The sequence below is a fragment of the Neisseria zoodegmatis genome (assembly GCF_900187305.1).
Taxonomy (GTDB): Bacteria; Pseudomonadota; Gammaproteobacteria; order Burkholderiales; family Neisseriaceae; genus Neisseria; species Neisseria zoodegmatis.
This window is the reverse complement of record NZ_LT906434.1, coordinates 1,953,661-2,067,388: the sequence shown is the minus strand read 5'-3', so window position 1 is coordinate 2,067,388 and position 113,728 is coordinate 1,953,661. Positions and strand designations below refer to the sequence as shown.

General features: G+C 51.3%; 105 protein-coding genes, 2 tRNA genes, 3 rRNA genes and 3 pseudogenes (2 of these 113 running past the window's edge). 68 read left to right on the top strand and 45 right to left on the bottom strand.

Annotated elements, in window-relative coordinates:
- Positions 1 to 542: the 3' portion of a glutamine-hydrolyzing GMP synthase gene (guaA, locus tag CKV66_RS09710; protein WP_085364464.1), read on the top strand. The gene continues 1,024 nt to the left of window position 1, outside the view; only the last 542 of its 1,566 coding nucleotides appear in the window; its start codon lies beyond the left edge, outside the window; its stop codon occupies positions 540 to 542.
- Positions 543 to 639: 97 nt separating this feature from the next.
- Here guaA and CKV66_RS09705 read toward each other — a convergent pair whose 3' ends face one another.
- Complete coding sequence (locus CKV66_RS09705) at positions 640 to 1,788, bottom strand: FAD-dependent monooxygenase (RefSeq protein ID WP_085364451.1); 1,149 nt, start codon at positions 1,786 to 1,788, stop codon at positions 640 to 642.
- A gap of 279 nt (positions 1,789 to 2,067) precedes the next feature.
- Here CKV66_RS09705 and surE point away from each other — a divergent pair, with 279 nt between their 5' ends.
- The 7 genes from surE (at position 2,068) to CKV66_RS09670 (ending at position 9,165) form a co-directional block, all read left to right on the top strand.
- Positions 2,068 to 2,820, top strand: coding sequence for a 5'/3'-nucleotidase SurE (gene surE, locus CKV66_RS09700; RefSeq protein ID WP_085364450.1), 753 nt, complete (start codon positions 2,068 to 2,070; stop codon positions 2,818 to 2,820).
- Positions 2,820 to 3,479, top strand: a complete 660-nt coding sequence (locus CKV66_RS09695; protein ID WP_085364449.1) for a protein-L-isoaspartate(D-aspartate) O-methyltransferase — start codon at positions 2,820 to 2,822, stop codon at positions 3,477 to 3,479. The genes surE and CKV66_RS09695 overlap by 1 nt, the downstream gene beginning before the upstream one ends.
- A gap of 78 nt (positions 3,480 to 3,557) precedes the next feature.
- Positions 3,558 to 4,490: a peptidoglycan DD-metalloendopeptidase family protein gene (locus tag CKV66_RS09690; protein ID WP_085364463.1), complete on the top strand. Its 933-nt coding sequence runs from the start codon at positions 3,558 to 3,560 to the stop codon at positions 4,488 to 4,490.
- A gap of 170 nt (positions 4,491 to 4,660) precedes the next feature.
- Complete coding sequence (locus CKV66_RS09685) at positions 4,661 to 6,478, top strand: Na/Pi cotransporter family protein (protein WP_085364448.1); 1,818 nt, start codon at positions 4,661 to 4,663, stop codon at positions 6,476 to 6,478.
- Positions 6,479 to 6,508: 30 nt separating this feature from the next.
- Entirely contained in the window at positions 6,509 to 7,876 is a 1,368-nt protein-coding gene (gene tilS / locus CKV66_RS09680; RefSeq protein WP_085364447.1) for a tRNA lysidine(34) synthetase TilS, read from the top strand.
- Between the two features lie 78 nt (positions 7,877 to 7,954).
- Complete coding sequence (gene rpoE / locus CKV66_RS09675; RefSeq protein WP_085364446.1) at positions 7,955 to 8,554, top strand: RNA polymerase sigma factor RpoE; 600 nt, start codon at positions 7,955 to 7,957, stop codon at positions 8,552 to 8,554.
- Between the two features lie 5 nt (positions 8,555 to 8,559).
- Positions 8,560 to 9,165 carry an RseA family anti-sigma factor gene (locus CKV66_RS09670; RefSeq protein ID WP_085364445.1) on the top strand — a complete coding sequence of 202 codons (606 nt, stop codon included), beginning with the start codon at positions 8,560 to 8,562 and terminating at the stop codon, positions 9,163 to 9,165.
- 71 nt (positions 9,166 to 9,236) lie between these two features.
- Here the strand turns inward: CKV66_RS09670 and hemB are convergent, their stop codons facing one another.
- On the bottom strand, positions 9,237 to 10,241 hold the full coding sequence (gene hemB / locus CKV66_RS09665; protein WP_085364444.1) for a porphobilinogen synthase: 1,005 nt from the start codon (positions 10,239 to 10,241) through the stop codon (positions 9,237 to 9,239).
- A 460-nt stretch (positions 10,242 to 10,701) separates the two neighbouring features.
- On the opposite strand from hemB, the gene CKV66_RS09660 reads away from it, so the two are divergent.
- From CKV66_RS09660 to CKV66_RS12900, 7 genes and pseudogenes are all read left to right on the top strand, one after another.
- Positions 10,702 to 12,242, top strand: a 16S ribosomal RNA gene (locus CKV66_RS09660).
- A gap of 171 nt (positions 12,243 to 12,413) precedes the next feature.
- Positions 12,414 to 12,490 (top strand) — tRNA-Ile (locus tag CKV66_RS09655).
- Positions 12,491 to 12,539: 49 nt separating this feature from the next.
- Positions 12,540 to 12,615 (top strand) — tRNA-Ala (locus CKV66_RS09650).
- Positions 12,616 to 12,943: 328 nt separating this feature from the next.
- Positions 12,944 to 15,830 (top strand): 23S ribosomal RNA (locus tag CKV66_RS09645).
- A gap of 138 nt (positions 15,831 to 15,968) precedes the next feature.
- Positions 15,969 to 16,081: ribosomal RNA gene (gene rrf / locus CKV66_RS09640) — 5S ribosomal RNA — on the top strand.
- The 16S, 23S and 5S rRNA genes sit together here with 2 tRNA genes alongside, the layout of an rRNA operon.
- A gap of 362 nt (positions 16,082 to 16,443) precedes the next feature.
- Positions 16,444 to 16,755 carry a ComEA family DNA-binding protein gene (locus CKV66_RS09635; RefSeq protein WP_095197808.1) on the top strand — a complete coding sequence of 104 codons (312 nt, stop codon included), beginning with the start codon at positions 16,444 to 16,446 and terminating at the stop codon, positions 16,753 to 16,755.
- Positions 16,756 to 16,869: 114 nt separating this feature from the next.
- A pseudogene (locus CKV66_RS12900) lies at positions 16,870 to 16,995 on the top strand (IS5/IS1182 family transposase); the annotation flags it as partial.
- Between the two features lie 218 nt (positions 16,996 to 17,213).
- Here the strand turns inward: CKV66_RS12900 and CKV66_RS09630 are convergent.
- Together CKV66_RS09630 and CKV66_RS09625 are read right to left on the bottom strand one after the other, a co-directional pair.
- Positions 17,214 to 18,842, bottom strand: a complete 1,629-nt coding sequence (locus CKV66_RS09630) for an ABC-F family ATPase (protein ID WP_085363666.1) — start codon at positions 18,840 to 18,842, stop codon at positions 17,214 to 17,216.
- 173 nt (positions 18,843 to 19,015) lie between these two features.
- A complete protein-coding gene (locus CKV66_RS09625; RefSeq protein ID WP_085363665.1) occupies positions 19,016 to 19,579 on the bottom strand; it encodes an adenine phosphoribosyltransferase in 564 nt (187 codons plus the stop codon).
- A gap of 188 nt (positions 19,580 to 19,767) precedes the next feature.
- Between CKV66_RS09625 and gmk the strand changes: the two genes are divergently transcribed.
- Genes gmk through CKV66_RS09610 form a run of 3 tightly spaced genes read left to right on the top strand, consistent with a single transcriptional unit; the run spans position 19,768 to position 22,831 of the window.
- A complete protein-coding gene (gmk, locus tag CKV66_RS09620; protein ID WP_085363664.1) occupies positions 19,768 to 20,385 on the top strand; it encodes a guanylate kinase in 618 nt (205 codons plus the stop codon).
- 60 nt (positions 20,386 to 20,445) lie between these two features.
- A complete protein-coding gene (gene rpoZ / locus CKV66_RS09615; RefSeq protein ID WP_085363663.1) occupies positions 20,446 to 20,652 on the top strand; it encodes a DNA-directed RNA polymerase subunit omega in 207 nt (68 codons plus the stop codon).
- A gap of 25 nt (positions 20,653 to 20,677) precedes the next feature.
- Positions 20,678 to 22,831, top strand: coding sequence for a RelA/SpoT family protein (locus CKV66_RS09610; protein WP_085363662.1), 2,154 nt, complete (start codon positions 20,678 to 20,680; stop codon positions 22,829 to 22,831).
- Between the two features lie 264 nt (positions 22,832 to 23,095).
- On the opposite strand, the gene CKV66_RS09605 is transcribed toward CKV66_RS09610, so the two are convergent.
- The 5 genes from CKV66_RS09605 to pip all read right to left on the bottom strand — a co-directional run bounded on the left by CKV66_RS09605 (position 23,096) and on the right by pip (position 27,349).
- Positions 23,096 to 23,854: an amino acid ABC transporter ATP-binding protein gene (locus CKV66_RS09605; RefSeq protein ID WP_085363661.1), complete on the bottom strand. Its 759-nt coding sequence runs from the start codon at positions 23,852 to 23,854 to the stop codon at positions 23,096 to 23,098.
- Between the two features lie 9 nt (positions 23,855 to 23,863).
- Positions 23,864 to 24,547 (bottom strand): amino acid ABC transporter permease, encoded by a 684-nt coding sequence (locus CKV66_RS09600; protein ID WP_408633863.1) that lies wholly within the window; start codon positions 24,545 to 24,547, stop codon positions 23,864 to 23,866.
- A 22-nt stretch (positions 24,548 to 24,569) separates the two neighbouring features.
- Entirely contained in the window at positions 24,570 to 25,412 is an 843-nt protein-coding gene (locus tag CKV66_RS09595; protein WP_085363659.1) for an amino acid ABC transporter substrate-binding protein, read from the bottom strand.
- 141 nt (positions 25,413 to 25,553) lie between these two features.
- Positions 25,554 to 26,312: a type I 3-dehydroquinate dehydratase gene (gene aroD / locus CKV66_RS09590; protein WP_085363658.1), complete on the bottom strand. Its 759-nt coding sequence runs from the start codon at positions 26,310 to 26,312 to the stop codon at positions 25,554 to 25,556.
- A gap of 101 nt (positions 26,313 to 26,413) precedes the next feature.
- Positions 26,414 to 27,349 (bottom strand): prolyl aminopeptidase, encoded by a 936-nt coding sequence (gene pip / locus CKV66_RS09585; protein WP_085363657.1) that lies wholly within the window; start codon positions 27,347 to 27,349, stop codon positions 26,414 to 26,416.
- A gap of 191 nt (positions 27,350 to 27,540) precedes the next feature.
- On the opposite strand from pip, the gene CKV66_RS09580 reads away from it, so the two are divergent.
- Together CKV66_RS09580 and CKV66_RS09575 are read left to right on the top strand one after the other, a co-directional pair.
- On the top strand, positions 27,541 to 28,089 hold the full coding sequence (locus tag CKV66_RS09580) for a DUF1287 domain-containing protein (protein WP_231990548.1): 549 nt from the start codon (positions 27,541 to 27,543) through the stop codon (positions 28,087 to 28,089).
- Positions 28,090 to 28,437: 348 nt separating this feature from the next.
- Positions 28,438 to 28,932: a DUF4440 domain-containing protein gene (locus CKV66_RS09575; RefSeq protein ID WP_085363655.1), complete on the top strand. Its 495-nt coding sequence runs from the start codon at positions 28,438 to 28,440 to the stop codon at positions 28,930 to 28,932.
- Between the two features lie 91 nt (positions 28,933 to 29,023).
- Here CKV66_RS09575 and yhbY read toward each other — a convergent pair whose 3' ends face one another.
- A complete protein-coding gene (yhbY, locus tag CKV66_RS09570) occupies positions 29,024 to 29,305 on the bottom strand; it encodes a ribosome assembly RNA-binding protein YhbY (RefSeq protein ID WP_085363654.1) in 282 nt (93 codons plus the stop codon).
- A 105-nt stretch (positions 29,306 to 29,410) separates the two neighbouring features.
- Here yhbY and CKV66_RS09565 point away from each other — a divergent pair, with 105 nt between their 5' ends.
- The 7 genes from CKV66_RS09565 to CKV66_RS09530 all read left to right on the top strand — a co-directional run bounded on the left by CKV66_RS09565 (position 29,411) and on the right by CKV66_RS09530 (position 37,333).
- Positions 29,411 to 30,031, top strand: a complete 621-nt coding sequence (locus tag CKV66_RS09565) for an RlmE family RNA methyltransferase (protein ID WP_085363653.1) — start codon at positions 29,411 to 29,413, stop codon at positions 30,029 to 30,031.
- A 63-nt stretch (positions 30,032 to 30,094) separates the two neighbouring features.
- A complete protein-coding gene (gene ftsH / locus CKV66_RS09560) occupies positions 30,095 to 32,095 on the top strand; it encodes an ATP-dependent zinc metalloprotease FtsH (RefSeq protein ID WP_085363673.1) in 2,001 nt (666 codons plus the stop codon).
- A 244-nt stretch (positions 32,096 to 32,339) separates the two neighbouring features.
- Complete coding sequence (locus tag CKV66_RS09550; RefSeq protein WP_085363651.1) at positions 32,340 to 32,849, top strand: hypothetical protein; 510 nt, start codon at positions 32,340 to 32,342, stop codon at positions 32,847 to 32,849.
- Between the two features lie 52 nt (positions 32,850 to 32,901).
- Entirely contained in the window at positions 32,902 to 33,570 is a 669-nt protein-coding gene (locus tag CKV66_RS09545; RefSeq protein WP_085363650.1) for a PspA/IM30 family protein, read from the top strand.
- A 24-nt stretch (positions 33,571 to 33,594) separates the two neighbouring features.
- Entirely contained in the window at positions 33,595 to 34,578 is a 984-nt protein-coding gene (locus CKV66_RS09540; protein WP_085363649.1) for a tetratricopeptide repeat protein, read from the top strand.
- A 244-nt stretch (positions 34,579 to 34,822) separates the two neighbouring features.
- On the top strand, positions 34,823 to 35,491 hold the full coding sequence (locus tag CKV66_RS09535; RefSeq protein ID WP_085363648.1) for a YqiJ family protein: 669 nt from the start codon (positions 34,823 to 34,825) through the stop codon (positions 35,489 to 35,491).
- Between the two features lie 126 nt (positions 35,492 to 35,617).
- Positions 35,618 to 37,333 carry a flotillin family protein gene (locus tag CKV66_RS09530; protein ID WP_085363647.1) on the top strand — a complete coding sequence of 572 codons (1,716 nt, stop codon included), beginning with the start codon at positions 35,618 to 35,620 and terminating at the stop codon, positions 37,331 to 37,333.
- Positions 37,334 to 37,516: 183 nt separating this feature from the next.
- On the opposite strand, the gene CKV66_RS09525 is transcribed toward CKV66_RS09530, so the two are convergent.
- The 3 genes from CKV66_RS09525 to folB all read right to left on the bottom strand — a co-directional run bounded on the left by CKV66_RS09525 (position 37,517) and on the right by folB (position 39,361).
- Positions 37,517 to 38,020 (bottom strand): hypothetical protein, encoded by a 504-nt coding sequence (locus CKV66_RS09525; RefSeq protein ID WP_085363646.1) that lies wholly within the window; start codon positions 38,018 to 38,020, stop codon positions 37,517 to 37,519.
- 279 nt (positions 38,021 to 38,299) lie between these two features.
- Positions 38,300 to 38,926 carry a flavin prenyltransferase UbiX gene (locus CKV66_RS09520; RefSeq protein ID WP_085363645.1) on the bottom strand — a complete coding sequence of 209 codons (627 nt, stop codon included), beginning with the start codon at positions 38,924 to 38,926 and terminating at the stop codon, positions 38,300 to 38,302.
- A gap of 81 nt (positions 38,927 to 39,007) precedes the next feature.
- Positions 39,008 to 39,361 carry a dihydroneopterin aldolase gene (gene folB, locus CKV66_RS09515; RefSeq protein ID WP_085363644.1) on the bottom strand — a complete coding sequence of 118 codons (354 nt, stop codon included), beginning with the start codon at positions 39,359 to 39,361 and terminating at the stop codon, positions 39,008 to 39,010.
- 61 nt (positions 39,362 to 39,422) lie between these two features.
- Between folB and plsY the strand changes: the two genes are divergently transcribed.
- The 4 genes from plsY (at position 39,423) to CKV66_RS12655 (ending at position 42,549) form a co-directional block, all read left to right on the top strand.
- Positions 39,423 to 40,046 (top strand): glycerol-3-phosphate 1-O-acyltransferase PlsY, encoded by a 624-nt coding sequence (gene plsY, locus CKV66_RS09510; RefSeq protein WP_085363643.1) that lies wholly within the window; start codon positions 39,423 to 39,425, stop codon positions 40,044 to 40,046.
- A gap of 50 nt (positions 40,047 to 40,096) precedes the next feature.
- Positions 40,097 to 41,593 carry a patatin-like phospholipase family protein gene (locus CKV66_RS09505; RefSeq protein WP_085363642.1) on the top strand — a complete coding sequence of 499 codons (1,497 nt, stop codon included), beginning with the start codon at positions 40,097 to 40,099 and terminating at the stop codon, positions 41,591 to 41,593.
- Positions 41,594 to 41,825: 232 nt separating this feature from the next.
- Positions 41,826 to 42,302, top strand: coding sequence for a transcription elongation factor GreA (gene greA, locus CKV66_RS09500; RefSeq protein ID WP_085363641.1), 477 nt, complete (start codon positions 41,826 to 41,828; stop codon positions 42,300 to 42,302).
- Between the two features lie 70 nt (positions 42,303 to 42,372).
- The gene (locus tag CKV66_RS12655) at positions 42,373 to 42,549 is read left to right on the top strand and encodes a lipoprotein signal peptidase (RefSeq protein WP_085363640.1); all 177 of its coding nucleotides are present in this window, start codon (positions 42,373 to 42,375) and stop codon (positions 42,547 to 42,549) included.
- Here CKV66_RS12655 and CKV66_RS09490 read toward each other — a convergent pair.
- From CKV66_RS09490 to CKV66_RS09460, 7 genes are all read right to left on the bottom strand, one after another.
- Complete coding sequence (locus tag CKV66_RS09490; RefSeq protein WP_085359867.1) at positions 42,536 to 43,303, bottom strand: endonuclease/exonuclease/phosphatase family protein; 768 nt, start codon at positions 43,301 to 43,303, stop codon at positions 42,536 to 42,538. The two genes, CKV66_RS12655 and CKV66_RS09490, sit on opposite strands and share 14 nt — an antisense overlap.
- A 142-nt stretch (positions 43,304 to 43,445) precedes the next feature.
- Entirely contained in the window at positions 43,446 to 44,738 is a 1,293-nt protein-coding gene (gene aroA, locus CKV66_RS09485) for a 3-phosphoshikimate 1-carboxyvinyltransferase (protein ID WP_085363639.1), read from the bottom strand.
- Between the two features lie 235 nt (positions 44,739 to 44,973).
- Positions 44,974 to 45,939: an SPFH domain-containing protein gene (locus tag CKV66_RS09480; RefSeq protein ID WP_085363638.1), complete on the bottom strand. Its 966-nt coding sequence runs from the start codon at positions 45,937 to 45,939 to the stop codon at positions 44,974 to 44,976.
- 9 nt (positions 45,940 to 45,948) lie between these two features.
- Positions 45,949 to 46,377, bottom strand: coding sequence for an NfeD family protein (locus CKV66_RS09475; RefSeq protein WP_085363637.1), 429 nt, complete (start codon positions 46,375 to 46,377; stop codon positions 45,949 to 45,951).
- 297 nt (positions 46,378 to 46,674) lie between these two features.
- Complete coding sequence (gene rlmB / locus CKV66_RS09470) at positions 46,675 to 47,424, bottom strand: 23S rRNA (guanosine(2251)-2'-O)-methyltransferase RlmB (RefSeq protein WP_085363636.1); 750 nt, start codon at positions 47,422 to 47,424, stop codon at positions 46,675 to 46,677.
- A gap of 111 nt (positions 47,425 to 47,535) precedes the next feature.
- Entirely contained in the window at positions 47,536 to 48,156 is a 621-nt protein-coding gene (locus CKV66_RS09465; protein ID WP_231990481.1) for a uracil-DNA glycosylase family protein, read from the bottom strand.
- Positions 48,156 to 48,770, bottom strand: coding sequence for a riboflavin synthase subunit alpha (locus tag CKV66_RS09460; protein ID WP_085363635.1), 615 nt, complete (start codon positions 48,768 to 48,770; stop codon positions 48,156 to 48,158). Before CKV66_RS09460 ends, CKV66_RS09465 begins: the two co-directional genes overlap by 1 nt.
- A 110-nt stretch (positions 48,771 to 48,880) precedes the next feature.
- Between CKV66_RS09460 and CKV66_RS12810 the strand changes: the two are divergent.
- Positions 48,881 to 49,018: pseudogene (locus CKV66_RS12810) on the top strand (lipoprotein signal peptidase); the annotation flags it as partial.
- Here the strand turns inward: CKV66_RS12810 and CKV66_RS09455 are convergent.
- On the bottom strand, positions 49,015 to 50,229 hold the full coding sequence (locus tag CKV66_RS09455; protein ID WP_085363634.1) for a multifunctional CCA addition/repair protein: 1,215 nt from the start codon (positions 50,227 to 50,229) through the stop codon (positions 49,015 to 49,017). The pseudogene CKV66_RS12810 and the gene CKV66_RS09455 sit on opposite strands and share 4 nt — an antisense overlap.
- A 134-nt stretch (positions 50,230 to 50,363) precedes the next feature.
- The gene (locus tag CKV66_RS09450) at positions 50,364 to 51,329 is read right to left on the bottom strand and encodes a tRNA dihydrouridine synthase (protein ID WP_085363633.1); all 966 of its coding nucleotides are present in this window, start codon (positions 51,327 to 51,329) and stop codon (positions 50,364 to 50,366) included.
- A 160-nt stretch (positions 51,330 to 51,489) separates the two neighbouring features.
- On the opposite strand from CKV66_RS09450, the gene argB reads away from it, so the two are divergent.
- Positions 51,490 to 52,383, top strand: a complete 894-nt coding sequence (argB, locus tag CKV66_RS09445; protein WP_054600311.1) for an acetylglutamate kinase — start codon at positions 51,490 to 51,492, stop codon at positions 52,381 to 52,383.
- 128 nt (positions 52,384 to 52,511) lie between these two features.
- On the top strand, positions 52,512 to 53,456 hold the full coding sequence (ttcA, locus tag CKV66_RS09440; protein WP_085363632.1) for a tRNA 2-thiocytidine(32) synthetase TtcA: 945 nt from the start codon (positions 52,512 to 52,514) through the stop codon (positions 53,454 to 53,456).
- A 108-nt stretch (positions 53,457 to 53,564) separates the two neighbouring features.
- Here the strand turns inward: ttcA and CKV66_RS09435 are convergent, their stop codons facing one another.
- Entirely contained in the window at positions 53,565 to 54,230 is a 666-nt protein-coding gene (locus tag CKV66_RS09435; RefSeq protein WP_085363631.1) for an IS1595 family transposase, read from the bottom strand.
- 315 nt (positions 54,231 to 54,545) lie between these two features.
- On the opposite strand from CKV66_RS09435, the gene CKV66_RS09430 reads away from it, so the two are divergent.
- The 5 genes from CKV66_RS09430 to CKV66_RS09410 all read left to right on the top strand — a co-directional run bounded on the left by CKV66_RS09430 (position 54,546) and on the right by CKV66_RS09410 (position 59,572).
- Positions 54,546 to 55,895: an aldehyde dehydrogenase family protein gene (locus tag CKV66_RS09430; RefSeq protein WP_085363630.1), complete on the top strand. Its 1,350-nt coding sequence runs from the start codon at positions 54,546 to 54,548 to the stop codon at positions 55,893 to 55,895.
- Between the two features lies 1 nt (position 55,896).
- Complete coding sequence (locus CKV66_RS09425) at positions 55,897 to 56,637, top strand: toxin-antitoxin system YwqK family antitoxin (protein ID WP_085363629.1); 741 nt, start codon at positions 55,897 to 55,899, stop codon at positions 56,635 to 56,637.
- Positions 56,638 to 57,176: 539 nt separating this feature from the next.
- Entirely contained in the window at positions 57,177 to 57,449 is a 273-nt protein-coding gene (locus CKV66_RS09420) for a FeoA family protein (RefSeq protein ID WP_085363628.1), read from the top strand.
- A 102-nt stretch (positions 57,450 to 57,551) separates the two neighbouring features.
- Entirely contained in the window at positions 57,552 to 59,426 is a 1,875-nt protein-coding gene (gene feoB, locus CKV66_RS09415; RefSeq protein ID WP_085363627.1) for a ferrous iron transporter B, read from the top strand.
- Positions 59,426 to 59,572, top strand: coding sequence for a FeoB-associated Cys-rich membrane protein (locus CKV66_RS09410; RefSeq protein WP_085363626.1), 147 nt, complete (start codon positions 59,426 to 59,428; stop codon positions 59,570 to 59,572). Before feoB ends, CKV66_RS09410 begins: the two co-directional genes overlap by 1 nt.
- A 97-nt stretch (positions 59,573 to 59,669) precedes the next feature.
- Here CKV66_RS09410 and CKV66_RS09405 read toward each other — a convergent pair whose 3' ends face one another.
- Together CKV66_RS09405 and CKV66_RS09400 are read right to left on the bottom strand one after the other, a co-directional pair.
- Complete coding sequence (locus tag CKV66_RS09405; protein WP_085363625.1) at positions 59,670 to 60,539, bottom strand: pirin family protein; 870 nt, start codon at positions 60,537 to 60,539, stop codon at positions 59,670 to 59,672.
- Between the two features lie 57 nt (positions 60,540 to 60,596).
- The gene (locus CKV66_RS09400; RefSeq protein ID WP_085363624.1) at positions 60,597 to 60,830 is read right to left on the bottom strand and encodes a DUF896 domain-containing protein; all 234 of its coding nucleotides are present in this window, start codon (positions 60,828 to 60,830) and stop codon (positions 60,597 to 60,599) included.
- Positions 60,831 to 61,018: 188 nt separating this feature from the next.
- On the opposite strand from CKV66_RS09400, the gene CKV66_RS09395 reads away from it, so the two are divergent.
- From CKV66_RS09395 to CKV66_RS09385, 3 genes are all read left to right on the top strand, one after another.
- On the top strand, positions 61,019 to 61,384 hold the full coding sequence (locus tag CKV66_RS09395) for a winged helix-turn-helix transcriptional regulator (protein ID WP_085363623.1): 366 nt from the start codon (positions 61,019 to 61,021) through the stop codon (positions 61,382 to 61,384).
- A 121-nt stretch (positions 61,385 to 61,505) separates the two neighbouring features.
- The gene (locus CKV66_RS09390) at positions 61,506 to 62,714 is read left to right on the top strand and encodes an ABC transporter permease (RefSeq protein ID WP_085363622.1); all 1,209 of its coding nucleotides are present in this window, start codon (positions 61,506 to 61,508) and stop codon (positions 62,712 to 62,714) included.
- A 24-nt stretch (positions 62,715 to 62,738) separates the two neighbouring features.
- A complete protein-coding gene (locus CKV66_RS09385; RefSeq protein ID WP_085363621.1) occupies positions 62,739 to 63,875 on the top strand; it encodes an ABC transporter permease in 1,137 nt (378 codons plus the stop codon).
- Positions 63,876 to 64,211: 336 nt separating this feature from the next.
- On the opposite strand, the gene nagZ is transcribed toward CKV66_RS09385, so the two are convergent.
- The 3 genes from nagZ to CKV66_RS09370 form a co-directional block, all read right to left on the bottom strand.
- On the bottom strand, positions 64,212 to 65,297 hold the full coding sequence (gene nagZ, locus CKV66_RS09380; RefSeq protein WP_085363620.1) for a beta-N-acetylhexosaminidase: 1,086 nt from the start codon (positions 65,295 to 65,297) through the stop codon (positions 64,212 to 64,214).
- A 158-nt stretch (positions 65,298 to 65,455) separates the two neighbouring features.
- Positions 65,456 to 65,857 carry a VOC family protein gene (locus tag CKV66_RS09375; protein WP_085363619.1) on the bottom strand — a complete coding sequence of 134 codons (402 nt, stop codon included), beginning with the start codon at positions 65,855 to 65,857 and terminating at the stop codon, positions 65,456 to 65,458.
- A gap of 112 nt (positions 65,858 to 65,969) precedes the next feature.
- Positions 65,970 to 67,460, bottom strand: a complete 1,491-nt coding sequence (locus CKV66_RS09370; protein ID WP_085363618.1) for a DegQ family serine endoprotease — start codon at positions 67,458 to 67,460, stop codon at positions 65,970 to 65,972.
- Positions 67,461 to 67,828: 368 nt separating this feature from the next.
- Between CKV66_RS09370 and CKV66_RS09365 the strand changes: the two genes are divergently transcribed.
- The 4 genes from CKV66_RS09365 (at position 67,829) to pth (ending at position 69,996) form a co-directional block, all read left to right on the top strand.
- The gene (locus CKV66_RS09365) at positions 67,829 to 68,506 is read left to right on the top strand and encodes a sulfite exporter TauE/SafE family protein (protein WP_085363617.1); all 678 of its coding nucleotides are present in this window, start codon (positions 67,829 to 67,831) and stop codon (positions 68,504 to 68,506) included.
- Positions 68,507 to 68,598: 92 nt separating this feature from the next.
- The gene (locus tag CKV66_RS09360) at positions 68,599 to 69,030 is read left to right on the top strand and encodes a type II toxin-antitoxin system RatA family toxin (protein ID WP_054598861.1); all 432 of its coding nucleotides are present in this window, start codon (positions 68,599 to 68,601) and stop codon (positions 69,028 to 69,030) included.
- A complete protein-coding gene (locus CKV66_RS09355) occupies positions 69,023 to 69,307 on the top strand; it encodes an RnfH family protein (RefSeq protein WP_085359702.1) in 285 nt (94 codons plus the stop codon). Before CKV66_RS09360 ends, CKV66_RS09355 begins: the two co-directional genes overlap by 8 nt.
- A gap of 113 nt (positions 69,308 to 69,420) precedes the next feature.
- Positions 69,421 to 69,996 (top strand): aminoacyl-tRNA hydrolase, encoded by a 576-nt coding sequence (gene pth, locus CKV66_RS09350; protein WP_085359700.1) that lies wholly within the window; start codon positions 69,421 to 69,423, stop codon positions 69,994 to 69,996.
- A 383-nt stretch (positions 69,997 to 70,379) separates the two neighbouring features.
- Here the strand turns inward: pth and CKV66_RS09345 are convergent, their stop codons facing one another.
- Positions 70,380 to 71,111 carry a phosphoadenylyl-sulfate reductase gene (locus CKV66_RS09345; RefSeq protein WP_085363616.1) on the bottom strand — a complete coding sequence of 244 codons (732 nt, stop codon included), beginning with the start codon at positions 71,109 to 71,111 and terminating at the stop codon, positions 70,380 to 70,382.
- 39 nt (positions 71,112 to 71,150) lie between these two features.
- Between CKV66_RS09345 and CKV66_RS12650 the strand changes: the two are divergent.
- A pseudogene (locus CKV66_RS12650) lies at positions 71,151 to 71,353 on the top strand (lipoprotein signal peptidase).
- 107 nt (positions 71,354 to 71,460) lie between these two features.
- On the opposite strand, the gene CKV66_RS09335 reads toward CKV66_RS12650, so the two are convergent.
- On the bottom strand, positions 71,461 to 72,111 hold the full coding sequence (locus CKV66_RS09335) for a DedA family protein (protein ID WP_085356560.1): 651 nt from the start codon (positions 72,109 to 72,111) through the stop codon (positions 71,461 to 71,463).
- A gap of 200 nt (positions 72,112 to 72,311) precedes the next feature.
- On the opposite strand from CKV66_RS09335, the gene hda reads away from it, so the two are divergent.
- The 6 genes from hda to nth all read left to right on the top strand — a co-directional run bounded on the left by hda (position 72,312) and on the right by nth (position 76,513).
- Positions 72,312 to 72,980, top strand: a complete 669-nt coding sequence (gene hda / locus CKV66_RS09330) for a DnaA regulatory inactivator Hda (RefSeq protein ID WP_085363671.1) — start codon at positions 72,312 to 72,314, stop codon at positions 72,978 to 72,980.
- Positions 72,977 to 73,645, top strand: a complete 669-nt coding sequence (locus tag CKV66_RS09325; protein ID WP_085363615.1) for a histidinol-phosphatase — start codon at positions 72,977 to 72,979, stop codon at positions 73,643 to 73,645. The genes hda and CKV66_RS09325 overlap by 4 nt, the downstream gene beginning before the upstream one ends.
- Before the next feature lie 11 nt (positions 73,646 to 73,656).
- The gene (cutA, locus tag CKV66_RS09320; RefSeq protein WP_085363614.1) at positions 73,657 to 73,980 is read left to right on the top strand and encodes a divalent-cation tolerance protein CutA; all 324 of its coding nucleotides are present in this window, start codon (positions 73,657 to 73,659) and stop codon (positions 73,978 to 73,980) included.
- A 101-nt stretch (positions 73,981 to 74,081) separates the two neighbouring features.
- The gene (gene pssA / locus CKV66_RS09315; RefSeq protein WP_085363613.1) at positions 74,082 to 74,837 is read left to right on the top strand and encodes a CDP-diacylglycerol--serine O-phosphatidyltransferase; all 756 of its coding nucleotides are present in this window, start codon (positions 74,082 to 74,084) and stop codon (positions 74,835 to 74,837) included.
- Positions 74,838 to 74,955: 118 nt separating this feature from the next.
- Positions 74,956 to 75,762 (top strand): sulfite exporter TauE/SafE family protein, encoded by an 807-nt coding sequence (locus tag CKV66_RS09310; protein ID WP_085363612.1) that lies wholly within the window; start codon positions 74,956 to 74,958, stop codon positions 75,760 to 75,762.
- A gap of 112 nt (positions 75,763 to 75,874) precedes the next feature.
- The gene (nth, locus tag CKV66_RS09305) at positions 75,875 to 76,513 is read left to right on the top strand and encodes an endonuclease III (RefSeq protein WP_085363611.1); all 639 of its coding nucleotides are present in this window, start codon (positions 75,875 to 75,877) and stop codon (positions 76,511 to 76,513) included.
- 97 nt (positions 76,514 to 76,610) lie between these two features.
- Here the strand turns inward: nth and CKV66_RS09300 are convergent, their stop codons facing one another.
- Positions 76,611 to 76,949, bottom strand: a complete 339-nt coding sequence (locus tag CKV66_RS09300) for a hypothetical protein (protein ID WP_085363610.1) — start codon at positions 76,947 to 76,949, stop codon at positions 76,611 to 76,613.
- 293 nt (positions 76,950 to 77,242) lie between these two features.
- Here CKV66_RS09300 and CKV66_RS09295 point away from each other — a divergent pair, with 293 nt between their 5' ends.
- The 3 genes from CKV66_RS09295 (at position 77,243) to CKV66_RS09285 (ending at position 79,766) form a co-directional block, all read left to right on the top strand.
- Positions 77,243 to 78,148, top strand: coding sequence for a lysine exporter LysO family protein (locus CKV66_RS09295; RefSeq protein ID WP_085363609.1), 906 nt, complete (start codon positions 77,243 to 77,245; stop codon positions 78,146 to 78,148).
- A gap of 95 nt (positions 78,149 to 78,243) precedes the next feature.
- On the top strand, positions 78,244 to 79,029 hold the full coding sequence (locus CKV66_RS09290) for a DeoR/GlpR family DNA-binding transcription regulator (RefSeq protein WP_085363608.1): 786 nt from the start codon (positions 78,244 to 78,246) through the stop codon (positions 79,027 to 79,029).
- Positions 79,030 to 79,133: 104 nt separating this feature from the next.
- Entirely contained in the window at positions 79,134 to 79,766 is a 633-nt protein-coding gene (locus CKV66_RS09285) for a hypothetical protein (protein ID WP_085363607.1), read from the top strand.
- 89 nt (positions 79,767 to 79,855) lie between these two features.
- Here the strand turns inward: CKV66_RS09285 and CKV66_RS09280 are convergent, their stop codons facing one another.
- Positions 79,856 to 81,421: a vWA domain-containing protein gene (locus CKV66_RS09280; protein WP_085363606.1), complete on the bottom strand. Its 1,566-nt coding sequence runs from the start codon at positions 81,419 to 81,421 to the stop codon at positions 79,856 to 79,858.
- A gap of 729 nt (positions 81,422 to 82,150) precedes the next feature.
- Between CKV66_RS09280 and pncB the strand changes: the two genes are divergently transcribed.
- Together pncB and fabG (CKV66_RS09270) are read left to right on the top strand one after the other, a co-directional pair.
- A complete protein-coding gene (gene pncB, locus CKV66_RS09275; protein WP_085363605.1) occupies positions 82,151 to 83,374 on the top strand; it encodes a nicotinate phosphoribosyltransferase in 1,224 nt (407 codons plus the stop codon).
- A 298-nt stretch (positions 83,375 to 83,672) separates the two neighbouring features.
- The gene (gene fabG, locus CKV66_RS09270) at positions 83,673 to 84,419 is read left to right on the top strand and encodes a 3-oxoacyl-ACP reductase FabG (protein ID WP_054598874.1); all 747 of its coding nucleotides are present in this window, start codon (positions 83,673 to 83,675) and stop codon (positions 84,417 to 84,419) included.
- Between the two features lie 199 nt (positions 84,420 to 84,618).
- Here fabG (CKV66_RS09270) and CKV66_RS09265 read toward each other — a convergent pair whose 3' ends face one another.
- Positions 84,619 to 85,515: a segregation and condensation protein A gene (locus CKV66_RS09265; RefSeq protein WP_085363604.1), complete on the bottom strand. Its 897-nt coding sequence runs from the start codon at positions 85,513 to 85,515 to the stop codon at positions 84,619 to 84,621.
- Positions 85,512 to 86,282: a tRNA threonylcarbamoyladenosine dehydratase gene (locus CKV66_RS09260; protein WP_085363603.1), complete on the bottom strand. Its 771-nt coding sequence runs from the start codon at positions 86,280 to 86,282 to the stop codon at positions 85,512 to 85,514. The genes CKV66_RS09265 and CKV66_RS09260 overlap by 4 nt, the downstream gene beginning before the upstream one ends.
- 136 nt (positions 86,283 to 86,418) lie before the next feature.
- Between CKV66_RS09260 and CKV66_RS09255 the strand changes: the two genes are divergently transcribed.
- On the top strand, positions 86,419 to 86,886 hold the full coding sequence (locus tag CKV66_RS09255) for a universal stress protein (RefSeq protein ID WP_085363670.1): 468 nt from the start codon (positions 86,419 to 86,421) through the stop codon (positions 86,884 to 86,886).
- A gap of 84 nt (positions 86,887 to 86,970) precedes the next feature.
- Here CKV66_RS09255 and serB read toward each other — a convergent pair whose 3' ends face one another.
- The 4 genes from serB to CKV66_RS09235 form a co-directional block, all read right to left on the bottom strand.
- Positions 86,971 to 87,807, bottom strand: a complete 837-nt coding sequence (gene serB / locus CKV66_RS09250; protein ID WP_085363602.1) for a phosphoserine phosphatase SerB — start codon at positions 87,805 to 87,807, stop codon at positions 86,971 to 86,973.
- Between the two features lie 170 nt (positions 87,808 to 87,977).
- A complete protein-coding gene (gene gap / locus CKV66_RS09245) occupies positions 87,978 to 89,006 on the bottom strand; it encodes a type I glyceraldehyde-3-phosphate dehydrogenase (RefSeq protein WP_085363601.1) in 1,029 nt (342 codons plus the stop codon).
- A gap of 272 nt (positions 89,007 to 89,278) precedes the next feature.
- A complete protein-coding gene (locus CKV66_RS09240; RefSeq protein WP_085363600.1) occupies positions 89,279 to 90,238 on the bottom strand; it encodes a peptidylprolyl isomerase in 960 nt (319 codons plus the stop codon).
- Positions 90,235 to 92,565: an LPS-assembly protein LptD gene (locus tag CKV66_RS09235; protein WP_085363599.1), complete on the bottom strand. Its 2,331-nt coding sequence runs from the start codon at positions 92,563 to 92,565 to the stop codon at positions 90,235 to 90,237. The genes CKV66_RS09240 and CKV66_RS09235 overlap by 4 nt, the downstream gene beginning before the upstream one ends.
- A 70-nt stretch (positions 92,566 to 92,635) precedes the next feature.
- On the opposite strand from CKV66_RS09235, the gene amgK reads away from it, so the two are divergent.
- From amgK to CKV66_RS09190, 9 genes are all read left to right on the top strand, one after another.
- Positions 92,636 to 93,640 carry an N-acetylmuramate/N-acetylglucosamine kinase AmgK gene (amgK, locus tag CKV66_RS09230; protein WP_085363598.1) on the top strand — a complete coding sequence of 335 codons (1,005 nt, stop codon included), beginning with the start codon at positions 92,636 to 92,638 and terminating at the stop codon, positions 93,638 to 93,640.
- Positions 93,641 to 93,905: 265 nt separating this feature from the next.
- Positions 93,906 to 94,190, top strand: a complete 285-nt coding sequence (locus CKV66_RS09225; RefSeq protein ID WP_085363597.1) for a hypothetical protein — start codon at positions 93,906 to 93,908, stop codon at positions 94,188 to 94,190.
- A gap of 152 nt (positions 94,191 to 94,342) precedes the next feature.
- On the top strand, positions 94,343 to 96,031 hold the full coding sequence (dld, locus tag CKV66_RS09220; protein ID WP_085363596.1) for a D-lactate dehydrogenase: 1,689 nt from the start codon (positions 94,343 to 94,345) through the stop codon (positions 96,029 to 96,031).
- Between the two features lie 96 nt (positions 96,032 to 96,127).
- Complete coding sequence (locus CKV66_RS09215; RefSeq protein ID WP_231990480.1) at positions 96,128 to 96,772, top strand: 4'-phosphopantetheinyl transferase family protein; 645 nt, start codon at positions 96,128 to 96,130, stop codon at positions 96,770 to 96,772.
- 127 nt (positions 96,773 to 96,899) lie between these two features.
- Positions 96,900 to 97,661, top strand: a complete 762-nt coding sequence (fabG, locus tag CKV66_RS09210; RefSeq protein WP_085363595.1) for a 3-oxoacyl-ACP reductase FabG — start codon at positions 96,900 to 96,902, stop codon at positions 97,659 to 97,661.
- Positions 97,662 to 98,134: 473 nt separating this feature from the next.
- On the top strand, positions 98,135 to 99,130 hold the full coding sequence (locus tag CKV66_RS09205) for a tripartite tricarboxylate transporter substrate binding protein (protein WP_085363594.1): 996 nt from the start codon (positions 98,135 to 98,137) through the stop codon (positions 99,128 to 99,130).
- A gap of 159 nt (positions 99,131 to 99,289) precedes the next feature.
- Positions 99,290 to 99,727 carry a tripartite tricarboxylate transporter TctB family protein gene (locus CKV66_RS09200; RefSeq protein WP_085363593.1) on the top strand — a complete coding sequence of 146 codons (438 nt, stop codon included), beginning with the start codon at positions 99,290 to 99,292 and terminating at the stop codon, positions 99,725 to 99,727.
- A gap of 19 nt (positions 99,728 to 99,746) precedes the next feature.
- Positions 99,747 to 101,240 (top strand): tripartite tricarboxylate transporter permease, encoded by a 1,494-nt coding sequence (locus tag CKV66_RS09195; protein WP_085363592.1) that lies wholly within the window; start codon positions 99,747 to 99,749, stop codon positions 101,238 to 101,240.
- A gap of 127 nt (positions 101,241 to 101,367) precedes the next feature.
- Positions 101,368 to 102,420, top strand: a complete 1,053-nt coding sequence (locus tag CKV66_RS09190) for an AbrB family transcriptional regulator (protein ID WP_085363591.1) — start codon at positions 101,368 to 101,370, stop codon at positions 102,418 to 102,420.
- A 50-nt stretch (positions 102,421 to 102,470) separates the two neighbouring features.
- On the opposite strand, the gene CKV66_RS09185 is transcribed toward CKV66_RS09190, so the two are convergent.
- The 7 genes from CKV66_RS09185 to CKV66_RS09155 form a co-directional block, all read right to left on the bottom strand.
- Complete coding sequence (locus CKV66_RS09185) at positions 102,471 to 102,671, bottom strand: DUF4150 domain-containing protein (RefSeq protein ID WP_085363590.1); 201 nt, start codon at positions 102,669 to 102,671, stop codon at positions 102,471 to 102,473.
- Between the two features lie 149 nt (positions 102,672 to 102,820).
- Complete coding sequence (locus CKV66_RS09180) at positions 102,821 to 103,261, bottom strand: hypothetical protein (protein ID WP_085363589.1); 441 nt, start codon at positions 103,259 to 103,261, stop codon at positions 102,821 to 102,823.
- A 6-nt stretch (positions 103,262 to 103,267) separates the two neighbouring features.
- Complete coding sequence (locus CKV66_RS12645; RefSeq protein WP_408633898.1) at positions 103,268 to 106,123, bottom strand: RHS repeat-associated core domain-containing protein; 2,856 nt, start codon at positions 106,121 to 106,123, stop codon at positions 103,268 to 103,270.
- Positions 106,124 to 106,968: 845 nt separating this feature from the next.
- Positions 106,969 to 107,400: a DUF4265 domain-containing protein gene (locus CKV66_RS09170; protein ID WP_085363587.1), complete on the bottom strand. Its 432-nt coding sequence runs from the start codon at positions 107,398 to 107,400 to the stop codon at positions 106,969 to 106,971.
- Between the two features lie 15 nt (positions 107,401 to 107,415).
- Positions 107,416 to 111,483, bottom strand: coding sequence for an RHS repeat-associated core domain-containing protein (locus CKV66_RS12640; protein WP_085363586.1), 4,068 nt, complete (start codon positions 111,481 to 111,483; stop codon positions 107,416 to 107,418).
- A gap of 59 nt (positions 111,484 to 111,542) precedes the next feature.
- Positions 111,543 to 112,679, bottom strand: a complete 1,137-nt coding sequence (locus tag CKV66_RS09160) for a DUF2169 family type VI secretion system accessory protein (RefSeq protein ID WP_085363585.1) — start codon at positions 112,677 to 112,679, stop codon at positions 111,543 to 111,545.
- Positions 112,680 to 112,691: 12 nt separating this feature from the next.
- Positions 112,692 to 113,728 carry the 3' portion of a type VI secretion system Vgr family protein gene (locus tag CKV66_RS09155; RefSeq protein ID WP_085363668.1) on the bottom strand. Its footprint extends 1,237 nt past the window's final position, so only the last 1,037 of its 2,274 coding nucleotides appear in the window; its start codon lies off the right edge, out of view — the gene reads right to left on this strand; it ends in the stop codon at positions 112,692 to 112,694.

Genomic DNA, 113,728 nt, shown 5'->3' with positions numbered 1-113,728 from the left:
CCCATGCCATCAAGAGCCACCACAACGTAGGCGGCCTGCCTGAAACCCTCAACCTCAAGCTGCTCGAACCGCTGCGCGACCTGTTTAAAGACGAAGTGCGCGAACTCGGCGTAGCCCTCGGCCTGCCGCGCGAAATGGTGTACCGCCACCCCTTCCCCGGCCCCGGCTTGGGCGTGCGCATTCTCGGCGAAGTGAAAAAAGAATACGCCGACCTCCTGCGCCGTGCCGACGATATTTTCATCCAAGAGCTGCGCAACACCACCGACGAAAACGGCACTTCATGGTACGATCTTACCAGTCAAGCCTTTGCCGTGTTCCTGCCGGTAAAATCCGTCGGCGTGATGGGCGACGGCCGCACTTACGAATATGTGGTTGCGCTGCGCGCCGTCGTAACCAGCGACTTCATGACCGCACATTGGGCCGAACTGCCTTATTCGCTGCTCGGCAAAGTGTCCAACCGCATCATCAACGAAGTACGCGGCATCAACCGCGTGGTGTACGACGTAAGCGGCAAACCGCCTGCCACGATTGAGTGGGAATAAGCCGGTTATTTTTTATTGATATAGCCACAGGCCGTCTGAAAAATCATTTTCAGACGGCCTGATTAATTACTGCCTTAACAAGTCGATGGCTTTTCATTCACAGCCCCATCGCATGTTTGATCAAGCGGTTTTTGACGGCGGGGACGGCGTTGACCAAATTCAGGCCGGTGTTGCGCAGCCGGGGCAGGGCAGGGAGGTGTTTTTCGTTAAAGAGGTGGAAGAGGCCGTCGCAGCCTAGCTGCATGGTGCGGACGGGTTCCAGGCGGTTGCGGGCGTATTGTTTCAATAGTTGGTAGGCGCCGACATCGGGGGCGTGGCGGCTGAGGCGGGCAAATTCAATCACGTCGCCGAAGCCGAGGTTCACGCCCTGCCCGGCGAGGGGATGGATGGTGTGCGCGGCGTCGCCCATGAGTAGGACGCGTTGGGCGACGGTGGATTCGGGGCGGCGCAGGATTAAATCGAAGGCGAAGGCGGGGGAGAGCGGTGAGAGTTGGCCGAGTACGTTTTCGCCTTGCGCGGTTACGGCGGCGGCTAGGTCTTCGGGGCTGAGGCCGGTGAGTTTTTCAGGCTCGTGTGTGCTCCAGACGATGGAGATTTTTTTGTCGGGGAGCGGCAGGTAGGCAAGGACGTCGCCGTTTTTGAACCATTGGAAGGCGGTGCCGTGGTGGTCTTGTTCGGTGTGGAAGTTGGCAACTACGCCGTGTTGGCGGTAGGGGTCTTCTTTAACGGTGATGCCTGCTTGTCGGCGCACCCATGAGTTGGCGCCGTCTGCGCCGATAATCAGTTTGGCTTGGAGCGTTTCGCCGTTTGCGAGGGTGAGTGAGGCCGTCTGAATATCGGTTTCAAGCTTTTCGGCGGCTTCGGTAATCACGGGTATTTCTAAGGTGCGGATTTGCTGCCACAGGCCGGCGAGCAGCCAGCGGTTTTCGGCGATGCAGGTGAGGTGCGGTGCGTCGATGTCGGCGGCTTTGAACTCGATGCGGCCGCCGTTGTCGCCGCGCACGTCCATGCGTGAAACGGGCTGGATACGGTTTTCAGACGGCCAAGCGTTGAGCGATTGGAGTAGTTTTTGGTTGGCGGGGCTGATGGCGTAGATGCGGGCATCCCAGCCGTTTTCGAGTTTGGCGAAGTCGGTTTCCGGCGGACGGATTTCGAGCAGGGCGACGTCACGGCCTTGCTGTTTGAGGGATACTGCGGCGGCGGCGCCGACCAATCCGCCGCCGATAATGATGATTTCGTAATTCATGTAGGCAGTTTCTGTGTCTGTAACGGTTTGGTCGGATTATACCTGTTTCAGACGGCCTTTTATATTTTGAGGCCGTCTGAAAACTTATTGCATAAGGTTTGGTCTATATGCAGCCGGGAAAAGGGGCGGCTGTTTTTTTCAGACGGCCCCGGCTTTGAATAAAACGGAATCCGGCGGCAAGCATATCCAAATAGATTGTGGGATCATGTACGGCGGTACTAAATAGACACTGATGGTTGCAGTCGGTAGAATGAAGGCCGTTTGAAAATAAGGGAAATCATGAATATTTTGATTTGTAACGACGACGGCTACCTCTCGCCCGGTATTGCGATTTTGGCGCGGGTGGCCGCAGAGTTTGCCAATGTGCGCGTGGTGGCGCCGGAGCGCGACCGCAGCGGCGTCAGCAATTCGCTCACACTCGACCGCCCTTTGCGCATCCGTGAGGCCGATAACGGCTTTTATTATGTGAGCGGCACGCCGACAGACTGTATTCATCTGGCTTTACACGCGTTGCCCGAGTTTCAGCCTGATTTGGTGCTTTCCGGTATCAACAACGGCGCCAACATGGGCGACGATACTTTATATTCAGGCACCGTTGCGGCGGCGACCGAGGCTTACCTGCTGGGCATTCCTGCGATTGCTTTTTCTTTAAACGATTTCACCGGCCGCTATTGGGAAACAGCGGAAAAAGCCGCTTGGATTATGTTGGAACATTTGCTGAAAAACCCGCCCAAGCAGCCGATTTTGTGGAATGTGAATATTCCCGCCGTGGCGCCCGAAGATATTCAGGGCTGTAAAATTACCCGTTTGGGCAAACGGCATCATGTGCAAAGCATCGTGCCCGCGCACAATCCGCGCGGCGAAGCGGTTTACTGGATCGGCCCGATAGGCGATATTTCCGACCGTAACGGCGGCACCGATTTTGCCGAGAGCGAGGCAGGTTATATTACGGTAACACCCTTGCAGATCGATTTGACCGATTACCATAAAATGGACGAAGTAGCAGCATTTTGGCAGGGAGTTATGCCGTAATGCAGGGAAACTGGACAGGCTTTGAAAACCGCCGCCGCCGCATGATCGAACGGCTGGCGAGGATGGGCATCGGCGAACGGGTGTTGCAAGCAATGACCCGCGTGCCGCGCCATCTTTTTGTCGAAGAAGCCCTGCAAACGCGGGCCTATGATGAAATGTCGCTGCCCTTGGGCTTGGGGCAAACCATCTCCCAGCCTTATACTGTGGCCAAAATGACGGATCTGCTGCTGGGCGGCGCGTCGCAAAATATGCGGCGGGTGCTGGAAATCGGCACCGGCTGCGGTTATCAGACGGCCGTGCTTTTGGCCTTGGATTTGCCTGAAATTTATTCGGTAGAGCGTTTGCGCCCGCTGCATGAACGCGCCAAACAGCATTTGCGCGCCGCTGGTTTGCTGGCGAAAGCGCGTATGGTGTGCGGCGACGGCTACTTGGGTTTGCCCGAAGTGGCGCCGTTTGACGGTATTTTGGTAACCGCTGCGCCCGCCGAAATCCCGCTCGCACTTTTGCAGCAGCTTGCCATCGGCGGGCGCATGGTGCTGCCTTTAGACGAAGGCGGCGTGCAATATTTGTGGCTGATTGAGAAAACACCGCAAGGATACCGCGAAACCTGCGTACAGGAAGCCAACTTCGTACCGCTGGTCAGCGGTATGGACACTTAAATCGTAAAGACTTGAGAGCAGGGCATAATTTGTTTTATGATATGCCGCGATGAAAAATCCAAACAGAAGGTAGAAAATATGTTGAAAAAAACCGCATTCCGTGCCGGCTCGGCAGCCTTGGTTTTAATGTTGGGCGCATGTTCTTGGCTGCAACAGCCCGCAGCGCCTGTTGTGTCGGGTTCGGCAGGTTCCGCTTCGACAGGAACCGGACAAACTAATCCTTATGGTGCAACACCTTATGATCCGAATGCGGCCGGAACGGGCGCAGCTCCCGCTCCTTATACTCCTCCTGCTGCCACACAAGCCCCGGCTTCCGGCGGCGGTGCCTACATACCTTCCAATGCACCCGTTGACATCAATGCCGCGACGCATACCGTAGTGCGCGGCGACACGGTTTACAATATTTCCAAACGTTACAACATCACGCAAGACAATCTGCGTGCGTGGAACAATTTGGCAGATAACACCATCAGCGTAGGCCAAGTTTTGCGTGTTAAACCCGCGGGTTACACCGCTCCGGCGGCAACCGCGCAAACCAAAACGCAAACTCCTCCGCCCGTGGTTTCTACCAGCACTCCGTCTTCACGCCCGCAAATTTCCGAGCCGGCTAAAACGCCCAGCGTTTCTACCGGCAGCGTCCGCACCGTATCCGGCGTAACTTGGCAGCGTCCGACTACCGGCAACATCATCACCCAATTCGGCGGCAACAGCAAAGGCGTGGATATTGCTGGTACAGCAGGTCAAGCGGTGGTATCAGCGGCAGACGGTAAAGTGGTTTATGCCGGTTCAGGCTTGCGCGGCTACGGTAATTTGGTGATTGTTCAACACAACCAAACTTTCCTGACCGCTTACGGACACAACCAAAATCTTCTGGTTAAAGAAGGCCAAACCGTAAAACGCGGCCAAACCATCGCCCGCATGGGTAACAGCGATGCCGACCGCACCAAGCTTCATTTCGAAGTGCGCCAAAACGGTAAACCTGTGAATCCGACCCAATTTGTGGCGTTCTAATATGAACTGATCAGATTTGGAATCTGAGGCCGTCTGAAATTTTTCAGACGGCCTTTTGCCCATCTGACGAATGGTTCACAGTATGTTTGAAATAGTCACTATAATGGCGGGGCTATACGGTTTCAAAAATATTTTGAATAAAACGGAGAAACAGAGAATAGGGAAACGACATGAATATAAGCAGTATAAAAACCAATAAAAACGTTCAAAACCTTTGGAAGCCTGTGCTGATCGCTTTAGTGGTTTTTGTTTTGGGGTACAGCTTTTGGTACAGCGGCCCGTGGTTGAAGTTGTGTTACGGCTTGGCCTTGTTTCTTTTCGGCATGCAGTGTATCGAAGAAGGCTTGCGCAACGCCGCCGGAGGTACGCTGGAAAAGCTGATGGCGAAAAGTACCTCCACTCCGGCAAAAGGTTTGGGTTTCGGTGTCGGAGCCACTTTTATTCTGCAATCGAGCACGCTGGTGTCTCTGTTGACTATTGCGTTTTTGAGTACGGGGCTGATTACGCTCGCTGGCGGTATTGCCGTTATTTTGGGCACAAACTTGGGCGCGACCAGCGGTATTTGGTTGCTGGCGCTGGCGGGGCAGAGTATCAGTTTGAGTCCGGTGGCCGTGCCCATGCTGGTGTTCGGCATTTTGGCCGGATTTTTGAATGCTAAAACCAAAACCATAGGTCGTGTATTGGTTGGTATTGCGCTGATTTTTTTAGGTATTGATGCCATTAAAGACGGTTTTCACGCTTTGGGCGGACAGGTTGATTTATCGACAATTAAAGCCGGCGGCTTGACCGAAATTGCGGTGTTTAGCGCCATCGGTTTGCTGTTGACGATTGTGTTGCAGTCTTCCCATGCTACGCTGATTTTAACTTTGGCGGCATTGTCGGCAGGTCAGATTAGTGTGGAGCAAGGTTTTGCCATTGCGATCGGTTCGAACGTGGGCAGCAGTGCTTCTACCGCTTTTGTGGGCATGCTTGGCAGCGACCGCAGCGGGCAGCGTCTCGCGTTGGCGCATTTGCTGTTTAACTCGGTAACCGCGGTGTTGTCGTTGTTGCTGTGGTTGCCCTTAACCAAGCTGGTAACGCTGTTGGCGGGTTGGACGGGCATGAGCAGTCTGCTTCAATTGGCGCTGTTTCATACTCTGTTTAACGGCTTGGGTTTGGCGGTGTTTTGGAAGCTGCAAAACCGCTTGGCAGACCAGTTGATGAAATGGTTGCCGGAAAAAACCGAAAGTACGCACTTTTTGCCGGAGGATAACCGCACACCTGTGCGTGCTTTGTATCTGGGTTCTAATATGCTCAGGTCGGGTGATACGGCTTTGCGTGCAGTATTTAAAGAAATAGGCCATCTGAATGCAGTCAGCTTGGAAGTGATTTGCCATGTTTTGTTTGTGCCGGTAAGCAAGCTGTATGAAGAAGGGTGGGACACCGAGCGGGATTTGCCCATTCCGCCGCCTCCTTTGCATTTGGATGCGCAGGCTTATTACGAATCGCAAATCAAGCCGCTTTACAGCGAGCTTTTGGATTTCACCAGCAAAATCGATATCGAAGGTGACGATCAAAACCAAGAGCTGACTACCGCGCATATGGCTGCGTTTCAAATGGTGGAAATCGTTAAAGAGAGCAAGCACCTGCAAAAAAATCTGCAACGCTATCTGCAAGAGCCCGATTCGGCTGCTGCGCGCGACTATATCCGTTTGCGCAAGCATCTGTTTAAGACTTTGGTGTTGTTCCGGCAGATTACCGCGCTGCCCGTGCACAGTGAAAAATGGCAGGAACAGGTGGCGTTATTGTCGAAACACGTTGATTCGCTGGAAACCTTCCGAGGCAGGGCGTTGGTTAAACTGCGCAACAAGCAAATCAGCGGTTGGGAAACTTCTTCTCTGATGAACGATATCAACTACGCCCGCCGTATCGGTTGGGGCGTACAGGAAATCATCAATATGTCCAATTTGGACTTTTCACATAAAGCAACCGTCAAAGCAGCGGCTTAGTGTAGAGGCCGTCTGAAAAATAAAACCGATATGAGTTTGACAAACAATGGTTTTTCATCTGATCAACATGTGGCGCCAAACAGTTTGGCGCTGCATGTTGATTCGTCATGGCCTGAAACGATTGCACCGGGTACGGTAATAGAAGTCGGCTTGAGCGGCGGCGTAGATTCCGTGGTGTTGCTTCATGTGTTGGCAGCCTTACGTGAGAAACGCGGAATCGTGTTGAAAGCCGTGCATGTTCATCACGGATTGAATAGTCGGGCGGATGAGTGGGCTGATTTTTGCCGCAAATACTGTATGGCTTTAAATGTGCCTTTGCGTGTGGAACATGTCGATGTAAAGCACAACAGCCGTTTGGGCATTGAAGCAGAGGCACGCAAAGAGCGCTATCGTGTGTTTTCAGAAGGCCTCAGCCAAGTAGTCGCGTTGGCGCACCATCAAAACGATCAGGTTGAAACCTTTATGTTGGCCGCGTTAAGGGGGGGCAGTCTGAGGGCTTTGTCTGCCATGCCGCGTATGCGTATGTTGAACGCAACCGCACAAATTTGGCGGCCGCTTCTCGATATTCCGCGTATCGAACTGGAAAAATATGCGGCTGAAAACAGGTTGGAGTATATAGAAGACGACAGCAACCAAAATCCGGCATTTTTGAGAAATTGGCTGCGTAACGAAGCTTTGCCGCTATGGCGTGAGAGAGTGCCGCATTTGGATAGTCACGTCATCAGCAGTATTAAATCGCTGCAAGGCGAATTGGCGCTGTTGAATGAAGTGATTGCGGAAGATTATGCGGACATTTGCCGCAGCGGATGGTTTGATATTGAGCGTTGGAAATCATTGAGCCGACTTCGGCGTCACCAGCAGCTGCTTCATCACGCCAAAACCAACGGCTTGGGTATTCCGCGTGCAGAAAGTGTAGAAGATTTCGCGCGAACTTTGGCACAAGCCGCGACTGCCGAATGGTCTCTGCCGCAAGGGAAGATGTATGCCTACCGAGGGCGTTTGTTTGCCCAGAAAAACGGCTGGGAAAATACCTGCCCTTGGGTGAAAAACGGTGGGATTCAGCAGAGCCGTCTGAAAGATATTATTCAAAAAAACAGTTTTACGCTTGATAGGCATTCGTTTGGATTATGTGAAGAAGTGTTGGATAGCTTGTGCATTATTCGTTCTGCAAATGCCGATGATGCTATTGAACTTGCCGTTGGTCGTAAAAATGTTTGGAAAATTTTACAAGAGCGCAAGATACCCCCGTTTGCACGTCGGTATTGGCCGGTTGTTATCGACAGTCAAAACAGGTGTGTGGCTATTGCCAATATTCTGGTAAACGTTCATTATGGCTGCCGCAACGGCTCTATGGTCGTCTTTAGCAAATTTAATCAGTTTATTTTGGAACCAAAGTAAAGGTAAAGTGTCACAGTACTGCAATGCACGCTTTGCCTTTTCTGTATTGGTTGTTCGATTATAGTAAGGGTTTTAAGTATGAATGATCGTAAAATCGATCAGGCACTGGTAGAGCGGGCGCAAAAAGGCGAACACAGAGCGTTTGAGCTGCTGGTGTCTAAATACCAGCGCCGTTTGACCAGATTGCTCTCCCGTTTCATCAAAGATGAGCATGAAGTCAACGACGTTGCACAAGAAGCCTTAATAAAAGCCTATCGGGCATTGCCGAATTTCCGCGGAGAAAGTGCGTTTTATACGTGGCTTTACCGCATCGGCATTAATACTGCTAAAAACTTTTTGGCTACTTCCGGAAAACGGCCGTTTGTAAGTACGGATGTTGCCAATGATGAAGGGGATGTTCTCGATTTAGCCAATCAGCTCGCTGATGATCACACACCGGAAGCAGAGATGATGAATCGGGAAATATTAGAAACTGTAGAAGCAGCAATCACTAAGTTGCCGGACGACTTACGGAAAGCCATTTCTTTACGGGAAATGGATGGTTTGTCTTACGAGGAAATAGCTCAGATAATGGACTGTCCCATCGGTACTGTTCGCTCGCGGATATTCAGAGCACGCGAGGTAATCGCTAAAGATTTGAGGCCGTTGTTGGATACGTCTGAAGACCAAAGGTGGTAAATAAAATGAATCAAAATAAAGACTATGAATTTGTCTCTGCCGCCATGGATGATGACAATTTGTCAGAAGAAATGCTGGATAAACTGTTGTCTGATGATGAAGCACAGCAAAAATGGCGTGAATATCACATTATTCGCGACTGTATGCAACGTGCCCAGTCAAGCATGGGTAGAGACATACAATTCATCAAAGAGGAAAGTTTTGAAGTTGCGGAAAAACCTTCTGCCGCTGCAAAACAACAAGGAACACAATCTCAAACTGCAAACAGCCAACAGCAACGCAAGGCGGCTAATTGTATGTTTGGCGGTTTTGCCGTAGCTGCAAGCGTGTTGGCTGTGGCTGTGGGTGTATGGCAATTTTTCCCGTCGGGAAATCAAGGCGATTCTGAAATGGTTGCCGAGCAAGTTGCACCTAGCGGAAACGATCAAAGCGGTATCGTTTCGGTTGGCGGAAAGGCAAAGCAGGTTAGTACGGATGCTGTGGCCAATGCGGAAGCGCAAGGTACTGTTGTGCCCAATGCTGCCCGAGCCAACCAAGCGGAAGCAGTTGAAAGCAAAGCTGTGAGAGTAGAGAAAGTTCAGCAAGAGAGCATGGCCAGTGAAGTGAAGTAATTCACTGCTAAATCATTGTTGAATTTTAGAGGCCGTCTGAAATATTTTCAGACGGCCTTTGTGTATTGGCTTTATTTGGAGCGTAGTTGTTTGGCGGCTTCAATAGCATAATAAGTCAAAATGCCGTCTGCTCCGGCGCGTTTGAAAGCCAGCAAGCTCTCTAAGATAACTTTATTGCCGTCGAGCCAACCGTTTTGAATGGCAGCCTGGAGCATGGTGTATTCTCCAGATACTTGATAGGCATAAGTAGGTACGCCAAATTCATCTTTAACACGTCGGATAATATCTAAATATGGCAGACCCGGCTTCACCATAACCATATCGGCACCTTCTTGGATGTCCAAAAAGACTTCATGAAGCGCTTCATTGGAATTGGCCGGATCCATTTGGTAGGTACATTTATCTGCTTTTCCTAAGTTCGCAGAGCTACCGACAGCATCGCGGAACGGCCCGTAAAATGCAGAAGCGTACTTTGCAGAATAAGCCATAATACGGGTGTGTATATGGCCGGAGTCCTCCAATGCTTCTCGAATAGCGCCAATGCGCCCATCCATCATATCTGAGGGGGCGACTACTTGCGCACCTGCTTCGGCGTGGCAAAGTGCTTGTTTGATAAGCACTTCAATGGTTTCGTCATTAAGCACATAACCATTTTTATCGATTAAGCCGTCCTGACCGTGAATGGTATAAGGATCAAGCGCAACATCCGTCATGATGCCTAAATCGGGAAATGTCTCGCGAAGTTTTCTGACGGCTGTTGGAACAAGCCCTTCAGGATTGTAAGCTTCCTCGGCAGTTTCTGTTTTGTTTTTGGTTACAACAGGAAATAAAGCCAGCATTGGAATGCCGAGTGAAACAGCTTCTTCGGCTGTATATAAAAGTTTGTCCAAGCTTTGTCTTGTTACGCCCGGCATGGATGTAACAGCTTCTTCTTGATTTTGCCCCTCTAAAATGAAGACGGGGTAGATTAAATCGTCGGTCGTCAGGCTATGTTCTCTCATTAATTTACGGGAAAACTCATCTTTACGCATGCGACGCATTCTTATAGAAGGAGTAAATCTGTTTGGAAAATTCATATATAAAACACCTTACGTTTGGTTGTTTGCTGCATTTTATTTGGAATGTTAATAAATAAAATGCAAAATTATTTTTAGATGCTGGTACATTTATCGAACCATATACTTCATCAGTTAAGTAATCAAGTTTGATATGAAGTGGTTGGATATTTGAATGAAGATGAAAATTGTTTTTTGAAGCGTTTGAATAAAAATTTTTTAAAAAATAATTCCCATAATAAACAGCGATATGTGATTTCCGTTGTAATTTTTTGCGTTGTGGTTATTGACGGGGTGCGGGCGGGTGTGTATAGTTCGGTTTCTTCGCTGCTGACACAGCAGCAACCGTTCTTTAACAACACAGATTACCGATAAGTGTGAGTGTCTTTAGGCCTCACACTGCGACAAAAACAGAGAGACAAGATTATACATTGTCTGTCAGTTACTTTGAAGCAGACCAGAAGTTAAAAAGTTAGAGATTGAACATAAGAGTTTGATCCTGGCTCAGATTGAACGCTGGCGGCATGCTTTACACATGCAAGTCGGACGGCAGCACAGAGAAGCTTGCTTCTTGGGTGGCGAGTGGCGAACGGGTGAGTAATGCATCGGAACGTACCGAGTAGTGGGGGATAACTGTCCGAAAGGATGGCTAATACCGCATACGCTTTGAGAAGGAAAGCAGGGGCTCTTCGGACCTTGCGCTATTCGAGCGGCCGATGTCTGATTAGCTGGTTGGTGGGGTAAAGGCCTACCAAGGCGACGATCAGTAGCGGGTCTGAGAGGATGATCCGCCACACTGGGACTGAGACACGGCCCAGACTCCTACGGGAGGCAGCAGTGGGGAATTTTGGACAATGGGCGCAAGCCTGATCCAGCCATGCCGCGTGTCTGAAGAAGGCCTTCGGGTTGTAAAGGACTTTTGTCAGGGAAGAAAAGGTTGTGGTTAATACCCATGACTGATGACGGTACCTGAAGAATAAGCACCGGCTAACTACGTGCCAGCAGCCGCGGTAATACGTAGGGTGCGAGCGTTAATCGGAATTACTGGGCGTAAAGCGGGCGCAGACGGTTACTTAAGTCAGATGTGAAATCCCCGGGCTCAACCTGGGAACTGCGTTTGAAACTGGGTGACTAGAGTATGTCAGAGGGGGGTAGAATTCCACGTGTAGCAGTGAAATGCGTAGAGATGTGGAGGAATACCGATGGCGAAGGCAGCCCCCTGGGATAATACTGACGTTCATGCCCGAAAGCGTGGGTAGCAAACAGGATTAGATACCCTGGTAGTCCACGCCCTAAACGATGTCAATTAGCTGTTGGGCAACTTGATTGCTTAGTAGCGTAGCTAACGCGTGAAATTGACCGCCTGGGGAGTACGGTCGCAAGATTAAAACTCAAAGGAATTGACGGGGACCCGCACAAGCGGTGGATGATGTGGATTAATTCGATGCAACGCGAAGAACCTTACCTGGTCTTGACATGTACGGAATCCTCCAGAGACGGAGGAGTGCCTTCGGGAGCCGTAACACAGGTGCTGCATGGCTGTCGTCAGCTCGTGTCGTGAGATGTTGGGTTAAGTCCCGCAACGAGCGCAACCCTTGTCATTAGTTGCCATCATTTGGTTGGGCACTCTAATGAGACTGCCGGTGACAAGCCGGAGGAAGGTGGGGATGACGTCAAGTCCTCATGGCCCTTATGACCAGGGCTTCACACGTCATACAATGGTCGGTACAGAGGGTAGCCAAGCCGCGAGGTGGAGCCAATCCCACAAAACCGATCGTAGTCCGGATTGCACTCTGCAACTCGAGTGCATGAAGTCGGAATCGCTAGTAATCGCAGGTCAGCATACTGCGGTGAATACGTTCCCGGGTCTTGTACACACCGCCCGTCACACCATGGGAGTGGGGGATACCAGAAGTAGGTAGGGTAACCGCAAGGAGCCCGCTTACCACGGTATGCTTCATGACTGGGGTGAAGTCGTAACAAGGTAGCCGTAGGGGAACCTGCGGCTGGATCACCTCCTTTCTAGAGAAAAGAGGCTGAGAGGCACTCACACTTATCGGTAAACTGTGATATTAAAGATGCGTTTAAGCTTGAAGATGTGCTGCATGAATTACTTTTAAGCCGAGCATGACCGAAAAGGTTATTCGGATTAAGAAGGATGGTTGTTGGCATATTGGAAAGCAAAGAGACCTTGGGTTTGTAGCTCAGCTGGTTAGAGCACACGCTTGATAAGCGTGGGGTCGGAGGTTCAAGTCCTCCCAGACCCACCAGACATTCTCAAAGCAAGAGTAAGCAGTATCGATACTTGAGTAAGAGTATGGGGGCATAGCTCAGTTGGTAGAGCACCTGCTTTGCAAGCAGGGGGTCATCGGTTCGATCCCGTTTGCCTCCACCAAACATTTAAAGACTTTACAAATTAAAGTTAGCTGCTACAATGCGCAGCTCATTTTAATTTGCGAAGTTTGAGACAAAAGTTTGTTTCATGTAAAACGCATTGATCTTTAACAAATTGGAAAGCCGAAATCAACAAACAAAGACAATGTTGGCTTACTGTAACAGGTAAGCCGCAGTATTTGGGTGATGATTGTATCGACTGAACTGTGAAACACAAAAGGCACAGTTCGGTACACAACAAGCAGTAAGCTTTGTCAGAGTAAAGACTTCAAGTTGGGTAGGTAGTCAACGCCGAAACAACGAAGTCAGAGAGGTTCTTGAAATGATAGAGTCAAGTGAATAAGTGCATCAGGTGGATGCCTTGGCGATGATAGGCGACGAAGGACGTGTAAGCCTGCGAAAAGCATCGGGGAGCTGGCAATAAAGCTATGATCCGGTGATGTCCGAATGGGGAAACCCACCGTATTTTGTACGGTATCCTTATCTGAATACATAGGATAAGCGAAGCGAACCCGGAGAACTGAACCATCTAAGTACCCGGAGGAAAAGAAATCAACCGAGATTCCGTAAGTAGTGGCGAGCGAACGCGGAGGAGCCTGTATATGATAGCTGTTGAGATAGAAGAACAAGCTGGGAAGCTTGGCCATAGTGGGTGATAGCCCCGTATTCGAAATTTCATCAGTGGTACTAGGTATACGACAAGTAGGGCGGGACACGTGGAATCCTGTCTGAATATGGGGGGACCATCCTCCAAGGCTAAATACTCATCATCGACCGATAGTGAACCAGTACCGTGAGGGAAAGGCGAAAAGAACCCCGGGAGGGGAGTGAAATAGAACCTGAAACCTGATGCATACAAACAGTGGAAGCCTATTAATTGGGTGACTGCGTACCTTTTGTATAATGGGTCAACGACTTACATTCAGTAGCGAGCTTAACCGGATAGGGGAGGCGTAGGGAAACCGAGTCTTAATAGGGCGATGAGTTGCTGGGTGTAGACCCGAAACCGAGTGATCTATCCATGGCCAGGATGAAGGTGCCGTAACAGGTACTGGAGGTCCGAACCCACGCATGTTGCAAAATGCGGGGATGAGCTGTGGATAGGGGTGAAAGGCTAAACAAACTCGGAGATAGCTGGTTCTCCCCGAAAACTATTTAGGTAGTGCCTCATGTATCACTTCCGGGGGTAAAGCACTGTTATGGCTAGGGGGTCATTGCGACTTACCAACCCATGGCAAACTAAGAATACCGGAAAGTGCAATCATGGGAGACAGACAGCGGGTGCTAACGTCCGTTGTCGAGAGGGAAACAACCCAGACCGCCAGCTAAGGTCCCAAATGACAGATTAAGTGGTAAACGAAGTGGGAAGGCCCAGACAGCCAGGATGTTGGCTTAGAAGCAGCCATCATTTAAAGAAAGCGTAATAGCTCACTGGTCGAGTCGTCCTGCGCGGAAGATGTAACGGGGCTCAAATCTGTAACCGAAGCTGCGGATGCACCTAGTGCATGGTAGGGGAGCGTTCTGTAGGCCGATGAAGGTGACTTGAGAAGGTTGCTGGAGGTATCAGAAGTGCGAATGTTGACATGAGTAGCGATAAAGCGGGTGAAAAGCCCGCTCGCCGAAAGCCCAAGGTTTCCTACGCAACGTTCATCGGCGTAGGGTGAGTCGGCCCCTAAGGCGAGGCAGAAATGCGTAGTCGATGGGAAACGGGTTAATATTCCCGTACTTGATTCAAATGCGATGTGGGGACGGAGAAGGTTAGGTTAGCAAGCTGTTGGAATAGCTTGTTTAAGCCGGTAGGTGGAAGACTTAGGCAAATCCGGGTCTTTTAAACACCGAGAAGTGATGACGAGTGTCTACGGACATGAAGTAACCGATACCACGCTTCCAGGAAAAGCCACTAAGCTTCAGTTTGAATTGAACCGTACCGCAAACCGACACAGGTGGGCAGGATGAGAATTCTAAGGCGCTTGAGAGAACTCGGGAGAAGGAACTCGGCAAATTGATACCGTAACTTCGGGAGAAGGTATGCCCTTTGATGTGAAAGACTTGCTCTGTAAGCATTGGAGGGTCGCAGAGAATCGGTGGCTGCGACTGTTTATTAAAAACACAGCACTCTGCTAACACGAAAGTGGACGTATAGGGTGTGACGCCTGCCCGGTGCTGGAAGGTTAATTGAAGATGTGCAAGCATCGGATCGAAGCCCCAGTAAACGGCGGCCGTAACTATAACGGTCCTAAGGTAGCGAAATTCCTTGTCGGGTAAGTTCCGACCCGCACGAATGGCGTAACGATGGCCACACTGTCTCCTCCCGAGACTCAGCGAAGTTGAAATGGTTGTGAAGATGCAATCTCCCCGCTGCTAGACGGAAAGACCCCGTGAACCTTTACTGTAGCTTTGCATTGGACTTTGAAGTCACTTGTGTAGGATAGGTGGGAGGCTTAGAAGCAGAGACGCCAGTTTCTGTGGAGCCGTCCTTGAAATACCACCCTGGTGGCTTTGAGGTTCTAACCCAGGTCCGTGATCCGGATCGGGGACCGTGCATGGTAGGCAGTTTGACTGGGGCGGTCTCCTCCCAAAGAGTAACGGAGGAGTTCGAAGGTTACCTAGGTCCGGTCGGAAATCGGACTGATAGTGCAATGGCAAAAGGTAGCTTAACTGCGAGACCGACAAGTCGAGCAGGTGCGAAAGCAGGACATAGTGATCCGGTGGTTCTGTATGGAAGGGCCATCGCTCAACGGATAAAAGGTACTCCGGGGATAACAGGCTGATTCCGCCCAAGAGTTCATATCGACGGCGGAGTTTGGCACCTCGATGTCGGCTCATCACATCCTGGGGCTGTAGTCGGTCCCAAGGGTATGGCTGTTCGCCATTTAAAGTGGTACGTGAGCTGGGTTTAAAACGTCGTGAGACAGTTTGGTCCCTATCTGCAGTGGGCGTTGGAAGTTTGACGGGGGCTGCTCCTAGTACGAGAGGACCGGAGTGGACGAACCTCTGGTGTACCGGTTGTGACGCCAGTCGCATCGCCGGGTAGCTAAGTTCGGAAGAGATAAGCGCTGAAAGCATCTAAGCGCGAAACTCGCCTGAAGATGAGACTTCCCTTGCGGTTTAACCGCACTAAAGAGTCGTTCGAGACCAGGACGTTGATAGGTCGGGTGTGGAAGCGCAGCAATGCGTGGAGCTAACCGATACTAATTGCTCGTGAGGCTTGACTCTATCATTTGAAGGACTTTGGATAGTTTCTTTGAATAAGCTTACATCAGTCTTGTGAGGCTGATACACATCACCGTTGATTAAAGAATAAATAAGTGGAAGCGAGCTTCCATAACGGCTTACCGATTTGTACAGTTTACGTCTGGCGGCCATAGCGAGTTGGTCCCACGCCTTCCCATCCCGAACAGGACCGTGAAACGACTCAGCGCCGATGATAGTGTGGATACCCATGTGAAAGTAGGTCACTGCCAGACACTTATTTCGAACCCCCGATACTTGCGTATCGGGGGTTTTAGTATTTTGATTTGCCAAGACAGTTGAATATGGGTGTTTCAGAAGGTTGGTTTGCCGGTAGGTTTGTGCAGAATGGATACAGAAGAAGGTTGGTTGTAGCGGAGCAAAGAGAGCAGAGCTGTAATGGAAAGACGAGCTTGTTGTTGGGGAGAGACAATGTTCTCTATGTATATAGTAACTATAGTTAAAAGTATTTGAAGGGTGTTGGGAATCTGTTTATGATGGTTCGGACTGCCTGTGCGGGCAGTGTGAGGTATATTGCCTGTTGGTAGAGGCCGCAGGTATGACACGTTACGGAAAACCATCAAGAAGGATTTAGAAGATGAAGAAATATTTAGCGGGTGCGCTGGCTCTGTTGTGGTCGGCGGTATCGCTGGCGGCGGTGAATATCAATACGGCGACGGCGGAGGAATTGAAGGCGCTGCCGGGTATCGGTCCGTCGAAGGCGGCGGCGATTGTGGAGTACCGTCAGCACAACGGTCAGTTTAAGAGTGTTGACGATTTGAAGAATGTGAAGGGTATCGGCGAGGGTATTTTAGCCAAGCTGCGCGATGAGGCGACGGTTGGTGGCGGTAAGAAGCCGGCCAAAGCGGCGGTGCCGGCGCTGAAGGAGAAGGCTAAAGAGAAGCGCTGATAGAGCCTAGGTTTGCTATCGGCTGAATTGGTAGATTGGTGCTGTTTGGTTGGCAGTGGACATAGTATAGAGAGCGGCCGGATGCGGGAGTGTCCGGCCGTTTCGTTTGGGTGGGAGCAGGTGATTGATTGGCAACCGATTGGGCATTACCTGAACCATTAAAGAACCCGCTACCTTCGAGACCACCGCAGCCAGCCAGCCTATCCCCTGCTATCTATCTTCAAAGCCATTTTACTCGGCTAATGACACAGCCTTTCTGCTCCTGAATTCGAACACAGCTTGAGGCTTTTGCAAAAGTTTTCTTTCAAATAAAAAACGCTGAAAGCTTTAGACCATTATAAGCTTCAGCGATTTTTACTGTTTTAGATACGATTAAGAACGAATTGATAGCAATTGAAGTTTAAGTTTTCAGACGGCCTCTTACATAAGTAAGAGGCCGTCTGAAAACTTATAAAAACTTATACCACTCCTTTTTTCTCCAAATAGCTTTCGTAATCACCCAGATAGTGTTCGTAACCGCCTTTTCCGTCCAGTTCGATGATTTGGGTGGCCAACGAAGACACAAACTGACGGTCGTGCGATACGAAAATCAGCGTTCCTTTGTATTTTTCCAAAGCCATGTTTAAGGATTCGATACTTTCCATATCCATGTGGTTGGTCGGTTCGTCCATAATCAACACGTTCGGTTTCAGCAAAATCAGCTTGCCGTAAAGCATGCGGCCTTTCTCTCCGCCGGAAAGCACCTGCACTTGTTTAACTACGTCGTTGCTGCCGAACAGCAAGCGGCCGAGTGTGCCGCGGATAACCTGTTCATCGTCGCCTTCCTGGCCCCATTGGCGCATCCATTCGGTGAGGTTCATGTCAACATCGAAGTCGTTTTCGTGGTCTTGCGGATAGTAGCCGACATTGGCTTTTTCCGCCCATTTGATGGTGCCTGAATCGGGTTGGACACCTTCGCCGTATTCGGGATTGAATGCGCCGGCCAACAATTTCAGCAAAGTGGATTTACCGGCACCGTTGGGGCCGATAATCGCCAAACGTTCTCCGGCGTCCAAAATAAAGCTCAGGTTTTTAAACAATTGGTTTTCAAAGCGTTTGCTCAAGCCCCCCACTTCAACGGCTTGGCGGTGCAGCTTGGCTTTTTCGTCGGTTTCAAAGCGGATATAAGGGTTTTGACGGGTAGACGGTTTAACCTCCACCATTTCGGCTTTGATTTTATCGGCCTGTTTCAGACGGCTGGTCGCTTGACGGGCTTTGGATTTGTTGGCCGAGAAGCGTGCTACGAATTCTTGCAGTTCCTGCAGTTTTTCTTTGGCTTTGGCGTTGTCGCGCATGGCGCGCTCGCGGGATTGTGCGGAAGCCAGCATGTAATCATCGTAGTTGCCAGGATAGATGGTGATGCTGTTGTAATCAACATCGGCCATATGCGTGCAGACTTCATTCAAAAAATGGCGGTCGTGCGAAATGATGATCATGGTCGAATCGTATTCGTTCAACACACCTTCGAGCCAACGGATGGTGTTGATGTCCAAGTTATTGGTCGGCTCGTCGAGCAGCAATACGTCGGGCTTGGAAAATAAGGCTTGTGCCAGCAATACGCGCAGTTTGAAGCCGGGAGCCACTTCGCTCATTTGGGCGTTGTGCAATGATTCTTCGATACCCACGCCGCTCAACAGTTCGGCCGCGCGCGCTTCGGCGGTGTAACCGTCGTATTCGGCAAACTTGGCTTCCAATTCGGCAGCATGCATGTAATCGTCTTCAGTGGCTTCCAAATTGGCGTAAATGGCATCACGCTCGGTCATCGCCGCCCACATTTCGGTGTGCCCCATCATCACCACATGCAACACGCGCATGTCTTCGTAAGCGAATTGGTCTTGGCGCAATTTACCCAAACGCACACCGTTTTCGATGGCTACTTCACCGCTGGTCGGCTCCAAATCGCCACCGAGGATTTTCATGAAGGTGGATTTACCTGAACCGTTGGCACCAATCAGCCCGTAGCGGTTGCCTTCGCCGAATTTGACAGACACGTTTTCAAACAGCGGCTTCGCGCCGAACTGCATGGTTATGCCGTTGGTAGAAATCATTGATGTAAACCTTTTGCAAAATGAAATATTTAAAGCGCGAAATTATAGCATATTTTCGGATGAAACCATTGCCGCTTCATATTGGGCATCAGGAAGATTACCGAATAGCCGACAATAGCTTGAGGCCGTCTGAAAACATATTTTTCAGACGGCATCAAGCAATCGGTAAACAATCAAGGCATAGAACCTTCATTTTGATAGAGTGTGAATAGTGACACGCCACGCTCGCGGATGTTTTTGCCGCCGGGTAAGTCTGTAAACTCCAGAATGGCCGCTGCTTCTACAATGGTGCCGCCGAGCTGACGAATCAAATCAATACCTGCCTGCATGGTTCCGCCGGTGGCGACTAAATCATCCACCAGCAACACGCGGGCGCCGGGGCGGACTGCATCGGTATGGATTTCCACCGTAGCTTCGCCGTATTCGAGGGCATAGCTTTGAGATACGGTTTCAAACGGCAGTTTGCCTTTTTTACGGATAGGCACAAAACCCACATTCAATTGGTAAGCCAATGCGGCTCCGATAATGAAACCGCGTGCATCCAAACCTGCCACTACGTCGATTTTTTGACCCATATAGCGGTAAACCAGCAAATCCACCAATAAGCGGAAATATTCGGGGCTTTGGAGTACAGGTGTAATATCGTGAAATAAAATGCCTTTTTTAGGCCAATCCGGTATTTTGCGGATTTTCGCAGCAAGCGCTTCTACGCCCATCACATCAGGATGAATCAACATAACATTACCCGTAAATATCAAATCTGTATCAATAGTTCAAAACAAAACGAGCTATTTTAACAAAAAGTCGCTTTTGTTTGTTGCTAGGCTTTGATTTTAAAGTGCGAGTGCAATAGACAGGCGGTTTTGCAAAGCCTTTGGGCGGTATGGCATAATAACCACTTAAATTTTTCATTTTCGGAACGACCATGCGCTCATCTTCCAAAGGCAATATTTTTATCATTTCCGCCGCATCCGGCACGGGAAAAACCACTTTGGTTTCGCGTATAATCAATCATCACGACGACATTAAAGTTTCCATTTCCCACACGACCCGCCAACCGCGCGAAGGCGAAGAGCACGGCAAGCACTATTATTTTGTGGATGTGCCTAAATTCGAAACATTAATCAGCGAGAGCGCATTTCTCGAATATGCAAAAGTATTCGACAATTATTACGGCACCAGTGTAGAAGGCGTGAATATCTTGCGCGAGCAAGGCTACGATGTGATTTTGGAAATCGACATTCAGGGCGCCGAACAAGTGCGTAGAGCTTGGCCGGGCGCGTGCAGTATTTTCATCCTTCCACCTTCATTTCAAGTGTTGGCACAGCGTTTGGTCGGTCGGGGAACAGACAGCCCGGAAGTGATTGCACACCGCTTAGGCAAGGCACGCAAAGAAATCGAGCAAGCGTATATGTTTGATTATGTAGTGGTAAATAACGATTTGGTTGAGGCCGAAGCCGATTTGCTGTCGATTATCAGAGCACACCGTTTGAAACAATCCTGCCAACACTTATTTATTGAAAATCTGTTGGAAAATTCTTAAAAAACAGCGACAATACAACATTATTATTTTTAAATCCGTTTCTAAAAGGAACCATTTAGAATGGCACGTATTACCGTAGAAGACTGCATCACTAAAATCCCAAACCACTTCGATTTGACCCTGACTGCCGCCCGTCGTGCGCGCCAGCTTGAAAACGGCAACGCCCCTTTGGTTGACGATATCCGCAACAACAAACCCACCGTTACCGCTTTGCGCGAAATTGCTGCCGGCGAAATCGGTGTGGAACTGCTCAAGCGCAACAAATAAAAGTAAAAAACAAAAGGCCGTCTGAATGCAACAGCCTCTACCTACCGCTCCTTATGATCCGTTAACGGCAGAAGCGCGCGATTTATTGTTTCGCACCGCTTCGTATCTCAACGAGCAAGAGCAGCAGCAGCTTGAAAAAGCCTGTGCTTACGCCTTTCATGCCCATGACGGACAAACCCGCAAAAGTGGCGAACCTTATATTACCCATCCGATTGCCGTGGCGACCCAGCTGGCAATTTGGCACATGGATATACAGGGTTTGTGCGCGGGGGTGATGCACGATGTGTTGGAAGACACCGGTGTATCCAAAGTCGAAATGGCTGCCGAATTTGGCAACACCATTGCCGAAATGGTAGACGGCCTCTCCAAGTTGGAAAAACTTGAATACAACAGCCAAGCCGAGCATCAGGCGGAAAGCTTCCGCAAACTGATTCTCGCCATGACCAAAGATGTGCGCGTGATTGTCGTCAAATTGGCAGACCGCCTGCACAATATGCGTACATTAGGCTCGATGCGCCCTGAAAAACGCCGCCGGATTGCTCAGGAAACACTTGAAATCTACGCACAAATAGCCAACCGCATCGGTTTAAACAACGCCTATCAAGAGCTTCAGGACTTATCATTCCAAAACCTTCATCCGCGCCGTTATGAAACCCTGCAAAAAGCCATGAAAGCAAGCAGGAGAAACCGGCGCGATGTGGTCGGCAAAGTGTTGCGCGCGTTCAGTATGCGCTTGGTCGATGCCAATATCGAAGCCAAAATCAAAGGCCGTGAGAAAAACCTGTACAGCATTCATCAGAAAATGCAGGCGAAAAATCTGCGTTTTGCCGATGTGATGGATATTTACGGATTTCGCGTTATCGTCAACAGTATTCCGGCTTGCTATGCCGCGCTGGGTGCTTTGCACAGCCTCTATCAGCCCAAGCCGGGGCGGTTTAAAGACTATATCGCCATTCCCAAAAGCAACGGCTATCAAAGCCTGCACACCACATTGGTGGGCCCTTACGGTTTGCCGATAGAAGTGCAGATACGCACTCACGAAATGGATGCTGTGGCAGAAGGCGGCGTGGCCGGACATTGGATTTACAAATCAGGCGAAAGCACAGTCGATCAGGCGACCCTCCACACCAATCGCTGGTTGAAAAACATTTTGGATTTGCAGGCAGGCAGTTCCAATGCCATCGAATTTCTTGAGGCTGTTAAAGTCGATTTATTCCCCAACGAGGTTTATATCCTCACGCCGAAAGGCAAAATCCTTACCTTGCCGAAAGGTGCCACGCCTATCGACTTTGCTTATGCCGTGCATACCGATGTAGGCCATCATACTGTTGCCGCACGCGTTAACAATACCATGATGCCGCTGCGTACCAAATTGAAAACCGGCGATTCTGTGGAAGTAATTACTTCCGAACAAGCCAAGCCCAATCCGGCATGGTTGAATTTTGCCGTTTCAAGCCGTGCGCGCAGCGCCATCCGCAATTACATCAAAAACATGAACCGCCAAGATGCGGTTACCTTGGGCGAAAGCCTGCTGCAAAAAGCTTTATCCAGCTTGTTGCCGCAAAACGTATTGCTTTCAGACGGCCTCAAAGAAAAATACCTTTCCGATCTCAACCATAAACAAACCACTTTTGAAGACGTGTTGTACAGCGTGGGTATGGGGCATACTCTGCCGATTACCGTGGCCATGCACATTGCCGATTTGGCCGGTGAACACTTCGGCGGAGAAGTGCGCTTAAGCCCGATTAAAATCAACGGCAGCGAAACAGGAAGGGTACATCTCGCGCAATGTTGCCAACCGTTGCCCGGCGATGCTGTCCGCGCGGTTTTAATCAAAGATCAAGGTTTGGTTATCCACCGCGACACTTGTCCGAATGTGTTGAAAGTTGATCCCGAACAGCAGCTCGATGCCGACTGGGAGAGTATTCCCGATCAGACTTTCCGTACGACGCTGATCGTGGGCGCGCGCGATACCCGCGGTTTGTTGGCCTTGATGGCTCAAGCCATTTCGTCTGCCGGTGCGGATATCGAGTCGGTGGAAACGCCTCAAAAACAGCCGGGGACAGAAGGGTTTATCGAGTTTAAATTCTTCATTAAGGTTAGCGGCATCGACCAACTTAATGAAATCATCCGCGCCTTGCATGCGATTACCGACGTCCGCCGCGTGGTGAGGGTGTAGCAGGGATTTATACTGCTTCATGCGGATTAATTGAATGTGATGAATAATGAAAGCCGTAGTATTGACTCTACGGCTTTTTATTTGTCGGAACAAGCTGTTTTTCAGCTTGATATAAGGTTGAGTTTGAGCACTTTTAAATGAGGCCGTCTGAAATTGTATTTTTCAGACGGTCTCAGTTTGTTTTGTCATGATTGAATATGGAATGCCTGAGTAAGCCGTGAATAAGCAGTTGGTTTCGATACTCAACTGCTTCTCAACGGGCAGTTAATCGTTTTCGTCTCTACGGATTTGATGTAGGAAGCGTTTGGTTCGCTCGTGCTGAGGGTTTTCAAACAAAGTTTCCGGCGCGCCTTGCTCGACAATCACACCGCCGTCCATCACAACCACCAAATCGGCCACTTCCATGGCGAACTTGATTTCATGCGTTACCACAACCATTGTCCAGCCTTCTTTAGCCAGCTCTTTCATGGTGTTCAATACATCTTGCACCAATTCGGGATCAAGTGCGGAGGTTGGTTCGTCGAACAGCATCAAATCCGGTTGGATGGCAAGTGCGCGGGCGATGCCGACGCGCTGCTGTTGGCCGCCTGAAAGCTGGAATGGGTACAAATCCACTTTATCGGCCAAGCCGACTTTGCCTAACAATGCCAGCGCTTTTTGCCGCGCATCGGCCGATGAAACGCCTTGCACGGCGACGGGGCCTTCCATCACGTTTTCCAATGCGGTTTTGTGCGGGAACAGATTGTATTGTTGAAACACCATCCCCGATTTGCGGCGAAGGGCAAGGATGTCTTTTTTGGAAGGGTGGGCGGCAAAATCAATGAGCAGCGGTTTATCGCCGTCAAACTCGATGCTGCCTTGTTGCGGCATTTCCAAGGCGTTCAAGCAGCGCAGGAAGGTTGTTTTTCCCGAACCCGACGGGCCGAGAATCACCACTACGCTGCCTTTGGCTACGTCCAAATCAATGCCGTTCAAAATCGAATTGTTGCCGAAAGCTTTATGGATATTACGGATTTTAATCATGGTTTATGCTCACTTGGCAACGTAGCGGTCAAGCCGTTTTTCCAGCTTGGCCTGTCCGATAAACAGGAAGAAACAGAACACCCAATAAACCAAACCGGCTTCGATATACACGGGTAAAAAGTCGTAGCTGGCATTGGCAATCTGCTGTGCCACGCGGAAAAGCTCGGTAATGGTTACGACGGAAGCCAGCGAAGTTTCTTTAAACAGACTGATAAAGGTGTTGCTCAAAGGCGGTACGGAAACACGGAACGCTTGCGGCATGATGATGCGGCGGAAGGTCTGCATATAAGTCATGCCGATGGAAAAACCCGCTTCCCATTGGCCTTTGGGCACCGATAAAATCGCCGCGCGTATGGTTTCGGAAGCATAAGCACCGATGTTCAGCGAAAAGCCGATCACCGCAGTCGGTAGCGGGTCAAGCGTGATGCCGATGGCGGGCAAGCCGTAAAACACCACCATCAACTGTACCAGCATCGGCGTGCCGCGGATGGCTGAAACATAAAACTTTACCAAGCCCAGCAGCACACGGTGCAATACGCCCGATACGGGGATCACGCGCACCAACGCAACGGCCAGCGCAATCAGAATGCCGAAAATAAAAGAAGCGACGGCGAGCGGAATCGAATATAAGAATCCCGCTTTTACCATCGGCCAAAATGCGTTTATGACCAAAGCCGCACGGGCCTCGGTCATAAACGGCAACGCACTTAAAAGATCACTTAACACTTACATCTACGCCAAAGAATTGTTCGCCTAATTTTTTCAGCGTGCCGTCCGCACGAAGTTCTTCAACCGCGCCGCTGATTTTTGCCAAGGCTTCATCGTTGTTTTTGTTGACAATAAATCCCGCACCTAATTTTTCTTCCGCAGGCGCAGTCCATGCGGTTTTCAAGCCGGAGTTCGGGTTTTTCTTGAGATAGTCGAGCAGGGCGAGGGAATCGTTAAACGTGAAATCGGCACGTTTTTGCTGTACCAACGCCAAAGCCTGAGCCATGCCGTCGACCGGAATGATTTTGGCTTCGGCTTTTTGCGCCATTTCGCCGTAGTTGCTGCTCAGGGTTTGCGCGGCAGACAAGCCTTTCACGTCCGCCAGCGTTTTGATGCGGTTGTCGTCTTTGCGGTCAACCGCCATCGGGCCGGAATAGCTGTATTCGGCGGATTTGTCGAAAGTGGCGCGGCGTTCGGGCGTGGTCAGGCTCACTTGGTTGGCCACGATATCGAAACGTTCCGCTTTCAAACCGGCCAGCATGGCGTCCCATTGGGTTTCTTTGAAATCCACTTTAACGCCCAATTTTTCAGCTACGGCGCGGGTAACTTCCACATCGTAACCGGTCAATTTGCCGCTTTCGTCATGATAAGTGAAGGGAGCATAAGTACCTTCGGTGCCTACGGTGATCGTGCCTTTGTTGTTGATGCGCTCCAGCAGCGAACCTGCAACTTGGGTTTCAGGAGCGGAAGAAGCCGGGGCGGACGCCGTTCCGGCAGAAGAACCGCCGCCGTTGCCGCAAGCGGCCAACACAAAAGCAGCCATGCCGCCGAGTGCGAATTTTTTCAACATAATCACTCCAGTAAAGCGTCGATAAAGAAGCGCGCATTGTACGATAATCAAAAACACAATACAAAGAACGCTTGCTTCTATTCTTTATAATCGAAAAGTATAAGGCCGTCTGAAAATACGTTTTCAGACGGCCTGCCGATATTACTTGCCTGCCAACACATTCAAAATAAAGCGTAAATCGTTCGCACCGATCTGCCCGGGTGCGGAAGCGGTTCCCGCCGAGCCGAAAGTCATTGCCGAGCCGAAGGTTTCGCCCGCCAAGCGGCTTACCACGCCCAGTTTGCCCATCGCCATCGTTACCAGCGGCTGCCGTGCATATTGGTGGAACATGGTTTGCGTGGCATCGAGCAATACCAGCACGTCGGCGGCGGATTGCGGCATCACGGCGATTTTGCAGATGTCCGCGCCCCAATCCTGCATGGTTTTCAGACGGCCTATGATCTCTTCTTTCGGCGGCGTTTTATCGAAATCGTGGTTGCACAGCAAGGCCGCTACGCCGTTGGCTTTGGCCAGCGCTACGGTTTCTTTCACTTTGTCTTCGCCTGCAAACAGCTCGATATCGATGATGTCGGTCAGGCCAAAGCGTATGGCCGTCTGAACCAGAGAAAAATAAACTTCCGGCGGCACGGGGCACTCGCCGCCTTCTTCGGCGCGGCGGAAGGTAAACAGTAGCGGCGTATCCGGCAGGGCGGCGCGCACTTCGCGCAGGCGTTCCACGATATAGCCGCCGTCGGCTGCGCGTTCGAGAAAGTCCGCACGGAATTCCACCACATCAAAAGCCAAGCCCTGCAAGCCTGCCAAAGCGGTTTGCAGGCCGTCTGAATCTTTTGCCACCAGCGGCACGCAGATTTTCGGGCTGCCTGCGCCCAGCACGGTGTTTTTGATTTTCACGGTATTCATCGAGGCGGATTCCTTTAAAAAACGGTCGGCGTATTGTACGGGATTTCAGACGGCCTGAAAGCCTGCGGTTTGAGGCCGTCTGAAAAACACGGCCGCTCTTTTCAGACGGCCAATTTGTCGGCAAACTCGTCCGCCGCCCGCACCAAACCTTTGGCCACTTCGCCTTCAAACGAGGCATGGCCGCCCTGCACAATCCGCAAATCGGCCTCGGGAAACGCCTGCTTCAGCTCCCACGCGCTCTGCATCGGTGTGCAGATATCGTAACGCCCCTGCACGATTACGGTGGGGATATGGCGGATTTTGTCTATATTCGCCAGCAACGCTTTTTCGTTTTCCAGCCAGCAGCCGTTGACGAAATAATGGTTTTCGATGCGTGAAATCGCCAACGCCTGTTCCGCATCTTCTTCTACCGGTTTCGGGTCGAACTGCACCAGCCAGCTTTCCCATTCCGCCCATGCTTTCGCCGCCCGCAAAGCCTGTTCGCGGTCTTGGCCGAACAGCATTTCATGATAAGCCTGCACGATTGCGCCGCGCTTTTCTTCGACCACGGGGGCGAGGTAATGCTGCCACTGTTGGGGATAAATGTGTTCCGCGCCGCCTTGCTCGTTCAGCCAGTCGATTTCACTCTGCCGCCCCAAGAATATGCCGCGCAAAATCAAGCCGCGCACACGGTTCGGATGGGTTTGCGCGTAAGCCAGCGAAAGCGTGCTGCCCCAAGAGCCGCCGAATACCAGCCAACTGTGTATGCCGAGCATTTCGCGCACTTTTTCGATGTCGGCCACCAAATCCCAAGTGGTGTTTTCATCGGTTTCGGCATACGGCAGCGAACGCCCGCAGCCGCGCTGGTCGATAATCACCACGCGGTATTTGTCGGGGTTGAAAAAGCCGCGCGCTTTCGGCGACGCGCCCGCCCCCGGCCCGCCGTGCAGAAAAATCACCGGAATGCCGTGCGGATTGCCGGATTCTTCCCAATAGATTTGATGGATGGCGGATACTTTCAACAGGCCGCTTTTATAAGGCTCTTGAATCGGGTACATAAGATGCTCCTTGTTTGGCTGAATCGTTCGGTGGGTGGGTAACGATTTTCAGACGGCCTGAAACAGTTACCGCGGTAGGGCAATATTTATACAACTTAACTTTGTGATGCCGTCTGAATACATAAAGCTTGATTATGATATGCGGGTTTTGTGAAGATTTGGAGTGTCACATGAAATTTTTCAGCCCCGCTATGTTTGCTGCTTTGGCAGTCGGTTTCCATACATTGCCTGCTTGGGCGCTGTCGCCGCAGAAATTGGTGCAGGATGCACGTTGGCAAATCGGTAGAACAGTATCTTACGATCCCGCCTACACGCGGCTCAACTATCCGATGGGCGATGTGCCGCTGCATAAAGGCGTGTGTACGGATGTGGTAATCCGTGCTTTGCGCAAGCAGGGATGGGATTTGCAGCAGATGATTCATGAGGATATGTCGAAAAACTTTTCCGTATATCCGAAAAAATGGGGGCTGACCGCAACCGACCGCAACATCGACCACCGCCGCGTGCCGAATATCGCCACTTATTTTGACCGCAAAGGCTACCGCGTCCGTGCCGGCGCTTATCAGGCGGGCGATGTGGTAACTTGGGACTTAGGCAAAGGCTTAACGCACATCGGTATTGTGTCTGACAGAAGTATACGCGGCACCCCGCTGATTATCCACAACATCGGCCGCGGCACGAGAGAAGAGGATATTCTTTACCGCTACAAAATTACAGGGCATTACCGCTTGCCCAGATAAGTAGTGTTACGGGATTTTTAGCATGCTTGTAGATGAAGCATGAATCCGGTGTGAGGGATAAGTTAATTTAAAAGCCGAAGAGGCCGTCTGAAAATCATTTTCAGACGGCCTCTTACTGATTTACAGCTGAATTTATTTCATATGATTGTTAATATCTGTTTTGTTTTTATGTTTTTTATAAAAATCAAAACCTTTTATTTAATTTTCGATAGTTATTTAAAAAGATTGTTTATTGTAAATCAAATAAGGGGCAAGCATATTCCAGCAAAGGAGTATTGATGCTATTCTGCTTCCAATTGCTTCCCGACCAACCTCGTTAAAATCGTGAAAAGAAAAGGAGAAACCAATATGAAAATGAGTCTGTTGGCCGTTCTGGCTATGTCTTCAGTATTGGCTGCATGTGCAGGTAGCGGCAAAGGCAAATTGCCTTCAACCGATACGGTAAGCTGCAAAGCCGTGAGCAAGCAGGAAATAGCGGCATTGTTTGACCGGTGGAACAACTCGCTGAAAACAGGTGACCCCAAGCAAGTGGTGGCTAACTATGCGCCCGGTTCAATCCTGTTGCCGACGGTTTCCAACAAACCACGTTTAACGCCGGAAGAGAAAGAAGATTACTTCACTCATTTCTTATCGCACAAACCCGTAGGCTCGATTGACATGAGCCATATCCAGATCGGATGTAACTTGGCGATGGATAATGGTTTGTACACATTTACTTATGCAGACGGTACCAAACATTCAGGCCGTTATACATTCACTTACGGTTGGGACGGCAACGCGTGGCTGATTTCTTCCCACCACTCTTCGCTGATGCCTGAAAAACCGGGCAAAAGCAAACATTAATCGTTTGTAGATAATGTTTAAATCGAAAGGCCGTCTGAAAATTTCAGACGGCCTTTCTAGTTTAGGTAAGTCTTAGGTAAGGCGGTCGAGCTTAGGCTTCCGGTTTCTTACGCCACAAAACCAAAAGCTTGCCGATGTGTTGCACCAGCTGCGCATCTACCGCTTGGCACAAAGCTTCGCATATTTCAATCCGCTCTGCACGGTCGTCACCCAAAACGCGCACTTTGATTAACTCGTGTGCAGTCAGCGCCGCGTCGGTTTCTTTAATCACAGAATCGGTTAGGCCGTGTTGTCCTATCATTACAACAGGATTCAAATGATGGGCGCGCGCTTTAAGCTCTAAAATCTCGCGCGTGGTTAATTTGTCGGTCATTTTCTTGAAATTCTTAAAACAATATAAACGCAGTATTTTACGCGAAACTGCATGGTTAAGGGGAAAATAACGTACAATAGCGCTCTTTATTTGCAGTGATCTGTTATGTCTGTCCGCTCAAAATCTTCCAAAGCATGGCTCAACGAGCATGTAAACGACCATTATGTCCATATGGCGCAAAAAGACGGCTATCGGGCAAGAGCAGCTTATAAGCTTTTGGAAATCAATGAAAAAGACAAATTAATCCGTCCGGGTACGGTGTTGGCCGATTTAGGCAGCGCGCCGGGAAGCTGGTCGCAAGTTGCCGCGGGGCTGGTTGGCGAAAAAGGGCAGGTGTTCGCCCTCGATATCTTGCCGATGGATGCTATTGAGGGCGTCTCTTTTATTCAAGGTGATTTTAGAGAAGACAGCGTGCTGGCCGAGTTTGAAGCCTTGCTGAACAAGCGCCCTTTAGACCTTGTAATTTCAGATATGGCACCCAATATGTCGGGAAATGCAGTAACAGATCAGGCACGCAGCTATTATTTATGTGAACTGGCTTTGGATTTTGCCGCCAACCATTTGAAACCGGGCGGAAATTTTTTAGTGAAAGTATTTCAGGGCGCCGGTTACCAAGAATATATGGCGGCCATGCGCGAAGTATTTGCCTCCGTGCAAACACGCAAACCGCAAGCTTCGCGCAATCGTTCCAGTGAGATTTATTTATTGGGCAAAAATAAACGCTGACAATGCAGATAGCCTGATTTAAAATCCGTTTTTGTCTTTTACCCTTGTATGGAGCCTGTTTCAGTGGGGAATATTTTTAAGAATGTTTTAGTTTGGCTGGTGTTAGGTGTTGCCTTAATGGCCGCTTTCAATGCCCTTAACGACAAACAGGAAAGCAAACAGCAAATCGAATACTCGCAATTTATCGAGCAAGTCAATAAAGGCGAAGTAGCCAATGTCAATATTGAAGGCTCGGGCTTGAGCGGTTATTTGATTAAAGGTGAACGTACCGACAAATCCCGTTTCTTTACCAATGCACCTTTGGATGACAACCTGGTTAAAACGCTGCTGGACAAGCAAGTGCGTGTAAAAGTCATTCCCGAAGAAAAACCGAGTATGCTGACCAGCCTGTTTTTCAGCTTGTTGCCGGTGATGCTGCTGATCGGTGCATGGTTTTATTTCATGCGGATGCAATCCGGCGGCGGTGGCAAAGGCGGGGCTTTTTCATTCGGCAAAAGCCGTGCCAAATTGCTGGATAAAGATACCAATAAAGTCACTTTCGCCGATGTAGCGGGTTGCGACGAAGCCAAAGAAGAAGTTCAAGAGATTGTGGACTATTTGAGAGCACCCAACCGCTATCAAAGTTTGGGTGGTCGTGTGCCGCGCGGTATCTTGTTGGCAGGCAGTCCCGGTACCGGTAAAACCTTGTTGGCCAAAGCCATTGCCGGTGAAGCACAAGTGCCGTTTTTCAGCATTTCAGGTTCCGACTTCGTAGAAATGTTTGTCGGCGTAGGTGCCAGCCGTGTCCGCGATATGTTTGAGCAGGCCAAGAAAAATGCCCCTTGTATCATCTTTATCGATGAAATTGATGCCGTAGGCCGCCAACGTGGAGCAGGTTTGGGCGGCGGTAACGACGAGCGTGAACAAACCTTGAACCAATTGCTGGTTGAAATGGATGGTTTCGAAAGCAATCAAACTGTAATTGTGATTGCGGCTACCAACCGCCCTGATGTGCTTGATCCGGCATTGCAACGCCCGGGACGTTTCGACCGCCAAGTGGTAGTGCCCCTGCCCGATATCCGTGGTCGCGAGCAGATTTTGAAAGTACATGCGAAAAAAGTGCCTTTGGACGAATCGGTAGATTTGGTTTCTTTGGCGCGCGGTACGCCGGGCTTCTCAGGTGCCGATTTGGCCAACTTGGTTAATGAAGCAGCTTTGTTTGCCGGTCGTCGCAATAAAATCAAGGTCGATCAAAGCGACTTTGAAGATGCCAAAGACAAAATCTATATGGGGCCCGAGCGCCGCTCGATGGTGATGCACGAAGATGAAAAACGTGCGACTGCCTATCATGAAGCTGGTCATGCTATTGTGGCTGAAAGTTTGGACTTTACCGATCCGGTTCACAAAGTAACCATCATGCCGCGCGGTCGTGCTTTGGGTTTGACTTGGCAGCTTCCTGAACGTGACCGTATCAGCATGTATAAAGACCAAATGTTGAGCCAAATTTCCATTTTGTACGGTGGTCGGATTGCGGAAGACATTTTTGTAGGCCGCATTTCCACCGGCGCTTCCAACGACTTTGAACGTGCAACCCAAATTGCCCGTGAGATGGTAACGCGTTTCGGTATGAGCGATAAAATGGGTGCGATGGTTTATGCCGAGAACGAAGGCGAAGTATTCTTAGGCCGTTCTATTACCCGTTCGCAGCACATTTCCGAAAAAACCCAGCAGGAAGTAGATGCCGAAGTGCGCCGTATTTTGGATGAGCAATATGCCGTGGCTTATAAAATCTTGGACGAAAACCGCGATAAGATGGAAACCATGTGCAAAGCATTGATGGAATGGGAAACCATCGACCGCGACCAAGTGCTTGAAATCATGGAAGGCAAGCAACCTAGTCCGCCTAAAGATTACAGCCATAATGTGCGCAAAGAAGAAGAGTTGATTGTGGTGGATAATGCTTTGGATGCTCAGGAAGAATCTTCGGTAAAAGAAGTTCCTGCTTCTGCGGAAGTTGAAGCGCAACAAGCTCCTTCGCAAGAACAACCGGAAGCCGATCAGCCGCAAAATGAAAATAAACTTTAATTTTCCCAATAGCAGCCTTCGGGCTGCTATTTTTTATGTGCTTTTTTCTTGCATATCAGAAACAAGCTAAAAGCCGCAATGTTTGGTATTTAAATCAAGTAAATCATGCCGACAAAAGCATGGGGATTTTTCGATTGGATGTAGTTCATAAAAATATTGTTATGGAATTTTATTTAGCGCTTGCCAAAGCGTTTTTATTTTTGTATATTTGTATTCAAATGAATACAAAAATTTTTAATTGAATATGAACGCAAGCAACAGAATTCCTCTTAGTGTCAGAATTTCTCAGGAAGATGCTGATTTTATTGCCGGTTTGAATTTGGAGGGAGCGAATACGCCTTCTGAGAAAATCCGTGAAATATTGAAGCAGGCGCGTTTGATGAATGCGCAACAGCAGGATTACGGTGCGGCATTGAATCAGGCCGAGCAGTTTTTTCAGACGGCCAAGCATGAAGTGCTGCATGCGGAAAAGCAGTTGGGAGTGCATTCGCCTATTTTGGCAAGGGTGTTTGAATTGTTGCCGGATTTGAGCGCCACTCTGGCATCGGATCTGCCGGAAGAAGCAGATTTGGATAGCTTGAAAAAATATGAGCAGGAAATTATGCGGCGTGTAGTGCGCTTGGCAGACAGCATTTTGCAGCTTGCGGTCACGGGCAGGGGCGCAGCTTATGATGATGCGGTTTTGGCTGAGTTGGAAAATACTTTAAAGCTGGCACGGATTGTGTGGCAGCGCTATGAAGATGAGGCCGTCTGAAAACGGCAGTAGCGGTTTTGTGTTTTGTTATCCATACCGGAAAGGAATTGAGATGAGTGAAACGTTAGCACGCAGAGTAGGGCGCTTGGTAAGCGGTGGTTTCCACGCTATTGTTGACGCGGCAGAAAATTTAGCGCCGGAAGCGGTGATGAATGAAAGCATCCGTGAAATTGAACGTGTCGTAGATGAAGTACGTGCAGAGTTGGGTAAAGTATTGGCTCAAAAACATTTGGCGGCGAAGAAAATGGCAGATGAAAGCAACCGCCATGAAGCTTTGAGTGCCAGCCTGCAAGCGGCGGTGGATGCCGGACGTGATGATTTGGCCGAGGCTGGGATTGCCGAACAAATGGATATTGAAGCCCGCTTGCCTGTGTTGGAAAACACCATAGCCGATTGTGCGGCGCAAGAAAAGGAATTGGAAGGTTTTATCGCCGCATTGCAAGCCAAAAAACGTGAAATGCAGCAGCAATTGCAGGAATGGCGTGCGGCACAGCAGAGCATTGCTTCAAGCTCACCAAATGCAGGCGGGAGTGATTTAAACCGAGTTGCCCGTGATGCTGAAAAAAGCAGCAATGCTTTTGACCGCATTATGAACCGCCAAAATGCCGTACACAGCAGTACGGATGCTGCGCAATTGGCAAAGCTGAAAGAACTTGAAGATTTAAGTCGCCAAAACCGCATTGCAGAGCGGCTGGCTGTATTGAAAGCCCGGCAAAAATAAACCGAACAGCTGTAATGTTGGGGAATGCAGCAGAATCCTTATCAAGCGCCGAAGATAAACAAAAAATGGTTGGCGTTGGCTTTGTTTTTGCTTGTGTTGAGTGTGATTGGATTGATTGTTGATCAACAAGATACTGAAAGCACTCAACACGAAGCAATAGCGCATGTTGAACCTTCTTTAAATAAGAAGAGGCCGTCTGAAAAAACGGTGTCGACACGGGAAGTTCAAATTGCCGCTGATTTACCCAAGCCGGAAGCTCTGCCTTCTGTTGAAGTTATGCCGCAAAGGGAGGCGGAACAATGGTATGCGCAGGCTAGAGCTTATATGCATTCGGGCGACTGGAAAGAAGCCGTGTCGTGGCTGGAAAAAGCGGCAGAAGCCGGGCACTGGAAGGCGCAAAATAATCTCGGCGTTGCTTATATGGAAGGTCGCGGTGTCGGTAAAGACGAGCAGCTTGGGTGTATGTGGATTGAGCGTGCCGCCAAAAACAGCTTAGACGATAAGGTGTTGGAGAACCTCAGTATGTGCAGTATTGAGGCGTCTCGCCCGATTGATGCGGAAACGATGGACTTGCTTCAAAAGAAGAAGGAAGAAAGTGCATTAAACGACGAGTTTGCTTTGGCGAAAATGTATTTGCATGGACACAGCGAAGCCAAAGATGCTGCGAAAGGGCTGTATTGGTTGGGCAAGGCAGCGATAAACGGGCATAAACATGCGCTGGTTGCTTTGTCTGATTGCTTTTCCCTGCGCAGGTGCAGCCAACAATATTACGATCCGGCAATCGCTTATGCCCTGTTGGTAAGGGCAAACCAAAGCATCAGCAGCGATTTGTCTTGGTGGGGCCGTCTGAAAATAAAATGGGCAGAACGCCGTATGTGGAGCAATTTGAGCAGCAGCGACCAGAAATATGCCGAAGAATATCTGCAAGAGTGGACTGAATGGGATGATGCGGCAATGGTTAAGCACATGATGGCCGAAACCGCTTTGGCTTCCGCTAACGAAAAGTAACATAAGATTTTTTGTTTACATTATGTTTTATTAGTGTTTTTTGTAGTTTAATGGCATAATTTGCTGTTTTCAAAGGTAGCCGTTGCAGCGTGAGTTGATGGGTAAAAGGTATGTCTGTCATTCAAACGAACCAAAACGAACACGGCTAGATAACCATCAACGAAGCATTTGACACAGCTTTTTCAGACGGCCTCTCGGGTCTCAGTAAAATTTGAGGCCGTCTGAATACCAAGAAGGAAACAAAATGTGGAATCTGATTAACGCACCGCAGACTGAAATTTTCGGTATTGCGATTATGCTGATGCTGTTGCTCGGCGTGGCCGAAATCGTTTCGCTGTTGATGGGTGGCGTAAATGATTGGATAGACAATTTGTTGCCCGATAGTTTGACTGAAACTGCTCACGCCGAAGTGGGTTTGGACGTGGTAGACCCGGGTTTGTTTATCCGTTTTTTAAGCTGGCTGTATGTGGGTAAAGTGCCGCTGCTGATGCTGATGGTGGTGTTTCTCGCCGTATTCGGTACGCTGGGCTATTTGTTTCAGACGGCCTTCAACAGCATTGCCGGGTTTTATCTTAACGGCTGGTTGGCTGCGGCAGGAGTATGGTTTCTCAGCTTGCCGGTCGTGCGTATGGTTGCGGCAGGTTTGTATAAAGTCATGCCCAAAGACGAAACCACAGCTATCGAGCAAAGCAGCTTGGTAGGAAGAGTGGGCGTGGTTGTGCTGGGAGAGGCAAAGCAGGGCAGCCCTGCGCAGGTAAGGGTGAAAGACGGCCACGGCCAGCAGCATTATGTGATGGCAGAACCCGATTCAGACGGCCTGATTTTGAGACAGGGAGAAGCGGTGTTGCTGGTGTCTGTAGAAGGCACGGTATTCAAGGTCATAGCCAACCCGAGCGGAAGTTTGGTCGATTAAAGCAAAACATATGCTCACTTTAAATAAATGCAGTTCGATTTAAGCAGAAGCGGTAGTGCTTAACAAAATTTCGGTAGTTTCATTCAATCATTTTTTATAGATAAAACATCAAAAAGGAAAAACACTATGGGTTTGATTACGATTGCCAGCATCGCCGGTATTATTCTGGTCGCACTGATTATCCTCGGCCTGATTCTTACCCGCCTTTACCGCAGAGCGAGCAAAGAAGTTTCGTTTGTCCGCACCGGTTTCGGCGGCGAAAAAGTAATTATGAACGGCGGTGCGATGGTGTTGCCGGTATTGCATGAAATCATTCCGGTTAACATGAATACCCTGCGTTTGGAAGTCCGCCGTGCCGCCGAGCAGGCTTTGATTACGCGCGACCGTATGCGTGTCGACGTCATGGCCGAGTTTTATGTGCGCGTGAAACCCAGCGCCGAAAGCATCGCCACCGCCGCCCAAACATTGGGTATGAAAACCATGTCGCCCGAGCAGTTGAAAGAATTGGTTGAAGGTAAATTTGTTGACGCCTTGCGTGCCGTTGCAGCGGAAATGGCCATGGAAGAGCTGCATGAAAAGCGCGTGGATTTCGTTCAGAAAGTGCAGCAGGTTGTTTCCGAAGATTTATTTAAAAACGGTTTGGAGTTGGAAACCGTATCGCTGACCGGCTTAGACCAAACGAGTTTCGAGTTTTTCAATCCGCAAAACGCGTTTGACGCCGAAGGTTTGACCCGCTTGACCGAAACCATCGAAGTGCGCCGTAAAAAACGTAACGACATCGAGCAAGATACCGATTTGGCCATCAAAACCAAAAATCTCGAAGCAGAACGCACCCGCCTGAACATCTTGCGTGAAGAAGAATACGCGAAACTTGAGCAAGAACGCGAAATCGCCGTGCGCCGTGCCGAGCAAGAAGCCAGCATCGCCGAACAGGAAGCGCAGAAAAAACGTGAAGCCGAAGAAGCCCAAATTGCCGCTGCCCGCGAAGTCGATTTGAAACGCATCAGCGCCGAGCGCGACATTAAAAACGAAGACATCCGCAAAGCACAGGCTATCGAGCAGGCTGAAGTGGAACGCCGCAAAGCGATTGAGTTGGCAGAGCAAGACCGCGCCATTGCCGTAGCAGAAAAATCCCGTGCCGAATCCGAAGCCAAAGCTGAAGCCGATAAAGCCCGTGCCGCTGCCGTACGCGAAGAAGAAAGCGTGATTACCGTGCGCGAAACCGAGCGCGCCGAGCGTGCCAAAGCCGTTGAATTGATTGCGGCGCAAGAAGCAGCGCAGAAAGATGCCATCGCATTAACGGTTGCTGCAGATGCAGAGAAACAGGCCGCGCAAGACCGAGCGGAAGCCGTGCGTATTGCCGCCGAAGCGGAAGCCGAGAAACAACGTCTGCAAGCCAAAGGTGAGGCGGATGCCAAAATGCTGCTGGCTCAAGCGCAAGAGCAGCAATATAAAGTGGATGCGGAAGGTACGCGTGCTGTGAACGAAGCCGCCAATGTATTGAGTGTGGAACAGGTAGAAATGCAAGTGCGCTTGGCCTTGCTGAAACACCTGCCCGATATCATCCGCGAATCCGTGCGCCCGATGGAAAATATCGACGACATTAAGATTCTGCAAGTGAACGGTTTGGGCGGATTCGGCACCAGCTCTGCCGGAGCGGAAGTTTCAGACGGCCAAAATGCACAAGCAAGCCTTTCTGATCAATTGGTAAACAGTGCGTTACGCTACCGCAGCCAAGCGCCTTTGGTTGATAATCTGATGAAAGAATTGGGTTTGAACGGGGGCGATATCAACGGCCTTACTCAGGTGTTGGATAAAAATATAACGCATAAACCTCAATAAATACGCTAAGCAAAGCATTCAGGCCGTCTGAAAAAGTTTTCAGACGGCCTGATGTATAGGGCGCTCCAAGATAGTTGTGCGCATTTTTATATAGTTTTTGTGCCTGCGCTTTAACCGACTTTCAGCGCAGGCTTGGATTACACACAAACAGATAAGCAAATAATCAAGCAAAAGGTGCCGACTTTAAAAATTCACAAGTTGTTTTTTCAACGCCATGCTGTTGGCAACCATATTGCCGCAGTTTGCAATATCGAGTTCGGTTTCAGCAATCAAGAGATTAACAGGGCGGCCTGCATGCAGGCTCATGCGGATTTCTGCGGGAATGAAAGGTAAGTGGCGGGAAGCGGCGAAAGCGCGTGCACGCTGGTTGGCGAGCTTCAACATGGGCAGCAAGGTGATGTCGAGATGGAAACGTTTTACACCCAATACGATAATACGGGCGGCAAACCAATCGGCCTCTTCGGTGAAAACATCGGGACTGCGGCCGGTGAAATCGTGTCGCATGGCGGCAATCAGCGTGGCTACGGTGCGGATTTGCGGCAAAAGTGCTTCACTGATTTGGATGCCGCCGGTTGGTATGGCTGCCGGGGTGCACAAGTCGGGGCGGTGGATATTGCCGTTCACAATCAAATGTACGCTTTGCAAAACGGCGGTTTCGGTTTCAATCGGTAAAGTGGCGGTTTTCATGATTATCTGCTCCTGTGGTGTCGGGTGCTACAGGCGGCAACACAATAAAAAGGCCGCCTGAAAAATCGGGCGGCTTCTGTTTCGCGTTTGCTTGGTTTATCTGTGTTTCAGACAAGCGCAAAAGAGTACCGCACGTTTGTGTGGTACCAGTAATAATAAGCAAAGGGGCGAATGTTTAATGTGTTCATAGCGGTCAATGTAAATCAGGGCGTTGAAAATTGTCAACGTTTATTTGGTTTTTTTGCTCTTTTGTTTTTTATCTTTTTGAAATAGTTGGATTTAATTTTCTTCTCCCCATTTGTTCATTAAGCGGTGGGGAATGCGCAGCTGGTCGAGAATGCGTGCAACCACGAAATCAATCAGATCGTTTAATGTACTGGGGTGGTGATAAAAACCCGGCGACGGCGGCAGGATAACGACACCGAGCTGCGAAAGTTTGAGCAGGTTTTCCAAGTGCAGGGCAGAAAGCGGTGTTTCCCGTGGAACGATAATCAGTGGCCGGCGTTCTTTGATGCAAACGTCTGCGGCACGTTCGATCAGATGATCGGAGGTTCCATGTGCGATTGCGGCCACCACGCCCATGCTGGCCGGGCAGACGATCATGACATCGGCAGGGTTGGTACCCGACGCGGACGGGGCGAACCATTCGTCTTTGCCGAATACGCGCAGTTGGGCGGGCGATACTTGATACCGTTCACACAAAAACGCTTGGCATTCGGAAGGCGACGCGGGCAGAGTGAGGTTCATTTCTTGGCGGGCAACAATTTGCGCGGCTTGCGAATATAAAAGCCACACGGTTTTGCCGCTTTGCAGCAGGCATTCGAGCAGGCGGATGCCGTAGGGCATGCCCGATGCGCCGGTAAAGGCGAGGGTAACGGTGTTTATCGGATGTTGGGGTGTATTCATGATGTGTGAAGCGGAGAATGTTATTTTCAGACGGCCTGTGTGTTAAAAGGAACAGCAAGAGGTAATCGGTTTAAAAAGGCTTTAGATTTCCCTGCTGCGTTCGATTTCCACGCCGACTTCCCGCACGTCAGGCAGAATGCCCGGTTTAACAATGCGAACGCGCACCCAAACGGCACCGAAATCGGACAATATCAGTCCGGCAACGTGTTCGGCTAAGGCCTCGAGCAGTAAAAATTGTTGGTTTTTCAAGCTGCTGCGCACCGCTTCGCATACGTCGGCATAATGGACGGTATCGTTGATGTTGTCGTCGGCCGCCGATTTTTCAGGGACGCCGATAACCAAGTCAAGTACCAAAGTCTGCTTTTGCTTGCGTTCCCAATCATAAAGCCCGATCAGGGTTTCGGCTTTCATGCCGTGTAAAAAGATTTTATCCATTTTGTGTTACGCCGTTTTCACGTTAAAATCACGGCTCCATTCTAAAACAAAAGTTTTTGCAATGTTCAATTTCTTGATGATTACTTCCGGCTATCTGATAGGTTCGCTGTCGTTTGCCGTGATTGTATCCAAATTTTACGGCATGGATGATCCGCGCACTTACGGCTCGGGTAACCCCGGAGCAACCAATGTTTTGCGCAGCGGTAAAAAGAAAGCCGCAGCGCTGACACTGCTGGGCGACGCGCTCAAAGGTCTGGCAGCCGTGCTGCTGGCGCGTTATCTGCAAGAACCGTTGGCCTTGGATAATGCAACCATTGCGCTGGTAGGCGTGGCGGCATTAGTGGGGCATATGTGGCCGCTGTTTTTCCGCTTTAAGGGCGGCAAGGGTGTGGCTACGGCTTTAGGCGTGCTGCTGGCTTTGTCGTGGCCGACTGCGCTGGTGTGTGCGCTGATTTGGCTGGTGATGGCGTTCGGATTTAAAGTGTCGTCGCTGGCGGCTTTGGTTGCTACCGTACTCAGCCCGATTTTGGCTTTCTTCTTCATGCCCTATGATTCGTGGGTTTGGTCAACCGTGGCGATTGCCTTGCTGGTGCTGTACCGCCATAAGAGCAATATCCAAAACTTGATGAGCGGTAAAGAAGGAAAAATCGGAGAAAAAGTAGAAAAATCCGATTCTGAACAATAACGGAAAGCAGCTTCGGCTGCTTTTTTGATTTGGCTTGAAGGAATGATGTGATGTGGAATTTTTCAGACGGCCTGAAAAAATGTGCGGCCATATCTCTAGCTTGTTTATTGTCTTCTTGTGCTTTGGTGCAATACCGGCCTTTGCAAACCATTGATCAGATTGATGTCAACAAAGGCTACCGCTTGGAGAAAGCCTTGAACCGGCGTGCGGAAGACGATACGTTTGTGGTGCTGATTTTTTCGGGCGGCGGTACGCGTGCGGCGGCTTTGGGCTACGGCGTGCTGGAAGAGCTGAAAAAGCAGCAGGTCAATATCGGCGGCAAGCAGAAAAGCCTGCTGGACAATGTGGATATGGTGTACGGCGTATCGGGCGGCTCGGTATTGGCGGCTTATTTTTCGATGCACGGAGCCGAAACCGTGCCTGCTTTCGAGCGTCGGTTTTTAAAGCAGAATTTTCAACGCCAATTTACCAAACAGCTGTTTTCGCTGGCTAATGTGCCGCGGTTGACTTCACCGGAATACGGCAGGGGCGATTTGTTGCAGGAGCAGTTTGAAAACACGCTGTTTCGCGATGCAACTTTCGGTGATTTGGATAGAAACAGAAAAGGCCCGTTTGTCGTGATTTCTGCGACCGATATGGCGGCTGGCAGCCGCTTGGATTTCACGCAGGAATATTTCGATATGATGTGTTTGGATTTGTCGCAACTGCGGATTGCACGGGCGGTGGCGGCTTCCAGTGCCGTGCCTTTGGTGTTTAGTCCGATTACGCTGAACAACAACGGCGGCAAGTGCGGCTATGCCGTGCCTGAAGAAGTGCGGAAAGCAGCGGCCGAGAGCAGCAAAGGTTTGCAACGCCAAACCCAGCGCGAATTTGTACAAAGCTATCTGCAATACAACGACAGCACCAAACGCCCCTACATTCATCTGCTTGACGGCGGCCTGACCGACAATCTCGGCCTGCGCGGCTTGCTCGATGTAGCCGATGCCCGCTCCAGCAGCATGTTGCAGCGGCAATTGGCCGACGAGCGCATCCGCCGCATTGTGATTATCAATGTGAACGCGCAAAACAAAATCAGCAGCAGCATCGACCAATCGGCGGCTGTCCCCGGTTTGGCGGATGTGGTGAGCGCGATTATCGACATTCCGATAGACAAATATTCGCAAGAATCTCTGCGCCGCTTCCGCGCATTTGCCGACCAATGGAACGAAAGCACCCGCACGGGGCGCAACCGCAACCAAACCGGCATGTATTTTGTGAGCCTCAACCTGCGCGAATTGCCCGAGTCGCAGTTGCGTAAAAACGTGTTGAACATTCCCACAACCTTTTATCTGCCGCCGAACGATATCAATGATTTGAAATCCGCCGCCCGTGCTTTGTTGCAGCAATCGACCGAATACAAACGGCTGTTGGCGGATTTGTCGGTAGAGCCTGTTGTGGGAAAGGAACCGGTGCTCAACAAGCCCGTTTGGTTTGTCGGCGAAGGGCCGCAGTTACCGCAGTCGGAGGTGCCGGCAGGGTATGATCTTGAGTCGCTGCGCGCACCGTAATTTTGATGTTTGAAGATATGCGGAGGCGTTTGTATTCAGTTTGACTGCATTTCCCCTATTGCAACATATTTTCAGGGAAATGGCCGGAAAGCTTTGCCTAAGCAGATGTTTTTGATACAATCCCGTCCCATACAACTTCTTAAAAACAAGCCGCCGGTTTCAGGCGGCTTGTATTTTTATTTGCCTATTATTCTGACGGCGTATCAGCCGTTACCGACTGGAGAAAAGTTTCATGCAGAAAATTCCGTTAACCGCACGCGGTGCAGAATTATTGAAAGAAGAATTACAACAGCTCAAAAGCGTTGCCCGCCCGCAAGTGATCGAAGCGATTGCCGAGGCGCGTTCGCACGGTGATTTGTCGGAGAATGCCGAATACGAAGCGGCCAAAGAGCGTCAAGGTTTTATCGAAGGCCGCATTGCGGAAGTAGAGCATAAATTGTCGATGGCACACATCATCAATCCCGCCGAAATTCATGCAGAAGGCAAGGTGGTATTTGGTGCGACGGTAACGCTGGAAGACTTGGATACCGAAGAGCAGGTGCGTTATCAAATTGTGGGCGAAGACGAAGCGGACATCAAAAACAATAAAATTTTTGTCGGCTCACCCATTGCCCGTGCGCTTATCGGCAAAGTAGAAGGCGATGTGGCCGAAGTTCAGGCTCCGGGCGGTATGCGCGAGTACGATATTGTTGCGGTAGAGTATATTTAATCTAGGTTGTTTGACTGCTTTAAAACGGTATAGGCCGTCTGAAAAATCTTTTTCAGACGGCCTGTTACCTTTGCAAAACCCCCATCTGCGGCGCATTTCTGCGTTGTGCGCTGCTAGCTCGCTTGCCTATCTGTATGATATGTCTGCACTCGCTGCGCTGCTACGCCTTGAACTGCATCCACATCTGAGGGTTTTGCAAAGGTCTCAGCCTGTTTGTTTATGCAGCAAACCGATTAGGGCTGTTTGATGCGCGGCAGCACTTTCACGCTCAAGGGCAGGTGGTCGGAGAGCAGCTGCCATTGTTTTTCTTTGTGGATTTGCGAATCGAGCACTTCGAGGTTGCGGGTGTAGATGCGGTCGAGGCTCAATACGGGCATGCGCGAGGGGAAAGTTTTGGGGCGTTTGCCGTTGGCATCTACAAATACTTCTTCGAGGTTTAAGGCTTTGCCGAGTGCGGCGGCAGACTTGGAACGCCAGTCGTTGAAGTCGCCGGCGATAATCAGCGGGCTGTGCGGGTCAACCTGCTGGGAAACGTATTCGAAAATCGCCTGATACTGTTTCATGCGGTCGGGTTCGCGCAGGTTGAGATGGGCGCACAGGCACACGAGCGGGTGTTCCCAATATTCGGGCTGAATTTCGCAATGCAGCACGCCGCGCTGCTCGAGTTTGTTGACCGTGATATTGAGATTGTGGCGGGTGTCGATGGGCATGTGGCTGAGAATCGCATTGCCGTGGTGCCGTTCGGGGTAAACGGCGTTTTTGCCGTAGCTGCTGTTGAACGACAGGTGCTCGCTGAGAATGTCGTAATGCGGGCGGTGCGGGAAGTCGGGCAGTTTGGAACGGCGGATTTGGTGTTCGCCTTGCACTTCTTGTAAAAATAAAATGTCTGAATTCAGCTTTTGCAAGGCTTCGGCCATGTTGCCTACCTGCACTTTGCGGTTGAGTGCCGACATGCCTTTGTGCATGTTGTAAGAGGTAATGGTAACGGGTACGGGGGTCATAATGTGCTCGGTATTTGTTATTGTGTATTTTTGATTATATATCAATAGGCCGCTTGAAAATTCATATTTTACATAAGCATAGCTTTGTAAAAAGGCCGTCTGGAAACCATTGTTTCAGACGGCCGCATTTATCGGTGTCGGTTTATTTTTGCAACGAAGCAAACACTTTAAAATAGGTGGGAAAGGTTTTGTGGGTGCATTTGGGGTCGTTGATGACCACGGGCACGCCGAGCAGGGAAACGAGAGAGAAGCACATGGCCATGCGGTGGTCGTCGTAGGTGTCGATTTGCGCATCGGGCGTGAGTGCGGCGGGCGGAATGACGTGGATGGCTTCCGGCTCTTCGGTAACGGTCGCGCCGACTTTGCGCAGTTCCGCCGCCATTGCCGCAATGCGGTCGGTTTCTTTCACGCGCCAGCTGCCGATGTTGCGCAGAGTGCACGGTGCACCGGCGGCAAGGGCGACGACGGCTAAGGTCATGGCGGCATCGGGAATGTGGTTTGCATCCAAATCAAAGGCTTGGATAGGGCGGTTGGCAGGGCGGGAGACTTCGATGAAATGGTTGCCCCATGTTACATCGGCACCGATTTTTTCCAACTCGCGCGCAAATGCCACATCGCCCTGAATGCTGTGGGTGCCGATGCCGGTAACGCGCACGGGTTGGCCGGAAAGCAGGCCGGCGGCGAGAAAATAAGACGCACTCGAAGCGTCGCCTTCCACATGCAGATTTTCCGGTGCATGGTAACGCGCGCCGGCAGGCAGCTTGAACACGCGGTAGTTTTGGTTTTCGACGTGAACACCGAATTGCGCCATCAGTTTCAGCGTGATGTCGATATAGGGTTTGGAAATCAGCTCGCCGACCATTTCGATTTCAAACGCTTGGCCGGTCAGTGGCAGCGCCATCAAGAGCGCGGTCAAAAATTGGCTCGATACGTTGCCTTTAATCGGAATCACGCGCACGCCGTTGTCGGTGCGTTCGCGGATACGCAGCGGCGGATAGTGTTCGTTGCCGAGGTATTGCACATCGGCACCGGCTGTGCGCAGGGCATCGACCAAATCGCCGATGGGGCGTTCGTGCATGCGCGGCACGCCGTGCAGGTGGTAGTTGCCGCCCAGCACCGCTAAGGCTGCGGTAAGCGGGCGGAACGCCGTGCCTGCGTTGCCGAGAAACAAATCCGCCTCACGGTTGGGAAAACGCCCGCCCGTGCCGTGCACTTTCAGACGGCCTTCCGAGATAAACTCCAGTTCGACACCGAGTTTTTCCAAGGCTTCGAGCATGCGGTCGGTGTCGTCGGATTTTAATAAAGAATGGATTTCGCACACATTATCCGACAATGCCGCCAAGAGCAGCGTGCGGTTGCTGATGCTTTTCGAGCCGGGCAGGGCGACGGTGGAGGGCTTGAGTGTGGCGGCGGGCAGGCGGACGGATTCGGTCATTGTTTTTCTTTCCGTGAACGATAAAAAAGATGAAGCGGTATTATGCCTGTAATCGTGCGGCTTGGAAAACGGGCGGGAAGGGCTGATGCGGCTTTTTTTGAAGTGTTCGGATTCGGTAAGCGCACCGAAACGCCTGTTTAAAATATTTCAGACGGCCTCCGGTAAAGAGGCCGTCTGAAAATCAAATGCTGGAACGGCGTATCCTGAATCTTGGGTAAACGCCGCTTCACTCGGATTATTTCACCGTTTTATTGCCCTCGACAATTTTCAGTCCGGCAGAAACCAAGCTGCCGATGTCGGCCACGTTGGCGGGCATAATCAGCGTGTTGTTTTCTTTGGCCAGTTTGCTGAAGGCTTCTACATATTGCTCGGCCACTTTCAGGTTCACGGCTTCGTTGCCGCCGGGGCTTTGCAGGGCGTCGGCAATCAGGCGGATGGCGTCGGCATTGGCTTCGGCCACCAAGCGCAAGGCTTCGGCTTCGCCTTGGGCACGGTTGATGCGGGCCACTTTGTCGCCGTTTGAAGCATTAATGGCGGCTTGGGCTTCACCTTCGGACTGTTGGATTTCGGCTTCGCGTTGGCCGCTGGCGAGGTTGATCTGCTCGATTTTGCGGCCTTCCGATTCGGCGATGCGGGCGCGTTTTTCGCGTTCGGCGGTAATTTGCGCCTGCATCGAGCGCAGGATTTCTTGCGGCGGCACCAAGTCTTTGATTTCGTAGCGCAACACTTTCACGCCCCACGATACGGCGGCTTCGTCGAGCGCGGAAACGACGATGCTGTTGATTTCGTCGCGCTCTTCAAAGGTCTTGTCCAATTCCATGCGGCCGATAACCGAACGCAGCGTGGTTTGGGCAAGCTGAGTAATCGCCATGATGTAGTTGCTCGAGCCGTATGAAGCGAGTTTCGGGTCGGTTACTTGGAAATAGATGATGCCGTCGACGGTAAGCTGTGTGTTGTCGCGGGTAATACACACTTGGCTCGGCACGTCGAGCGGGATTTCTTTCAACGTGTGTTTGTAGGCGATGCGGTCGATAAACGGAATCAGAATGTTCAGGCCGGGATTAAGGATTTTATAGAAGCGGCCCAAGCGTTCGACTACATAGGCTTCCTGTTGCGGCACAACGGTAAACGATTTGAAGCCGAATACGACAACGGCAATAAGAATCAGGATGGGAAAGCTGAGAAACAGGCTGAAATCCATGGTTTTTCCTTAGTTTGATGATGAATGCAGATGAATAAGCAGAATATTGCCGTTTTTGCCGGTGATAACGGCGGTTTGTCCGGCAGCGTGATCAGCACCATTGTCGGCCTGAGCTTGCCACACGGTGCCGCGGTAATGCACTTCATACAGATTGCCGTGCAGGTGGCGGTTGATTTGTACGGTTTGCCCGATGTCCAAATCGTTGCGGGCGGATTCGTCGACAGGTGAGCGGCGGTGTTTTTTTATCCAGCCGTGCGCCCACCAGATGCCCACGGAAGAAAGCGCGGCAGCGGTGATGATGCTGATGCTGGTACTGTCGAACAGCCATGCGGCAATGCCTGCGCCGAACAGGGCGGCGCTGACCACCAGCAGGTAAATCGTGCCGACGAACAGTTCTAAAATCAGCACCAATATGGCGGCGATAAACCAAGCGATCATGAGTTGCCCCCTTTGTTGTTTCAATCAAATGAATGATAAAGACTCTCGGCGAAAATTCAATGTTTTCGGCGGGAACGGTAAAAAGGCCGTCTGAAAAGGTTTAAGCAAAAAGTATCGCTAATCTGTTTAACAACAAAACCGTCATACTCGGGCTTGACCCGAGTATCTCGTAAATTTGCTGAAACTCAAGATACTCGGGTCAAGCCCGAGTATGACGGATGTACTGTTTTTAAGTTGATTGACTATATAAACGGTTTACGCAAAGAGTGTTCAGACGGCCTTTTAAACGGAAACGGTTTATTTTTCGGCGTCCAACACCCGTTGGCGGCGGGTTTCGCTCAATACCATGCCTGCCGTTACCGATACGTTCATGCTTTCCACTGTGCCGAACATGGGCACGGAAACGAGCATGTCGCAATGTTCGCGGGTGAGGCGGCGCATGCCTTCGCCTTCGTTGCCCATTACCCATGCGATGCTTTCGGGCAGTTTGGCGTGATACAGATCGGCCTCGCCGCCCATGTCGGTGCCCACCACCCAGATGCCGTATTCTTTCAATTCGCGCAGGGTGCGGGCGAGGTTGGTTACGGTGATGTAGGGCACGGTTTCGGCTGCGCCGCAGGCCACTTTGCTCACGGTGGCGTTCAGCCCCGCGCTTTTGTCTTTCGGCGCAATCACGGCGTGAACGCCCATTGCGTCGGCGGTACGCAGACATGCGCCGAGGTTATGCGGGTCGGTGATGCCGTCGAGCACCAGCAGCAGCGCCGGTTCGCGCAGGTTTTCCAACACGTCTTCGAGGTGGACGTGGTTTTTGGATGCGTCGATAAAGCCGACCACCCCTTGATGGCGCGCGCCTTTGCTGATGGTGTTTAAGCGTTCGGCGGCGGCAAAATGCACGCGCACGTTTTCGGCGGCGGCTTTTTCCAGCACGTCGCGGGTGCGGGCGTCGTGTTTGCCTTCTTGGACATACAGCTCGGTAATGCTTTTCGGGTTTTGCCACAATCGGGCGTTAACGGCGTGAAAGCCGTAGATAAGTCGTTGGTTTGCCATGTTTTGCTTTGTGTGAAAGTTTCAGACGGCATTATACAGGGTTTGGGCGGCACAGGGCTTTCGAGGCCGTCTGAAAAACAGGTGGGTGTAAAGGGTAATAAGGTTGGCGTTTTATGGGTTTGCCAAGCCGATTTCGCGGAAAAACGCACCGTAGGCTGCGGCTTTTTCCGCCAGCGGCAAAGGATAGGCGCGCGATGACGACGGCAGGCGGTACAGGCGCAGCGGCCTGCCGGCAAATTCGGTTTCGGAATACCGGCCGATGGCGGGTTTGGCGGTTTCAGACGGCATCAGCGAGAGCAGGGTGTCGGTAGCCAGCTCGCCCGTGGTCATGATGGTGCGGCAGTGCGGCAGGGTGTCGAGCAGCGCGGCCAAATCGACCGGCTTCACAATCTGCAAAAACTTGTCGGAAGCGTTGCCCTGCAAACGGATAACCTGATGCGCCGTATCGCTGATGGCGATGCCGCGTTCAGTGAGAAAGCTGCGGATAAGCGCTTCTTTAAAGGCTTTGCCGCCGGGTTCGACAAAATAATCTTTGTCGCCGAAAAACACCAAGCCGAAAATCCGCCACATGTCGTTTTGAAAATTGGGGTAGTAAAAATCCATTTTCCAGCGGGCGCGCGGCGGCGGAAACGAACCGAGCATCAGCAGGGTGGCGTTTGCGGGCGCGAACGGGGCGAGCGGGTGGGTTTCAACGGTCGGGTTCATGGCGGCTGCCGCAGTCAGTTTGGGCATCAGCTTTGCTGCGCCGACATAATCCGTGCAACGGTATCGACCACGGCTTGGGTTTGCGGGTCGATTTCTATATTCACAAGGTTGCCCGCTTGGCGCGTGCCGAACAATGTGCGTTGCAGGGTTTCGGGAATCAGATGCACGTTGAATTCGGTGTCGGTTACGCTGCCGATGGTAAGGCTGCAACCGTCCAGCCCCACAAAACCTTTGGTCAGGATATAAGGTTTCAGCTCGGGCGGAAGGGCAAACCATATGGTGCGGTTGTGTTCGCTCTCTTCGATGCGGGTGATCGGGGTAACGGCGATAATGTGGCCGCTCATCACATGGCCGCCGATTTCGTCGCCGAAGCGGGCGGCGCGCTCGAGGTTGACCGGGCTGCCGGTTTCCAATGTGCCGAGGTTGGTTTTGGACAAGGTTTCCGCCATCAGGTCGAAATCGACTTGGCGGCCGTTGATGCGGGTAATGGTGAGGCAGCAGCCGTTATTGGCTACCGATGCGCCGATTTGCAGGTTGTGTGCCATGTCTTCGGGCAGCTCGACCGTGTAGGTGCAAAAGTCGGCGGAAGGCGCATCTTTGGCGACAATGTGCCCCATGCCTTGTACTATGCCTGTAAACATCTTGATTCCTTAAAAAAACTAAAAAAAACTAAAAAAACTAAAAAACGGATGAAAGGCCGGTAAAGCGGCGGTTTATGAGGTGGCGGAACCCTCGCAGTAGGCCGAGACCTTTGCAAAACCCCCATCTGCGGCGCATTTCTGCGTTGTGCGCTGCTCGCTCGTTTGCCTATCTATATGATATGTCTGCACTCGCTGTGCTGCTACGCCTTGAACTGCATCCACATCTGAGGGTTTTGCAAAGGTCTCAGGCCGTATGCAGCGGTTTGATTTTTTCCAGCCGCGCCCTATCAATTGCTTCGGCAATTTTGTGCGGCGCATCGGCGTGGGCGGCGGCGATTTCGGCGGTGTTGACGCTGTTGGCGGCATCGAGCAGAGCCAGCCAGTGTTCGCGTTGCGGGTAGGGTTCGTTTTCACGGTTCAGACGGCCTTGCGTATCGGCCACGCAAACGTTTAAGGCCGTCTGAAAACGTTCGGGCCGTCTGAAAGCATCGGTTTGCTTTAAGGTTTTCAACACGGTTTGCGGTTTCAGGTTTTCGACGCTGTGCAACATGATGTGCCAGCGGCAAACCAGTTCGGCCAATTCGGAACAGGCTTTGGGCACTTTCCAGCGGGCGTTGACGGCGCGCACGGGCGTTACGCCCGCTATATCGTGGCCGTGGTGTTTGGGCAGAATGTCGGCGGGTGTGAGTGCTTTGCCCAAGTCGTGCAGCAGGGCGGCGTAGCGTTCGGGCAGGGTCAAACCCATGTCGGCGGCGCGTTGCAATACCATCAGCGTGTGGATGCCGCTGTCGATTTCGGGATGGTAGTCGGCGCGTTGCGGCACGCCGAAAAGGGCGTCCACTTCGGGCAGCAACACTTTTAAAGCCCCGCATTCGCGCAGGATTTCGATCATTTTGCGCGGCTGTTTTTCCATCAGCCCTTTGGCCAATTCCTGCCACACGCGTTCTTCTACCAAAGCATCGGCTTCACCGTCGCGCACCATCTGTTTCATCAGCTCCATGGTTTCGGGGGCAACGCTGAAACCGTAGCGGGCGGCAAAACGTGCGGTGCGGAGAATGCGCACGGGGTCTTCGGCGAAGGCTTCGGAAACATGGCGCAAAACGCCGTTGCGCAAATCTTCTTGGCCGCCGAAAGGGTCGATAATCAGGCCGTCTGAATCTTGAGCCATGGCGTTGATGGTGAGATCGCGGCGCATTAAGTCTTGCTCGAGGGTAACGTCTTTATCGGCATAAAAAGCAAAGCCGGCATAACCTTTGGCGGTTTTGCGCTCGGTGCGGGCGAGGGCGTATTCTTCGTGGCTGTCGGGGTGCAGAAACACGGGGAAGTCTTTGCCGACGGGCTGGAAGCCTTGCGCCAGCATGGCCGCGGCATCGGCGCCGACAACAACCCAATCGCGGTCGGTAACGGTGATGTTGAGTAAAGTATCGCGGACTGCGCCGCCGACAAGATAAATCTGCATGGTGTGATCAGGCCGTCTGAAAAAGTATCAGGCCGTATCTTAACTGATTCCGAATGATTTTTCAGACGGCAGCTAAGAGCCTGAGTGAGAGGGAGGAATGTGATTTAATGGATAACACTAAAAGCCGTTGATATTTAACGGCGTTGCGCCTGTTCAAACGCAATCAATACGTTTTTCACTTCGTCCGCTTCTTTCAAGGTGCGGATGCGTTCAAACAATTCCTGCGCCTGCGGATACACTTTTTTCATCATGCCCAGCCATTGTTTCAAACGGGCGACGGGGTATTTGTTGTTGGCTTCTTTGGCAAGGCACAGGTCAAAAAACAGGTTTATCCAGCCCGCGATTTCGGCAAAATCCGCTTCGGTAACGCTTTCGCCGCGTTCAAACTGCTTAATCTGCCGCGCCAAATCCGGGCGCATCACCGCGCCGCGCCCGAGCATCACGCTATCGCAGCCGCTTACCTCTTTAATGTCGAGATAATCCTGCAAGGCAAACACATCGCCGTTGGCCGTTACCGGAATCTGCACGGCCTCGCGGATTTTGCGCACCCATTCCCAATGTGCGGGCGGTTCGTAGCCTTCCACTTTGGTGCGCGCATGCACGGTCAGGCCGCAGGCACCACCGTCGGCAATGGCGGCGGCACATTCGAGCGCGAGCGTTTTGTCTTCAAAACCCAAACGCATTTTGCCGGTGAGCGGAATATGGTCGGGCAGGCTTCGGCGCAAAGTGAGGACGATATGGTGAATCAGCTCCGGCTCTTTCAACAGCACCGCGCCGCCTTTGTGTTTGTTTACGGTGGGTGCGGGGCAGCCGAAATTAAGGTCGATTTTATCTGCGCCGAAACGCACGGCTTCGAGCGCGTTTACCGCCATGTTGTCCGCATCGCTGCCTAGAAGCTGCACGGTGCAGGGTACGCCGGCGGGCGTTCGGTTGTTGCCGGCGATTTCCGGCACATGTTTCAGCCAAGTCTGACGCGAATGCACGGTATGGGTAATGCGCACAAATTCGCTCACGCATTCGTCGAACCCGCCGATACGGGTCAGCAGGTCGCGCATCACGTCGTCCACCAGCCCCTGCATCGGGGCAAGAATAAGCTGCATAGTTGAAAAGGCCGTCTGAAAAAAACCGCTTATTTTATCGCAAACCGCAGCAGAGGGCGGTTGTTGTTTTTATTATCTCTATACTTTAACATGTGTGGCCGAGAAATCGGCGGCTTCTAGGCCGTCTGAACATAGACTGTACACACTCAAGGGAGAAATGATGAGCGACACCCAACACATTTCCGCTTCGGAAAAAGCAGCGATTCTTTCCGAAGCCCTGCCTTATATCCGCCGCTTTTCCGGCAAAACCATCGTGATCAAATACGGCGGCAACGCCATGACCGAGCCGCATCTGAAAGAAGGTTTTGCCAAAGATGTGGTGCTGCTGAAATTTTGCGGCATCAACCCCGTGATCGTGCACGGCGGCGGCCCGCAGATTAACGATATGCTCAATAAAGTGGGCAAAGAAGGCACGTTTATTCAGGGTATGCGTGTAACCGACAGCGAAACGATGGACATTGTAGAAATGGTGCTCGGCGGCCATGTGAACAAAGAAATCGTGTCTATGCTCAACCAGCACGGCGGCAAGGCCGTGGGCGTTACCGGCCGCGACAGCCATTTTATCCGCGCCAAAAAACTGTTTATCAACACGCCCGAGCGCAACGGCGTCGATATCGGCCAAGTGGGCGTGGTGGAAAGCATCGACTGCTCGCTGATTAAAGGCATCATCGGTTACGGCCATATCCCCGTTGTCGCCCCTATCGGCGTAGGCCGCAACGGTGAGGCGTTCAATATCAATGCCGATTTGGTGGCAGGCAAATTGGCGGAAGAGTTGAATGCCGAAAAACTGCTGATGATGACCAATATCGCCGGTGTGATGGATAAAGAAGGCAACCTGCTCACCAACCTCACCCCCAAGCGTATCGACGAATTGATTGCCGACGGCACGCTCTACGGCGGTATGCTGCCCAAAATCAGCTCGGCGGTGGAAGCGGCGGTGAACGGTGTAAAAGCCACGCACATCATCGACGGCAGAGTGCCGAATGCGCTGCTGTTGGAAATTTTTACCGATTCGGGCATAGGCTCGATGATTTTGGGCGGCGAAAAAGCATAAAGCGCTTCCGAACAGAGTGAAAACCTGCTTCATCAACAGAGAGGCCGTCTGAAAAAGCCCGCAGCTTTTTTCAGACGGCCTCCTAATATTTAAGGTACAATCCGGCCTTTGTTTTTCACGTTTCAGTCATGTCTAAGAAACCCAAACACGAATTAGAAAACAACAAGTTAAATAAACGCCTGCGCCATGCCGTGGGCGATGCCATCAACGATTTCAACATGATCGAGCAGGGCGACAAAATCATGGTCTGCTTGTCGGGCGGCAAAGACAGCTACGCCTTGCTGGACATTCTGCGCCAGTTGCAGGCCAGCGCGCCGGTCGATTTCGAGCTGATTGCCGTCAATCTCGACCAAAAGCAGCCCGGATTTCCCGAGCACGTTTTGCCCGAATACCTCGAAAGCATCGGCGTGCCTTACAAAATCATCGAAGAAGACACTTATTCCGTGGTCAAGCGCGTGATTGAAGAGGGCAAAACCACCTGTTCGCTGTGCAGCCGTTTGCGCCGCGGCGTGCTGTACCGCGTAGCTAAAGAACTGGGCTGCACCAAAATCGCGCTCGGCCACCATCGCGACGATATTCTGGAAACGCTGTTTTTGAATATGTTTTACGGCGGCAAACTTAAAGCCATGCCGCCCAAGCTGGTAAGCGACAACGGTGAGCATATCGTTATCCGCCCGCTGGCGTATGTGAAAGAAAAAGACTTGGAACGTTATGCCGAGTTGAAACAGTTTCCGATTATTCCGTGCAACCTGTGCGGCTCGCAGCCCAATCTGCAACGTCAGGTGATTAAGGAAATGCTGCAAGATTGGGACAAACGCTTCCCCGGCCGCATCGAATCCATGTTTTCCGCCCTGCAAAACGTTGTGCCTTCGCATTTGGCCGACACTACATTATTCGACTTCGCCGGTTTGCAACGCGGGCAGGTGTTGAAACACGGCGGCGATTTGGCTTTCGACAAAGAAACTGTGCCGCAGCAGTTTTCAGACGGTCGCGAGGGTAACGAAATCACCATTTCGCCCGAAATTCCCGTGAAAAAAGTGATCAATATCTTGGCCAGCAAGCCTAAAAGCTGAATAAAGTTGAATGCGGATTCAGGCGTGTTGAGGCCGTCTGAAAATATGTTTGATGAAAATGCTGCCTGTTGCGGGCAGCATTTTGTTAGGGGCTGAAGTAGATTAGCCCTAAATACCACACCAAAGCCGCAAAGTTTTTAACTGCTGCTTTGGTGTCCCGAAGTTAAAACGAAACTCACATTCTTTCAAGAACAGAGGAAAAGATTTTCGGTCGATTCCGTTGTATTTGCGCAAGACACGTTTCGCCTGATTCCAAAAATTCTCAATGCCGTTGATATGGTTGTGTCGGTCGGCAAACTTTTTGCTGTGATTAATCCTGTGATGGTGAAAACCGCTGACATCCAAGCTGACATCCAACACGTCGTAACTGCTCAGGCAGTCCGTATAAACTACGCTATCAGGTGTAATTTTCCTTGTAATAACAGGAAATAAACTTTCCTTTCGGGCATTATTCACTACAACCGTATAAACCTTACCTCCACGTTTAAGGATACCGAAAACCACCACTTTACCTGCTGCTCCCCTACCGCGCTTTCCTTTACGCTTACCGCCGAAATAGCTCTCATCCAATTCTATAGTGCCCTCAAAAACCTGATCTGCTTCCAAAGCCAAATGATGGCTGATAACAAGACGGATTTTACGGTAGAAGAGAATAGCCGTATTGGGCTGAATACCCAAGATATCGGCAGCAGAACGTGCGGTTACTTCCAATACAAAATATTCAAGCAGTTTTCTTTGCAGACTCTTCTTTAACTTACAGTGGGTTATCTTCATTTTGGCAGCCTATCATGACTGCTAATCTACTTCAGCCTCTTTTGTTATATGAGAGAAAAATAAGCGCGGATAGGGATATCAGCTGGCGTTCCGATAAAGAAATAAGCCCGCCCGCAATCTGTTTTATTCAGGTACAATAAACCTATCAGCAATTACATCGAGAAACTTTAACCGAAAACCGAACAGCCGATTATATGAGCAGAAAGCCGTTTAACGGTGTTTTCAGACGGCATCTGCCATTGATTATAAAATTTCCTACTCACAATAATTTTTATATTCCGGCCAAATCGGCCGCCGCATTTTTCGGAGCTGCCCGTGTTTTTCAGCACACATATTTTAAACGGAGAAACCTTATACGAGCGTGAAGCTCAATCATGGGAAGAGTTCGAATACCACTTGCGGCGTTTGAGAAAGCGCCAACAGGCGTTTGCCGAACTTTCAGTTACCCAACGCTCCGAGTTACTCAGCGCCTTTGCCGACCGCTTGGAAGCCAACCGCGGCCGCTTGGCGGTAATGATTTGCGAAGAAGTCGGCCGTTGCCTGCGCGAGTGCAAAGCCGAGATGAACAAATCGGTTGAGTTGGTGCGCTATTACGCGCGCAAAGCCCCGGAATTGCTGGCACATAAAACTATTGAGACTCAAGCCAGTCTAAGCCAAGTAAGATTCGAGCCTTTGGGCGTGGTGTTTGCCGTGATGCCGTGGAATTACCCGGTGTGGCAGGTGTTGCGTTTTGCCATTCCCGCTTTGTGCGCCGGCAATGCCTGTATGGTGAAACCCGCGCCCAGCGTCGGCAGGGTAACCGAAGCCCTGTTTGAAATCATCGGCAGCAGCCTGCCCATGGAAGTGGCGTGGCTTGATCACGCCGAAGTGCGCCGCGCCGTTGCCTGCACCGATGCGCTGGCCTTCACCGGCTCCGCCGACACAGGGCGCCGTTTGGCAGCCCAAGCCGGGTTGTACCTGAAAAAGAATGTGATGGAATTGGGCGGCAGCAATGCCTTTATCGTGATGTCGGACGCCGATTTGGCACAAGCCGCCAAAGATGCCTGCTATTCGCGCTTTCGTGACGCAGGCCAATCGTGCAATGCGGCCAAGCGCATTATTGTGACGGAATCTGTGGCCGAAGAATTTATCAGCCTGTTTTTGGCAGAATGCGCCAAACTGAAAACCGGCGATCCTATGGATCCCGAAACCACGCTGGCTCCGCTGCACCGCCGCGATTTGCGCGAACGCATCCATTCGCAGGTGATTGATGCTTTGGTAAACGGCGCCACCGTGCTTCAAGGCGGGCAGATTCCCGAATGTACCGAGCAAGGCTGGTTTTATCCCGCTACGGTGTTGGATCATGTGAACCACAATTGCCGCGTGTACCACGAAGAAGTATTCGGCCCGGTAGCAGTAATTATGCGGGCTTTGGGCGAAGAACACGCCATTGCATTGGCCAACGATAACCCATATGGTTTAGGGGCGAGCATTTATTCGCAAAACCATGAAAAAGCGTGGGAATATGCCTCCAAACTGCAAACCGGTGCGGTGTATATCAACCGCCACACCAGCAGCGATCTGCATCTGCCTTTCGGCGGCGTGAAAGATTCGGGCTACGGCAGGGAGCTGTCTGAGTTTGGGATTTATGAATTTGTAAACGTGAAATCTTATTGGCAAAAATAATATGAAATCAATATGGTATACAGGGCTTCAAGCTGTATTGCTGGCGGGTTTTCCGCTGGCGGCGGCTGCGCAGATGCAAGAACTGTATTTCAATCAGCAAGGGCAGATCACCGCGAATATGTCGGCGGTGGCTTATGTGCGCCAGTACGAAGTGAAAGACGGCGTCGCCCAAGCTCAGGATTTCTATTATCCCTCGATGAAGAAATATTCCGATCCCTATCAGGTGGCGGCGGGGCAAATCAAGAATTTCGTTCCTACGCCGAATAGCGGCGAGTTGACTTTGTGGCATTTCAACGGCCAAAAGAAAATGAGTGGCCGCTATAAAAACGGCAAGCCCGACGGCGTGTGGATAAACTGGTATCCCAACGGTAAAAAATCGGCGGTGATGCCTTATGTGGAAGGCAGAAGCGAGGGCACGGGTTCGCGCTATTACCGCAACGGCAATAAAGAGAGCGAAATCCAGTTTAAAGACAATAAGGCCAACGGCTACTGGAAGCAGTGGTATGCGAACGGCCAGCCCAAAACGGAAATGATGATGGTTGACGACAAACCCAACAGCATCGTCAGTTGGAACGAAAACGGCTTGCTGCTCACCGAAATCACGATGGAAGGCGGCAGACGCAACGGTATCGTGCTCGATTGGCATCCCAACGGCGCGAAAAAATCTGAAGCGGTGTATTTAAACGGCTCGCTGGTTAAGAAAACGGTGTGGGATGAAGACGGCTATGTGCTGTCGGATTAATCACTCAATAAAGTGAAACGCATCAATAAAGGCTGTCGGCTGAATGTCGGCAGCCTTTGTTTTTATTTGCGGTAAGCAGGGGGAGATAGGCTTGTTGAAGGAATGGTCTTTATTTCAAAGCGCCGCTATGGTTGAGGCCGTCTGAAAATATTCGGGTAAAAGCAGGTATGACGTTACGGTTACTTGATAAGTGGTTTGACGGTCGATAATTCTCTAGCTTTCTTCTGATGCAGCTCAAAAAAGTGTCGATTTGTTTTCAGACGGCCTCATAAGAGCAGGCGGTGAATTTCAAAATATTAATTTCTAATTTCTTGATTCTTCTTTTGTTTATATGAGGTTTGATGAAACGGCGGCATGGCTTGCATGTTTCTCCGCCGGCAGAAGAAATTCATTTTTCATTGCAAATTCAACTAAAAAACATTAAGATATGATTAAACCTGAATAAAAATTAATATCATAATATCAGACGCAGTTCTGTCACGTTCAGGGGTCTCCGTCTTAAGCTTAACTTTTGTATCAAAACAAGAAAGTAGGCTTTTATGTCTGTTATCCCGCTCTCTCAATTAAGTAAAGGCACTTGTGCCCATATCGAATTTATTCAAGACAACCCGGTTTTCGGTGAGTTGGATTCTTTGGTAAGCCGCCGTTTGGCCGACTTGGGTTTTTCCAACGGTATGTCTTTGGAAGTAATGGCTGTCGGCGTGCTCGGCAAAGGGCCTTATGCCGTGCGTTTGGGCAACCAGTCGCAGTTTGCCTTGCGTGCGCCCGAAGCTTCCAAAGTGATGTGCCGGGTGGTAACCGATCATTTCTAAGCGGTTGGGTTTCTTTATCTTCATTTTTAATATTCAGCATTTTCAGACGGCCTCTTAACTAGCGAAGGGGCGGCTTGATACGCAATAGTGAAAGGATTCAATATGAGTGCTTCTGCGTCGGCTTTAAGCTATTTCGCTTTGGTGGGCGCGCCGAACTGCGGTAAGACGGTATTGTTTAACGGCCTTACCGGTGCGCATGCCAAAGTAGCCAATTATCCGGGCGTAACGGTGGATAAACGCGAGGGTGTGTTTATCGACGATACGTCTGTTCATATTATCGATTTGCCGGGTACATACAGCCTGCGCACTACCAGTCCTGATGAAGCGGTGGCGCGGGATGTGGTACTGGGTAAGCTCGGCCAGCAGCCGGATGCGATTATTGCGGTGGCGGATGCGACCAACCTGCGCATGACGCTGCGGATGATGCTGGAGCTGAAAACGCTCGGGCTGCCGATGGCGGTTTCCCTCAATTTGAGCGATGTGGCCCGTTCGCGCGGTTTGAAAATTGATGCGGACAAATTGAGCAAGCTGCTAGGCGTGCCGGTGTTGGAAACGGTGGCGGTGAGTAAAGAAGGTATCCGCGCCGTGCGTGAAGCGGTGGCGAAACTGCCGCGCCGTGCCGACCCCATCAATGTGGAAGAGGCGGAGCAAACGCTCAACCGGCTCGACAGTAACGAGCTGTATGCCCAAGTGGAAGATATTTTGCGGCAGGTCGTGAGCACGGAAATGAAACTGCCGCCATGGCACCGCCGTTTAGACAGCATTGTGCTGCACCCGATTTGGGGTTTTGCCATTTTGTTGGTGATTTTGCTGCTGGTGTTTCAGGCCGTTTATTCGTGGTCGGAACCTTTGATGGGCGCGATTGAGGACGGCTTCGGTGCGCTCGGAGAGTGGGTAACAACCGTGATTCCGGCGGGTATTTTGCAGGATTTGCTGGTGAACGGTGTGATTGCCGGTATCGGCAGCGTGCTGGTGTTTTTGCCGCAAATTACGATTTTGTTTGCCTTTATTTTGCTGCTGGAAGATTCGGGCTATCTGCCCCGTGCGGCGTTTTTGCTGGATAACCTGCTGTCGAAATCAGGGCTTTCAGGTCGTTCTTTCATTCCTTTGCTGTCGAGCTTTGCTTGTGCGGTACCGGCGGTGATGTCGGCGCGTACCATTCACGATCCGCGCGAACGGCTGGTTACCATCATGATTGCGCCGATGCTCACTTGCTCTGCGCGCCTGCCGATTTATGCGCTGATTATTGCGGCGGTGATTCCCAATCAAACGGTGATGGGCGTGTTTAATCTGCAAGGGCTGACTTTGTTTGGGCTGTATGTGGCCGGCATCCTGTCGGCGGCGGCTACGGCTTATGTGATGAAATATTTTGCCCGCGGTAAGCAAGGCATCAAGCAGTTTCCGTTGCTGATGGAGCTGCCGACATACCGTATGCCCAACTTCAAACATATCATGGTGAGCTTGTGGGACCGTGTGAAAGCGTTTTTAAAACGTGCGGGTACGATTATTTTTGCCTTGAGCGTGGTGTTGTGGGCGTTGGTGAGTTTTCCCGCTCCGCCTGCCGGAGCGACGGGCGCGGCGATTGATTACAGCTTTGCCGGTACGATCGGCCACTTTATCGAGTCTCTGTTTGCACCGCTGGGTTTCACTTGGCAGATGTGTATCGCCATGATTCCGGGTATCGCCGCGCGCGAAGTGGTGGTGGCTGCTTTGGGTACGGTGTATGCCGTGGGCGCTGGTTCGGAAGATGCCGTGCAAAACGCGCTGATTCCGATTGTGCACAACAACTGGGGGCTACCGACCGCTTTTGCGTTCTTGGCTTGGTATATTTACGCGCCGATGTGTATGGCCACATTGGCGGTAATCAAGCGTGAAACCAAATCGGCACGGAAAACCTTTATGATCACGGCGTATCTGTTCGGGCTTGCCTATGTGTTTGCCTTTATCGTGTATCAGGTAACTTCGAGGATTTTCTGATGGAACAATATATTATCGTCGGTGCCATCGTGCTGCTGTGCACCTTATATATCTTGCGCAAGTTTGTGTTTAAACCGAAAAACAGCGGTTCGGCCTGCGGCGGTTGCGACCGCTGCGGCGGCGGTAAAAGCGGCGGCTGCCATTAGGGAGTAACGCTTTTACGGTATGAGGCCGTCTGAAAACACTGTTTATTTGAAACGGTGTTTTCAGACGGCCTTTAAGTTGATGGAAGGGATTGGGTAATTAAATATTACCGAAACGGCCATTGTTGAAATCGTGGATGGCCTCGCGGATTTCTTCGGCGGTGTTCATCACAAACGGGCCGTAACCGACCACCGGCTCTGCAATCGGCACGCCGGAGAGCAGGAGGATTTTCACTTCTTCGCTGCCTGCGGCGATGCGCACTTCTCCGCCGCCGTGTTCAAAGCCGACCAATTGGCCTGCGCCTGCGCGTTCTTTACCGTTAAAGACTGCCTCGCCGCGCAAGACCACCATAGAGAGGCTGTGGTTGGCGGGCAGGGTAAGGGCGGCTTCTTTGCCGGGGTGAATCACGACGTCCCACACATTCATTTCGGTATAGGTGTCGGCAGCGCCTTGAGTGCCTGCGTACTCGCCCGCAATCAGGCGCAGATGGCCGGCTTCATTGGGCAGCTGCACCACGGGAATGTTTTCTTTGGCGAGGTGTTGGTAGTGCGGCGCTACGTTTTTGTGTTCGGCAGGCAGGTTGACCCACAGTTGCACCATCTCGAAAAGCCCGCCTGTTTTGCTGAAGGCTTCGGAGTGGAACTCTTCATGAATAATGCCTGCTCCGGCAGTCATCCATTGCACATCGCCGGCTTTGATGACGCCGCCTCCGCCGGAAGAGTCGCGGTGGGCGACTTCGCCGTGATAGGCGATGGTAACGGTTTCAAAACCTTTGTGCGGATGTTGGCCCACGCCGCGCGGGCTGCGCGCTTCGTTGGGAGCAAACTCGTGCGGTGCGGCGTAATCAAGCATCAAAAACGGGTCGGTGCCGCGGTCGTCGCCCATGTGTGAAAACAAGGGCTGTACCAAAAAGCCGTTGCCTACCCAGTGTTGGCTGTCGGCGCGGTAGATTTGGCGTACGTTTCTCATGTGGTTTTCCTTTCTGATCTGATTGTGTGTGCTGTGTCGGTAAGTTGTCGGCAGGGCTTAATGTACCTGCATACCTGCGGCCTGTGCTTCGCGCAGTTTGGCGGGAGTAACGTCTGTGCCTTCGGGATCGACAACGGTTACGGTGGACAGCATATTGTTGATTTGCCCGCACACTTGGCGGATATAGGCTCGGCGCAAAGTGTCGCGCTCGGCCGATTCGGCTTCCGTCAGCCCGATGGTTTTGGCTTTATGAGCCAGCTCGTTGATACGGTCTAATTCTGTAATACGCATGATGGACTCCTGATGGTGTTTGCCTGCAAAACGTCGAGCCTGTTTTAGCGAAGCTCACAAATTCACTTTCAGACGGCCTTGGTTTTTACTGGGCTTTTTTCGTGTTAAGGCGTATTATACGCAGTACCTGCTTATAAACAAGTACGCACATTTTTTATACTGTAAACGATAACCGACAAGGGCTAACCATGAACCATCCCGACGCACCACACGACAATTGCTGCCCCGTCAGCACCACGCTCGATATTATCGGCGGCAAATGGAAAGTATTGATTCTTTACCATTTAAACACCCAAACCCGCCGTTTCAACGAATTGCAGCGGCTGATGCCCGCCGTTACCCAGCGTATGCTCACTTTGCAGCTGCGCGAGTTGGAAAGCGACGGCATTGTGCACCGCGAAGTGTATCCGCAGGTGCCGCCGAAAGTGGAATACTCGCTTACTGAGTTCGGCCTGACGCTGATGCCGGTGATTGAAGCCATGCACCGTTGGGGTACGGAATATGCGCTAGAATGTGAGAAACATAAATTGATTCGGCAAGACAATGCGGTATAGCCGAACCGCTTGCGGAAACGGCATACCCGTGCCCGCGTTTTAAGCACTTCTATATCAAGGTCAAGCATATTGGATTTTCAGACGGCCTCATGCTGTAAAGGCCGTCTGAAAGGTGGATAGGATGAACCGACTTCTCGATATCTTTTGGCGCAGCGCCCGCCTCGAATGGCGCTACTTGATCCGCGAGCGCTGGGAGCTGTCGCTGCTGTTGTGGCTGCCGCTGGCGAGTGTGCTGCTGGTGTGGTGGATGTTTGCCCGCGCCGCCATCACCGATTTGCCCATCGGTGTGCTGGATAAAGACCACAGTGCATTGTCGCGGCAGACGGTGCAGTATCTCGACAGCGCGCCGGCTTTGAAAGTGGTGCAGACTTATGCCGACGAGCGCGAAGCGCAGCAGGCTATGGATAGGGTGGATGTGTACGGCGTGGTGGTGATACCCGATGATTTTTCCCGCCAACTCAAGCAGGGCGGGGCTTCGCCGCTGATTTTGCAGCTCAACGGCCAATTCGGTTCGTTTTCGGGTTTGCTGGTGCGCGATGTGCAGGCGGTGGCAGGCACTTTGTCGGCGGGCGTGGAGATGAAAGCGTTAAACAAGCGCGGTGAATCGGTACGGCAGGCGGAGCATACGTTCAGCCCGATACGCACGGTTACTTCGGCGCTGTTTAATATTTCCACCGATTACCAGCAGTTTCTCGGCACGACGCTGATTCCCGGGCTGCTGCATATTTTGGCGATGACGGCCGGGGCGGTGGCGTTCGGCAGGGAAATCCGCGATAAGAGCCTGCACAATTGGTTGGGCAAGGCGGGCTGCCGCGTCCGCAACGGGCATGTGCGCTTTGCCGATGCCGCGTTTGCTTTGGGCGGCAAGCTGGTGTGGCCGATGCTGGCTTTTACGCTTTGGGGCGGCGTGCTGCTGTGGATGCTGGCGCAGACGCATGAAGTGGCTGCGATATCGTGGCTGCTGAATTATTTAGGCTTGTGGCTGATGATGCTGGTGTCGCTGTGGCTGGGCGTGATATTTTCTGCGCTGCCGATGTCGATGCGTACGGGGCTGTCGGCCACCGGCTTCATTTCCGCGCCCGCTTTTGCCTTTTCGGGCATTGCATTCCCGCGCTTGGCGATGCCGACTTGGGCGCAGAAGTGGTCGGATATGCTGCCGCTGACGCATTATCTGGAATTGCAGCAGGGCTTGCTGGAAATGGGGATTCCGTGGCAATGGGCGGTGAAGCCGCTGGGATGGTCTTCGCTGGCGGCCTTGATGCTTCTCTTGGCGGCGGCCAAACTTTCGCAGCGCGCGTATGCTTTGCCGCAGCGTTGGGGCGCGAGATAACGGCGGCGAAAGGTACGGAATAACATGAAGAAAAGTATGTTTTTTACAGCGTTTGCCGACACCATCCGCAACATTTTTACCGATAAGGGCGTGTTGCTGATGTTGGTGATTGCGCCGTTTATCTACGGTTTTTTCTATCCGTGGCCGTATAGTACGCAGGCGGCGCGTCGGATTCCGGTTGCGGTTGTGGATGAAGACCACAGCACGTTGTCGAACAAAATCATTCAGATGGCCGAAGGCAGTCCGCGCTTGGCGGTGAGGGTGATGCAGAGCGAGCGCGAAGCCAAGCAGGCTTTGTGGCGGCAGGAAATCGGCGGCTATATGGTGATTCCGGCGGGTTTGAAAAGCGATGTGGTAATGCAGCGGCCGGCGCGGGTAGGCGTGTTGGCTAACGGCAGCTATCTTTTGGTGAGCAAAGAGGTTCAAACGGGCTTTGCCGAAGTAGTGGGCACGGTGTCGGCAGGCATTCAAATCAAGCGTTTGCAGGCGGGCGGCATGGAGAAAGAGCAGGCGTTTGCTGCGCAAAACCCGATACCGTTTCAGCTTCAAGTGCAATACAACCCGACGCAGGGTTACGGCAATTATGTGGTGCCCGGCGTGGCGGTGCTGATTATCCAACAGGTGTTGCTGATGGGATCGGCGCTGCTGGTCGGCACATGGCGCGAACAGCGGCGGCAACATGCTTCGATGCGGGTATGGCTGGGGCGGATTTCGGCTTTGTCGCTGATGGGCTGGCTGGCTTCGCTGTTTTACTTCGGCTGGGTGTTTTATATCCAAGACTACGCCCGCGGGCAAAACATCGGCGGTATGCTGGCCTTGACGGTGCTGTTTGCGCCTGCGGTGGCGACGCTGGGCTGTTTGTTCGGCTTGTGGTTTCAAAAGCGCGAGCGGGCGCTCCAGCTCTTGATGTTTACCTCGATTCCGATGTTTTTCCTCAGCGGCTATGCGTGGCCGTCTGAATCTTTGCCGTTGCCTTTGCAATGGTTGCGCTGGCTGATACCGAGCACTTCGGCGATTCAGGCATCGGTACGCTTCAACCAAATCGGCACGCCGCTTGCCGACGGCGCGTATCTGCTGTGGGTGCTGGCGGGTTTGCTGGCGGTTTATTTGCTGGTGTTGTGGTGGTATGTGAAAAGCGGCAAGAGTGGCGAACAGCCTTAGGTTTTGTATGGATACAGGCCGTCTGAAAGCATCCTGCGGGCGGATATGCAATTCGTCTCTACACTTGCTTTGGAAAATTTTAGCCTCCCTGTAGTGGTAGAAGAGTTGAGTATTTTTTGTTGGGTCACGACCCAACCTACGTTTGCTGCCAAAGAACACAGGCCGTCTGAAAGCGAACTTGTGAGCTTCGCTAAAATATCTTTTCAGACGGCCTGTGTTTGTTTTACCTGATAGTTGATGAGCCGAACGTTCATGATCGGTTTCAATCTGCACGCGGCAGCAATTATTTAACTGTGAATGCCCCGCTTATCAAGCAGATTCCCGAAAACGGTGTGTTTAAAACGCCTCGCCCACTTTCACGCCGCCGGCAATATCTTTCGGCGTGGCCAGTTTTGCCGTGGCGGCTTGGGCAGCTTTGAATTCATGCGTTTCCATCATGGCGGCAGCTCGTTCGGCGGGCAGGGTGTTCGCCATGTATTGCCAGCGGTCGGCCAATGCGGGGTTAGCCGGAATCACAAAGCCTTCGCGCAATTCGTCGACCAAATCGGGGCGGTTGCACACCAGCACGATGTCGCAGCCGGCATCAAACGATAATTTTGCCCGCTCTTTGATGCCGCCCGCTCCGCACGCGCCTTCCATAGTGAGGTCGTCTGAAAAAATCACGCCGTTGAAGCCGATGTCTTCACGCAGAATATCTTTCAGCCATTTGACCGAAAAGCCCGCCGGTTGGCTGTCGACTTGCGGGTAAATCACATGCGCGGGCATCAAGGCCGCCATGCCTGCCGCGCTCATGCGGCGGAAGGGCACGATGTCGGCGGCTTCCAATTCGTTCAAACTGCGGTCGTCTTGCGGCAAAACGTGGTGGCTGTCGCCTTCGACGAAACCGTGGCCGGGGAAGTGTTTGCCGCACGATTTCATGCCGCCTTTGTTCAAGCCTTTCTGCAAAGCCAGCGCCAGCTCGGTAACGATTTCGGCGTTGCCGTGGAAGCTGCGGTTGCCGATCACGGCGCATTGCCCCCAGTTCAAATCCAGCACGGGCGTAAACGACAAATCCACGCCGCACGCGCTCAATTCGGTTGCCAACACCCAGCCCACCTGCTCGGCCTGCGCTTTGGCCGTTTCGGGGCTTTGCGTATCCCAAATTTCGCCGAGCACATTCATGGCGGGCAGACGGGTAAAGCCGTCGATAAACCGCTGCACGCGTCCGCCTTCGTGATCGACGGCGATAATCAGCTCGGGCGAGCGCAATGCTTTGATTTCACTTACCAACTCTTTGAGTTGGGCAACGTTTTCAAAATTGCGGCGGAACAAAATCACGCCGCCGACGGCAGGGTCGAGCAGGCGTTGTTTTTCTTCGTCGGTGAGACGGAAGGCGTGGACATCGGCCATCACGGGGCCGCGCGGGATAATGGGTTTGGTCATAAGTTTTCTCAACAAATAGGGAAGGTGGTGCGGAAAAGGGAAGATTATACAAGACTGAAACGGCAGGCAGTAGGCATGTGGCCGATAGTGTGGCGTTTATATAGAGAGGCCGTCTGAAAAGCGGGTTTTCAGACGGCCTTAACCAAGCATTAGTCGTTTTACGCGGTCAGCCAAGCCATTGCTTCGATTTTGTGGCCGTCCAAATCGCGCACAAAGCAGCCGTAATATTCTTTGCCGTAGTGCGGGCGCGGGCCGGGTGCACCGTCGTATTTCGCGCCTGCAGCCAAAGCCGCTTGATAGAAGGCATCGACTTCTTCGCGGGTTTCGGCGTAAAAGGCAATGTGTACGCCATTGGCAGTTTGTGCGTGTTGTTTGTCGTGCGGAGCCTGAATCCAAAATTCGGGATAGGCGCGACCGTAAGCCACGGCTCGGTGTTCGCTTAAATCCAAAACCCGCCCGATACCGAGCGTAGCCAACACTTTGTCGTAAAACGCCACCGCTTCTTCAAAACGGTTGGTACCGAGCGATACGTGGGAAAGAATGCTGGGATTGGCAGACATGATTGTGTTCCTTTCTAAAGGTCTAAAAGGTTGTGCCAAAAGATTTCAGACGGCCTCTTGAGGCCGTCTGAAAAAGTGTAAACGCCTGAACGGCAAAGACTTCAGCTTGATTTTAAGGCAGGTTTAAAGCCATAAAAAGCATATCGCCGTCGCGCTCGATCAGCAGTGGAATGTTTTTGCCCGCGCCTTCCAATGCGCTTTTAAGCGAAGCCTCGTCTTCAACGTTAATATGGTTGACGGTGATGATTTCATCGCCGCGTCTCAAGCCGGCACGTTCGGCAGCGGCTTCGGCTTTTACCACCACCAGTTTTCTGCCGGTATTGGACGTGCGCACTTTCAGGGTCAGGCCGGTTTGTTCCACCGTAAATGCTTGGCCGTCGGTGGAAAACATCGGATCGTCTACGCCTGCGTTGCCGGCTTCGGTGTCGTTACCGCTGGCGCCGAGTATTACTTTGATTTGCTGCTCTTTGCCTTTACGCCATACGTTGAGCGTTACTTCTTTGCCCGGAGCCATTGCGCCGACCATCACAGGCAGGTCGCTGGATTGGCGCACCTCTTCGCCGTTCACGCTGCGCACGATGTCGCCGGGTTGCAGGCCGGCTTTCAGGGCGGGGCTGCCGGGCAGTACGCGGGCGATTAAGGCGCCGGAAGCTTTGTCGAGGCCGAACGATTTGGCCAGATTATAAGAAACTTCCTGAATAATCACGCCAAGCTGGCCGCGCTGCACTTTGCCGCCGGCTTTGAGCTGTTCGGCCACGTTCATGGCCACGTCAATCGGAATGGCAAACGAAATGCCCATAAATCCGCCGCTGCGGCTGTAAATCTGCGAGTTGATGCCGACCACTTGGCCTTTCAGGTTAAACAGCGGGCCGCCGGAGTTGCCGGGGTTGATGGCCACATCGGTTTGGATAAACGGCGTGTAGTTTTCGTTCGGCAGGCTGCGGCCTTTGGCGGATACGATGCCTGCGGTCACGCTGTTGTCAAAGCCGAACGGTGCACCGATGGCGGCCACCCATTCGCCCGGTTTTAAGTCTTTGGCGTTGCCCACTTTGATTACGGGCAGGTTTTCCGCGTCGATTTTCAGCAGGGCTACGTCGGATTGAACGTCGGAACCGATCAGCTTGGCGGTAAATTCGCGTTTGTCGTTGAGCAGCACTTTGATGTTGTTCATGCCGTGGACGACGTGGGTGTTGGTGAGGATGTAGCCGTCGGGGCTGATGATGAAGCCCGAACCGAAATTCAGATCGTGGTCGTCTTCCTGCTCGGGAATTTCGGGCAGGTTGGGCACGAGGCGTTTGAAGAATTCATAAAACGGATCGTTGTCGGGAAACTGGTTTAGATCCATGTTGTCTTGGCTGCGTTTGCCCGACGACGTTTGGATGGCTTGGATGTTGACCACGGTTTGGCCTTCTTGCTCGACCAGCTTGGTGAAGTCCGGCAGGAGCATTTCTACTTTGCCGCTTTCGGTTTGTGTTTCTACTTTTTGTACCAAATCTTTTTGCGGCTCGTCTTGCTTGCCGAAAAAGCTGTCCACTTTGTCGCAGCCGTTTAAGGCTAAGGCTGAAGCAAGCACCAAGGCAATGTATTTTGGCGTTTTGTTCACAATGTTTCCTTTAAAACAGATTCGTTGAATTGCAAAGTTGTGATTGTAAATGAAAATATAGAACCCTGCACGGCGAAAACAAGTGCATATATTCCATTTAAACAGATGTTTTCACTGTTTTTCACTCTTCCTTACAATTCGTGGCAAAAACCGTTGCGGATATGCCGTCGGGCAGAGGTTTGAGGCCGTCTGAAAGATTTGTGCGGCCGAACCGTCATGAAGTGAGAGCCGCCCATCGTAGCGGCAATCATTGTTACAATAACGGGATTTTTCAACACATATTTTGAAGCGTTTGCCCGACCTTTGCCTGCGTAGCTTACGTTTGCGTTTCGGGCGGCGGGCAAGGGCTTGGGCGGCACGGCGGTGATATGGGCGGCGACATTACTTTTCTGACTTTATTCCTGATCGGTTTTTTCGGCGGCGGGCATTGCGTGGGCATGTGCGGCGGGTTGAGCAGCGCGTTTGCTTTGCAGTTGCCGCCGCATATCAACCGCTTTTGGCTGATTGTGTTGCTGAATGCGGGGCGGATCAGCAGTTATGTGCTGATCGGCGTGCTGCTCGGCTTGCTGGGGCAGGTGGGGATTTCGTTGGATGAAACGCGGTGGCTGCAAAACGGTTTGTTTGTGGCGGCGAATGTGCTGCTGTTGCTGTTGGGGCTGTATCTTGCCGGCTTGTCGGCCTTAGTGGTGAAAGTGGAGGCAGTGGGCAGGCCGGTGTGGAGGCGTTTGAACCCGCTGCTGAATAAGTTGCTGCCGATACGCAGTGTGCCGGCCTGTTTTGCCGTGGGCATGTTGTGGGGCTGGCTGCCGTGCGGTTTGGTATATAGCGCGTCGCTGTATGCTTTGGGCAGCGGCAGCGCGGCGCAGGGCGGCATGTATATGCTGGCTTTTGCATTGGGTACGCTGCCCAACCTGCTGGCGATGGGCTTTTTCGCGGCGCAGTTGAAAGCGTGGCTGCAACATAAAACGGTGCGTTCGTGCGCGGGTTTGACCGTATCGGCATGGGCGGTGTGGCAGTTGGCGGTGTTTTTTCAGACGGCCGTCTGAAAAGTATGGGCTGGGAAGAGATGGGCATGCAGGGCGGGCAAGTTGCCGGTTTTATTTGTTATAATGCCGCCTTTTAGCGCGTACAAAACCGTATGAAAACCGTAGAAAAAAATATGTTGGTGCTGCACAGTGCCGAGCAGATGTTCGAGCTGGTGGATAGGGTGGAAGATTATCCGCAGTTTCTGCCGTGGTACAGCAAAACCGAAATCATCGAGCGCAGCGGCAACGAGCTGAAAGCGCGTTTATTTATGGACTATATGAAAGTTCAGCAGTCTTTCGCCACGCACAACCACAACGTGCCGGGGCGCGAAATCCGTATGAACTTGCTCGAAGGGCCGTTCAAAACCCTGCAAGGCACATGGAAGTTTATTCCCGTGGGCGATGATGCCTGCAAAATCGAATTCAAACTGCAATACGATTTTTCCAGCAGCCTGCTTTCCGCGCTGATTTCGCCGGTGTTCAGCCACCTTTCGCGCACGCTGGTGGACGCATTCGTTAAAGAGGCCGACCGCCGCTATGGTTGAAATTGAAATTGTTTACGGCACGGCGGAGCGCCAGCTTTTGCAGCGCCTTTCCGTTGCGGAAGGGACAACCGCGCGTGAGGCGGTGTTGCAGAGCCGTATTGCCGAAGAGTTTCCCGAAGCAGACGTGCACAATGCGCCGTTGGGTATTTTCGGCAAAGCGGTGAAAGACGATACGGTGTTGCGCGATAAAGACCGCGTGGAAGTGTACCGTCCGCTGTTGATTGATCCCAAAGAAGCCCGCCGTTTGCGCGTGCGGAATAATAAAGAAGCCGATTGAGCCGTGTTTGGCGATATGGCGGCTGTGCTTTTTTGATATTAAATAAATAGGCGAATCAGAAGATACATCAGGCCGTCTGAAATTTCAGACGGCCATAAATATGGAAAGATAAAATGTCGGAAATCAAATTAATCGTCGGGCTGGGCAACCCCGGCGCGGAATACACACACACGCGCCACAACGCCGGATTTTGGCTGATAGACGAATTGGCTTGGGCATGGAACGCCCGCTTGAAAGAAGAGAAAAAATTTTTCGGCGAAGTGGCGCGCGTTACCCGCCCCGAAGGGGAAATATGGCTGCTGAAACCGAATACGTTTATGAACCGCTCCGGTCAGGCGGTGGCGGCATTGGCGTCGTTTTACAAAATCAAGCCGGAAGAAATTTTGGTGGTGCACGACGAATTGGACATCCCTTGCGGGCGCATCCGCTTCAAGCTCGGCGGCGGCAACGGCGGGCATAACGGCCTGAAAGACATTCAAGCCAGACTGGGCACGCCCGGTTTTTACCGCCTGCGTTTGGGCATCGACCACCCCGGCGACCGCAATCTGGTGGTTGGCTATGTGCTTAACAAGCCCAGCGCCGAAGACCGGCAGGCGATAGACGATGCCATCGCCAAATCCATACAGGGCTTGCCGCTGGTGTTGTCGGGTCAATGGGAAGAGGCGACCCGTTTTCTTCACAGCAAGTAATGTGAAAGCTTTTTGAAATCAGTTGGTAACTAAAATATTGGTTTCGATGTTCCGTTACTGAAAATCATACGCGGGCGGATGTGTAATCCGCTCCGCCCCTACAAAGCTGATTTCAGCGCGGCTCGCCGTTTCGTTTTATAAGAAATCCGCACGACCCGCTTTCAGACGGCCTCAAGCGTGCTTTTGTATTCTTCAATAATATAGTTAATCAATTTAAAAGTAGGATATACACCATACTCGGGCTTGACCCGGGTATCCCAAAATTTGCTGAAACTCAAGATACTCGGGTCAAGCCCGAGTATGACGGTTTTGTTATTAAACCTAAGTGGATTGGCTATATCTGAAATATATCTAATCCGTTTCAAACCGGTGGGTGCAAAACCTTATTTGTGCAGCCCGCATTCTTTGCTGTCTTTGTTTTCCCACCACCAACGCCCCGCACGGATGTTTTCGCCCAGTTTCACGGGGCGGGTGCAGGGTTCGCAGCCTATGCTGGGGTAGCCGCAGCGGTAAAGTGCGTTCAGCGGCACATTATGCGCGTGTGCGTAAGCCCAAACGTCGGCTTCTTCCCAGTCGAAAATCGGATTGAACTTGGCAATGCCGCGTGCGCCGTCGAACTCTTCAAAATCCAACCCGCTGCGGGTATCGGACTGGCTGCGCCGCTGTCCGGTTAACCATGCCGGTGCTTGGGCGAGGGCGCGGTTGAGCGGTTCGATTTTGCGGATGTGGCAGCATTGGCGGCGCAAGTCCACGCTTTCATACATGGCGGCTTGGCCGAACGCGCGCTCGAATGCGGCGGCAGCTTCGGCATCGGGGCGGAACACTTCGATTTCAAACGGATAGCGTATATTGGTTTCGCCGATTAAGGCCGAGGTTTCGGGGTTGAGCTTGCCCGTGTCGAGCGTGATGATGCGCAGAGGCAGTTTCAGACGGCCTATCATGTCTGCAATCACCATATCTTCCGCAGCAAGGCTGGATGCAAACACCGCCTGCGGAAAACGCGCGGCAATATCGTTCAAGCGTTCGCCGAGCGTTGCTTCCAAATGTTTCAGACGGCCTGATTGGGTTGGGTCGGGGGCGGGGATTTGCCAGAATTTGGGAGTGTGTAGAGACATAGCGGTATGGGTTTCGTGTGTTTAAACGGTATGAGACCTTTGCAAATCCCTCATCTGCGGCGCATTTTTGCGTTGTGCGTTTATGCCCTAGGGGTACTGCTCGCTCGTTTGCCTATCTATATGATATGTCTGCACCCGCTGTGCTGCTACGCCTTGAACTGCATCCACATCTGAGGGTTTTGCAAAGGTCTCGGTATGCTCAATGTTGGTTGATATTGTGCGCCCACCGCCGCAGGCTATAAAAGGAATGTTTGTTTATTTGTTTATAACCAAATGAAAGAGGCCGTCTGAAAATGATGTTTCAGACGGCCTCTAAGGTTTCTCAACTATATTGGAAATGCTTGGCGCTTTATCCGCCGCGTTTGCCTGCGCGTTTGGCGCGGATCACTTCAATCACGCCGGGTAGCACCGAAATCACGATAATCGCGCCCAGCACCAAGCCCAGATTGTTTTTCACCACCGGAATATTGGCGAAGAAATAGCCCGCGTAGGAAAACAGCACCACCCACAAAACGGCGCCGATCACGTTGAAGCGGATAAAGCGGCCGTAGTGCATATTCGCCATGCCTGCTACAAACGGGGCGAAAGTGCGCACGATGGGCACGAAGCGGGCGATGATGATGGTTTTGCCGCCGTATTTTTCGTAAAACTTGTGGGTTTTGTCGAGATAGCTGCGTTTGAAGATTTTGGAATCGGGGTTGGCAAACAGCTTGGCACCGAAGTATTTGCCGATCATAAAGTTCACCGCGTCGCCGATGATGGCCGAGGTAATCAGCAACGCCACCATCACATGGATATTCATTTCACCGATGGCCGCAATGCCGCCGGCGGCAAACAGCAGCGAATCGCCGGGCAGAAACGGCGTAACCACCAGCCCCGTTTCGCAGAAAATAATCAGAAACAGAATGGCGTAAATCCACACGCCGTATTGGGCGGCCAGCTCGGTAAGGTGTTGGTCGATATGCAGGATAAAGTCGATAATGGCTGAAATAAATTCCATCGGGCGTGCTTTCGGAAAAATGGGCACAAAGGCCGTCTGAACAAATATCTAAATTTAAAGGTTTCAGACGGCCCGACAAGTATAAAGTTCGCCATTTTAAGTGAAAACGTTAAATCCTGCCAAACGCCTGCCGCAGCTTGCTGCCGTTTGTTGAAACAACGTACAATGTGCCGTCTGAAAGCCGTTTGAAAACCGTTTCCGTGAACCAGCTTATTTTTGATTTTGCCGCCCGCGATTACCCTTCGTTCGACAAATTTTTAGGCACGTCGAACGCCGAACTTCTGCACGTTTTGCAACAGCAGCACGGGCAGTTTATTTACGTTTGGGGGCAGCAGGGTTCCGGCAAAAGCCATCTTTTGCAGGCTTGGGTGGCGCAGGCTTTGCAGGCGGGGCACAACGCCGTTTATATCGATGCCGCCTGCACGCCGCTGACCGACCAAGTGCTCGAAGCCGACTATCTGGCGGTGGATCAGGTTGACAAACTCAACGACGGCGAGCAGGCGGTATTGTTTGAAGCCTTCAACCGCTTCCGTAACAGCAAACACGGCTTTCTGTTGCTGAGTGCCGACGTGCCGCCGCCGCAACTGTTGATCCGCGAAGACTTGCGCACACGCATGGGCTATTGTTTGGTTTACGATGTCAAGCCTTTAACCGACCAAGAAAAAATCAACGCATTAATCAGCATGGCGGCAGCGCGGCAATTAACCGTAGAGCCGGAAATCTTCCAATACCTGCTCAACCACTGGCGGCGCGATATGGACAGCTTGATGCAGATGCTCGACACGCTCGACAACTACGCCGTGATGATGGGCAAACGCATCACCCTGCCGCTGCTGCGTCAACTCTTAAAACAACAGGAAACAGAATGAAAAACCTCGCCATTTTCGATTTGGACAACACCTTGATCAACACCGATTCCGACCATTCTTGGCCGCAATACTTAATGAAAAAAGGCGTGGTCGATATCGAATACACCCGCGCCCAAAACGACAAGTTTTACCGCGACTACCAAAACGGCTGTTTGGATATCGACGAGTTTCTTAAATTCCATCTCGAACCTTTAAGCCGCTTCAGCAAAGAAGAGCTGGCCGAAATGCATCGCGAATTTACCGCCGAATTTATCGCCCCGCGCATCTCGCCGATGGCCAAAATGCTGGTGCAGAGCCACCGCGATGCAGGCGACGAGCTGTTGGTCATCTCTTCCACCAACGAATTCATCATCACCCCGATTTGCCATATCTTCGGCATTGAAAACATTATCGGCACGCAGCTCGAAACCGGTTCGGACGGCCGTTACACCGGCCTGTACGTCGGCACGCCCAGTCTGAAAGAAGGCAAAATCACCCGCCTGAACGAATGGCTGGCCGCACGTGGCGAAACGCTCGAAAGCTATGGCAAAACCTATTTTTACAGCGATTCCAAAAACGATTTGCCGCTGCTGCGTTTGGTGAGCGACCCCGTAGCCGTCAACCCCGATGAAACCTTGCAGCAGGAAGCCGAAGAAAAAGGCTGGCCCGTGCTGAATTTTCGATAAGGCCGTCTGAAATGCCCCAATTCAAACCTGTTGTCGTCGTAACCACTGCGCCCAACCGCGAAGAAGCCGAACGCATCGGCGGTCTACTGCTGGAAAACCGTCTCGCCGCCTGCGTGCAATACGAAACCATCCGCAGCCAATATGTGTGGGACGGCGAATTGTGCAACGATGAAGAAATCCGCATCGTGATTAAAACCGCCCGCTGCCACTATAAAGCGGTGGAAAAAACCATCGTGCAAAACCACAGCTACGACTGCCCGCAAATTCTGATGCAGCCGGTGAGCAGAGGCTTTGTGCCGTATCTGCGTTGGATGAAGGCGCAGCTGGGTTTGTAAGCAGCCTTCGGCCTCATCGGGGCGTTTCTTCGCTATAATGAAATGAATAAACAGCATCACGAAACGCTTATTTCTTAGAAAACAGCCTTATCGGAAAAAACATGGATATACAGCAAAATCCAACCCAGCGGCACCGCGCGTCTTTGCGTAAGCACAGTATTTATCTGCTGCCCAATTCCTTTACCATCGCCGCCTTGTTTGCTGCGTTTTTCGCCATCACCCAAGCCATGCACGGGCATTATGAAACGGCGGCGATTGCGGTATTCATTGCCATGCTGCTCGACGGTATGGACGGGCGGGTGGCACGTTGGACAAATAGCCAAAGCGCGTTCGGCGAGCAGCTCGACAGCTTGGCCGACATGGTCAGCTTCGGCGTGGCGCCCGCTTTGATTGCCTACAAATGGCAGCTGTGGCAGTTCGGCAAAATCGGCTATTCGATTGCGTTTATTTATTGCGCGTGTGCGGCGTTGCGTTTGGCTTTGTTCAACACATTAATCGGGCGCGTGGACAAACGCTGGTTTATCGGCATTCCCAGCCCCACGGCGGCAGCTTTGATTGTGGGCATGATTTGGGTAAACCACAGCTACGAGCGCCTGCCTTATGTGCAGTGGTTGTGCCTGATTATTACGCTGTTTGCGGGCTTGTCTATGGTGGTGCAGATTCCGTTTTGGAGCTTTAAGGAAATCAACGTGCGCCGCAAAGTGCCGTTTTTCGCCATGATTATTTTCATGCTGATTTTGGCGGTGGCAGCATCGGAGCCTTCTTTGGTGCTGTTTCTGTTTTTCTTAGGATACAGTTTGTCGGGCTATGTGATGTTTGGCTGGCGGTGGTGGAAAAAACGCCGTCAGGCCGTCTGAAAACGAGCTTGGCGAGTTTCGCTAAAACGAACTTGCGAGCTTCGCTAAAACGAGCTTGGCTTAAAAACAAAAACCATTGTTGTCTATATCATCTACAAAGAAGCTATAAAGAAGAAAAATGCTGGATATTCAATTAATTATTATCATGCTGGCGGTGGGCAGTTTCGCCGGTTTCATCGCGGGGCTGCTCGGTATCGGCGGCGGGATGATTATCGTGCCGGTGGTGTTGTGGGTGCTGCAAATGCAGGGCATGGAAAACATCGCCCACGCGCAGCATTTGGCGGTGGGCACGTCGTTTGCGATTATGGTGTTTACTACGTTCTCCAGCATGATGGCGCAAAACCGCAAAGGTGCGGTGGATTGGCAGGTGGTGAAGCGTATGGCGCCGGGCATGATTTTCGGCGTGCTGCTCGGTTCGTTTATTGCTAAACACATTTCCAACGGCGCTTTGCAGATTTTCTTTATTGTGTTTACCGTGCTGATTGCTTTGAAAACGCTGGCGGATGCCAAGCCCAAACCGTCGCGCAGCCTGCCGGGAGGCGCGGGTTTGAGTGCGGTGGGCACTTTGTTCGGCGTCGTTTCGAGCTGGGTCGGTATCGGCGGCGGTTCTTTATCGGTGCCGTTTATGATGTATTGCAACGTGCCCGTGCATAAAGCGGTGGGCACTTCCGCCGGTTTGGCTTGGCCGATTGCGGTGGCGGGTGCGCTCGGTTATCTGTATTCCGGCTGGAATATCAGCGGCTTGCCCGAAGGGTCGTTCGGCTTTTGGTATCTGCCCGCGGTGGCGGTGTTGAGCGTGGCAACAGTAGTGTGCGCGCCGTTGGGCGTGAAAGCCGCGCACAAGTTGCCGCCTGCCAAACTCAAGCTGGCTTTCGGTATTTTGCTGCTGGTGATTGCCGGCAGAATGCTGTGGCGTTTGATATAGCGCTTATGCTTATGCGGGTGTAGAAGTTTACAGTTCAGGCCGTCTGAAATATTTCAGACGACCTTACTGACTGAATATCAAAAATAATTTTATTTCCAAACAAACCACTATCATGAATAAACAGATCCGCCAAGAAATATTCGAGCGTTTGCGCGCGGCCAATCCGCATCCTACGACCGAGCTGAATTTCAACAGCCCGTTTGAGCTGCTGATTGCCGTGCTGCTTTCCGCACAGGCAACCGACGTGGGCGTGAATAAAGTCACGGCTAAGCTGTTTCCCGTCGCTTCCACACCGCAGGCCATGCTGGATTTGGGGTTGGAAGGTATGATGGAATACACCAAAACCATCGGCCTGTACAAAACGAAATCCAAGCACATCATGGAAACCTGTCGGATTTTGTTGGAACAATACGGTGGCGAAGTGCCGGCGAACCGCGAAGCGCTCGAAGCGCTGCCGGGCGTAGGGCGCAAAACGGCCAATGTGGTGTTGAATACGGCCTTCGGGCAACCTGTGATGGCGGTGGATACGCACATTTTCCGCGTGTCGAACCGCACCAAGATTGCGCCGGGGAAAAACGTGCGCGAGGTGGAAGATAAGCTGATGAAGTTTGTGCCGAAAGAGTTTCTGCAAGACGCGCATCATTGGCTGATTCTGCACGGGCGTTACACCTGCAAAGCGCAGAAGCCTTTGTGTGAAAAGTGTTTGATTAACGATTTGTGCGAATACCCGGCCAAAACCGTGCCGTTATAAGGATAAACAAAAGACCTTTGCCGCACGCTGCACTCTTTTATTGCAGTGCGCGGCAAAGGTCTTGTTTTTTGCTTGATGAGATAAACGGTTGTGCTGTTTATTTGACGATTTCTACGGGGCCGTGGTCGTCGCAGTGGTCGCCGTGTTGGTGGTGCAGACGGCCGTTAACGATGTAGTCGGTGTGGTCGCCGTGCGGTACGGCTTCGTGACCGCAGCCGGGGCCGTGAACATGGCCGGCGCAACCGTGAACGGGATGGCAGCCGTCGGGATTGGTTTCATTCACGTCCAAACGGTGCTCGTCGTAATGGCCGTTGTGCTCGTGATGCAGATGGCCGTCGTGCAGATAGTCAACATGGTCGCCGTGTTTGATGGCGGTGTGGCCGCAGCCTTTACCGTGTACATGTTCGTGATTGGGGTGGGTTTTGCAATCGCTCATGGCTTTTCCTTTGATGGGAGGTTGATACTTTTCATCATACGACTAAAAAGCATGATTGTAAATAACCTATTGTTTATAATAGATTTTATTTCGATATATCATAACACTTCACAATGCGGAACAAAGGTGCTGCGCCCCGGGCGGGAAGGCGGAGCAAGCTGATTCGGGTATAATTCCGCCTTTTGCGCGGCTTGGTTGAAAAGGCGAGACAATCCTTTTGCCGAACCGCCGGATTAAGTGCAAAGCACGGTTTGTCTGTGCTTGAGGCCGTCTGAAAACTGAATAAATGGCTTATGGATAGTCTGCTTACGTTAATTTCCGTGTTGATACCGCTGTTTCTCGGCTTTTTTATCAGCGTGCCCAAACATTATGTACGGCTGGTGGATAAGGCTTTGGCGTGGCTGGTTTATATTATTCTGCTGTTGATCGGCGTGTCGCTGTCGCGCGTGGATAATTTGGTTGCGCAGTTGGATACGATTGCCGGTGCGGCGGCCTTGCTTTTCGGGTGTGTGATGGGTATGAACCTGCTGGTTTTGATGTGGTTCGACCGCCGTTATCCCCGCCAAACGCAAGGCAGCGGCAAGAAAAGCAGGGTGAGTATGGCGGGCAGTACGCGGCAGTTGGGCTGCGTGGCGGCGGGTTTTGTGCTGGGTAAAGCGATGGCAGGCCACTGGCTCCCGCCGGAAAGCACGGGCAATTATTGTTTGATGCTGATGGTGTTGCTGGTCGGTGTGCAGTTGCGCAGCAGCGGCATTACTTTGCGGCAGGTGTTGGTAAACCGCAGGGGCGTGCAGACCGGCGTGCTGTTTACCGTGTCGTCACTCATCGGCGGCATTGTGTTTGCGGCACTGATGCCCGAAGTGTCGTGGAGCAAAGGTTTGGCCTTGGCTTCGGGCTTCGGTTGGTATTCGCTCTCAGGCATTGTGATGACCGAAGCTTACGGGCCGGTGTGGGGCAGTATTGTTTTGTTGAACGATTTGTCGCGCGAATTTTTTGCTTTGGTGTTTATTCCGGTGCTGATGCGTAAGCACCCGAGCGCGGCGGTCGGCTCCGGCGGGGCGACGAGTATGGATTTTACGCTGCCGGTGATTCAAAGCTCGGGCGGTTTGCAGGTTGTGCCGCTGGCGATCAGCTTCGGTTTTATCGTGAACGTGCTGGCTCCGTTTCTGATGGTGGTTTTCTCCAATATGCACTTTTAAGCGCGCGCTTGCGCCACCACGCCGAATTTGGCACAATTCGCCGCATAAGTTGATGATGTAAAATTATTTTAACAATTGATAAAGTCACATAAGCCATGCCTCCCCGCATACAACGTCACGAAAAAATCATTGCCTTAGTGCGCGAATACAACTTCATGCCTATCGAGCAGCTGGCTCGGGAGCTGGACGTGACGCCGCAAACCATCCGCCGCGACATCAACCAGCTGTGCGAAGAGAACATTCTGCGGCGTTATCACGGCGGTGCGACTTTGGGCGACAGCTTGGAAAACGAGGATTTGAACACTCATAAAGCCAAGCTGCAAAACGAGAAAATCCACATTGCCGATTTGATTGCCGAGCATATTCCCGACAACGCGTCGCTGTTTTTGAGTATCGGTACCACGATTGAGGCCGTGGCAATGGCGTTGGTGAAAAAGCGCAAAGGCCTGTGCATCATTACCAATAATATTCATGTGGCGTCGATTGTATCGGGGCGCAGCGATTACACCGTGATTATTACCTCCGGCGTGGTGCGCCCGATTGACGGCGGCGTAACCGGCGTGGCGACGGTGGATTTTATTAATCAGTTCAAAACCGATTATGCCGTGTTGAGCGCGTCGGGCGTGGATGCCGACGGCTCGCTGCTGGATTTCGACTACAAAGAAGTCAGCGTGATGCAGGCGATGATGGCCAATGCGCGTATGTGTTATTTGGGTGTCGATCACAGCAAATTCGGCCGCAATGCTTTGGTGCGGATGGGCGATATTACCGAGTTTGACGCGGTGTTTACCGACCAAACGCCCGATGAAACCATGTGCAAACAGCTCGAAGCGCAGGGCGTGAAATGGTATGTGGCGGAACGCGGCGCCGATGAAGAATAGGCTCGCCATAATCAAGTAAAGATTTTCTAATATTAATAATAGACCCTGAAAAATCAGGGTCTTATATTATTATTAGGACTCACTTTTCAAAAAAGGAATTCTACATGTTACGTTACCAATTACGTTACCAACATCCAGTAACTCCCGTTCAAAATGATGTTATTAATCAATTCTGCACGAGCTTGAGTGAAGAAAAACCTATTTATGTAGAAGTTATTCTAGAGAATGGGGCGGAGGCTAATGAATGTTTTCACAATGTTCTTAAACATATTGAAAAGCATGGGGGAGAAATGGCTTTAGGATGGGCCATTTGGGAATTGCCTACTTTATATGTAGAAGCAGAATTTCATGCTGTTTGGGAAAAAAATGGTCAATATATTAATATTACACCTAAAAATGAAGTGCAAAGGCGAATTTTATTTGTACCTGATGATAAACTTATTTATGAAGGTAATCAGAAAAATAATATTCGACAACTGTATCGCCCAAATCCTCTTTTGGAGGAATTTTTCGGAATGTGTGATGAAAAATTTAACCTCTTAAATGCTAATGGTAGACAAGACCAATATGGAGAAATAGAACTATTTGGCAAGGAAGAGGCGCAGATGAAGCAAATAACAAACAAACTTATGCAGCTTGCACCTCAAGTTTTTCAATTGCACCCGCATTACTCCCCCTATCTAGCTTGCCCTTGTGGTTGTGGGAAAAAAGCAAAGTGGTGTGATTTTAAAAAATAGGCCGTCTGAAAAGTTTTTTTCAGACGGCCTGAGTTTTTTGCTTGTGTATTAAACAGCTTAGAACGGTGTAGAGAGTCAGCACGCATCATTTACTGAATCGGCGCCAATTCTATCTGCTCAATCTGTTTCACCCACAAATCTTGTTCTAAACCGTTGCGGGCAAAATCACCGATCAGCTCAAACACGTTGTCGCTGAAGCCGCCGATATTCAGGATATCGCTGCGGTTGGGCGTTTGCGCGCTGGTGTAGGGCTGGATGTCGATGCACACCATTTTGGCTTTGGGGCAGCGGCGTTTCAAGATTTCCCACTCTCTCATCAGGCCGGTTTTGCCGTTTGTTCGCCCGAGGTCGGCCCAGCTTTCGTTGTCTGAAACCATAATCAGCAGATCGACATGCGCTTTCTCTTTGTTGAGTTTTGCCAAAGGCGCGCTGCATGATGTGCCGCCACCGCCTATTTGGGCGAGCTTTTCGGCGTTGGTCATGATGCTGTCGCGCGGATTAAGCTCGACGCCGACCACGATGGTTTCAAACGGGATAACGCGCGCTTCCGGGTTGGTGCGCAGAAAAGCGGCGGACACCAGCGCGGCCACGTCCACGCAACGGGTTTTGCTGGTGGCCGAGTGGCGGTAGCCGGTAACGGGGCTGTGCATGGAGCCGGATACGTCGGGGCAGACAACCACTTTGCCTGCCAGCTTGGGTACGTTTTGGACAGCGGTTTCCATTGCGTCCTGCAAGGCGTTGCTGATTTCAGACGGCAAGTTTTTTGAGGCCGTCTGAAAAGCGGTCAGCAGCTGGTAGGGCAATACGCGTGCTTTGGCGATAGCCTGTTTGTTGCGCAGTTTCTTGGCGATGTGGTGCACGTTTTTCTGCTTTTCAAACACGCCGTGGCGGTGGAAAGTGTTCAGGTTTTGACGCACTTGCTGCCATGAGCCGTTACGGGCGATTTGCGCCCAGCCGCCGTTGTCGAGATTCAGGGAAGTCAACATTTGGAACGGCACGTCGGGCAGCGGGCCGCTGCGTTCGCGTTTGTAGATTTCAAAGGCGCGGGTAAGCGGCGGCAAATCGGCTTCGTTGAAAGGTTTGCCGATCAACCACGCGAACCAAGCGGCACGCCAAGCTTCTTTGGGCTTGGGGTGAACCATTTTCACAATGTCGGCCAAAAAAGGGTTGTTGCCAATCGCAGCGTTCAGCAGCTGTTTTTCGTTGGCGGTAAGCAGCCAGTGCTGAATCAGCTTTTTCGGGCGCGAACCGAACGATTGCCGACCGGTGGTGCCGCTGCGGATGATTTGAACGAAGTTGCGCAGCATTTTGCCGTTGTCTGCAACGCGGTCGAACACACGTGCCAGCATAGAAACGTCTTTGTGCGCCAAAATCGCCAGCAGCAGGGCGGGCATGTCTTTCATATAGCCTTTTTGGTGCGCATATACGGCGGTTTTGGCGATGAATTCTGCGTCTAATTTTTCGGCAAGCTCGCTGACTTTGGCCAGTTGGCTTTCGGCCGTAGCGTAGAACGTGTTGTTTAAGCAGCCGGTGGCGGCCAGTTGGGCAAGCTGTTGCTTGGGCGTTAAGCTGTAAGCCAAGCCGCCCGCTTCGTTATAAGTGTCGGCGGCGGTTAAACGGTTTTTAATGGATTGGAACAGGCTGATGTTGGCCATTTCATTATCCTTTTCTGATTGCGCCTGCCGCTGTGTACCGGCAGGTATGGCTTAAATAGGTGGCGGCTAGGTGGTGGCAAGATATCTGCTTTTTGCAGTCTCCGAAAAATGTAATCCTGCCGGCATCCGCCGAAAAAAAGCGGTGGTTGGGCGATGAGAAATAACTTTCACATTAGTGCTTCGGCATTCGCTTGCCGCGCCCAAACGCTTGCCAAACGGTTTTCTTTAGTTTGGTTTTTAAGGCTTGAGGCCGTCTGAAAAGATGGTGGTTGTAGCAATAACTGATTTTCAGACGGCCTTTGGAATAAAGGGCACCTTTCACAACAAGAGGTGGAGAAATGTTACGCGCTCTATCCATCTGAGCTACTCTGCCATCGTGGCGGCAGAGACGGGACTCGAACCCGCGACCTCGAGCTTCACTAGGCTGTAATTCCTCCGGCATTTGTGCCGGGTGCTTGATGGGTATATTGCAAACGCCGTGCCATGTTTGATTTTTATTTGTGAAAAATTTTTAGTGTTTTGATTTTAAATGAAATAAAATTTTTATGAGAAAATCGGCAATCATATCGACATGAAAGAAAAATAGTTTAATTTCTAGTAAATTAGAAATATAGATAGATGAATAAGCCGGGATAGTAAAGAGGCCGTCTGAAACAAAAAACCACAAAGTCTGTCAAACATGGTTTAATGACAATCCGGCCCAATTAGATAAGGGATGAGACGATTACCATGAAACCGAACGCTCCAATTATCCAATCGCTGCTCGACACTGATTTATACAAATTCAGCATGTTGCAGGTGATTCTCCATCAATTTCCCCAAGCGCACGGTGTGTATGAGTTCCGTTGCCGCAACAACGATCAAACCGTTTACCCGCTCGCCGAAATCCAAGCCGATTTGGAGCGTGAGTTGGACGACTTGTGCCGCTTGCAGCTCACTCAAGACGAGCTGGATTATCTGCGCGGGCTGCGTTTCATCAAGAGCGATTTTGTGGATTACATGGAGCTTTTCCAGCTCAAACGCCGTTTTGTCAAAGTGAGCACCGACGACGAAGGCCGCCTGCACATTAAAGTGGAAGGGCCGATGATACAGGCGATGTTCTTCGAGATTTACATTCTTGCCATCGTTAACGAACTTTATTTCCGCCGCCTCGAAACGCCCGAAGTGCTGGCCGAAGGCGAGCGCCGTCTGCAAGCCAAAGCGGCGCGTTTGAAAGAGTTGGCCGCCGCTCAAAAGCCTTACGATCCGCCGTTCCTGATTTCCGACTTCGGCACGCGCCGCCGCTATAACTTGGCTTGGCAAGAGCACGTTGTCCGCACTTTGCTGGCTGCCGCGCCTGATGTTGTCCGCGGTACCAGCAATGTTTATTTGGCTAAGAAACTCGGCATCACGCCCATCGGCACGATGGCACACGAATTTCTGCAAGCTTTCCAAGCTCTGGATGTGCGCCTGCGCGATTTCCAAAAAGCCGCGCTGGAAGCATGGGTGAAAGAATACCGCGGCGACCTCGGTATCGCCCTAACCGACGTAGTAGGCATGGACGCTTTCCTGCGCGATTTCGACCTTTATTTCGCCAAACTGTTTGACGGTCTGCGCCACGACAGCGGCGATCCTTATGTTTGGGGCGACAAAGCCTATGCCCACTACAAAAAGCTCAAAATCGACAGCCGCACCAAAATGCTGACTTTTTCAGACGGCCTGAATATCGAAAAATCATGGGCATTGCATCAATATTTTAAAGACCGCTTCAAAACCAGCTTCGGTATCGGTACCAATCTCACCAACGATTTAGGCCACACGACGCTGAATATCGTGTTGAAACTGGTGGAGTGCAACGGCCAATCGGTTGCCAAACTTTCCGACAGCCCGGGCAAAACCATGACCGACAACAATACCTTCCTCGCCTATTTGCGGCAGGTGTTTCAAATTCCCGAGCCGGTTGAGAAACCATAACTGCGCAACCATGATCAGGCCGTCTGAAATTTTTTCAGACGGCCTCACTATTAAATATTTAGATGGTTCACTCTATTTTTATGCCTGTACAAGCCTGTTTTGAAAATTATTTATGCCGGATTCGCAGCGGCAGAAGGTGTGCAACCCTGCCGCAACGCCCGAATCAGGCGGTTTTGCAAAGGTCTTTATTTGTGATATAAGGCGTGTGCTGATTGAAAACCAACCGACTTTATTAAACTTAAACAGGCTTCATTTGAAGGCCGTCTGAACATTTCAACAGATCAAAAAAGGAAATATCATGAGTTCACAAGATTTGAGCGGCAAAATCGCTTTGGTAACCGGCGCATCGCGCGGCATCGGCGCGGCGATTGCCGACACATTGGCACAAGCCGGCGCAACCGTTATCGGCACCGCCACCAGTGAAAGCGGTGCGCAAGCCATCGGCGAACGCTTGGCACAATGGGGCGGCAAAGGCCGCGCCTTGAATGCCGCCGATGAAAACGGCATCGAAAACCTGATTTCAGACATCGAACAGGAATTCGGCAAACTCGATATTCTCGTCAACAACGCCGGCATTACCCGCGACAATCTGCTGATGCGCATGAAAGAAGAAGAGTGGGACGAAATCATGCAGGTAAACCTGAAATCAGTATTCCGTGCCAGCAAAGCCGTATTGCGCGGCATGATGAAACAGCGCAGCGGCCGCATCATCAACATCACTTCCGTAGTCGGCACTATGGGCAATGCAGGCCAAACCAACTATGCCGCCGCCAAAGCGGGCCTGATCGGTTTTGCCAAATCGATGGCACGCGAAGTCGGCAGCCGCGGCATTACCGTGAACTGTGTCGCCCCCGGCTTTATCGACACCGACATGACCCGCGCGCTGCCCGAAGAAACCCGCAAAATGTTTACCGCGCAAACGTCATTGGGCAAGTTTGGCGAAGCGCAAGATATTGCCGACGCCGTGCTGTTTTTGGCCAGCGACCAAGCCAAATACATCACCGGCCAAACCCTGCATGTGAACGGCGGTATGTTGATGCCTTAACGGCATGTGGTTAATCCGCTTGAGAGTAAGTACATACGTCATGTTTGGGTTAAGCCTGAGTGGTCGTATAAGTTACTCGCTAAGCAGATTGACTATATATAAAACAGCAAAAGGTTAGCCTTGATGCCGACGAGGCCGTCTGAAAATGTTCAGACGGCCTCGTTGCATATGTGTGGCTTACATGCTTGAAAAAGATGTTTTATCCAATCAAATCATTATCTTTTTCAGCAGAATCAGCCGCCGCTTCTTCCGGCTCTTCCTGTGCAGGCAGCTCGGAAACTTCAACACCGTCGTCTTTCAGGCGGATATCAATTTCGGCAAAACTTTGCGGCTGGATGATGCGCACCAAGCCTTCTTTGGCCAATTCCAGCAAAGCGATAAAGTTGACCACCACATAAGCGATGCCTTGTTCGGGATGGAACAGCTCGGAAAAGCGGCATTGCCCGCGTTCGTTCAAACGGCGCAAGATGCTGCTCATTTGCGCGCGTACCGAAATCGCTTCCTGTACGACGGCGTGGCTGCGGGTGTGCTTGGCGCGGGAAAGGATGTTCAGCCATGCCTGCGTGAGGTCGGCAACATGCACATCGGGCAGTTTGGCTTCAACGGCGATTTCCAGCGGCAGATAAGCCCATGCAAAATCGCGTCCGGCGCGGGGCAGGGCGTCCAAACCGGCGGCGGCGAGCTTCATTTGTTCGTAAGCCAGCAGGCGGCGCACCAGTTCGGCGCGCGGGTCGGCTTCTTCGCCTTCTTCGATGCCGGCAGGTTGCGGCAGCAGCAGCCGAGATTTGATTTCAATCAGCACCGCCGCCATCAGCAGGTATTCCGCCGCCAAATCAAACTGATAGGCTTCCATCTGGGCGATGTAGTGCAGATATTGCTCGGTGATTTTAATCATCGGAATATCCAGCACGTCGATATTCTGCTTGCGGATCAGGTAAAGCAGCAAATCCAGCGGCCCTTGAAAGCTGTGCAGCACCACCTTGAGCGCATCGGGCGGGATAAACAAATCCTGCGGCACGTCGGTAACGGGCTGGCCGAAAATCCATGCGACGGCGTTTTCAGACGGCCTGTTGGTGTGTTCGGCTGTCGAAGTCATTTCCGATTACCTATATGGTCGATAGCTGCCTGCGCACAATACAGGCCGAATGAGGCGGTAACCAACATGCTCGCGCCGTAGCCCGCGCAGGATAACCCTTGCGGGGCGGCATCGGCTGCACAGGCTTCGCCCGATTGCGGCGGGGTGATGTTTTCGGTGGAAAACACACAGGGTACGTTCATTTTGGCTTTGGTGTCGCGGGAAAAGCCGTAGCGTTTGCGCAGGGTGTAGCGCAGGTTGGCGAGCAGCGGGTCGTGGGTTACGCGGCTCAAATCGGCAGTCTGAATCAGCGCGGGGTTTTTCTGTCCGCCGGCACCGCCGCTGAGGATAAAAGGTTGTTTATGTTGGACGAAATAGGCCGCCATTGCTGCTTTTACGCGCACTTGGTCGATGGCGTCGATCACAAAATCGAAAGGCCGTCTGAACAGTTCGTCAAGGTTTTCTTCGGTAACGAAGTCTTCGATTTCGGTTACTTGGCAGTCGGGATTGATTTGCAGGATGCGTTCGTGCAGCGAGCTGACTTTGGCTTTGCCGAATTCGGAAGTCAGCGCGGGAAGCTGGCGGTTGACGTTGGATTCGGCCACGTTATCCAAATCAATCAAGGTCAGACGGCCGATGCCGGTGCGTGCGAGTGCTTCTACCGCCCAAGAGCCGACACCGCCGACGCCCACCACGCACACATGGGCTTGATGAAAGCGTTGCAGGGCTTCGGTGCCATACAGGCGGGCAATGCCGCCGAAGCGGCGGGCAGAAAGGGATTCGGACATGTTCGGCCTTGTGGTAAGTCAAATTCAACACAAAAAACGCTGCTAAAACAGCGTGGGGGTATTATACTTCAAGCTGGGTTTGATTCACACTTCACACAAAGGGCCGGTAAGGTGCCGTAACCAAGGAGAATGAATGATGTATAAAAATTTAGTGGTGGCCGTAGATGGTAGCGCAACATCTCTCAATGCCTTGAAACATGCAGCCGCTTTGGCCAGCTCGGGCAATGCGCGTTTGACTTTGGTGCATGTGGCCAATCCCGCCGAATATATGGCGCTGGCTCCTGAGTTTCTGCAACACGAGAGTTATGAAGCGGCAGCGGTCGCACAAGGTAACGAGGTTTTGGATTTTGCCGAAAACAGCGCCAAAGAGCAGGGCGTGTCGGATGTGGTGAAACATCTGCTGGTGGCCAATAAAGGCGCACGCGAAATGGCTCAAGAATTGGTGGATTATGCCGATTCTCAAGGTTCTGATCTGATTGTGTTGGGTACGCACGGTCGTAGCGGTTTGATGCACTTGTTGATGGGCAGCTTTGCCGAAACCGTGATGCGTCAAAGCCATCTGCCGCTGCTGGTCATCCGCAGCACGGAGAGCGAACAAGAATAAAGCTGTCGCTTGAAATGATGAGGCCGTCTGAAAGCGAAGCTCTCAAGTTCGCTTTCAGACGGCCTTATTTCATTTATCAGACTTTTAACGGAACCAACCGCGCACGGCTTCCAGTCCGCCGAAGCGGATACAGGCATCGGCATGTGCTTGGGCTTTGGGTTTGGCGCGGTAGGCGATGCCGACGCCGGATTCGAGCAGCATAGGAATATCGTTGGCGCCGTCGCCCATGGCTAATACTTGGTGCGCTTGTAAACCGAGTTTGGCGCGGTATTCTGCCAGCAAATCGGCTTTGGTTTGGGCATCGACGATTTTGCCGACGAGTTTTCCGGTAAGCTTGCTGTCTGAAATTTCCAGTACGTTGGCGTGTTGGTATTCAAAGCCGAGCCGCTGTTGCAGCCGTTCGGTGAAAAAGGTGAAGCCACCGGACACCAGCAAAAACTTCACGCCGTGTTTCTTGCATTCATCCAGCAGATATTCCGCACCGGGCGAAAGCTGTAACACCTTGTCGTACACTTCTTGCAGCACGCGCGCATCCAAGCCGGCGAGTAGGGCGACGCGGCGGCGCAGGGATTGTTCGAAATCCAATTCGCCGCGCATGGCTTGCTCGGTAATCTCGGTAACCTGTTCTTTCAGGCCGACTCCGGCGGCAATTTCGTCCACGCATTCGATGGTAATCAGCGTCGAATCCATGTCGCTCACAATCAGGCCCAAGTCGGAAAACGCCATGTCGGGCAACACGGCATAATCGATAGACTGCTCCAGCAGCGCGTGTGAAAGCGTTTCGCTGACTTGGAAATCGTCGGCCACGGGAATGCGCAGGGTGCGGCCGGATGGTGTTGCCGCAGGCAGATTGAGGCTGTTTAAAACGTTTAAGTTGCATTGGCCGAGAGACGGATGCTGGAGAATGAGTACGCGTTGCATGGTGAATTGGAGGTCGTATCAAAGATGTCGGATTATAAAAGAAATTACTGAAGGCCGTCTGAAAAGTATAGAGGCCGAAATTTCAGGTGTTGGCTTAATGGGTTGTTTCATGCAATGAGGCCGTCTGAACAAAATATTCAGACGGCCTCGTCATACAGCCGGGTTTCGGATTATTTGAACGGTGTTACTTCCAAACCGAACATGGCACGGGCGGTATTCAGCATTTGGCAGCTGAAGCCCCACTCGTTGTCGTACCAAGAGAATACTTTAACCATATTGCCGGCGGTGACTTTGGTGAGCGTGCTGTCGAAGTTGCTGGCTTGGGTGGTGTGGTTGAAGTCCATAGAAACCAAAGGCAGGGTGTTGTAGCTCAAAATGCCTTTCATTTCGTTTTCAGAAGCAGCTTTCAGGATGCTGTTGATTTCTTCCACGGTAGTGTCGCGGGCGGCTTCAAAGCTCAAGTCAACCAATGAAACGTTTACGGTCGGCACACGGATGGCCAAACCGTCCAAGCGGCCTTTCAGCTCGGGCAATACCAAGCCCACGGCTTTGGCGGCACCGGTTTTGGTCGGAATCATGTTTTCCACACCGCTGCGGGCGCGGCGCAAGTCTTTATGGCGCACGTCGGTAACGGTTTGGTCGTTGGTGAGGGCGTGGATGGTGGTCATCAAACCTTTGTTGATGCCGATGCCTTCGTGCAGGGCTTTGGCAACGGGCGCCAAGCAGTTGGTGGTGCACGATGCGTTGGATACGACGGTCATTTCGGGGGTCAGCACGTCGTGGTTAACGCCATACACGATGGTGGCATCCACATCGTCGCCGCCGGGTGCGGAAATCAGCACTTTTTTAGCGCCTGATTCCAAGTGTACTTTGGCTGCGGCTTTGCTGGTGAATGCGCCGGTACATTCCATGACCAAGTCAACGCCTAAAAGATCCCACGGCAGTTCGGCGGGATTGCGGGTAGAGAAGAAAGGAATTTTTTTACCGTTGATGATCAAGTGGTTTTCATCATGAGACACATCGGCATCGAAGCGGCCGTGTACGGTATCGAATTTGGTGAGGTGGGCATTGGTTTCTATGCTGCCGCTGGCGTTAACCGCCACGACTTCAAGTTGTTTTTCCAATTTGTAATCGTAGATTGCGCGTAATACCTGACGTCCGATACGGCCATAACCGTTGATGGCAATCTTAATGCCCATGTTGGTTTCCTTTATGGTTTGGTTGGTGGTTAAGTGTGAATGCAGGCCGTCTGAAAGCGAAATTTGCGAGCTTTGCTGAAACGGTCTGCGTGCAGACGGAATTATACCGTGTTGTAGTGCGATGTAGTCAAGGTTAAATTATATGCGCTTACGTTTTGTTTCGGTATTAATATTCTTGGGAAAAGGTGTGGGCTTTTCAGGTGTCGGATACGCATATAAAAAAGATAGCCAATGCCGGAAAAGCATGGCTATCTTTTTGCATTTAGAACACTTTAGCGGCGAATTTCCACATAAGCGCTTTGATGCAAGTCTTTCAGCAGACTGGCCGTGGCCTGTTCGGCTTTTTGGCGGGCGATGTATTGGCGGACGGCTTCGCGTTGGCGTTCTTCGGGCGTGCCGGCATCGCGCACGTCGACCAGTTTGATGATGTGCCAGCCGAACTGGGTGCGTACGGGGCGGCTGATTTGGCCGGGTGCTAAGTCGTGTACGGCATTTTCAAATTCGGGCACCATTTGGCCGTCTGAAAACCAGCCTAAGTCGCCGCCGTTGTTGGCACTGCCGTCTTGTGAGAATTGGCGTGCCAAGCCTGCAAAATCTACACCGCTGCGGGCTTGTTTGTGGATGCTGCGGATGCTGCTTTCTGCGGCTTGAACGGCTTTGGGGTTGTCGGCCTTAATCAGAATGTGTTGGGCGCGGTATTGGCGCAAAGGCCGGCCTTGCGGCAGGTTGATGCCTTGCCGGGCGGCGCCTTGGATGAAAGCGTTGATTTCGGCATCGCTGACGCGGGTGTGCTGCATCACGGCTTGCTGCTGTACTTTTTGCGTGATGATGCTGTCGGCAATGCTGCGGCGCATGGCGGCTTTGCTCACGCCGATTTTGGCGCTTTGAGCATACAGGCCTTCAACTGTGGTTTTGCGCGATTGGGCGATGTCGGCCAGTGCGTTGTCGATTTCGGCATCGCTCGCAGTAATGTTGCGGCGTTTGCCGGCCTGCACAATCAGCGATTGGTTGATGAGCTGCTGCAATACTTGTGTGCGCAGTTCGTTTTCGGAAACATTGTTTTTACCCAAAAAGCTGCGGGCTTCGGCCATGGCTTGGCGTACGTCGCGGTGGGTGATGACTTCGTTGCCGGCAACGGCGGCAATGCCGTCAACCTGTTTGATTTCAGAGGCTTGTGCGGTGTGTAAGGCCAAGCCGGTGGCGGCAGCAAGCATCAGGGTTTTGAAATTCATGGTTTGACTACCTCGTTGGTTTTGCTGTAGCCGGGAATGGCCAAGCGTAGTTTCTCGAATGGGTTGTTGCCGATATTGCTTAAGTCTTTAAGCTGCAAATTGAAGAACACGGCGTTTTTCTTGCTGTGCAGGCCGGTAACGTAGCGTTGGCCGACCACGCTGGCGCTCCAGCAGCCGCAGCCGCTTTTGTATTCTAATCCCGCCAGCATTTCAAGCGGTTTTTTGGCTCTGATTTCGTAGTTGTAGCGCGCTACAGCATAAAGATTGGGGGAGAGCGGCCATTGTGCGGCCAAATCTATCTGGTTGAGCTTGTCGTAGTGGTAGCTGCCGTTGTCTTGCAGATAGATTTTTTCGTTGCGTCCGTATTTGTAGCGGGCGCTTAAGGTTTTGCCGGGGGCAGGGTTGTAGCGCAGTCCGGCGGAATAGCTTTCGGCGCGGCTTTCGTTTTGGTTGTAATGGATGTCTAAATCCAAGCGCACGTTGTTGCTGATGTTCCCGTTGGCAAAGGCGACGATGTCGGAACGGTTGCGTGCGTAGCGGCCTATGCTGCCGTCGGGCTGGACGTTATCGTTTTTGAAATAAAACTTTTGTCCGATGCCGGCACGGAAAATTTCAGAGCCGTTATCGGGGTTGAGCAGGCGTGTTTGTACGGCGGTGGATATGCTGTTGGCCGAATTGATGCGGTCATTGCCCGAATACAGGTTTTCGCGGAAAAGCTGGGCATAGCTGAAGCTGTTTTCGGAGGCGTCGAAGTTGGGCAAATCGTTTTGGGATTTCGACGGGATGTAGTTGTAAAACAGGCGTGGCTCAAGGGTTTGCAGGTAGCGGTCGCCCCATAAAGAAATGTTGCGCTCCAAAGTGATGCCGCTGTCAACGTTGATAATGGGCAGCGTGCGCGAAACGGTGCGGGCGGAAATGCTGCCCAAGCTGTCTAAATCATAATAAGTGCTGTGCACGCCGACTTTGGGCCGCACATAGCCCCATGAGTTGTGGAAATCCCATTTCACGCTGGGGTAGAGTACTACGCGGTTGCCTGCTTGTTTGGTATCGTGGGCAAAACGGGTAAATTGCCCGAATACGTTGAATTGCGCTTTGCCGGCATTTTTTTCCCATTGCGTCGAGAAGCGGGGCATGATGCTGTATGGCTCGTCTTTAAAGCCGTCGGCATTGGCAAGGGTTTGGTATTTTTGTGCGGTGAAATAACTGCTTACATTGCCGCCCCAAAGTTGTTGGTCGTAGTTTAACCAAATCTGGCGGTTGAGGTTGACGTTGCGGGCGATGTCTTCACGACCGTAGAAATCGCGGTAATAGTCGTCGTCGGAAACTTGATGGTATTCCACGCCGCCGCGCAGGTTGTCGGTGAATTGGTGGCGGTGGTCGATTTTGGCTTGATAGCGGTTGTTGTGAACGCTTTTTCTGTCGTTCGGCATCCACGAGCCTTCCACTTGTCCGGCGAATTTTTCATCGAGATAGCGGAATTGGCCGCCTAAGCGCACGCCGCGTCTGGCGATAAAGCCGGGTGCAATCGTGGCATCGTAATTGGGGGCGAGGTTCATATAGTAGGGCAGATCAAACTCGAGGCCGTCTGAACCGATGGTTAGGTTGGGAACGAGCAGGCCGCTTTTGCGGTGGCCGTTGAGCGGGAAATCAACCCACGGTGTATAGAGAACGGGCACGCCGCCGAATACTAAAGAGGCGTTTTTGGCTACGCCGATACCGGTGTTTTGGTCGGCTTCTATGCTTTTGGCTTTGATAAACCAGCTGGCATCGCCGGGCGAGCAGGTGTTGAATTGGGTGTTGATGAGCTTGTAGCGGCCGTTGCCCTGCATTTCGGCTTTTTCGCTCACGCTTTGCAGGCGGCGGCCGTCTTGCTCTGCTTCGAGGCGGGCGTTGTGGGAAACGCCGGTGCCGTCTGAAAGGTTGTATTGGAGGTTGCTGCCGCTGACGGTGGAGCCGTTTTGGTAAAGCACGAATTGGTCGCCGGCGGTTACCGTTTCATTGGTTTGGTCGTAGTCCACCCATTGTGCGTTCAGCACTTGATCGTTGCGCTCGATAATCACATCGCCGTCGGCCCGTACTTTGACATTGGTTTGGCCTTCCACTTTATCGGCGGTAATGCGGGTGTAATCGGAGGGCAGGGGCGTTTCCCCGCTGCGTTTGATATCGGGATTGCTATGTGATTTTGCGTATTTCTGTAATTTTTCCGGCGAACAATTCAGGCAAGTGCTGCCGAGTGACAAATCATTGGCAGCCTGCGCCGTAACGCTTGCTCCGAAACCGACACTCAGTGCCAGCACCAGTGGTTTTAATGAAAATAAACGAGCCAAAGTCTCACCTTAAATCGGTTTTGCCAGTTAGAATAGCGGCTATTGTAACCTGAAAAAACACAAAACGACTATGCAACGACAATCTGAACTGAAAAACTGGCTCGAGGCGCTTTACCCCCAGCGGGCGTTCAATCTTGAGTTTGCCGCCGCCGATGCCGATTTCCGCCGCTACTTCCGCGCCGTGTTTTCAGACGGCCAAACGGTTGTCTGTATGGATGCCCCGCCCGATAAAATGAGCGTTGCACCTTATTTAAAAGTGCAAAAACTATTTGATATGGTTAACGTGCCGCAAGTTCAGCATGTGGACGAATCTCAAGGTTTTATGGTGCTGAACGACTTAGGCAATACCACGTTTCTCACCGCCATGCAGCACGAGCCTAGCGAAATTGCCCATAAAGCGCTGCTGCTGGAAGCCATTGACGAACTGATTGTTTTGCAGAAAAACAGTCAAGCCGGCGTATTGCCCGAATATGACCGCGAAGTGATGCTGCGCGAAATTAACCTTTTCCCTGAGTGGTTTGTGGCTAAAGAACTGGGCAAGCCTCTGAACTTCAAGCAAAAGCAGCTATGGCAGCAAACCGTGGACGTTTTACTGCCGCCATTGCTGGCTCAGCCGCAAGTGTATGTGCATCGCGATTTCATCGTCCGCAACCTGATGCTGCAAAAAGACCGCCCCGGCGTGCTGGATTTCCAAGACGCTTTATACGGCCCGATTTCTTACGATTTGGTGTCGCTGCTGCGCGATGCCTTTATCGAATGGGAAGAAGAATTTGTGCTGGATTTGGTGATCCGCTACTGGGAAAAAGCGCGTGCGGCCGGTTTGCCCGTGCCTGAAAATTTCGACGAATTTTACCGCTGGTTTGAATGGATGGGCGTTCAACGCCATCTGAAAGTGGCCGGCATCTTCGCACGGCTTTATTATCGCGACGGCAAAGACAAATACCGCCCCGAAATCCCGCGTTTCTTAAATTACCTGCGCCGCGCCACCCGCCGTTATCATGATTTGGCGCCACTGTACGCTTTGTTGGTGGAGCTGGTGGGCGATGATGAATTGGAAACCGGATATACCTTTTAATTAATAAAGTATGAACCTAGCAGGTTTATGTGAAGAATGATTCAGACGGCCTCGAAGCATGGATGAGGCCGTCTGAAATGTTTTGATGGAACGAATAATGTAAAAACAATAGTTTGTTGCTTTAAACTGCTAAAAATGTGAAGAAAATGTATCGGTTTACAACATTATTCGGTAAAAAAAATCCCATAACTTGCAGTAGAAAGCATTTGCCCCTATTCTACATACACCGGTGCATGTATTGCACCATTGTTAAGGAAACAAATCCATGAAAAAAACCAAATTCTTTGCCCTGTATGCCGCCGCTGCTTTGTTGGCGACTGCAAACGTTTATGCAGCCAAAGAAATCAAAGTAGCGTCTAATAACACATCTTACACACAAGACAACGTACAAAAGCTCGCTTCTACTGCCGTGAGCATGGGCGTGAAAGAGCCGGTTAACCTTAATCTGTCCGGCGGTAATCTGACCATTTCGGGTAGCTCTTCAACCAAGTGCGTATTTAAAGTCGGCGACGGTGATACGCCGAAAATTCAAGGTGTGAACTGTAAATAATACGTTCTCCGTTTAACCGGCCGCCCTCTGAGTCATAGCGATTCAGAGGGCGGTTTTGTTATGGGGAATTTGTTTTACATATTTGACCAATCTGTGAAAAAAACGCACACTTGTTATATTTCACAAGTAACCATTGAATATAAGAGAACATCATGAACGCAACCCGGTTGTTACAAACGCTCACGGAAATTGTCGGCCAACAATACATCATTACCGATCCGGCCAAAACCGAACCCTACCGCCAAGGCTACCGTTTCGGCGAAGGTAAAGCACTTGCCGTGGTGCGGCCGGGCACTGTGTTGGAGCAATGGAAAGTCCTACAAGCCTGTGTGGAAGCCGATGTGATTGTGCTCACGCAGGCTGCCAATACGGGGCTGACCGGCGGTTCCACGCCCGACGGCAACGATTACGACCGCGATATCGTGATTGTGAACACCATGCGCATGGACATCATCCGCCCCATCAATAACAACGAGCAAGTTGTGTGTCTGCCGGGTGCTACTTTGAATCAGCTTGAATTGCTGCTGAAACCGTTGGGGCGCGAACCGCATTCCGTGATTGGTTCGTCATGTATCGGCGCATCCGTGCTGGGCGGCGTGTGCAACAATTCGGGCGGCGCACTGGTACAACGCGGCCCCGCTTATACCGAAATGGCTTTGTTCGCGCAAATAGACGAACAGGGAAAGCTGCATTTAATCAACCATCTGGGCATTGATTTGGGCGAAACCCCCGAAGAAATCCTCACCAATCTGCAAGGCCACCATTATCAGCAGAAAGACATCACCCGCGATGCCGGCAAAGGCCATGACCATGCTTATTGCAATCATGTGCGCCAAGTGGACGAACCCACCGCCGCCCGTTTCAACGCCGACCCTGCCCGCCATTACGAAGCATCGGGCTGTGCGGGCAAGCTGATGGTGTTTGCCGTGCGCTTGGATACCTTTCCTTTGGAAAAAAATACTGCCGTTTTCTATATCGGCACCAACGATACTGCCGAACTTACCGACATCCGCCGTGCCGTGCTGGGCGGTTTCAAAAATCTGCCCGTTTCCGGCGAATACATTCACCGCGATGCTTTTGATATGGCTGCCGAATACGGCAAAGACACGTTTTGGGTGATTAAACAATTCGGCACACACCAACTGCCCAAGTTGTTCGGTTTTAAAGCGAAAGTGGATAGATTGGGCAAGAAGTTCAAGCTGTTGCCGGCGCATTTTTCCGATAAAGCGTTGCAATTTATCAGCAAATATCTGCCGGAACATCTGCCGCAGTCTTTACGCGACTACCGCAGCCGTTTCGAGCATCATCTGATTTTGAAAATGGGCGGCGAGGGTGTTGAAGAAGCGCGGGCGTTTTTGAAAACTTATTTTGCTGAAAAATCGGGCGCTTATTTTGAATGCAGCCCCGAAGAAACCCAAGCTGCAATGCTGCACCGCTTCGCCGTAGCGTCTGCCGCCGTGCGTTACCGTGCCGTTCACGATCAAGAAGTGGAAGATATTGTTGCCCTCGATATCGCCCTGCGACGCAATGATGATGATTGGTTTGAACGGCTGCCGTCTGAAATCGACAGTAAAATCAGCCACAAACTCTACTACGGCCATTTCATGTGCCATGTGTTCCACCAAGACTATATCGTGAAAAAAGGCCATAACTGCATGGATTTAGAACACCAAATGCTGGAGCTACTCGACCAACGCGGCGCACAATATCCGGCAGAGCACAACGTCGGCCATCTGTATGAAGCCAAGCCGGCATTGAAACAGTTTTACCGCAAGCTCGATCCGACCAACAGTTTTAACCCGGGTATTGGTAAAACGTCTAAAAAGAAACATTGGGCCTGATAAACGGCGGATGATGGTTGGAGAGATTGAGGCCGTCTGAAAGCGAACTTGAGAGCTTCGCAACTTTTTCAGACGGCCTCAAGGTTTTATGGATAGATGGATATGGAAACGGCCTTGACGAAGCAGCCCCAACTGATTTGCCTGCTTGCAGATCACAGTTGTGCCGACCTGTATCGCACGGAAATGCTGGATGTGCAGGACAAAAACTGCGTGGCGCACAATCCGTCTCTTGCGCAACGGATGGATTGGCAGGTAAGCCGCTACCTTAAACAGCAGGCTGTTTTGCCCGTGCTGTCTTTGTCGCACAGCAAAGGTTCGGCGGCTGTTTTAACGGGCGATGGCGTATCGCATGCCGGTGTGGATTTGGAATACATGCGGCCGCGCGATTTTGCGGCGCTGGCCGAGTGGGTGGCTGCTCCGCACGAGCAGGAGTATTTGGCGCAACGCGGTTGGCTGAGTGAAGATTTTTACGAACTGTGGACCTTGAAAGAAGCCTTATTGAAAGCCGCAGGTTTGGCGTTCCCATCGGATATGCAGAGGGTAGGGTGGCAGTATGATTCAGATGGCCTCAAATGTCTGCATGTGAATCAACAAGGTGCTTGGAACGGCATAAGCGCCAAAATGGGCAATTTCATGTTGGCTTGCGTATGGAAAGGGCAGGCGGAATGTATGCTGGAAGCGCCGCGTGATATGGAAGTACACATCACAAAGCGCTGGCATGTTTGCGGCGGCAACGGTTAAATCAGATGTTTAAACAAAAGATACTTAGGTTTAAACCCGCAGGCTAAGGGCGTAAAATATCAGCTTGACGGTATTGTTCGCTTTACAAAGCATGTAGCCAATAAACCCACAACCTAAAGGAGAAGCCATGAATCTATTTTCCCTCAACGGCCAAACCGCTTTAGTAACCGGCAGCGCCAAAGGCATCGGCAAAGGCATTGCCGAAGTGCTGAAAAAAGCCGGAGCCAATGTCGTTATCGCCGATATCGACCGTGAAAACGGAGAGAAAACGGCGGCGGCATTGGGCGGGCATTATCAGTATTTGGATGTGCGTTCTCAACAAAGTTGCCGGGAAGTGGTTGAGCAAGTAGTGAAGCAGCACGGCAAACTGGATATTTTGTGTTCGAATACCGGTATTTTCCCGCAAAAAAACTTAGCCGAAATGAGCGAAACCGATTGGGACAATACCCACAGCATCAACTTGAAAGGCACGTTTTTTATCGTTCAGGCGGCCTTAAACGTGATGCAGCCGCAGAATTACGGGCGGATTGTGATTACCTCGTCGATTACCGGCCCGGTAACCGGTTTTCCGGGGTGGAGCCATTACGGCGCCAGCAAAGCCGGACAGCTCGGCTTTATGCGCAGCGCGGCGCTTGAGTATGCACGTTTCGGCATTACCGTTAATGCCGTGATGCCGGGCAATATTTTGACCGAAGGTTTGGAAGCGCAGGGCGAAACTTATCTGGCGCAAATGCGTGCGACCATTCCGACCCACACCCTCGGCAAGCCGCAAGACATCGGCTATGCAGCCTGTTTTTTAGCCAGCCGTGAAGCTGCTTATATTACCGGCCAAACATTGATTGTGGACGGCGGGCAGATTCTGCCGGAGTCGCCCGAGGCTTTGTTGTAATAGGTTTGAAGCAGCTGAGTGAGGCCGTCTGAAAAAGCAGATTGGACTTTCAGACGGCCTCAAAAGACTGGGTTTTGTGAGAAACAGAACCCGGTCTTTGTTTTTATCCCGGCAGATAAATTATTCGTGTGATTTAATTAAGATGAAAATAATTAATACTTATATAATGAGTTTTTGTGAAAACGAGTCGGCATGTGTAAAGGTTCGGCTTTGTTTTTCATGAAGATTTTTCTGTTTTAAGCATGAAGCTGCGGGATGTTGCTGATAAATAAGCCGGCAGAAAAAAGTTCTTAACATGTTAAGAACTATTCAGATGAAACATAAAATTTCACAAAAAATTAAATAAATTTGACAAAATTTCAATTCTCATTTAATTTTTTCGCTAGAGACTTGTAGAGAGCTTCACTGTACTCAAACCGTTTTGAAGATGCCTTGCCAGTCTTTTGACACATACCTCTATTGGAGAAATCGACATGCAATTAAAAAAATATACCTATTTAAGCTTGGCAGTTGCGGCAGCATTGTCATTGAGCGCATGTAATAAAGATAAAGCAGAAGCAGGCGCTCCGGCCAAGCCTGAATGTATCGCACCGGCCAAACCGGGCGGCGGCTTCGATTTGACTTGTAAGCTGGCGCAAAGCGGTTTGAAAGATACCGGCCAATTGGATAAACCGATGCGCGTAACGTATATGCCGGGCGGTGTGGGCGCAGTAGCATATAACAAAATCGTTGCCAACGATCCTGCCAATAACGATGCGATTGTGGCGTTTTCTACCGGCTCGCTGTTAAACTTGGCGCAAGGCAAGTTCGGCCAATATTCAGAAAAAGACGTGCGCTGGCTGGCGGCTGTCGGCACCGATTACGGTATGGTTGCCGTAAATGCCGATTCACCTTTGAAAAACTTGCAAGATTTGGTTGAGGCGTTGAAGAAAGATCCCAAATCCATCAGCTTCGGCGCGGGCGGCAGCGTGGGCGGTCAAGATTGGCTGCAAACCGCGATGGTGGCCAAGGCTGCCGGCATCAAGCCGAAAGACATGACTTATGTGGCGCTTGAAGGCGGCGGCGAAGCGGTTACGGCCGTTTTGGGCAACCATATCAGCGTGGTAAGCGCGGGCATTGCAGAGATGGGGCCGCATATCGAATCCGGCAAAGTGCGCGTTTTGGCGGTGTTTGCGCCGAACAGACTGGAAGGCCGTCTGAAAGACATTCCTACGGCAAAAGAGCAGGGCTATGACGTGGAATGGCCGGTAATCCGCGGCTACTACATGGGGCCGAAAGTGAGCGAAGAGGCTTTCCAATGGTGGAAAACCCATTTCGATGCCATGCTGAAAGATCCGAAGTTCGCCGAACTGCGTGCCCAACGTGATTTGCTGCCGTTCCAGTTGACCGGCGACGAATTGGCACGGTATGTGGAAAAAAATACCGAAGAAATGCGTGCGTTGTCTAAAGAATTCGAGTTGATCAAATAATTGGGAAAGAGGGTAAGTATTGGCTCGAACAGCTTTTCAAGTGTTTGATAAAACTTGAAATTGATAAAACCGGCAACTGCGGTTGCCGGTTTTTATTATGATTTGGCCGTACAGTGATTAAAGAATACTTTTGACGGTTTTTCGACGGAGTTTAAGCGTATGAAAATAGAACGCTTGTTTGCCGGAGTATTGTTGTTGGCAGTGCTCGGCCTTCTCTATCTGGCATGGGGTTATACGGCTCCGATTGCTTATGATCCCTTAGGGCCGCGCCCTTATCCCGTGCTGATTCTTTCTCTGCTTGGTTTGTGCTGCGTGTTTTTGATTGTGCGACCGCGTGGAGAATATATTGATTTGGGCTATACCCCGGCCATTTTGAAAAAAGTCGGCCTGTGTATCGGGTTTTTGGCCGCTTATGCAGTTTTGTTTGAAATTTTAGGTTTTCCTATCGCCACGGCTTTGATGGCTTTCGGCGTGGGCAAGCTGTTTGGCGGCAAAACCCTGCATTGCGCAATATCCGGTGCGGTATTGGGCGGGCTTTTGTATTTATTGTTTAATTCGTTGCTTGATGTGCCGCTGCCGTTGGGCTTTTTCGGTTGATCATGGCGGAGGTATATAAATGGAAACGTTAGAATATTTGATGTCGGGTTTTCAGGTGGCCTTGATGCCGAAAAACCTGTTGCTGGCGTTTATCGGTGCCTTTATCGGCACCATCGTCGGCATGTTGCCCGGTTTGGGGCCGATTAACGGCGTGGCTTTGCTGCTGCCTTTTGCCTTTGCGTTGGGCTTGCCGGCAGATTCGGCTTTGATTTTGCTGGCGGCCGTTTATCTCGGCTGTGAGTACGGCGGGCGGATTTCGGCTATTTTGCTTAATGTGCCGGGCGATGCGGCGGCGATTATGTCAACGCTTGACGGTTATCCGTTGGCCAAACAGGGTAAGGCAGGCATTGCGTTGTCTTTATCCGCGGCCAGCTCGTTTGTCGGCAGCCTGATTGCCACCATCGGCGTGGTTTTGTTTGCGCCTTTGCTGGCACATTGGGCGATTGCATTCGGCCCTGCAGAATATTTCGTGCTGATGGTGTTTGCCATTACCTGCTTGAGCGGATTGGTTAGCGACCAACCGATAAAAACCGGAGTGGCCGCGCTGATCGGCTTGGGTTTGGCGATGGTGGGCGTGGATGCCGTAACCGGTGTGTACCGTTTTACTTTTGATTCGGTTAATTTGTCGGACGGCATTCAGTTCACCACCATCGTTATCGGTTTTTTCAGCGTCAGCGAAATTCTGATCATGCTGGAGCATACGGAAAAAGGCCAAAAAGCGTTGGAGCAGGGCAAGCGTACTTTGTTTAACCTGAAAGAACTGTTGTTCAGCTTGGGTGCGATAGTGCGAAGCGGTATAGCCGGTTTCTTTATCGGTATTCTGCCGGGCGCGGGCGCTACGATTGCCAGTGCCATGTCTTATACCAACGAGAAAAAAATTGCCGGTAAAGAAGGCAATTTCGGTAATGGTGATTTGCGCGGCATTGCCGCCCCCGAAGCAGCCAACAATGCTTCTGCCTGCGGTTCGTTTATTCCTATGCTGACTTTGGGTGTGCCCGGCTCCGGCACTACTGCCGTGATGATGGGCGCGCTCACGCTCTACAACATCACGCCCGGCCCGCAACTGTTTAGCGAACAGCCTGATATTGTGTGGGGATTGATAGCCTCTTTGTTTATCGGCAATGTGATTTTGTTGATACTCAATATTCCGCTGGTAGGGTTCTTCGCCAAATTGTTGAATATTCCGAATTACATTCTGATTCCGGCTATTGCGGCGGTGAGCTTTGTGGGCGTTTATGCCATTCACAGCACTACTTTCGACCTGATTTTGATGGTGTGCTTGGGTATTTTCGGGTATATCCTGCGTAAATTGAATTTCCCGCTTTCCGCGTTGATTTTGGGTTATGTGTTGGGTGAATTGATGGAATCGAGCCTGCGCAGGGCATTGTCTATTTCGCAAGGCGATATCGGTATTCTGTTTAACGGTGTGATTGTGCAGGCTTTGTGGGCTTTGTCTGCATTTATGGTGCTGCTGCCGATATACCGTTGGTTGCGCCGCCGTAAAGCTGCTTGACACGCGGTTGGTAACAACATAATGGCAAACTGCATATGGTTTCATTAAGAATATGTGCCATATGCAGTTTTTTGTTATACATTGTTGTCAGTTACTGCATCGCTTTAATGCAATAGGGAATACCTAAATGAACACGTTCACCAAGTATTCAATCGGTTTTGCTGCTGCGCTTGCCGGCGCATTAGCCGCCAATGCCATCGGACTGCCGATTCCGTGGCTGCTGGGTTCGTTGTTGGCAACCGCCGTGTTGAGTTTGAACGGCTTACCTGTAAAAGCACCGGGGTTGTGCCGTAAAGTGGGCTTAACGATTATCGGAATTTCTTTGGGCTTATATTTCACGCCCGATATGGTCAGTTTGCTGCTCAAATATTGGCCTTGGCTGCTTTTCGGTATGGTGTTTTCCGTTAGTCTGGGTGTGCTTGGCAGTTTGCTGCTTTATCGTTTTGCCCGCGTGGATTTTGTAACTGCTTGGTTCGCTTCGGCCATGGGCGGAGCCAGTGAAATGGCGAATATGGCCGATCAGAACGGCGCACAAATCGACAAAGTCGTATCCGCGCATTCGCTGCGCGTGCTAATGATTGTGACCATCGTGCCGTTTTTTTATCAATACATGGGCTATCAAAACATTGATAACAGCGTATTGCAGCAAAACACGCAAATACATTGGGGTGGCTTGATATTGCTCTTTGGTTTGGCTTATATGTTTGCACGATTTTTCGAGTGGCGAAGATGGTCGAATCCGTGGACGTTCGGCCCTCTTTTGGCAGCAATATTGTTGACCGTTTCCGACATCCACTTATCCGCCATGCCGCTCGTGATTTCTAAAATCGGGCAATTATTGATCGGCTGGGCGTTGGGGAACAAATTTTCACCGGGCTTTTTCAAAAGCGCCCCGCGTTTATTAAGCGTAGTGGCTGTCAGCGTAACCATATCGCTGTTACTCACAGCGTTGGCAACTTATATTTTGGCAAAAATCAGTGTAATTCCCTTACCGACATTAGGCTTAGGCTTGGCGCCCGGAGGAGTTGCGGAAATGACGATTACCGCAAAAGTATTGCAACTCGGGGTGCCTGTGGTTACGGCATTTCACGTTTCCCGTATGGTGGCGGTAGTTGGTAGCGCCGGGGTTTTGTGTAGGTTTATGAAGGGATGGGTAAAGCGGAGGATTGGTAACGGATAGTGGAGGCCGTCTGAAAAAGGTATTTCAATCAGAATATCAGGTTATTAAGCCTATTTCTTGGAAATCAGGGCTATATTGTTCACAGTGGCTTTATTGATTTTACTGGCTTTGAAGATGAAAGCGAATTTGTGGTTGATTTTAATGTCTTTGGCGACGGTTTTCGCACCACAGAGGTCGGCAAACGGCGGGAAGGGAATCGGCGGGACGGTAGGCGGAGGCAGCCAACAGAAATCGGGCACGGTAAAAATCACGCGGAACTTGCTGCTTTTACGGGCGATTTTGTTAATGGCTATGATGGGGTTTTGCGTGGATTAAGGTTAATCTGTAGCGTACGTACTGTTGGCACGCACGCTACAGATTAAATAAGTATGTTATATGGGCTACAGCTTGCTTAAAAATTTCATATTCTTTCTAAAATAGAGAGTAATTCATTTTCTATAATGAAAGAATTATTATCTTTACCAGAAAATAATATAAATGAAATCCAGTCCTTAAAGTTTTTTAAGTCATCACTATCTAGATAAACTAATAGATTGGATAGATTATTATCTGTTTCTAAAAACCAAAAAAAACTTAACAAGAAATCTTCCATTTCATTAGGTAGATTATCAAAATAGCGTCTTTGTAAAATGGGTAACAAATAGTTCCAACCTTCCCATGTTATGTCTGTGCAAGCAATATCTAGTTTATTGAAGTCAATTGGCTGATTTGGTTTCAAAGATTTAGCATATAAGAAACCGTTTAAATCTTCCGGACGTGTGATGACAATATAATTTTCATCTACATTTAAAAATCTTGTAGGCCACTCTCTAGATTTTATTAATGTGATTTCATCTTCCATAATTAATTATCTCCATCCCCTACTTATAAAATTTTCACATTTCTTAATTTGATTGCGTAAGTTATTCATTCTTTCTAGGTGTCCAGCATCTCCTCCGTTCCAACAAGTGTCTTCCCGCTGTTTTCTAGCTTTGAGTTCTTTATACGCTGCATCTCTTCGCATATACAAACTACGAGGCTGCATCCAACTCTTGCATCCACCAAGGCTTGATGTATAAATTTTTGCTTTATTTACGGCTGCATTCAATTTTGCATAAACATCAGGAGGGCATTTAGGTTGTGGAGAGCTGCACTTACTACATGCCGTAGTTGATTTTGAACGTGATGTAGATATTGCGGTTGCGGCAGCACCGACAGCTAATACGGCAGTAGCCGCTAAAGCAATTGCACTTCCGGCTGCACAGCCGACAGGCCCGCCGAAGGGGGCGCCTATGGCGCAACCCGCAGCAACTTGAGCCATTGCGCCTGAAATATCTACCCATCTTTGAGTATTTGGTGCGAACGTATAAAGATTTTCTGAAGCTATTATTCCAATCGGATCCTGATTAACAAACCGTCCGCAAACAGGTTCGTAGTACCTGAAGAAGTTGTAATGCAACCCGGTCTCTTGGTCGAAATACTGGTTCTGTAACCTGAACGGCTGATGTGCTCCGGTAATGTTGTTCTCGGTTTTTAGCTTACCCCAACCGTAATAATCCCCAAACCAAAGCAGATTGCCGTCTTTATCGGTCATTTCTCTCGGTATGCCGATTTGGTCGCAATGGAAGTAGTTGGTTTCCTGTCTGCTTTCGCTTTCCGGGTTTGTATAGTTGTAAATTTGCGCTAGCGGTTCGTAAGAATCTTGGTCGGTATAAATATATGTGTAGAGGCCGTCTGAATTTTGTTCCTGCAACAGATGGCTGCCGTCCCAAACAAACTCGATTTCCACTTTCAGGCAGGCATTGTTTGCTGAATGCCTGTCTGAAACTTCGTTACTGCTCTCCGTTTTGATACGGCCTTTGCCGATTCGTCTGCCCAAAGCATCATAGCGGTAAGCCCAAGTCTCTTTACTGCCGTCTTTCTTAAAGATTTCCACCTTAACCAGCTGGTTGTGTAAATCGTAGAAATAGTTTTGCACTTCGCCGTTTGGCAGTTCGCGGTGGATCAAGTTGCCGAGGTCGTCGTAGTAATAGCTGATGCCGTTGTAGTGTTTGATGCGGTTGTCGGTAACGGCATTGAGGTCGTCTGAAACGGTTTGGCCGTTGGTGGACAGGATATTATGCGCGGGGTGAAAAGCGAAGCGTTCGTTGCCCGCTCGGGTGATTCTGCCCAGTTTGTCGTACTCGAAATGCGTTGTACCGCTTCTTTGGTCTGTCGAATGGGTAAGGTTGCCGGTTTTGTCGTAACCGTAGCTGCGTTTGACGGCGGTTTGGCTGTAACCCGCCGCCGTTTTGCTTTTGCCTTTGCCGCTTTCAGACAGGCCGTTGAGTGCGGCGATTTGTTTTTTCAGACGGCCCAGCGGGTCCAATTCGTAGTGGCTGATTAAGGCACCCTGTGTCCTTTGGATTTCGCGGTGCAGTTTGTCGCGTTCGATGTCGCTGATGACTTCGCCGTCGAGGTTGATTTGGTGCAGGTGGCCGCTGCCGTAATACAGGTAGTTGATTTGGCGGCCGTCGGGCAATACGGTGGTGGTGCGGTTGCCGTTGAAGTCGTAATGGTAATGGATACTCTTGGTGATCGGCTGGAACAGCATATCGTACTGCGGGTCGCGCCAGTCGGTGTCAATCAGGCCGTTTTGGGCGTTCTCTTCTTGGGTCGGTACCTTCCAATGGTGCTGGCCGATAAGTTGGTCGTTGGGGTTGTAGTCGAAACAGGTGATGCTGTGCCGGTTGGCAGCGCGGACGAGGTTGCCGTTAAGGTCGTAATGATAGGCGGTTTCCTGTGTGTTGCCTGTGCTGTCGTGGGCAAGGGTGTGTTTCAGACGGCCTAAGATATCGCGTTGGAACTCGGTGATTCTGAGCGGGGTTTTGTCTTTAAGGCCGTCTGAAAGCGGTGTTCTGTCTGTGCTTTTAACCGGTTGCCCGCCGTATTGCGCCATCAGTTTGGCGGCGATACTGGCATCGTCGCCGTATTCGCTTTGCTGCACCAGTTCGCTGCCGGCGTTGTAGTGGTAGGCGGTCAGTTTGTGGTCGAAACCGCTCTCGGCCACCAAACGGTCGAGCACGTCGTAGGCGAAGCGGTAGCGGGCGCCGTTTTCGTTGGTGAGGCCGATGAGCCTTCTTGCTTGGTCGTAGTGGTAGCCGAAGGTATGTCCCAGCGCATTGGTTCTTTGCGTCGGCAGACCGTCTTGGCCGTATTCGTATGCGGTGGTGTGGCCTTCGCCGTCGGTATGGGCGGTTAGGCGGTCGGCGGCATCATAGCGGAAAGTTTCTTTGCTGCCGTCGGGATAAAGGGCGAGGGTGAGGTTTCGGTTGGCGTCGTAATGGTATTCGGTGTGTTGGCCCAAGGCATCGGTGATGCGCGCCAACTGCCCTTCGGGGGTGTAGGCCAGTTTGGTTTGGTAGCCGGAGCAGTCGGTAATCAGGTCGGGCTGGTTGTTATGGTCATAGTGATACTCGGTGGTGCTGCCTTTCGGGTCGGTAACGCTCAACAGCAAACCGTTGTCGGCATACTCGAAGCGGGTGGTGTGTTTCAGCGGGTCGGTATGGGTAAGCAGATTGCCGGCTTCGTCGTAGGTGTAGCTGTCGTAATGGCCTTCGGCATCGCTTTTGCGGATCAGGCGGTAGCTGTCGTCGTAGTCGAAATGCAGCATGGCGCCGTCGGGGCGGACGATGGTCTCGATTTGGCCTTCGTTGCTGTATTGGTAACGGGTAACGCGGCCCATTGCGTCGGTGTGGCTGAGCAGACGGCCCAAGCTGTCGCGTTCCATCAATACAGTGCTGCCGTCGGCGAACACCCGTTTAGTCAACTCGTTGTTGTAGTCGTAATGATATTGTTCGGTGCGCCCCAAGACATCGGTAACTTCGGTGTAGCCGTCGTGGTAGGTGAAACGCCATTCTTCGCCCAACGAAGTCCAGTTGCGCAGCACCTTGCCGGTGGGGGTGTAATGGCTGTATTCGTAATAGGCGGTTAAGCCCGCCGCATCGGTATGCGACACCATCAGGTTGTTTTGATAAGTGAAACTGCGTTTGACCGTGCCGTCACGGCCGATGACGCGCAGCAAATCGCCGCTACTGCTGTATTCGTAGCGCACCAATGCCGCACCGATCTGAGCGGCTGCGCCGACAGCGGGCAGGGTATCGAGCAACGATACCGACAACAAGCGCAGCTTTGGCGCGGCGGCATCGGCGACATTGCCGAAGTGCAGGTAGAACACCCGCCCGTTGCCGTCGATAATATATTGCGGTAGCCCCGTAATGGGATGATAAACGAAACGCTGATGGTTACCGTTGCCATCTTCCACCGCCACCAACGGCAAGAGGCTGCAACTGTTGCCGTTCGGATCGTCTTCCGAGACCGCCAGCGGCGCGAAACGCAACGACACCGAACCGTTTAACGACGCAATCACATAATGGCCGTCTGAATTCTTGCTGAACCAGATTTGTTCGCTCTCGAACAACACCGGTTCTTCATCGTCTTCATCCACTTCCGGCAATGGAAATAGCTGCGTTTGGTGTTGATATGAGCTAGTCTAATAGTAGTTATTTTTTTTATTAGTTGATTTTTATTTTATTGAGCTAAATAGCCTGTATCATATTCCAAATCATTGCTTTCTATAAAGTCATCCAGGAAATTATATATATTTTCAATATCTACCTGAATAGGTATATTCACTGCATAAAAGTTTTTGTTAAAAGCTTCAAACTCACACCCATATTCTATAAGTTTATTTAATATATTTTTTTGGAAAATTTGAGTTTCATTAAAAAATATAATTCTCAGGGTACTATTTTGGCTATGAGTTATGGTTTCTTCATATAGGAAGTAATTTTCATTTTGTTTTTTTGCACTTACAATATCACCTAAAGATACTTCCTTACTGTAAAAAGGAATATTATCTATTTTGAAATAACCTTCCTTAGTTTTTTCAGCCCAAATACTTTCCATAGATACTGGTGGATATCCATCAATTACTTCTAAGTCAAAAAAAATTTTTTCCATTTCAGCTACCTTAAACTAGTTATTACTTTTCTCAAGATTACATAATCTGCATAAAACCTGTCCATTTTCTACAGTGCCAGAACCACCTTTTGATTTAGCTTTGATATGGTCTACATGGGCTTCATTGTCCGGTGGAGTTTCACCTTTTTTATGTTTCTGAGGTTCTACAGTTTCTGTTCCACATTTACTGCATATCATTTTCCCGCCATTATCTGCTTTATTCTGTTCTCTTACAGCTTTCTTGCCTGCCTGAGTAAAATCCTTTCCTTTTCTAGTGCCTCTTTTCTTTAAATGTCTTTCATAGCTAGGAATATTTTCCAAGCCTAAAGGATCAATCCATATTTGCACATTAAATGCAAACTGATAAAAATTTTGTCCTCCCAGCAGCCCGATAGGGTCTTGATTAATAAACCTTCCTGAGTTAGGGTCATAATATCTAAGAAGATTATAGTGAAGCCCTGTTTCTACATCAAAATATTGATTTTGCAAACGGAATGGTTGATGTGTTCCTGTGATATTAGTTTCATTTTTTAATTTACCCCAAGCATAGTAATCGCTGAACCATAATAAATTGCCATTTGAATCAGTTACTTCACGTGGAATACCTATCTGATCACAATGAAAGTAGTTAATTTCTCTATTTCCACCTTTCCAATCGTGAAGTTGTGCAAGCGGTTCATAAGAAGCTTGATCGGTATAAATGTAAGTATACGAGTCGCATGAATTAGATTCTTGTAATAAGTGTGAGAAATCCCATAAAAATAGAATTTCATCTATCTTAAGCTCATTTGTAAGCTCACGATATTTAGCTATCCGTCTACCCAAGGCATCGTAGCGGTAAGCCCATGTCTCTTTTGTACCGTCTTTTTTAAAGATTTCCACCTTAACCAGTTGGTCGTGCAAATCGTAGAAATAGTTCTGCACTTCGCCGTTTGGCAGTTCGCGGTGAATCAGATTGCCGAGGTCGTCGTAATAATAGCTGATGCCGTTGTAGTGTTTGATGCGGTTGTCGGTAACGGCATTGAGGTCGTCTGAAACGGTTTGGCCGTTGGTGGACAGGATATTATGCGCGGGGTCAAAAGCGAAGCGTTCGTTGCCCGCTTGGGTGATTCTGCCCAGTTTGTCGTACTCAAAATGTGTGGTTCCTGTCCGCTGGTCGCTGCTGTGGAGCAGGTTGCCGGTTTTGTCGTAGCCGTAGCTGCGTTTGACCGCGGTTTGGCCGTAACCCGCCGCTACTTTGCTTTTGCCGTTGCCGCTTTCAGACAGGCTGTCGAGCGCGGCGATTTGTTTTTTCAGACGGCCTAGCGGATCCAATTCGTAGCGGCTGGTTAAGGCACCCTGTGTCCTTTGGATTTCGCGGTGCAGTTTGTCGCGTTCGATGTCGCTGATGACTTCGCCGTCGAGGTTGATTTGGTGCAGGTGGCCGCTGCCGTAATACAGGTAGTTGATTTGTCTGCCGTCGGGCAGCACGGTGGTGGTGCGGTTGCCGTTGAAGTCGTAATGGTAACGGATACTTTGGGTCTGCGTTAAAAACAGCATATCGTACTGCGGGTCGCGCCAGTCGGTGTCTATCAGGCCGTTTTGCTCGTTCTCTTTTTGGGTCGGTACCTTCCAATGGTGTTGGCCGATGAGTTGGCCTCCTGAGTTGTAGTCGAAACAGGTAATGCTGTGCCGGTTGGCGGCGCGGACGAGGTTGCCGTTAAGGTCGTAATGATAGGCGGTTTCCTGAATGTTGCCTTTGTTATCGTGGGCAAGGGTGTGTTTCAGACGGCCTAAGATGTCGCGTTGGAACTCGGTGATTCTGAGCGGGGTTTTGTCTTTAAGGCCGTCTGAAAGCGGTGTTCTGTCTTTGCTTTTAACCGGTTGGCCGCCGTATTGCGCCATCAGTTTGGCGGCGATACTGGCATCGTCGCCGTATTCGCTTTGCTGCACCAGTTCGCCGCCGGCGTTGTAGTGGTAGGCGGTCAGTTTATGGTCGAAACCGCTTTCGGCCACCAAACGGTCGAGCACGTCGTAGGCGAAGCGGTAGCGGGCGCCGTTTTCGTTGGTGAGGCCGATGAGCCTTCTTGCTTGGTCGTAGTGGTAGCCGAAGGTGTGGCCCAGCGCATTGGTACGCTGTGTCGGCAAACCGTCTTGGCCGTATTCGTATGCGGTGGTGTGGCCTTCGCCGTCGGTATGGGCGGTCAGACGGTCGGCGGCATCGTAACGGAAGGTTTCTTTGCTGCCGTCGGGATAAAGGGCGAGGGTGAGGTTTCGGTTGGCGTCGTAATGGTATTCGGTGTGCTGGCCTAAGGCATCGGTGATGCGCGCCAACTGCCCTTCGGGGGTGTAGGCCAGTTTGGTTTGGTAGCCGGAGCAGTCGGTAATCAGGTCGGGTTGGTGGTTGCGGTCGTAGTGATACTCGGTGGTGCTGCCTTTGGGATCGGTCACGCTCAACAGCAAACCGTTGCCGGCATATTCGAAGCGGGTGGTGTGTTTGAGCGGGTCGGTGTGGGTCAGCAGATTGCCGGCTTCGTCGTAGGTGTAGCTGTCGTAGTTTCCTTCGGCATCGCTTTTGCGGATCAGGCGGTAGCTGTCGTCGTAGTCGAAATGCAGCATGGCGCCGTCGGGGCGGACGACGGTCTCGATTTGGCCTTCGTTGCTGTATTGGTAACGGGTAACGCGGCCCATTGCGTCGGTGTGGCTGAGCAGACGGCCCAAGCTGTCGCGTTCCATCAATACGGTGCTGCCGTCGGCGAGCACCCGTTTAGTCAACTCGTTGTTGTAGTCGTAATGGTATTGCTCGGTGCGCCCCAAGACATCGGTTACTTCGGTGTAACCGTCGTGGTAGGTGAAACGCCATTCTTCGCCCAGCGAAGTCCAATTGCGCAGCACTTTGCCGGTGGGGGTGTAATGGCTGTATTCGTAATAGGCGGTTAAGCCCGCCGCATCGGTATGCGACACCATCAGGTTGTTTTGATAAGTGAAACTGCGTTTGACTACACCGTCGCGGCCGATCACGCGCAGCAAATCGCCGCTGCCGCTGTATTCGTAGCGCACCAATGCGTCGCCGATCTGCGCGGCTGCGCCGACAGCGGGCAGGGCATCGAGCAGCGATACCGACAACAAGCGCAGCTTCGGCGCGGCGGCATCGGCGACATTGCCGAAGTGCAGGTAGAACACCCGCCCGTTGCCGTCGATAATATATTGCGGTAGCCCCGTAATGGGATGATAAACGAAACGCTGATGGTTACCGTTGCCATCTTCCACCGCCACCAACGGCAAGAGGCTGCAACTGTTGCCGTTCGGATCGTCTTCCGAGACCGCCAGCGGCGCGAAACGCAACGACACCGAACCGTTTAACGACGCAATCACATAATGGCCGTCTGAATTCTTGCTGAACCAGATTTGTTCGCTCTCGAACAACACCGGTTCTTCATCGTCTTCGTCCACTTCCGGCAGCGGAAACAGCCGCCCCTGATCGTCGATATAGGCCAAGCCTGCCGCATCGCGGATGATGCGTTGGCTGCCGGGAACGCTCCAGCCCTCGCCGAGCCAGCCGGTGCCGTCTTGGTCGGAATAATAGCTGCGGTTCCACACCAAAGGCATCAAGCCTTCGAAGGCGAAGTCGGTTTCGTTCTCCAGAAACTTCAACCCGTGAATCGGATTGACCGGACGGCCGGCACCCACGGCAGCCTTACAGGAAATACACGGCTTGGGCGGCAGTTTCTTCTTATACTTGTTGTTCATGTGGAACATATCGCCGGCACGGACGATATAGCGTTTGCGGATTTTAACCGAAGAAGAATGCATGATCGGCCAAGCCGGTTTGGTGGCGGTGCGCGACAATACCCCTTTGCGGCCGGGCAGGGCGATTTCGTCGCCGTAAGTGCGGTTGGTTTTACTGGCTTTGAAAACGAAAGCAGGTTTGCGGTTGATTTTAACGTCTTTGGCAACGGTTTTAGCACCGCCCAAATCGGCAAACAGCGGGAAGGGAATCGGCGGTACGGTAGGCGGAGCGGGCGGGGGCGGCCAACAGAAATCGGGCACCATAAACACCACGCGGAACTTGCTGCTCTTACGGGCGATTTTGTTGATGGCCATGAATATGCTCCTGTTTCGGTAATCTGCTTAAAGCGGTTTGCGTTTGGAAATCAATCGGTTTATGCGTGTGCCGTTAGTGATGGCGGTATGGGGATAAATTCGGTTTGCGAACCGCGGCAGGCTTGGGCGGCTGCGATTTGGTCTCCCCGTTCGCGCCGCGCGATAAACCTGAGTTGGCACGAAGCGATTTCCAGCTCTTCCGCAAAAGAGGTTCGGTAGTTGCAGTCGATGCGCCGTTTTTCCACATCTACAAACACGGTGTCCAGCACCATATCTTTACACAAAGACTGATTGGCTGCGGTATAGGCATGGACGAACACGGTTTCTACCGGCAGTTCGACGGTAAAGTGTTGGTTGGGCGCTTGGAAGGAATGCACCATGCCAGTGAAACCGAGTTCATAAATATGGTTGGGTTTCAGGTGTGGCAGTTGCAGCGAGGGATGCGCGCCGTTCCAATATGCCATAGAAAAATCTTCCGGCAGCAGCGGGGCGCGGTTTTCAATCCATTGGGCGTCGGCGGTGCCGGTATGTTTGGCGCGTTGGGCGAAGTAGCGCGGCATAAAGCCGAAGCCTTCGGGGGAGGCTTTTTCGGCAGGATCGCACACGGGTTTGGCCGGATCGTAAATCTGATGGGCTCTCAGCATCCGCTTGAAGCTGTTTTTTTGCAGGAAAGATTTCGGGTAATAGCCGATGCCGATGGCGTTTTCCTGATAGCCTGTGTGGTCGTCTTCAACTTCGCTGCCGCCGAAGGCAAATTCATAGCGGATGGGCAGGGAAAGGATAGGGGAGGGTTCGCCGATAGACCAGCCCACGGCTTCGCGTATCCAATAGCGCTCTCCCGTAACGGCAAGGGTTTTGCGGTAATCGCCGATGCTGACCGAGGCGGCGAATTGTCGGGCGGGCAGATCGTCGGGTGCGTAGGCTACCGCATTGATCACAAAATCCGTTTTAGGCTTATAGAGGCAGAAATCGCTTTCCAACTCGGTGGCGGTTTGCGACGGCTCGCCGTAAAAAGTGTCGGCAAACGTAAGCGGCGTTTGCATGCGGGCAAACTGAAGCTCTGTCTGCCCGGTTGCCGGATCGATTTCAAATTCATAGCTGACTTTGGCAACAACAACATCATACGCCCGATCCAACTGGTCGACATTTTTAAATTGCTGCGTATGAAAACAGGTAAAGTTTTCCAGCTCAAACATGGCGGTTCTTCTCTAGTTGATGTCCACTTTTTTACCGTCCATATCCACCACTTTGGTGCCGACGACTTTGATTTTTTTGCTGACAATCGCAATCTTGTTTTTATCCATCACAATCATGGAATTACCGACTTGCAGGGTAATTTTGGAATTGGCGGACAAAGTAATGTTGCGGCCGGCATTGAGGCCGATGTTCATGCCGGCATTGATGTTCATGATCAGGCCGACGCTGTGCATTTCCGCCGCGCCGACGTTGGTCATCCAACCGCCGCCGACGTTCAGCATATAGCCCGCGCCGATATTGGTCATCTGGCCGATACCGACGTTGTTCATACCGTTTTTGCTCACCGTTTCCTGTTTGTTGCCGCCGATGCTGCTGACTTCGTTTGAAACAACGGTTTTATTGCGGTTAGCTCCGACGGTAAACGCTTGGTTTTGGCCGACGGTAACGTTTTGATCCTGCCCCACTGTCAACGCCTGACTTTGGCCGATGGTTACATTTTCGTTTTGACCGACCGAACGGCTGCGGTTCATCGCCACGTCGACGCTTTGGTCTTTGCCCACGCTGGTGCTTTGGTTTTGGCCGACGCTGATACTTTGGTTTTGGGTGATGCTGGCCGTTTCGTTCTGGCCCACCGATTTGGTGCGGTTTTGGGTAATCGAAGCCGTTTCGTTTTTCTGAACGGTTTTCGCCCTGTCCCCCACCACCGTTACCGTTTCGTTATTACCGATGGTGGTGGTGCGGTCGTTATTGACGTTGCGGGTTTCGTTGTTTTTAACCAGCGATGTCAAATCTTTCTGTGCCTGAAAATTCACCATTTCAGAGCCGGCGGTATCGTTGAACATCAACTCGTTAAAGTTGGAAAGCGGCGAGTTGAAACTTTTACTCTTAATACCGGATTGCTTGGCGGCGGCAGGGAACCCCCACGGCGGCGACATTGCGCTGTTATACAGACGGCCCAATACGATCGGCCGGTCGGCATCACCGTTAATGAAGTCGACCAACACTTCTTCGCCGATACGCGGCGTATTGATGGAACCGTATCCCGCAC

Coding starts and splice junctions, on each gene's coding strand:
- CKV66_RS09475 (WP_085363637.1), bottom strand. CDS start 46,377: ATGATCGCTTGGTTTATCGCCGCCATATTGGTGCTGATTTTAGAACTG.
- CKV66_RS09290 (WP_085363608.1), top strand. CDS start 78,244: ATGCCTCCCCGCATACAACGTCACGAAAAAATCATTGCCTTAGTGCGC.
- CKV66_RS12640 (WP_085363586.1), bottom strand. CDS start 111,483: ATGGCCATCAACAAAATCGCCCGTAAGAGCAGCAAGTTCCGCGTGGTG.
- CKV66_RS09705 (WP_085364451.1), bottom strand. CDS start 1,788: ATGAATTACGAAATCATCATTATCGGCGGCGGATTGGTCGGCGCCGCC.
- fabG (WP_054598874.1), top strand. CDS start 83,673: ATGAGTTCACAAGATTTGAGCGGCAAAATCGCTTTGGTAACCGGCGCA.
- CKV66_RS09205 (WP_085363594.1), top strand. CDS start 98,135: ATGCAATTAAAAAAATATACCTATTTAAGCTTGGCAGTTGCGGCAGCA.
- CKV66_RS09410 (WP_085363626.1), top strand. CDS start 59,426: ATGGAACAATATATTATCGTCGGTGCCATCGTGCTGCTGTGCACCTTA.
- nagZ (WP_085363620.1), bottom strand. CDS start 65,297: ATGACCAAACCCATTATCCCGCGCGGCCCCGTGATGGCCGATGTCCAC.
- gmk (WP_085363664.1), top strand. CDS start 19,768: ATGCGCTCATCTTCCAAAGGCAATATTTTTATCATTTCCGCCGCATCC.
- CKV66_RS09200 (WP_085363593.1), top strand. CDS start 99,290: ATGAAAATAGAACGCTTGTTTGCCGGAGTATTGTTGTTGGCAGTGCTC.
- CKV66_RS09670 (WP_085364445.1), top strand. CDS start 8,560: ATGAATCAAAATAAAGACTATGAATTTGTCTCTGCCGCCATGGATGAT.
- CKV66_RS09170 (WP_085363587.1), bottom strand. CDS start 107,400: ATGGAAAAAATTTTTTTTGACTTAGAAGTAATTGATGGATATCCACCA.
- tilS (WP_085364447.1), top strand. CDS start 6,509: ATGAGTTTGACAAACAATGGTTTTTCATCTGATCAACATGTGGCGCCA.
- CKV66_RS09635 (WP_095197808.1), top strand. CDS start 16,444: ATGAAGAAATATTTAGCGGGTGCGCTGGCTCTGTTGTGGTCGGCGGTA.
- ttcA (WP_085363632.1), top strand. CDS start 52,512: ATGTCTAAGAAACCCAAACACGAATTAGAAAACAACAAGTTAAATAAA.
- cutA (WP_085363614.1), top strand. CDS start 73,657: ATGCCCCAATTCAAACCTGTTGTCGTCGTAACCACTGCGCCCAACCGC.
- CKV66_RS09225 (WP_085363597.1), top strand. CDS start 93,906: ATGAAAAAAACCAAATTCTTTGCCCTGTATGCCGCCGCTGCTTTGTTG.
- CKV66_RS09190 (WP_085363591.1), top strand. CDS start 101,368: ATGAACACGTTCACCAAGTATTCAATCGGTTTTGCTGCTGCGCTTGCC.
- CKV66_RS09215 (WP_231990480.1), top strand. CDS start 96,128: ATGGATATGGAAACGGCCTTGACGAAGCAGCCCCAACTGATTTGCCTG.
- CKV66_RS09260 (WP_085363603.1), bottom strand. CDS start 86,282: ATGTCCGAATCCCTTTCTGCCCGCCGCTTCGGCGGCATTGCCCGCCTG.
- CKV66_RS09335 (WP_085356560.1), bottom strand. CDS start 72,111: ATGGAATTTATTTCAGCCATTATCGACTTTATCCTGCATATCGACCAA.
- plsY (WP_085363643.1), top strand. CDS start 39,423: ATGTTCAATTTCTTGATGATTACTTCCGGCTATCTGATAGGTTCGCTG.
- pncB (WP_085363605.1), top strand. CDS start 82,151: ATGAAACCGAACGCTCCAATTATCCAATCGCTGCTCGACACTGATTTA.
- CKV66_RS09395 (WP_085363623.1), top strand. CDS start 61,019: ATGAACCATCCCGACGCACCACACGACAATTGCTGCCCCGTCAGCACC.
- CKV66_RS09575 (WP_085363655.1), top strand. CDS start 28,438: ATGAAAATGAGTCTGTTGGCCGTTCTGGCTATGTCTTCAGTATTGGCT.
- CKV66_RS09610 (WP_085363662.1), top strand. CDS start 20,678: ATGCAACAGCCTCTACCTACCGCTCCTTATGATCCGTTAACGGCAGAA.
- CKV66_RS09540 (WP_085363649.1), top strand. CDS start 33,595: ATGCAGCAGAATCCTTATCAAGCGCCGAAGATAAACAAAAAATGGTTG.
- CKV66_RS09545 (WP_085363650.1), top strand. CDS start 32,902: ATGAGTGAAACGTTAGCACGCAGAGTAGGGCGCTTGGTAAGCGGTGGT.
- CKV66_RS09345 (WP_085363616.1), bottom strand. CDS start 71,111: ATGTCTCTACACACTCCCAAATTCTGGCAAATCCCCGCCCCCGACCCA.
- CKV66_RS09385 (WP_085363621.1), top strand. CDS start 62,739: ATGAAGAAAAGTATGTTTTTTACAGCGTTTGCCGACACCATCCGCAAC.
- CKV66_RS09505 (WP_085363642.1), top strand. CDS start 40,097: ATGTGGAATTTTTCAGACGGCCTGAAAAAATGTGCGGCCATATCTCTA.
- aroA (WP_085363639.1), bottom strand. CDS start 44,738: ATGACCGAATCCGTCCGCCTGCCCGCCGCCACACTCAAGCCCTCCACC.
- CKV66_RS09630 (WP_085363666.1), bottom strand. CDS start 18,842: ATGATTTCTACCAACGGCATAACCATGCAGTTCGGCGCGAAGCCGCTG.
- surE (WP_085364450.1), top strand. CDS start 2,068: ATGAATATTTTGATTTGTAACGACGACGGCTACCTCTCGCCCGGTATT.
- feoB (WP_085363627.1), top strand. CDS start 57,552: ATGAGTGCTTCTGCGTCGGCTTTAAGCTATTTCGCTTTGGTGGGCGCG.
- CKV66_RS09400 (WP_085363624.1), bottom strand. CDS start 60,830: ATGCGTATTACAGAATTAGACCGTATCAACGAGCTGGCTCATAAAGCC.
- hemB (WP_085364444.1), bottom strand. CDS start 10,241: ATGAATTTTCCAAACAGATTTACTCCTTCTATAAGAATGCGTCGCATG.
- nth (WP_085363611.1), top strand. CDS start 75,875: ATGAATAAACAGATCCGCCAAGAAATATTCGAGCGTTTGCGCGCGGCC.
- CKV66_RS09300 (WP_085363610.1), bottom strand. CDS start 76,949: ATGAGCGATTGCAAAACCCACCCCAATCACGAACATGTACACGGTAAA.
- serB (WP_085363602.1), bottom strand. CDS start 87,807: ATGCAACGCGTACTCATTCTCCAGCATCCGTCTCTCGGCCAATGCAAC.
- CKV66_RS09530 (WP_085363647.1), top strand. CDS start 35,618: ATGGGTTTGATTACGATTGCCAGCATCGCCGGTATTATTCTGGTCGCA.
- CKV66_RS09405 (WP_085363625.1), bottom strand. CDS start 60,539: ATGAGAAACGTACGCCAAATCTACCGCGCCGACAGCCAACACTGGGTA.
- dld (WP_085363596.1), top strand. CDS start 94,343: ATGAACGCAACCCGGTTGTTACAAACGCTCACGGAAATTGTCGGCCAA.
- yhbY (WP_085363654.1), bottom strand. CDS start 29,305: ATGACCGACAAATTAACCACGCGCGAGATTTTAGAGCTTAAAGCGCGC.
- CKV66_RS12645 (WP_408633898.1), bottom strand. CDS start 106,123: ATGGGCCGCGTTACCCGTTACCAATACAGCAACGAAGGCCAAATCGAG.
- CKV66_RS09600 (WP_408633863.1), bottom strand. CDS start 24,547: ATGACCGAGGCCCGTGCGGCTTTGGTCATAAACGCATTTTGGCCGATG.
- argB (WP_054600311.1), top strand. CDS start 51,490: ATGAGCGACACCCAACACATTTCCGCTTCGGAAAAAGCAGCGATTCTT.
- amgK (WP_085363598.1), top strand. CDS start 92,636: ATGCAACGACAATCTGAACTGAAAAACTGGCTCGAGGCGCTTTACCCC.
- CKV66_RS09160 (WP_085363585.1), bottom strand. CDS start 112,679: ATGTTTGAGCTGGAAAACTTTACCTGTTTTCATACGCAGCAATTTAAA.
- CKV66_RS09450 (WP_085363633.1), bottom strand. CDS start 51,329: ATGCAGCTTATTCTTGCCCCGATGCAGGGGCTGGTGGACGACGTGATG.
- CKV66_RS09240 (WP_085363600.1), bottom strand. CDS start 90,238: ATGAATTTCAAAACCCTGATGCTTGCTGCCGCCACCGGCTTGGCCTTA.
- rlmB (WP_085363636.1), bottom strand. CDS start 47,424: ATGGCAAACCAACGACTTATCTACGGCTTTCACGCCGTTAACGCCCGA.
- CKV66_RS09685 (WP_085364448.1), top strand. CDS start 4,661: ATGAATATAAGCAGTATAAAAACCAATAAAAACGTTCAAAACCTTTGG.
- CKV66_RS09285 (WP_085363607.1), top strand. CDS start 79,134: ATGTTACGTTACCAATTACGTTACCAACATCCAGTAACTCCCGTTCAA.
- aroD (WP_085363658.1), bottom strand. CDS start 26,312: ATGAATACCGTGAAAATCAAAAACACCGTGCTGGGCGCAGGCAGCCCG.
- gap (WP_085363601.1), bottom strand. CDS start 89,006: ATGGGCATTAAGATTGCCATCAACGGTTATGGCCGTATCGGACGTCAG.
- CKV66_RS09355 (WP_085359702.1), top strand. CDS start 69,023: ATGGTTGAAATTGAAATTGTTTACGGCACGGCGGAGCGCCAGCTTTTG.
- greA (WP_085363641.1), top strand. CDS start 41,826: ATGCAGAAAATTCCGTTAACCGCACGCGGTGCAGAATTATTGAAAGAA.
- CKV66_RS09460 (WP_085363635.1), bottom strand. CDS start 48,770: ATGTTTACAGGCATAGTACAAGGCATGGGGCACATTGTCGCCAAAGAT.
- CKV66_RS09295 (WP_085363609.1), top strand. CDS start 77,243: ATGGATAGTCTGCTTACGTTAATTTCCGTGTTGATACCGCTGTTTCTC.
- CKV66_RS09605 (WP_085363661.1), bottom strand. CDS start 23,854: ATGATTAAAATCCGTAATATCCATAAAGCTTTCGGCAACAATTCGATT.
- CKV66_RS09520 (WP_085363645.1), bottom strand. CDS start 38,926: ATGAATACACCCCAACATCCGATAAACACCGTTACCCTCGCCTTTACC.
- CKV66_RS09625 (WP_085363665.1), bottom strand. CDS start 19,579: ATGTTGATTCATCCTGATGTGATGGGCGTAGAAGCGCTTGCTGCGAAA.
- CKV66_RS09690 (WP_085364463.1), top strand. CDS start 3,558: ATGTTGAAAAAAACCGCATTCCGTGCCGGCTCGGCAGCCTTGGTTTTA.
- CKV66_RS09525 (WP_085363646.1), bottom strand. CDS start 38,020: ATGAAAACCGCCACTTTACCGATTGAAACCGAAACCGCCGTTTTGCAA.
- CKV66_RS09695 (WP_085364449.1), top strand. CDS start 2,820: ATGCAGGGAAACTGGACAGGCTTTGAAAACCGCCGCCGCCGCATGATC.
- CKV66_RS09490 (WP_085359867.1), bottom strand. CDS start 43,303: ATGACCCCCGTACCCGTTACCATTACCTCTTACAACATGCACAAAGGC.
- rpoE (WP_085364446.1), top strand. CDS start 7,955: ATGAATGATCGTAAAATCGATCAGGCACTGGTAGAGCGGGCGCAAAAA.
- pssA (WP_085363613.1), top strand. CDS start 74,082: ATGGATATACAGCAAAATCCAACCCAGCGGCACCGCGCGTCTTTGCGT.
- CKV66_RS09325 (WP_085363615.1), top strand. CDS start 72,977: ATGAAAAACCTCGCCATTTTCGATTTGGACAACACCTTGATCAACACC.
- CKV66_RS09595 (WP_085363659.1), bottom strand. CDS start 25,412: ATGTTGAAAAAATTCGCACTCGGCGGCATGGCTGCTTTTGTGTTGGCC.
- CKV66_RS09465 (WP_231990481.1), bottom strand. CDS start 48,156: ATGCCCAAACTGACTGCGGCAGCCGCCATGAACCCGACCGTTGAAACC.
- pth (WP_085359700.1), top strand. CDS start 69,421: ATGTCGGAAATCAAATTAATCGTCGGGCTGGGCAACCCCGGCGCGGAA.
- CKV66_RS09565 (WP_085363653.1), top strand. CDS start 29,411: ATGTCTGTCCGCTCAAAATCTTCCAAAGCATGGCTCAACGAGCATGTA.
- rpoZ (WP_085363663.1), top strand. CDS start 20,446: ATGGCACGTATTACCGTAGAAGACTGCATCACTAAAATCCCAAACCAC.
- CKV66_RS09195 (WP_085363592.1), top strand. CDS start 99,747: ATGGAAACGTTAGAATATTTGATGTCGGGTTTTCAGGTGGCCTTGATG.
- CKV66_RS09390 (WP_085363622.1), top strand. CDS start 61,506: ATGAACCGACTTCTCGATATCTTTTGGCGCAGCGCCCGCCTCGAATGG.
- CKV66_RS09375 (WP_085363619.1), bottom strand. CDS start 65,857: ATGTCTGCCAATCCCAGCATTCTTTCCCACGTATCGCTCGGTACCAAC.
- CKV66_RS09265 (WP_085363604.1), bottom strand. CDS start 85,515: ATGACTTCGACAGCCGAACACACCAACAGGCCGTCTGAAAACGCCGTC.
- CKV66_RS09455 (WP_085363634.1), bottom strand. CDS start 50,229: ATGCAGATTTATCTTGTCGGCGGCGCAGTCCGCGATACTTTACTCAAC.
- CKV66_RS09420 (WP_085363628.1), top strand. CDS start 57,177: ATGTCTGTTATCCCGCTCTCTCAATTAAGTAAAGGCACTTGTGCCCAT.
- CKV66_RS09580 (WP_231990548.1), top strand. CDS start 27,541: ATGTTTGCTGCTTTGGCAGTCGGTTTCCATACATTGCCTGCTTGGGCG.
- pip (WP_085363657.1), bottom strand. CDS start 27,349: ATGTACCCGATTCAAGAGCCTTATAAAAGCGGCCTGTTGAAAGTATCC.
- CKV66_RS09310 (WP_085363612.1), top strand. CDS start 74,956: ATGCTGGATATTCAATTAATTATTATCATGCTGGCGGTGGGCAGTTTC.
- CKV66_RS09365 (WP_085363617.1), top strand. CDS start 67,829: ATGGGCGGCGACATTACTTTTCTGACTTTATTCCTGATCGGTTTTTTC.
- CKV66_RS09255 (WP_085363670.1), top strand. CDS start 86,419: ATGTATAAAAATTTAGTGGTGGCCGTAGATGGTAGCGCAACATCTCTC.
- fabG (WP_085363595.1), top strand. CDS start 96,900: ATGAATCTATTTTCCCTCAACGGCCAAACCGCTTTAGTAACCGGCAGC.
- CKV66_RS09550 (WP_085363651.1), top strand. CDS start 32,340: ATGAACGCAAGCAACAGAATTCCTCTTAGTGTCAGAATTTCTCAGGAA.
- CKV66_RS09535 (WP_085363648.1), top strand. CDS start 34,823: ATGTGGAATCTGATTAACGCACCGCAGACTGAAATTTTCGGTATTGCG.
- CKV66_RS09435 (WP_085363631.1), bottom strand. CDS start 54,230: ATGAAGATAACCCACTGTAAGTTAAAGAAGAGTCTGCAAAGAAAACTG.
- folB (WP_085363644.1), bottom strand. CDS start 39,361: ATGGATAAAATCTTTTTACACGGCATGAAAGCCGAAACCCTGATCGGG.
- CKV66_RS09360 (WP_054598861.1), top strand. CDS start 68,599: ATGAAAACCGTAGAAAAAAATATGTTGGTGCTGCACAGTGCCGAGCAG.
- CKV66_RS09425 (WP_085363629.1), top strand. CDS start 55,897: ATGAAATCAATATGGTATACAGGGCTTCAAGCTGTATTGCTGGCGGGT.
- CKV66_RS09480 (WP_085363638.1), bottom strand. CDS start 45,939: ATGGATTTCAGCCTGTTTCTCAGCTTTCCCATCCTGATTCTTATTGCC.
- CKV66_RS09280 (WP_085363606.1), bottom strand. CDS start 81,421: ATGGCCAACATCAGCCTGTTCCAATCCATTAAAAACCGTTTAACCGCC.
- CKV66_RS09180 (WP_085363589.1), bottom strand. CDS start 103,261: ATGGAAGATGAAATCACATTAATAAAATCTAGAGAGTGGCCTACAAGA.